This window comes from Mariniphaga anaerophila (assembly GCF_900129025.1).
GTDB lineage: Bacteria > Bacteroidota > Bacteroidia > Bacteroidales > Prolixibacteraceae > Mariniphaga > Mariniphaga anaerophila.
The window spans coordinates 346,028-461,370 of sequence record NZ_FQUM01000001.1 but is presented as its reverse complement, the minus strand read 5'-3'; the positions used below and the strand labels follow the sequence as shown (position 1 = coordinate 461,370).

107 protein-coding genes (2 of these 107 running past the window's edge) are annotated in these 115,343 nt (G+C 42.4%); 86 read left to right on the top strand and 21 right to left on the bottom strand.

Going from position 1 to position 115,343, the window contains the following annotated elements; genetic code table 11:
• The 9 genes from BUB08_RS01830 to BUB08_RS01790 all read left to right on the top strand — a co-directional run.
• On the top strand, positions 1 to 273 hold the 3' end of the coding sequence (locus BUB08_RS01830) for a M48 family metallopeptidase (protein ID WP_072998371.1). It extends 966 nt beyond the left edge of the window; the window shows 273 of its 1,239 coding nt (coding positions 967-1,239); its start codon lies off the left edge, out of view; it ends in the stop codon at positions 271 to 273.
• Positions 274 to 313: 40 nt separating this feature from the next.
• Positions 314 to 1,555: a competence/damage-inducible protein A gene (locus BUB08_RS01825; protein WP_072998369.1), complete on the top strand. Its 1,242-nt coding sequence runs from the start codon at positions 314 to 316 to the stop codon at positions 1,553 to 1,555.
• Between the two features lie 117 nt (positions 1,556 to 1,672).
• Positions 1,673 to 4,198, top strand: coding sequence for an AsmA family protein (locus BUB08_RS01820; protein WP_139249582.1), 2,526 nt, complete (start codon positions 1,673 to 1,675; stop codon positions 4,196 to 4,198).
• A gap of 264 nt (positions 4,199 to 4,462) precedes the next feature.
• Positions 4,463 to 5,656: an alginate lyase family protein gene (locus BUB08_RS01815; RefSeq protein WP_083570515.1), complete on the top strand. Its 1,194-nt coding sequence runs from the start codon at positions 4,463 to 4,465 to the stop codon at positions 5,654 to 5,656.
• 250 nt (positions 5,657 to 5,906) lie between these two features.
• Positions 5,907 to 8,114, top strand: a complete 2,208-nt coding sequence (locus tag BUB08_RS01810; RefSeq protein WP_072998365.1) for a tetratricopeptide repeat protein — start codon at positions 5,907 to 5,909, stop codon at positions 8,112 to 8,114.
• Positions 8,115 to 8,336: 222 nt separating this feature from the next.
• Positions 8,337 to 8,966, top strand: coding sequence for a DUF5063 domain-containing protein (locus tag BUB08_RS01805; RefSeq protein WP_072998363.1), 630 nt, complete (start codon positions 8,337 to 8,339; stop codon positions 8,964 to 8,966).
• A 3-nt stretch (positions 8,967 to 8,969) separates the two neighbouring features.
• Entirely contained in the window at positions 8,970 to 9,542 is a 573-nt protein-coding gene (locus tag BUB08_RS01800) for a 3'-5' exonuclease (protein WP_072998361.1), read from the top strand.
• 3 nt (positions 9,543 to 9,545) lie between these two features.
• Complete coding sequence (locus BUB08_RS01795; protein WP_072998359.1) at positions 9,546 to 10,736, top strand: class I SAM-dependent rRNA methyltransferase; 1,191 nt, start codon at positions 9,546 to 9,548, stop codon at positions 10,734 to 10,736.
• A gap of 57 nt (positions 10,737 to 10,793) precedes the next feature.
• Positions 10,794 to 11,513, top strand: coding sequence for a phosphoadenylyl-sulfate reductase (locus tag BUB08_RS01790; protein WP_072998357.1), 720 nt, complete (start codon positions 10,794 to 10,796; stop codon positions 11,511 to 11,513).
• Positions 11,514 to 11,519: 6 nt separating this feature from the next.
• Here the strand turns inward: BUB08_RS01790 and BUB08_RS01785 are convergent, their stop codons facing one another.
• Positions 11,520 to 11,879: an Hpt domain-containing protein gene (locus BUB08_RS01785; RefSeq protein ID WP_072998356.1), complete on the bottom strand. Its 360-nt coding sequence runs from the start codon at positions 11,877 to 11,879 to the stop codon at positions 11,520 to 11,522.
• A gap of 131 nt (positions 11,880 to 12,010) precedes the next feature.
• Here BUB08_RS01785 and gcvT point away from each other — a divergent pair, with 131 nt between their 5' ends.
• The 46 genes from gcvT to BUB08_RS01550 all read left to right on the top strand — a co-directional run bounded on the left by gcvT (position 12,011) and on the right by BUB08_RS01550 (position 49,155).
• Entirely contained in the window at positions 12,011 to 13,093 is a 1,083-nt protein-coding gene (gene gcvT / locus BUB08_RS01780; RefSeq protein ID WP_072998354.1) for a glycine cleavage system aminomethyltransferase GcvT, read from the top strand.
• Positions 13,094 to 13,382: 289 nt separating this feature from the next.
• A complete protein-coding gene (gene serC, locus BUB08_RS01775; protein ID WP_072998352.1) occupies positions 13,383 to 14,453 on the top strand; it encodes a 3-phosphoserine/phosphohydroxythreonine transaminase in 1,071 nt (356 codons plus the stop codon).
• A gap of 49 nt (positions 14,454 to 14,502) precedes the next feature.
• Positions 14,503 to 15,429: an NAD(P)-dependent oxidoreductase gene (locus BUB08_RS01770; RefSeq protein ID WP_072998350.1), complete on the top strand. Its 927-nt coding sequence runs from the start codon at positions 14,503 to 14,505 to the stop codon at positions 15,427 to 15,429.
• Positions 15,430 to 15,435: 6 nt separating this feature from the next.
• A complete protein-coding gene (locus BUB08_RS01765; protein WP_072998348.1) occupies positions 15,436 to 16,686 on the top strand; it encodes a DUF1015 domain-containing protein in 1,251 nt (416 codons plus the stop codon).
• A gap of 129 nt (positions 16,687 to 16,815) precedes the next feature.
• Positions 16,816 to 19,797, top strand: a complete 2,982-nt coding sequence (locus BUB08_RS01760; RefSeq protein ID WP_083570514.1) for a PEP/pyruvate-binding domain-containing protein — start codon at positions 16,816 to 16,818, stop codon at positions 19,795 to 19,797.
• A 188-nt stretch (positions 19,798 to 19,985) separates the two neighbouring features.
• The gene (locus tag BUB08_RS01755) at positions 19,986 to 22,313 is read left to right on the top strand and encodes a sodium-translocating pyrophosphatase (RefSeq protein ID WP_072998347.1); all 2,328 of its coding nucleotides are present in this window, start codon (positions 19,986 to 19,988) and stop codon (positions 22,311 to 22,313) included.
• 199 nt (positions 22,314 to 22,512) lie between these two features.
• Positions 22,513 to 23,526, top strand: coding sequence for a dihydroorotate dehydrogenase-like protein (locus BUB08_RS01750; RefSeq protein WP_072998878.1), 1,014 nt, complete (start codon positions 22,513 to 22,515; stop codon positions 23,524 to 23,526).
• A 296-nt stretch (positions 23,527 to 23,822) separates the two neighbouring features.
• Positions 23,823 to 24,830, top strand: coding sequence for a LysR family transcriptional regulator (locus BUB08_RS01740; protein ID WP_245820158.1), 1,008 nt, complete (start codon positions 23,823 to 23,825; stop codon positions 24,828 to 24,830).
• A 72-nt stretch (positions 24,831 to 24,902) separates the two neighbouring features.
• The gene (locus tag BUB08_RS01735) at positions 24,903 to 25,862 is read left to right on the top strand and encodes a YeiH family protein (RefSeq protein WP_072998343.1); all 960 of its coding nucleotides are present in this window, start codon (positions 24,903 to 24,905) and stop codon (positions 25,860 to 25,862) included.
• A 3-nt stretch (positions 25,863 to 25,865) separates the two neighbouring features.
• On the top strand, positions 25,866 to 26,585 hold the full coding sequence (locus BUB08_RS01730) for a sulfite exporter TauE/SafE family protein (RefSeq protein ID WP_072998341.1): 720 nt from the start codon (positions 25,866 to 25,868) through the stop codon (positions 26,583 to 26,585).
• Positions 26,586 to 26,760: 175 nt separating this feature from the next.
• Positions 26,761 to 28,962 carry a peptidase domain-containing ABC transporter gene (locus tag BUB08_RS01725; protein ID WP_072998339.1) on the top strand — a complete coding sequence of 734 codons (2,202 nt, stop codon included), beginning with the start codon at positions 26,761 to 26,763 and terminating at the stop codon, positions 28,960 to 28,962.
• Between the two features lie 40 nt (positions 28,963 to 29,002).
• A complete protein-coding gene (locus tag BUB08_RS01720) occupies positions 29,003 to 29,206 on the top strand; it encodes a four helix bundle protein (RefSeq protein WP_072998336.1) in 204 nt (67 codons plus the stop codon).
• Positions 29,207 to 29,210: 4 nt separating this feature from the next.
• Positions 29,211 to 30,521, top strand: a complete 1,311-nt coding sequence (locus BUB08_RS01715; protein WP_139249581.1) for an HlyD family secretion protein — start codon at positions 29,211 to 29,213, stop codon at positions 30,519 to 30,521.
• 208 nt (positions 30,522 to 30,729) lie between these two features.
• Positions 30,730 to 31,104, top strand: coding sequence for a 30S ribosomal protein S12 (rpsL, locus tag BUB08_RS01710; protein WP_072998333.1), 375 nt, complete (start codon positions 30,730 to 30,732; stop codon positions 31,102 to 31,104).
• Between the two features lie 131 nt (positions 31,105 to 31,235).
• Positions 31,236 to 31,712, top strand: a complete 477-nt coding sequence (rpsG, locus tag BUB08_RS01705; protein WP_072998331.1) for a 30S ribosomal protein S7 — start codon at positions 31,236 to 31,238, stop codon at positions 31,710 to 31,712.
• A 40-nt stretch (positions 31,713 to 31,752) separates the two neighbouring features.
• A complete protein-coding gene (gene fusA / locus BUB08_RS01700) occupies positions 31,753 to 33,870 on the top strand; it encodes an elongation factor G (protein WP_072998329.1) in 2,118 nt (705 codons plus the stop codon).
• A gap of 23 nt (positions 33,871 to 33,893) precedes the next feature.
• Positions 33,894 to 34,199 (top strand): 30S ribosomal protein S10, encoded by a 306-nt coding sequence (rpsJ, locus tag BUB08_RS01695; protein ID WP_027472457.1) that lies wholly within the window; start codon positions 33,894 to 33,896, stop codon positions 34,197 to 34,199.
• Positions 34,200 to 34,219: 20 nt separating this feature from the next.
• The gene (gene rplC, locus BUB08_RS01690) at positions 34,220 to 34,849 is read left to right on the top strand and encodes a 50S ribosomal protein L3 (protein ID WP_072998327.1); all 630 of its coding nucleotides are present in this window, start codon (positions 34,220 to 34,222) and stop codon (positions 34,847 to 34,849) included.
• Positions 34,840 to 35,469 carry a 50S ribosomal protein L4 gene (gene rplD, locus BUB08_RS01685; protein WP_072998325.1) on the top strand — a complete coding sequence of 210 codons (630 nt, stop codon included), beginning with the start codon at positions 34,840 to 34,842 and terminating at the stop codon, positions 35,467 to 35,469. The genes rplC and rplD overlap by 10 nt, the downstream gene beginning before the upstream one ends.
• A gap of 12 nt (positions 35,470 to 35,481) precedes the next feature.
• Complete coding sequence (rplW, locus tag BUB08_RS01680) at positions 35,482 to 35,772, top strand: 50S ribosomal protein L23 (RefSeq protein WP_072998323.1); 291 nt, start codon at positions 35,482 to 35,484, stop codon at positions 35,770 to 35,772.
• A gap of 8 nt (positions 35,773 to 35,780) precedes the next feature.
• The gene (rplB, locus tag BUB08_RS01675) at positions 35,781 to 36,605 is read left to right on the top strand and encodes a 50S ribosomal protein L2 (RefSeq protein WP_072998322.1); all 825 of its coding nucleotides are present in this window, start codon (positions 35,781 to 35,783) and stop codon (positions 36,603 to 36,605) included.
• Between the two features lie 16 nt (positions 36,606 to 36,621).
• Positions 36,622 to 36,888 (top strand): 30S ribosomal protein S19, encoded by a 267-nt coding sequence (gene rpsS, locus BUB08_RS01670; RefSeq protein WP_072998320.1) that lies wholly within the window; start codon positions 36,622 to 36,624, stop codon positions 36,886 to 36,888.
• Positions 36,889 to 36,922: 34 nt separating this feature from the next.
• Positions 36,923 to 37,345 (top strand): 50S ribosomal protein L22, encoded by a 423-nt coding sequence (rplV, locus tag BUB08_RS01665; protein WP_072998318.1) that lies wholly within the window; start codon positions 36,923 to 36,925, stop codon positions 37,343 to 37,345.
• A gap of 3 nt (positions 37,346 to 37,348) precedes the next feature.
• Complete coding sequence (gene rpsC / locus BUB08_RS01660; protein WP_072998316.1) at positions 37,349 to 38,068, top strand: 30S ribosomal protein S3; 720 nt, start codon at positions 37,349 to 37,351, stop codon at positions 38,066 to 38,068.
• Positions 38,069 to 38,095: 27 nt separating this feature from the next.
• Positions 38,096 to 38,518 (top strand): 50S ribosomal protein L16, encoded by a 423-nt coding sequence (gene rplP, locus BUB08_RS01655; RefSeq protein ID WP_072998314.1) that lies wholly within the window; start codon positions 38,096 to 38,098, stop codon positions 38,516 to 38,518.
• A gap of 14 nt (positions 38,519 to 38,532) precedes the next feature.
• On the top strand, positions 38,533 to 38,736 hold the full coding sequence (rpmC, locus tag BUB08_RS01650) for a 50S ribosomal protein L29 (RefSeq protein ID WP_072998312.1): 204 nt from the start codon (positions 38,533 to 38,535) through the stop codon (positions 38,734 to 38,736).
• A gap of 7 nt (positions 38,737 to 38,743) precedes the next feature.
• On the top strand, positions 38,744 to 39,010 hold the full coding sequence (rpsQ, locus tag BUB08_RS01645) for a 30S ribosomal protein S17 (protein WP_072998310.1): 267 nt from the start codon (positions 38,744 to 38,746) through the stop codon (positions 39,008 to 39,010).
• Between the two features lie 2 nt (positions 39,011 to 39,012).
• Positions 39,013 to 39,378, top strand: coding sequence for a 50S ribosomal protein L14 (gene rplN, locus BUB08_RS01640; RefSeq protein ID WP_072998308.1), 366 nt, complete (start codon positions 39,013 to 39,015; stop codon positions 39,376 to 39,378).
• An 18-nt stretch (positions 39,379 to 39,396) separates the two neighbouring features.
• Complete coding sequence (gene rplX / locus BUB08_RS01635) at positions 39,397 to 39,723, top strand: 50S ribosomal protein L24 (RefSeq protein WP_072998306.1); 327 nt, start codon at positions 39,397 to 39,399, stop codon at positions 39,721 to 39,723.
• The gene (rplE, locus tag BUB08_RS01630) at positions 39,723 to 40,280 is read left to right on the top strand and encodes a 50S ribosomal protein L5 (RefSeq protein WP_072998305.1); all 558 of its coding nucleotides are present in this window, start codon (positions 39,723 to 39,725) and stop codon (positions 40,278 to 40,280) included. The genes rplX and rplE overlap by 1 nt, the downstream gene beginning before the upstream one ends.
• Before the next feature lie 3 nt (positions 40,281 to 40,283).
• A complete protein-coding gene (rpsN, locus tag BUB08_RS01625) occupies positions 40,284 to 40,553 on the top strand; it encodes a 30S ribosomal protein S14 (RefSeq protein ID WP_072998303.1) in 270 nt (89 codons plus the stop codon).
• A gap of 18 nt (positions 40,554 to 40,571) precedes the next feature.
• Positions 40,572 to 40,979 carry a 30S ribosomal protein S8 gene (gene rpsH, locus BUB08_RS01620; RefSeq protein WP_072998301.1) on the top strand — a complete coding sequence of 136 codons (408 nt, stop codon included), beginning with the start codon at positions 40,572 to 40,574 and terminating at the stop codon, positions 40,977 to 40,979.
• Between the two features lie 15 nt (positions 40,980 to 40,994).
• Positions 40,995 to 41,552: a 50S ribosomal protein L6 gene (rplF, locus tag BUB08_RS01615; protein ID WP_072998299.1), complete on the top strand. Its 558-nt coding sequence runs from the start codon at positions 40,995 to 40,997 to the stop codon at positions 41,550 to 41,552.
• Positions 41,553 to 41,572: 20 nt separating this feature from the next.
• Positions 41,573 to 41,929 carry a 50S ribosomal protein L18 gene (gene rplR, locus BUB08_RS01610; RefSeq protein WP_072998297.1) on the top strand — a complete coding sequence of 119 codons (357 nt, stop codon included), beginning with the start codon at positions 41,573 to 41,575 and terminating at the stop codon, positions 41,927 to 41,929.
• Positions 41,930 to 41,936: 7 nt separating this feature from the next.
• Positions 41,937 to 42,452, top strand: a complete 516-nt coding sequence (rpsE, locus tag BUB08_RS01605) for a 30S ribosomal protein S5 (protein ID WP_072998875.1) — start codon at positions 41,937 to 41,939, stop codon at positions 42,450 to 42,452.
• Between the two features lie 7 nt (positions 42,453 to 42,459).
• Complete coding sequence (rpmD, locus tag BUB08_RS01600) at positions 42,460 to 42,639, top strand: 50S ribosomal protein L30 (RefSeq protein WP_072998295.1); 180 nt, start codon at positions 42,460 to 42,462, stop codon at positions 42,637 to 42,639.
• 23 nt (positions 42,640 to 42,662) lie between these two features.
• On the top strand, positions 42,663 to 43,109 hold the full coding sequence (gene rplO / locus BUB08_RS01595; protein ID WP_072998293.1) for a 50S ribosomal protein L15: 447 nt from the start codon (positions 42,663 to 42,665) through the stop codon (positions 43,107 to 43,109).
• A 6-nt stretch (positions 43,110 to 43,115) separates the two neighbouring features.
• On the top strand, positions 43,116 to 44,450 hold the full coding sequence (gene secY, locus BUB08_RS01590) for a preprotein translocase subunit SecY (RefSeq protein ID WP_072998291.1): 1,335 nt from the start codon (positions 43,116 to 43,118) through the stop codon (positions 44,448 to 44,450).
• A gap of 152 nt (positions 44,451 to 44,602) precedes the next feature.
• Entirely contained in the window at positions 44,603 to 44,824 is a 222-nt protein-coding gene (infA, locus tag BUB08_RS01585) for a translation initiation factor IF-1 (RefSeq protein WP_072998289.1), read from the top strand.
• 11 nt (positions 44,825 to 44,835) lie between these two features.
• Positions 44,836 to 44,952: a 50S ribosomal protein L36 gene (rpmJ, locus tag BUB08_RS01580; protein WP_072998287.1), complete on the top strand. Its 117-nt coding sequence runs from the start codon at positions 44,836 to 44,838 to the stop codon at positions 44,950 to 44,952.
• A gap of 23 nt (positions 44,953 to 44,975) precedes the next feature.
• Positions 44,976 to 45,353 (top strand): 30S ribosomal protein S13, encoded by a 378-nt coding sequence (gene rpsM / locus BUB08_RS01575; RefSeq protein WP_072998285.1) that lies wholly within the window; start codon positions 44,976 to 44,978, stop codon positions 45,351 to 45,353.
• A gap of 12 nt (positions 45,354 to 45,365) precedes the next feature.
• A complete protein-coding gene (rpsK, locus tag BUB08_RS01570) occupies positions 45,366 to 45,755 on the top strand; it encodes a 30S ribosomal protein S11 (protein ID WP_072998283.1) in 390 nt (129 codons plus the stop codon).
• Between the two features lie 17 nt (positions 45,756 to 45,772).
• Complete coding sequence (rpsD, locus tag BUB08_RS01565) at positions 45,773 to 46,381, top strand: 30S ribosomal protein S4 (RefSeq protein ID WP_072998282.1); 609 nt, start codon at positions 45,773 to 45,775, stop codon at positions 46,379 to 46,381.
• 18 nt (positions 46,382 to 46,399) lie between these two features.
• On the top strand, positions 46,400 to 47,392 hold the full coding sequence (locus tag BUB08_RS01560; protein ID WP_072998280.1) for a DNA-directed RNA polymerase subunit alpha: 993 nt from the start codon (positions 46,400 to 46,402) through the stop codon (positions 47,390 to 47,392).
• Between the two features lie 6 nt (positions 47,393 to 47,398).
• Positions 47,399 to 47,968, top strand: coding sequence for a 50S ribosomal protein L17 (gene rplQ, locus BUB08_RS20795; protein ID WP_072998278.1), 570 nt, complete (start codon positions 47,399 to 47,401; stop codon positions 47,966 to 47,968).
• A 188-nt stretch (positions 47,969 to 48,156) separates the two neighbouring features.
• Complete coding sequence (locus tag BUB08_RS01550; RefSeq protein ID WP_072998276.1) at positions 48,157 to 49,155, top strand: sugar phosphate isomerase/epimerase family protein; 999 nt, start codon at positions 48,157 to 48,159, stop codon at positions 49,153 to 49,155.
• Positions 49,156 to 49,246: 91 nt separating this feature from the next.
• Here BUB08_RS01550 and BUB08_RS01545 read toward each other — a convergent pair whose 3' ends face one another.
• Together BUB08_RS01545 and BUB08_RS01540 are read right to left on the bottom strand one after the other, a co-directional pair.
• On the bottom strand, positions 49,247 to 50,122 hold the full coding sequence (locus BUB08_RS01545; protein WP_072998275.1) for a transglutaminase-like domain-containing protein: 876 nt from the start codon (positions 50,120 to 50,122) through the stop codon (positions 49,247 to 49,249).
• Positions 50,123 to 50,191: 69 nt separating this feature from the next.
• Entirely contained in the window at positions 50,192 to 51,061 is an 870-nt protein-coding gene (locus BUB08_RS01540; RefSeq protein ID WP_072998873.1) for a nucleoside phosphorylase, read from the bottom strand.
• Between the two features lie 214 nt (positions 51,062 to 51,275).
• Here BUB08_RS01540 and BUB08_RS01535 point away from each other — a divergent pair, with 214 nt between their 5' ends.
• Entirely contained in the window at positions 51,276 to 53,105 is a 1,830-nt protein-coding gene (locus tag BUB08_RS01535) for a glycoside hydrolase family 16 protein (protein WP_072998273.1), read from the top strand.
• 13 nt (positions 53,106 to 53,118) lie between these two features.
• Here BUB08_RS01535 and BUB08_RS01530 read toward each other — a convergent pair whose 3' ends face one another.
• From BUB08_RS01530 to BUB08_RS01515, 4 genes are all read right to left on the bottom strand, one after another.
• A complete protein-coding gene (locus BUB08_RS01530) occupies positions 53,119 to 53,658 on the bottom strand; it encodes a macro domain-containing protein (protein WP_072998271.1) in 540 nt (179 codons plus the stop codon).
• A gap of 1 nt (position 53,659) precedes the next feature.
• Positions 53,660 to 55,951 carry a patatin-like phospholipase family protein gene (locus BUB08_RS01525; RefSeq protein ID WP_072998269.1) on the bottom strand — a complete coding sequence of 764 codons (2,292 nt, stop codon included), beginning with the start codon at positions 55,949 to 55,951 and terminating at the stop codon, positions 53,660 to 53,662.
• A 126-nt stretch (positions 55,952 to 56,077) separates the two neighbouring features.
• Positions 56,078 to 57,004 carry a YitT family protein gene (locus BUB08_RS01520; protein WP_072998268.1) on the bottom strand — a complete coding sequence of 309 codons (927 nt, stop codon included), beginning with the start codon at positions 57,002 to 57,004 and terminating at the stop codon, positions 56,078 to 56,080.
• A 28-nt stretch (positions 57,005 to 57,032) separates the two neighbouring features.
• Entirely contained in the window at positions 57,033 to 59,324 is a 2,292-nt protein-coding gene (locus BUB08_RS01515) for a GH92 family glycosyl hydrolase (protein ID WP_072998266.1), read from the bottom strand.
• 210 nt (positions 59,325 to 59,534) lie between these two features.
• On the opposite strand from BUB08_RS01515, the gene BUB08_RS01510 reads away from it, so the two are divergent.
• From BUB08_RS01510 to BUB08_RS01500, 3 genes are all read left to right on the top strand, one after another.
• Positions 59,535 to 60,881: an MFS transporter gene (locus BUB08_RS01510; protein WP_072998264.1), complete on the top strand. Its 1,347-nt coding sequence runs from the start codon at positions 59,535 to 59,537 to the stop codon at positions 60,879 to 60,881.
• Positions 60,882 to 60,944: 63 nt separating this feature from the next.
• Positions 60,945 to 62,414 carry a DUF1080 domain-containing protein gene (locus BUB08_RS01505; RefSeq protein ID WP_072998263.1) on the top strand — a complete coding sequence of 490 codons (1,470 nt, stop codon included), beginning with the start codon at positions 60,945 to 60,947 and terminating at the stop codon, positions 62,412 to 62,414.
• A 5-nt stretch (positions 62,415 to 62,419) separates the two neighbouring features.
• Positions 62,420 to 63,187 carry a uracil-DNA glycosylase gene (locus BUB08_RS01500; RefSeq protein WP_072998261.1) on the top strand — a complete coding sequence of 256 codons (768 nt, stop codon included), beginning with the start codon at positions 62,420 to 62,422 and terminating at the stop codon, positions 63,185 to 63,187.
• Here the strand turns inward: BUB08_RS01500 and BUB08_RS01495 are convergent.
• Positions 63,181 to 63,900 carry a cytidylate kinase-like family protein gene (locus tag BUB08_RS01495; protein WP_139249580.1) on the bottom strand — a complete coding sequence of 240 codons (720 nt, stop codon included), beginning with the start codon at positions 63,898 to 63,900 and terminating at the stop codon, positions 63,181 to 63,183. The genes BUB08_RS01500 and BUB08_RS01495 overlap by 7 nt on opposite strands.
• Before the next feature lie 353 nt (positions 63,901 to 64,253).
• On the opposite strand from BUB08_RS01495, the gene folE reads away from it, so the two are divergent.
• Positions 64,254 to 64,976, top strand: coding sequence for a GTP cyclohydrolase I FolE (gene folE, locus BUB08_RS01490; protein ID WP_083570513.1), 723 nt, complete (start codon positions 64,254 to 64,256; stop codon positions 64,974 to 64,976).
• Positions 64,977 to 65,058: 82 nt separating this feature from the next.
• Here folE and BUB08_RS01485 read toward each other — a convergent pair whose 3' ends face one another.
• From BUB08_RS01485 to BUB08_RS01470, 4 genes are all read right to left on the bottom strand, one after another.
• Entirely contained in the window at positions 65,059 to 66,189 is a 1,131-nt protein-coding gene (locus BUB08_RS01485; protein ID WP_072998258.1) for a Gfo/Idh/MocA family protein, read from the bottom strand.
• Between the two features lie 188 nt (positions 66,190 to 66,377).
• Entirely contained in the window at positions 66,378 to 67,043 is a 666-nt protein-coding gene (locus BUB08_RS01480; protein WP_072998256.1) for a C40 family peptidase, read from the bottom strand.
• 71 nt (positions 67,044 to 67,114) lie between these two features.
• Complete coding sequence (locus BUB08_RS01475) at positions 67,115 to 68,422, bottom strand: C2 family cysteine protease (protein ID WP_072998254.1); 1,308 nt, start codon at positions 68,420 to 68,422, stop codon at positions 67,115 to 67,117.
• A gap of 526 nt (positions 68,423 to 68,948) precedes the next feature.
• Complete coding sequence (locus BUB08_RS01470; protein WP_072998253.1) at positions 68,949 to 69,869, bottom strand: sugar phosphate isomerase/epimerase family protein; 921 nt, start codon at positions 69,867 to 69,869, stop codon at positions 68,949 to 68,951.
• A gap of 416 nt (positions 69,870 to 70,285) precedes the next feature.
• On the opposite strand from BUB08_RS01470, the gene BUB08_RS01460 reads away from it, so the two are divergent.
• From BUB08_RS01460 to BUB08_RS01450, 3 genes are all read left to right on the top strand, one after another.
• Positions 70,286 to 71,635: an MATE family efflux transporter gene (locus BUB08_RS01460; protein ID WP_072998249.1), complete on the top strand. Its 1,350-nt coding sequence runs from the start codon at positions 70,286 to 70,288 to the stop codon at positions 71,633 to 71,635.
• A gap of 25 nt (positions 71,636 to 71,660) precedes the next feature.
• Positions 71,661 to 72,281: a cytidylate kinase-like family protein gene (locus tag BUB08_RS01455; protein ID WP_072998247.1), complete on the top strand. Its 621-nt coding sequence runs from the start codon at positions 71,661 to 71,663 to the stop codon at positions 72,279 to 72,281.
• Positions 72,282 to 72,520: 239 nt separating this feature from the next.
• Entirely contained in the window at positions 72,521 to 73,510 is a 990-nt protein-coding gene (locus BUB08_RS01450; RefSeq protein ID WP_217651528.1) for an alpha/beta fold hydrolase, read from the top strand.
• A 69-nt stretch (positions 73,511 to 73,579) separates the two neighbouring features.
• Here BUB08_RS01450 and BUB08_RS01445 read toward each other — a convergent pair whose 3' ends face one another.
• Complete coding sequence (locus tag BUB08_RS01445) at positions 73,580 to 75,292, bottom strand: alanine/glycine:cation symporter family protein (protein ID WP_072998867.1); 1,713 nt, start codon at positions 75,290 to 75,292, stop codon at positions 73,580 to 73,582.
• Between the two features lie 83 nt (positions 75,293 to 75,375).
• Between BUB08_RS01445 and BUB08_RS01440 the strand changes: the two genes are divergently transcribed.
• Complete coding sequence (locus tag BUB08_RS01440) at positions 75,376 to 75,627, top strand: hypothetical protein (RefSeq protein WP_083570512.1); 252 nt, start codon at positions 75,376 to 75,378, stop codon at positions 75,625 to 75,627.
• 3 nt (positions 75,628 to 75,630) lie between these two features.
• Positions 75,631 to 75,843, top strand: coding sequence for a PspC domain-containing protein (locus BUB08_RS01435; RefSeq protein WP_072998244.1), 213 nt, complete (start codon positions 75,631 to 75,633; stop codon positions 75,841 to 75,843).
• Here the strand turns inward: BUB08_RS01435 and BUB08_RS01430 are convergent.
• Together BUB08_RS01430 and pheT are read right to left on the bottom strand one after the other, a co-directional pair.
• Positions 75,815 to 76,747, bottom strand: coding sequence for a DMT family transporter (locus tag BUB08_RS01430; protein WP_072998242.1), 933 nt, complete (start codon positions 76,745 to 76,747; stop codon positions 75,815 to 75,817). The genes BUB08_RS01435 and BUB08_RS01430 overlap by 29 nt on opposite strands.
• 6 nt (positions 76,748 to 76,753) lie before the next feature.
• Entirely contained in the window at positions 76,754 to 79,207 is a 2,454-nt protein-coding gene (gene pheT, locus BUB08_RS01425; RefSeq protein ID WP_072998240.1) for a phenylalanine--tRNA ligase subunit beta, read from the bottom strand.
• 567 nt (positions 79,208 to 79,774) lie between these two features.
• On the opposite strand from pheT, the gene BUB08_RS01420 reads away from it, so the two are divergent.
• The 13 genes from BUB08_RS01420 (at position 79,775) to BUB08_RS01360 (ending at position 101,834) form a co-directional block, all read left to right on the top strand.
• Positions 79,775 to 80,809: a Gfo/Idh/MocA family protein gene (locus BUB08_RS01420; protein ID WP_072998237.1), complete on the top strand. Its 1,035-nt coding sequence runs from the start codon at positions 79,775 to 79,777 to the stop codon at positions 80,807 to 80,809.
• A gap of 183 nt (positions 80,810 to 80,992) precedes the next feature.
• Positions 80,993 to 81,466: a DoxX family membrane protein gene (locus BUB08_RS01415; protein ID WP_139249579.1), complete on the top strand. Its 474-nt coding sequence runs from the start codon at positions 80,993 to 80,995 to the stop codon at positions 81,464 to 81,466.
• An 18-nt stretch (positions 81,467 to 81,484) separates the two neighbouring features.
• On the top strand, positions 81,485 to 83,092 hold the full coding sequence (locus BUB08_RS01410; RefSeq protein ID WP_072998235.1) for a Gfo/Idh/MocA family protein: 1,608 nt from the start codon (positions 81,485 to 81,487) through the stop codon (positions 83,090 to 83,092).
• Between the two features lie 438 nt (positions 83,093 to 83,530).
• Positions 83,531 to 84,760, top strand: coding sequence for an Nramp family divalent metal transporter (locus tag BUB08_RS01405; protein WP_072998233.1), 1,230 nt, complete (start codon positions 83,531 to 83,533; stop codon positions 84,758 to 84,760).
• Positions 84,761 to 85,080: 320 nt separating this feature from the next.
• Positions 85,081 to 86,280 carry an L-serine ammonia-lyase gene (locus tag BUB08_RS01400; protein ID WP_072998231.1) on the top strand — a complete coding sequence of 400 codons (1,200 nt, stop codon included), beginning with the start codon at positions 85,081 to 85,083 and terminating at the stop codon, positions 86,278 to 86,280.
• 124 nt (positions 86,281 to 86,404) lie between these two features.
• Entirely contained in the window at positions 86,405 to 87,526 is a 1,122-nt protein-coding gene (locus tag BUB08_RS01395; RefSeq protein ID WP_072998228.1) for a metallophosphoesterase, read from the top strand.
• A gap of 435 nt (positions 87,527 to 87,961) precedes the next feature.
• Positions 87,962 to 88,858: an alpha/beta hydrolase gene (locus BUB08_RS01390; protein WP_245820157.1), complete on the top strand. Its 897-nt coding sequence runs from the start codon at positions 87,962 to 87,964 to the stop codon at positions 88,856 to 88,858.
• A gap of 42 nt (positions 88,859 to 88,900) precedes the next feature.
• On the top strand, positions 88,901 to 90,664 hold the full coding sequence (locus tag BUB08_RS01385) for an alpha-L-rhamnosidase-related protein (RefSeq protein WP_072998226.1): 1,764 nt from the start codon (positions 88,901 to 88,903) through the stop codon (positions 90,662 to 90,664).
• A 42-nt stretch (positions 90,665 to 90,706) separates the two neighbouring features.
• Positions 90,707 to 93,514, top strand: coding sequence for a family 78 glycoside hydrolase catalytic domain (locus BUB08_RS01380; protein WP_083570510.1), 2,808 nt, complete (start codon positions 90,707 to 90,709; stop codon positions 93,512 to 93,514).
• Positions 93,515 to 93,544: 30 nt separating this feature from the next.
• Positions 93,545 to 96,244 (top strand): alpha-L-rhamnosidase, encoded by a 2,700-nt coding sequence (locus tag BUB08_RS01375; protein WP_072998225.1) that lies wholly within the window; start codon positions 93,545 to 93,547, stop codon positions 96,242 to 96,244.
• Positions 96,245 to 96,312: 68 nt separating this feature from the next.
• Entirely contained in the window at positions 96,313 to 99,084 is a 2,772-nt protein-coding gene (locus tag BUB08_RS01370; RefSeq protein ID WP_217651527.1) for a family 78 glycoside hydrolase catalytic domain, read from the top strand.
• Positions 99,085 to 99,102: 18 nt separating this feature from the next.
• A complete protein-coding gene (locus tag BUB08_RS01365; protein ID WP_072998221.1) occupies positions 99,103 to 99,510 on the top strand; it encodes a GFA family protein in 408 nt (135 codons plus the stop codon).
• A gap of 209 nt (positions 99,511 to 99,719) precedes the next feature.
• Entirely contained in the window at positions 99,720 to 101,834 is a 2,115-nt protein-coding gene (locus BUB08_RS01360) for a M3 family metallopeptidase (protein ID WP_072998860.1), read from the top strand.
• Between the two features lie 56 nt (positions 101,835 to 101,890).
• Here BUB08_RS01360 and BUB08_RS01355 read toward each other — a convergent pair whose 3' ends face one another.
• The 6 genes from BUB08_RS01355 to BUB08_RS20485 form a co-directional block, all read right to left on the bottom strand.
• Positions 101,891 to 102,718: a mechanosensitive ion channel family protein gene (locus BUB08_RS01355; RefSeq protein ID WP_072998219.1), complete on the bottom strand. Its 828-nt coding sequence runs from the start codon at positions 102,716 to 102,718 to the stop codon at positions 101,891 to 101,893.
• The gene (locus BUB08_RS01350; RefSeq protein WP_072998217.1) at positions 102,715 to 103,485 is read right to left on the bottom strand and encodes a DUF432 domain-containing protein; all 771 of its coding nucleotides are present in this window, start codon (positions 103,483 to 103,485) and stop codon (positions 102,715 to 102,717) included. The genes BUB08_RS01355 and BUB08_RS01350 overlap by 4 nt, the downstream gene beginning before the upstream one ends.
• A gap of 120 nt (positions 103,486 to 103,605) precedes the next feature.
• Complete coding sequence (locus BUB08_RS01345; RefSeq protein ID WP_175549917.1) at positions 103,606 to 104,115, bottom strand: DUF4252 domain-containing protein; 510 nt, start codon at positions 104,113 to 104,115, stop codon at positions 103,606 to 103,608.
• Between the two features lie 57 nt (positions 104,116 to 104,172).
• Positions 104,173 to 104,709, bottom strand: coding sequence for a hypothetical protein (locus tag BUB08_RS01340; protein WP_072998214.1), 537 nt, complete (start codon positions 104,707 to 104,709; stop codon positions 104,173 to 104,175).
• Positions 104,666 to 105,208 (bottom strand): RNA polymerase sigma factor, encoded by a 543-nt coding sequence (locus BUB08_RS01335; RefSeq protein ID WP_072998213.1) that lies wholly within the window; start codon positions 105,206 to 105,208, stop codon positions 104,666 to 104,668. The genes BUB08_RS01340 and BUB08_RS01335 overlap by 44 nt, the downstream gene beginning before the upstream one ends.
• 293 nt (positions 105,209 to 105,501) lie before the next feature.
• A complete protein-coding gene (locus BUB08_RS20485; protein ID WP_217651526.1) occupies positions 105,502 to 105,672 on the bottom strand; it encodes a hypothetical protein in 171 nt (56 codons plus the stop codon).
• 98 nt (positions 105,673 to 105,770) lie between these two features.
• On the opposite strand from BUB08_RS20485, the gene BUB08_RS01330 reads away from it, so the two are divergent.
• From BUB08_RS01330 to BUB08_RS01295, 8 genes are all read left to right on the top strand, one after another.
• A complete protein-coding gene (locus BUB08_RS01330; RefSeq protein ID WP_072998211.1) occupies positions 105,771 to 106,028 on the top strand; it encodes a hypothetical protein in 258 nt (85 codons plus the stop codon).
• Between the two features lie 21 nt (positions 106,029 to 106,049).
• Positions 106,050 to 107,939, top strand: coding sequence for a biotin/lipoyl-containing protein (locus BUB08_RS01325; protein WP_072998210.1), 1,890 nt, complete (start codon positions 106,050 to 106,052; stop codon positions 107,937 to 107,939).
• Positions 107,940 to 107,975: 36 nt separating this feature from the next.
• A complete protein-coding gene (locus BUB08_RS01320; protein WP_245820156.1) occupies positions 107,976 to 109,151 on the top strand; it encodes a sodium ion-translocating decarboxylase subunit beta in 1,176 nt (391 codons plus the stop codon).
• Positions 109,152 to 109,297: 146 nt separating this feature from the next.
• A complete protein-coding gene (locus BUB08_RS01315) occupies positions 109,298 to 111,688 on the top strand; it encodes a glycoside hydrolase family 2 TIM barrel-domain containing protein (RefSeq protein ID WP_072998207.1) in 2,391 nt (796 codons plus the stop codon).
• A 46-nt stretch (positions 111,689 to 111,734) separates the two neighbouring features.
• Positions 111,735 to 113,018, top strand: coding sequence for a Gfo/Idh/MocA family protein (locus BUB08_RS01310; protein ID WP_072998206.1), 1,284 nt, complete (start codon positions 111,735 to 111,737; stop codon positions 113,016 to 113,018).
• Between the two features lie 22 nt (positions 113,019 to 113,040).
• A complete protein-coding gene (locus tag BUB08_RS01305; protein WP_072998205.1) occupies positions 113,041 to 113,922 on the top strand; it encodes an SMP-30/gluconolactonase/LRE family protein in 882 nt (293 codons plus the stop codon).
• 2 nt (positions 113,923 to 113,924) lie between these two features.
• A complete protein-coding gene (locus BUB08_RS01300) occupies positions 113,925 to 114,926 on the top strand; it encodes a Gfo/Idh/MocA family protein (protein ID WP_072998203.1) in 1,002 nt (333 codons plus the stop codon).
• Positions 114,927 to 114,973: 47 nt separating this feature from the next.
• A protein-coding gene (locus BUB08_RS01295; protein ID WP_072998202.1) for an RNA polymerase sigma factor crosses the window boundary here: on the top strand, positions 114,974 to 115,343 show its 5' portion. Its footprint extends 209 nt past the window's final position; only the first 370 of its 579 coding nucleotides appear in the window; its start codon is at positions 114,974 to 114,976; the stop codon falls past the right edge of the window.

Here is a 115,343-nt window from a genome sequence, read left to right as displayed (position 1 = left end):
TTTCATATCGGATTGGTCGCTTTCGGAATCTTGTATTCTCCGGTTTCCTTTGTGCTGGGTATTTTTATGAACATGCTTTCGCGGAAAAATGAATACGAAGCTGACGCGTTTGCAGCGCAGAATTTTAAGCCCGAAGCTTTGGCTTCCGCATTAAAAAAGCTTTCGCAAAAGAACCTGAGCAACCTCACTCCGCATCCTCTTTACGTTTTTTTCAACTATTCTCATCCTCCGTTGTTGGAAAGGCTGAAACACTTGAAAACATTCGAGAAATAGATTCTGTTGTCCGATTTTTTCGGGCATTAAACAATGTACCATGAAAGCAGAAATAATAACAATCGGCGATGAAATATTAATCGGGCAGATTGTGGACACCAATTCGGCGTGGATTGCCGAACAATTTAACCTGGGAGGAATAGAAATTTACCAGATAACGTCGGTTCACGACGATGCTGCGCACATTAAAAGTGCGCTTGACAATGCAAAAGAAAATGCTGACCTGGTGATTCTGACCGGTGGACTCGGACCCACTAAAGACGATATTACCAAAAACGTTTTGTGTGCGTATTTCCAGACAAAACTTGTATTTCATGAACCAACTTTTGAGCAGATTAAAAATCGGTTTAAAAATCGGAATATCGATTTGAACAAACTCAATCGGGGGCAGGCAATGGTTCCGGAAACCTGCACGGTACTTCCCAATAAAGCAGGTACCGCGCCGGGAATGTGGTTCGAAAAAGACGATACTATTTTTGTATCGGTTCCGGGAGTGCCTTTTGAAATGAAGTACCTGGTGGAAAATGAGATTTTACCGCGTTTGCAAAACAGGAGCAAAACCGGAGCTATTTACCATAAAACAGTCCTTACGCAGGGACTGCCGGAATCGATGCTGGCTGAGCGAATCGAAAATTGGGAAAACTCACTGCCGAAGCACATTAAACTGGCATATCTTCCTAATCCTATGTCAGTACGACTGCGTTTGTCTGCCGTGGGCACTGATTTGGAGCAGCTAAAACATGAGGTTGAAAAGGAAATGGGAACACTGAAGCAACTGATTCCCGAGTATATTTTTGGGTACGACAACGAAACGCTGGCCGAAGTAATTGGAAGGAACTTACTGGAGAATGGCCAGACGCTTGCTGTGGCAGAGAGCTGCACCGGAGGTTATATTTCGCACCTGATTACCTCAGTTCCGGGCAGCTCGGGCTGGTACAAAGGAGGAGTTACTGCATATTCCAACGAAATAAAACAGAAGATGCTGGGCGTTTCGGGCGATTCGCTTTTGAAATACGGAGCCGTGAGCGAAAATGTTGTTCGGGAAATGGCAGAAGGAGCAAGGCAAAAACTGGCTGTAGATTTTGCTGTGGCTACATCGGGAATTGCCGGGCCAACCGGCGGAACAGAAGAAAAACCTGTGGGCACGGTTTGGATTGCCGTTGCCGGTCCGGGAAAAACAATCGCACAAAAATTTGTGTTTGGCGATAACCGGGAACGGAATATTATCCGATCAGGCCAAACAGCTCTGCAGCTTTTGCGAAGGCAGGTTTTGAAAGGCTGATTCTTTATTAACCTTTAACACTTGTTCCCCTTAATTTAATTCAGATTTCAATATTTTTGATTATTGCTTCAATTTGTTAGATTGGATGCGTTAGTTAAAACAATAAATAAGAAAAAAATGAAAAAAGCACTCATAATAATCGGAATTGTGGTAGCACTGCTGGTGGCTTCGCTGGCAGTTATCCCGTTGTTTTTTAAGCAGCCGTTGCTTGAAAAAACCAAAACCACCATTAATAATAATGTAAATGCAAAGGTGGAGTTCACCGACTTTAAACTGTCGTTGCTCAGGAGTTTTCCAAAAGTAACACTTGAACTTACCAACGTTGTGGTAGTCGGAAAAGGCGAATTTCAAAACGATACGCTTTGCGCGGTTCCGTCGTTGAGAACGAAAACCGGCATTGGCCAGTTGTTTAGTAAAGACGGGGTCGCAATTGAAGAAATAATTCTGGATCGTCCTGAGTTGAAATTGATTGTTGGAACAACCGGAAATGCAAACTGGGATATTGCCCTTGAATCTGATGAACCGGAAGAAACTGCTGCTGCTCAGGATGCCGCCGGCGAAGAAAGCGGACTGGAGCTTCAGTTGGAAAAGATTAAGATTGAACATGCCAACTTCGTTTACGACGATCGTGATTTGAATATGCTTTTTCGCCTTGATGATATCAATTTTGATATTTCAGGAAAAATGTATGGTTCTGCGGCGCAGTTACTGCTTGAAGGCGGGGCCCGGCAATTGTTGTTTAACTATGAAGGCGCCAACTATGTTTCCAATACTTCGGTGGAAACACGCACAATGCTTAACATCGATTACGATAAAATGGACATCGAAATTCAGGAGAATGAGTTGCTGATTAACCGACTTCCGCTGGAGATCCTGGGATTGATTCAGATGCCCGACAGCAGTATGAATTTTGATCTCACGTTAAATACTAAAAAGTCAGGGTTCGACAACTTTCTGGCGTTGGTACCGCCCGATTACGAAGAGTATCTGAAAGATATTCAAACCAGCGGAAACGCAACCATTTCAGGAGCGGTAAAAGGAATTTATTCTGGTGAAAACTATCCGGCTTTTACCCTGAATCTGAAAGTAGATAACGGCAATCTGCGTTATGCCGATCTGCCTGAGGAAGTGAAAAATATATCGGCCGATTTGTCGGTTGCCAAACCGCAGGGAGAGCTCGATTTAACCGAAGTGAATATTGCCAAAGCACATGCCGAAGTAAAAAACAGTCCGGTTGATTTGACACTAAAACTTAAAAACTTATTCACCGACCCGTGGTTCGACGGAGCTTTGGTGGGGAACGTGAATTTTGATGATTTGAAAGACGCGCTTCCGATGGACAGCGTGGATATTGCCGGAACTGTGGATGCTAACCTGTTTGTAAAAGGCAATTACTCGGCCATCGAAAACGAAGAGTATGAGAAAATTCAGTCGGACGGAACTGTTCTTTTGTCCGGGTTTATTTACAGTTCGCCTTCGCTAACCCAGCAGGTTCTTATTCCTGAAGGAAAACTCGATTTCAGCCCGCGTGCCGTTACACTGAGTGAGCTCGGGTTGAAAGTAGGCCAAAGCGATTTCCGGTTGTCGGGGCAGGTAACCAATTACCTTAATTATCTGTTGAAAGACGGAACTCTGGCCGGCAAACTTCGGTTGAACTCCAATTTCGTAAATCTGAATGAACTGCTTCGGTTGCAGGTTGCAGAGCAGGAACCCGAGGCAGAAACTCCGGCTGAAAATAAACCAGCACCGGAAATTGCCGAACAGGAAGTGCTTGCTTTTGATATTCCTCAAAATATCGATTTTACCTTCCAGTCGAAAATTGAACGGGCAGTTTTTGAACGGCTTCCCATAACCAACATAAACGGTTTAATAACTGCACGCAACGGAAAACTGGCTCTGGACGGGCTTAACATGAACATGCTCGATGGTGAAATGAAGCTGTCGGGTTCTTACCAGAACACGCCGGAAAACCAGCCTTTCTTTGATTTTGGTTTCGATTTGATAAAGGTAGATATTCCTAAAGCTTACCAAACGCTGGTCAGCATTCAGAAGATGATTCCCATTGCCCGCCAAAGCCAGGGAAAATTCAGCACCAGTTTGAAGGTGAACGGCCAAATGAGCCCGGAATTTAAACTGCTTGCTCCGACAGTTGACGGCAGCGGTTTGTTTAGCACTGAGAGTTTACAGATTGTTGGTTCGCCGTTATTTAATCAGCTGAAAGGAATTTTGAAATCTGAAAAACTGAACGATGTGAAGGTTGACGATTTTAAAGCTTTTGTTGAGGTGGTGGACGGCTCCATTCAGTTAAAACCGTTTTCTACCCGAATTGCCGATCAGGAAACCACAATTTCAGGCAATCTGAATACGGAAAACCTGTTGAATATGCGTCTCGATTTTAACGTACAGCGCGATGCGTTTGGCAACGATATTCAGAATATTTTAAGCGTTCTGCCCGGACAGGAACGGATTCAGCTTATTCCGGCATCAGTGGTATTAAACGGCCCTGTTGGAAAGCCTGAGGTGAAAATCGATCTTGAAAAAGCCCGGAAAATGATTACCGAGGAAGTGAAAAAATCGACCAAAGAAAATCTGCAGCAGAACCTGAATAAAATAGGAGAGGGGCTTCGGAAATTTCTAAAATAACACGGGCTGGTCTGAACGGATTACCTGATGTATAAACACCGGAACCCGGGAAGTTTGTTTTTGTAACAATTTTCCGGGTTTTGTTTTTTGTGAAGATGTTCGTTTTTAGGAGTCTGAAACAGGATTATTTTTTTTCAATGTGGCTAGTCTTTTAATTGATTTTTGATAAATTGCAATCGGTTGCAGGTTTGGCCAATTTGCAGCAGTTGTGGTTGATAGGTGTTTGTTTCTCTAATTATTTTAAAACTATAATAACATCATACTATGAAGCTGAAAATGTCTGGTTGCGTATTCTCATTTATTCTGATTTTACTGTTTGCCGGTTGTTCCCAAAAGAAAGGACAGGTTCCATACATTTCTTTGTCCGAGCAACAATTGATTGTTGAAAAAGCCACGGCGTATCTGGATAGTTTGCCGGTGCCGGTTACTGCTGAAACATGTGAACGCAGTGAGGGCGGCCCGCATGATTTTTATTCGGAAGGCGATTACTGGTGGCCCGATCCTGAAAATCCGGACGGCCCGTACATCCGACGCGACGGGCAGACGAATCCCGGAAATTTTGTGGCGCACAGGTTGGCGATGATTCGTTTGAGCAGTATTGTGGGCATGCAGACTTCGGCCTGGCTGCTTAGCGGCGAACAAAAGTTTGCTGAACATGCAAGCAGCCACCTGGAGGCCTGGTTTGTAAATCCGAAAACCCGGATGAATCCGTCGTTAAATTATGCACAAGCTATTAAAGGCCGGGTTACCGGGCGCGGAATCGGAATTATAGATGCCATCCATTTAATAGAAGTGGCCCGGTCGGTAGAAATTCTGGAGCAAAATGGTGCGCTTCCCCAAAGTACAATAAGCTCTGTAAAAGAGTGGTTCAGCGCGTTTGTTTCCTGGCTTACCACGCATCCTTACGGAATCGACGAAATGAACACAAAAAACAATCATGCCACATGCTGGGTAATGCAGGTAGGTGCGTTTGCCCGCCTCACCGGAAACGACGAGGTGCTGGATTTGTGCAGAAACCGTTTCAAAACCATTTTGCTGCCAAATCAAATGGGCGAAGACGGTTCTTTTCCGCTGGAGTTGGCACGAACAAAACCTTACGGATATTCACTGTTTAATCTGGATGCCTTTTTCACTGCTGCTGAAATTCTTTCTGATGAAACCAATAATTTGTACGATTTTTCTACGGCTGATGGCAGAAATCTGGAACTGGGAGCTGACTTTTTGTTTCCCTATGTAAAAGATAAATCGAAATGGCCTTTTGCCGAAGATGTGATGTATTGGGAAGACTGGCCGGTGCGGCAACCGTTTTTATTGTTTGCCGGCAGGGCCTACAATCGGCCGGAGTTTATTGACCTGTGGAAAACGCTTGACGGTTATCCGGAAACGCAGGAAGTAATTCGAAATTTGCCCATTCGGCATCCGTTGCTTTGGGTAATGGATACGCCGGTTAACCAGTAATAAGTAGAGCGCCGGAAATTAAAAAAAAAGCCGTTGGCGGGCAGGAAGCCCTGCCCGTTGTTCCTTTCTTACATCAAATTAGAAAAAATGCTGAACGCAGTTTTTTCCGGAGCTGGTTTCTTTTGTTGTTAATAATTAGCCCCAAACAAATAAGGGCAGCACAAATTTCTGCCACATCCGCATGTTTTTTTCGTTGGTTTGTTTTTTGATGAGTTATTATTTGGAATAACTTTGAACAAGAAAAACGAATATGACTGGAGTAGAACTACACAAAAAATATAAAGATATTTGCAATAATCTGCAGAAACGAAGGCTGAAGCCGGCATTCGACCAGTTAGCGAAACTCATTTCCGACAACGGGTTGGGGGTTTATTACGATGAATACCGGAATTTGGAAGAGACCTACCATTTTATGCTGAAATACACGCTGGAAGGAACACAGGATCCTGAGCGACAGAAAGTTTATCGCAAACTAATTGTTTCGGTTTTTGAGCTGACCGACAAAATAAATGAAGCGCTTCAATTGCGGTTCTCGCCCTCTGTGGAGTACGAAAAGAAGAGGCTGTTTAAAGATGAATTCATTCCGGATTTGAATCGGTTTGTTTCGAATCTGGAGGATTTTTACCTTCAGGATGAATCTTCTGATGACGAAGCGAAAATGCTTTCTGCGGCCAAAGAACACCAGAAACAAATACGGAAATTGTTTTACCACGTGTGGTTTAGCGACAAACTGTCACCTGATGAAACAGATGGGTTACGAACATTTTTTACCAGCCCGGTGGTGCTTATCGCATACAAATCGCTTGTAATTTCAGCGTTGACATTAAGTCTTCGGCGTTATTTCGATTCCGAAAAGTTTACGCTGTTGTTCGAAGCTTTTGATTTTGACGAGCCTGAAATAAGCCAGCGTGCTTTGGTGGGAGTGCTTGTTAATTTGTATCATTATGATGCCCGGTTGTCGTTCTTCCCGGAAATTACCGGCCGTTTAAAAATTCTGAATGAGAACCCGGAATTTAAACGCAACATCGAGCGCGTAATTATTCAGTTCATCAGAAGCAAAGAGACCGAAAAGCTACAACAGCGTATTCGTGACGAGATTCTTCCTGAAATGATAAAAATAAGCCCGAACCTGAAAGACAAAATCAATCTCGACAGTTTAATGGAAGAAGGGCTTTCAGAAGATAAGAATCCTGACTGGCAGGAGATTTTTAAAGATTCGCCGGGATTAATGGATAAAATGCAGGAATTTTCTGAGCTTCAGATGGAAGGTGCAGATGTGTTTATGGGCTCGTTTGCCATGCTCAAAGCGTTTCCGTTTTTTAGTGAGATCGACAACTGGTTCGTTCCTTTTTTTACGGAAAATCCTGAAATAGCAAACACCCTCGATTTTAGCGATGACACTGCCCGCAGACTAATGGAGGCGCTGAACAAAGCACCTGTTTTGTGCAATTCGGATAAGTATTCGTTTTGTTTGAGCATTCAGGGGTTACCCAAAGAAAACCGGGAGTTTATGGCGCAGGGAATTAATGCCGAAATGGATCAGCTGAAAGAGCTGGAAAAAGACGAGGAATTAACGCAGCCCGGAAGAGAAGCCGAGTTCATTTCCAATCAGTACATTCAGGATTTGTACCGGTTTTACAAACTGTTTCCGCGAAAGAATGATTTTGAAGATATTTTTAGCTGGCATTTCGATTTTCATAATAAACTGGCATTTGGCGAAATATTAAGAGAAGACCATAAACTGTTGCGCAATATTGGTGAATATTATTTTGCGAAAAATCATTTTGACGAAGCTGCTGAAATTTTTGGCCTTTTGCTGGAGCAGGAGAAGGATGGCGAATTGTATCAGAAAATTGCATACTGCTATCAAAAAACCGGCAATTTTGAAAAGGCGCTGGACGGTTACCTGAAAGCGGAATTGTACGATATTAACCGGCTGTGGAATCTGAAAAAAATAGCGCTTTGCTACCGCAACCTGAAACAGCCTGCCAAAGCTTTGGAATATTACCAGGCTGCCGAGAAAATTGATTCTGAAAATCTGAACAATCAATTGAATATCGGCCATTGCCTTTTGGAACTCAGTGAGTACGACGAAGCGCTGAAATGCTACTTTAAAGTGGAGTACCTTTCTCCCGGAAACAAAAAAGTGTGGCGCCCCATTGCCTGGTGCTCGTTTCTTACAGGAAAAAAAGAGCAGGCTGCAAAATATTTCAGCCGGTTAATCGACGACGAACCCAGTAAGCACGATTATATGAACATGGGGCACGTGCAGTGGAGTTTGGGAAATCGTAAGGCAGCACTGGATTTTTACCGGAAATCTATTTCTGAAAATGGCTTTTCGGCAGATGAATTTCAGGAAGTTTTCGAAGAAGATTTACCACACTTAATCAGTCAGGGAATAGATGCCGAGGATGTGCCAATTATGTTGGATCAACTGAGGTATTTTCTGGAAAGCTGAGCCGCTGAAAATTCCGCATCTCAAATAGTATCTGCTCTCCGGTTTGGTAGTTCAGAAAACCAAATGTTCGGGCCAGTAACAGGTAACTGTTTTGGCTTCTGTGTAATATGAGGTCCCTTTCAATTTATTTAAAATGTAAAGGATGAATTTTGACAGGGCCTGACAACCTCAGTTTTTGAAAATGTTTATTACTTTTGCGTCGATTTTCATTGTTAGAAAAGTATGAGTGAAGTAGATTTGCATTCGTTGGTATTCAGTAAGAATGTAGTAGAATTTGTTACCGTTGCCAACGAGTATTGTGGGTTAATAGAAAAGGTCGGTCATATTCCGACAGAACAAAACATCAAAAGTTTACAAAAGGTTTTGCCTCTGCTTTACCTTAAGGCGGCTCTGCTTCCTAAAACCGAAAAGCTGCTGGAAGATAATCTCGAAAAATATGTTTCGGAGCTGGATTACAACATCTGGCAGCAACGATGGCTGGAAGCCCTCGGCGAACACGACAGTTACTACGAAGTTTTTGACCCCGATATTCAGTTTGGGGAAGAAATGGTAACTGCAAGTATTTCTGAATGCCTGCTTGATATTTACCAGGATTTGAAAGATTTTTTGAATGCTTACAGCCTGGGCAATGAAGAGATAATGAACGATGCATTGTACGATTGTGTTTCTCATTTCGAAGATTTTTGGGGACAACGATTGGTAAATGTTTTGCGGCCACTGCACAAACTAATTACCGAAGGTATTGAGTTTAATGCCGATGGCGGAGCGAAAAATGATGACAAAATTGAACCCGGAAAAGGGAATCCTGAATGGTTGGACAGGTTTTGGGGAACCCATTCCGACGAAGAATAGAGAATGTTTAAGGAAAGTATAACAAAAGAAGAACTTACAGATCTTCCGCTGAAGTGGTTCGATGGTGATATTTATATTATTGATAAGCCCGAACAGGTAAATGATGTTGCCGAATTTCTTTCAACGCAGTCTGTTATTGGTTTTGACACGGAAACAAGGCCATCTTTCAAAAAAGGAGTAGTGAACAAAGTTGCTTTGTTGCAATTGTCCACTGCCAGCGAAGCGTTTCTGCTTCGGGTAAATAAAGTAGGGCTTCCTGAATCCATCAGAAAAGTACTTGCCAATCCTGCTATTTTAAAGCCGGGGGTAGCTATTCGCGACGATGTAAAAGGGCTGCAACAAATATCAAAATTCAGTGCAGCTGGTTTTGTGGAATTGCAGGATCACGCCAAAAATTTAGGAATTCAGAATTTCAGCCTGAAAAAGCTTGCTGCTATTGTGCTGGGTTTTCGTATTTCCAAATCGCAGCAGCTCTCGAACTGGGAAGCCGACGAATTAACCGAAGCACAACAAATCTACGCTGCCACTGATGCATGGACAGCCATGAAGATTTATCAGAATTTTTCAAATAATTAACCTATGCCGGAAGGATACGTTAAAGTTGTATTGAAATCAGGAAAAGACCAGTCTCTCAAACGATTTCATCCATGGGTGTTTTCAGGCGCCATCAAAAAAATTTACGGACAGGTTTCAGAAGGCGATTTGGTCGAGGTTTTCTCCAATAAAGACGAATTTCTCGGAATTGGGCACTATCAGATTGGTTCGATAGCAATTCGCATTGTTTCGTTTGTTAAAGCTGAGCCCGACTACAATTTCTGGAAAACTAAAATTCAGAAAGCCTGGGATTACCGTAAAAGTCTGGGCTTCGACAAGAAAAGTGATACAAATGTGTTTCGGCTCATTCATGCCGAAGGCGACGGACTACCAGGCCTGATTGTCGATTTTTATAACGGAACCGCTGTTTTGCAGATGCACTCGGTTGGTATGCACCTTATTCGCGAAGACCTTGTAAAAGCTTTGCAGGAAGTGCTGGGCGACAAACTGAAAGCAGTGTACGACAAAAGCGAAAAAACACTTCCGTTTAAGGCCGAAATTCAGCCGAAGGACGCTTTGCTGTTCGGAACACCCGAGAGCAACGAAGTGCTGGAGTACGGATTAAAGTTTAAAGTGGATTGGGAAACCGGGCAAAAAACCGGTTTTTTTATCGATCAGCGGGAGAACCGGTTGCTGGTTCAGCATTATTCTCAAAATCGCGATGTGCTGAATATGTTCGGTTACACCGGAGGTTTTTCGGTTTATGCCATGCAGGGTGGCGCCAGGTTAGTGCATTCGGTTGATGCTTCGGCAAAAGCCATCGACCTGACCAACGAAAATGTTGCGTTGAATTTTCCGGAAGACGAACGCCACGAAGCATTTACTGCCGATGCATTTGAGTTTTTGAAAGACATTCAGAATAAATACGATATAATTATACTCGACCCGCCGGCATTTGCCAAACACCGCTCTAACTTGCCACAGGCTTTGCAGGGGTATAAACGAATAAATACCCGGGCGTTTGAACAGATCCGAAGTGGCGGTATTTTGTTTACCTTTTCCTGCTCGCAGGTGGTTTCAAAAGAACGTTTTCGCGAAGCTGTTTTTTCTGCTGCTGCAATTGCCGGACGAACAGTAAGAGTTATGCATCAGCTTACCCAGCCGGCCGATCATCCGGTGAATATTTACCATCCCGAAGGCGAATATCTGAAAGGTCTGGTGCTGTATGTAGAGTGACTTATTCTGCAATAGTTATATTTGCAAATTAATTCATCGAAAAAAACTTTTGACGCTATGGACGGAAAAGCAGCAGTTCAACAAATAAACACAAGTTTAAAGGGGAAATCCATTGTCGATAAACTGAAATATCTTTTGGAAAACCATCGTGGAAAAGTTGTGTTTACCACAAGTTTTGGTTACGAAGATCAGGTGATTACCGACATTATTTTTAAAAACGATTTGCCCGTTGAAGTGGTTACTCTCGATACCGGGCGGATGTTCGAAGAAACTTACAAAGTTTTCAGAAGTACGGTGGAGAAATACGGGAAAACCATAAAAGTATATTTTCCTCCGACTGCCGAAGTGGAAAAAATGCTGGACGAAAAAGGCCCGTTCAGTTTTTACGAGTCGGTTGAAAACAGGAAACAATGCTGTTTTATCCGGAAAGTTGTTCCGTTGAAACGTGCTTTGGAAAGCCATGAGGTTTGGATTACGGGACTTCGTGCTTCTCAGTCGGCTAATCGGAGCGGACTGCACGATTTTGAATGGGATGCAGGCAACAGAATTATTAAATACAACCCTTTGCTGGAATGGAGCCTGGATGACGTAAAACAATATGTTAAGGAAAATAATGTTCCGTACAACGTTTTACACGATAAAGGATTTGTTAGCATTGGTTGCGAACCATGCACAAGAGCCATCAGGCCGGGAGAGGATTTTCGTGCCGGACGTTGGTGGTGGGAACAAAATTCCGGGAAAGAATGCGGGTTGCACGAGAGCAACAGCGCTTCCTGAAACGGCTTAAACTTTCAGCTCAGTCAAAAATTCGTTTAACTCTTTTGATGCCCCGTTAAGTTCTGTTTCTACATTTTGAAGCAGTGAATGGATCTCTTCTGTCTGGTTGTTTTCAGCCAGCAGTTGAATTTTCTTTAGGTTTTTGCCGGTCTCTTCCATCATAAAAATAAGTACTGATGACTTTGCGGTATGTGCTTCTTTTGCAAGGTTTTCAATCTCTTTTTCAATAAGGAATTGGTGCAGGTTTTTCATAAATTCAGGAATCTGTTTGACGAAAATCTCAATCAGTTCCTTTTTGAAATTATTATCGCCTCCGGATATCTCATTAAGGTAATCCAGGCTAATATGCTTAAATTGTCCGTCCATTTATCTCTAGAAAAGTTTTGGGCACAATTTATATTTTTTTTATTGATTATCATTGCCGAAAACGATGATATATTTCATGTAAGAAAATTGATCGAAACTATTAGATTTGCACAATTATATATTTGATAAAAATGAAACTGACAGCATTAAATACAACACATAAAAATGCCGGGGCAAAAATGGTAGAATTTGCCGGTTACGAGATGCCAATTGAATACAGCGGAATAAGAAATGAGCACATGACTGTGCGCAACGCTGTGGGAGTTTTTGACGTTTCCCATATGGGTGAATTCTGGGTGAAAGGGCCCAAAGCGCTGGAGTTGGTGCAAAAAGTTTCTTCAAACGATGCGTCAACCATTCGTCCGGGCCAGGCACAGTACACCTGTTTTCCCAACGGAAAAGGCGGCATTGTGGACGATTTTTTGGTGTATTGTTTTGGTGCAGAGGAGTATTTAATGGTTGTTAACGCTTCCAATATTCAGAAAGACTGGAAATGGGTAAACGAGAACAACGACTGCGGTGCCGAACTAGAAAATGTTTCGGACTCATTTAGTCAGTTGGCCGTGCAGGGGCCCGATGCCGAAAAAACATTGCAGAAACTTACAAGTGTCAATTTGAACGAAATTAAGTTTTACAGCTTTGTTACCGGTGAAATTGCCGGAATAAAAGACGTAATAATTTCTGCCACCGGATACACCGGAGCCGGCGGTTTCGAACTCTATTGCAAAAACGAAGATGTTCTGAAATTATGGAATGCCGTTTTTGAGGCAGGAGAAGAATTCGGCATAAAACCGATTGGCCTTGGAGCCCGCGATACGCTGCGGCTGGAAATGGGTTTCTGCCTTTACGGAAACGATATTGACGACACAACATCGCCCATTGAAGCAGGATTGGGGTGGATTACAAAATTTAATAACGGCAGGCGGTTTATCGATCGCGATTTTCTGATGATGCAGAAAACAGAAGGCGTTTCGCGCAGGCTGCGTGGTTTTGTTTTGCTGGAAAAAGGAATTCCGCGACACGGCTACGAACTGGCAGATTCAGACGGAAATGTTATCGGAAATGTTACTTCCGGAACCATGTCTCCGGTGCTGGGCAAGGGAATAGGCCTGGGATACGTTGCCCGCGAGTATGCTGCTTTTGGTACCGCCATTTATGTTAAAATACGAAATAAAACAATTCCTGCTGAAATAGTTAAATTACCATTTATTTAATTCTTGCTTAAATAACCCCCGTTTTTCTTTTTTCTTTTTAAAAAGTGGCATTCTTATTCAGAATCGAATAAATTTGTGTTTGAATTGAAGGAGAAAACTGCTCGTAATTTGATTTGCCCTGAAACTAAAATTCGGTTCAATTCTTTTATGCAGTTTATCTATGTTATAGAACTCAAATTTTAATTACTGATATTGATTTTTCTCATCTACAAATCACCTGTGTTTGGCGAAATTTGAACCGGGTGTTTGTGAAGGAAGATTTTATTAATTCACCTAAAAAGTTGGAAGAATGAAGAAACACAATTTTTATGCGGGACCCTCAATTTTACCCGAGTTTACCAAAGAAAAAACAGCCGAAGCTGTAATTAACTTTGCCGGTACTGGGCTTTCTGTAATGGAAGTGTCTCACCGGAGCAAAGAGTTTGTTGCAGTTATGGACGAAGCAATGGCTTTGGTAAAAGAGCTGCTTCACGTTCCTGAAGGTTATTCTGTACTTTTTCTTCAGGGGGGTGCCAGTCTGCAGTTTTTAATGGTGCCATATAATTTAATGGGAAAAAAGGCAGCCTATCTGAACACAGGTGCGTGGTCGTCAAAAGCTATTAAAGAAGCTAAACTTTTTGGTGAAGTAGTTGAGGTCGCATCATCAAAAGATGCTAACTTTAATTATATCCCAAAGGGTTTTGATGTTCCTGATGATGTTGATTATTTACACATTACATCAAACAATACCATATTTGGTACAGAATTGCTGAAAGAACCTGAAGTGAATGTTCCGCTTGTAGCCGACATGTCGTCAGATATTTTCAGCCATCCGATTGACGTAGCCAAATACAACCTTATTTATGCCGGAGCACAGAAGAATCTTGGTCCGTCTGGTGCTACCCTGGTAATTGTAAAAGATGATGCACTCGGAAAAGTTGAACGCCAAATTCCGACCATGCTGAATTACCAGACTCACATCAATGCCGGCTCCATGTTTAACACACCGGCTACGCTGCCTGTTTTTGCAAGCTTGCAGACTTTGCGCTGGCTGAAAGAAAACGGCGGAGTTGAAGCCATGGAAAAAGTAAACATCGAAAAAGCAAATATCCTTTACAGCGAGTTGGACAGGAACAAACTGTTTGTTCCTACAGTTGCCAATCCGGAAGACCGTTCACGCATGAACGTTACTTTTGTGATGGCGCCTGATTACGCTGAGCTGGAAAAAGATTTTCTGGATTTTGCCACTTCAAAAGGAATGGTCGGAATTAAAGGACACCGTTCTGTCGGAGGGTTCAGAGCTTCCATTTACAACGCTATGCCGGTAGAAAGCGTTAAAGCTCTGGTTGAAGCCATGCAGGATTTCGAAAAAAATAAATAATAAAAATGCAGGGTAAGTCCTGCATTTTTTTATGGTAAAAATTTGAGTGATGAGAAAAATTTTAGTTGCTACCGAAAAACCGTTTGCCCCTGTGGCAATAAAAAAAATCAGTAAAATTTTCGAGAAAGAAGAAAAGGAGTATGACCTTGTTTTGCTTGAAAACTATACTGACAGGAGTCAATTACTTCAGGCCGTTGCCGATGCCGATGCATTAATCGTCAGAAGTGATAAAGTAGATGCCGAAGTTTTTGATGTCGCCCCGAAATTGAAAATCGTCGTACGGGCCGGTGCCGGTTACGACAACGTGGATTGCAGTGCCGCCACTGCAAAAGGCGTAGTGGTAATGAACACTCCCGGCCAGAACTCCAACGCTGTTGCAGAGCTGGCTATCGGACTTGCAATTTTAGGCATCCGTGAGATGTTCAGCGGAAAACCCGGCAGCGAGTTGCGCGGCCGCACACTCGGGTTGCACGGGTTCGGTTATGTGGCTAGAAATGTTTTTCGAATCGCTCGTGCCTTAGGCATGAAAGTTATTGTTTATACTCGTTACAGTAAAGGCGCTGCGGCGGCTATCGGATTAAAAGTTACCAAATCGCTGGAACAGCTTTACGAAAAAAGCGATGTTGTTTCTATTCACGTTCCGGCGCGTGGTGAGCACATAAAATCTGTGAGTTACCAGGTGATGAAACATCTGAAAGACGGCGCTGTTATTGTAAATACTGCCAGGAAAGAGGTGGTTAATGAACCCGACCTGGTGAAAATAATGGAAGAAAAACCGAACATTAAATATATGTCGGACCTTACGCCTGACTGTGAGAAAGAATTTGCTGAGAAGTTTAGTGGACGTTACTTTTTTACGCCTAAAAAAGCAGGCGCCCAAACTGCCGAGGCCAATATTAACGCCGGAGTGGCTGCTGCTGAGCAAATTGTTGCTTTTTTTGAAAAAGGTGACACTTCTTACCAGGTGAACAAATAGAAAAATATGGCAAATGTAAAACCATTCAGGGGGCTGCGGCCTCCTAAAGAAATAGTTGAAGAACTGGCGTGCCTTCCTTACGATGTTATGAACTCTGAGGAGGCAGCGCAAATGGCCAACGGAAAAGAGAAATCGTTGTTGCGCATTACCCGCGCAGAGATTGAATGCCCCGGAGTGGAAGATATTCACTCTGAAACCGTTTATAAAAAGGCACAGGAAAACTTTGAGAAATTCCAGGAAAAAGGTTGGCTTGTTCAGGAAGAAGAGGCAAAATACTACATTTATGCTCAAACCATGAACGGCCGTACCCAGTACGGAATTGTTGGTGGCGCGTCGTGTGCCGATTACGAAAAAGGCCTCATAAAAAAACACGAACTTACACGCCCAGAAAAAGAAGAAGACAGAATGGTGCTTACCCGGTACCTGAATGCCAATATTGAGCCTGTTTTTTTCGCCTACAAAGCGGTTCCCGAAATCGACGCCATTGTAGAAGAAGTTGTTAAGGAAAACGAACCCGATTATAATTTTACCGCGGAAGATGGGTTTGGACACCACTTCTGGGTAATAAACGATGCCGAGAAAAACAAAGCTATTCAGCAACTTTTTGAAACAAAGGTTCCCTGTACTTATGTTGCCGACGGGCATCATCGTACGGCAGCCGCTGCACGGATCGGACTTGAAAAGACAGCCCAGAATCCTAATCACACAGGAGATGAAGAGTATAACTATTTTATGTCTGTTCATTTCCCGGACAACCAGTTGCAGATTATCGACTACAATCGCGTAGTAACCGATTTGAACGGGTATTCCGAAGATGATTTTCTTGCCGAACTGGGCAAGGCATTTGATGTGGAAAAGGTGGGAACCGAAATTTTCAAACCTTCCCGTTTACACGAATTCAGCCTCTACCTCGGTGGCAACTGGTACAAACTTACTGCCCGCAAAGGAACGTTTAACGACAACGATCCTATTGGCGTGCTTGACGTTACCATTTTGTCGAACCAGGTTTTGGAGCCGCTGCTGGGCATTGCCGATTTGCGCACCTCAAAACGTATCGACTTTGTTGGAGGCATCCGCGGATTGGGCGAACTGAAAAAAAGAGTGGACTCGGGCGAAATGAAAGCTGCATTTGCACTTTATCCTGTGTCTATGAAACAGCTTATTGACATTGCCGACAGCGGAAATATAATGCCGCCAAAAACCACGTGGTTTGAACCCAAACTGCGCTCTGGTCTGGTAATACATAAGCTCGACTAATACGTATAGGATTCAGTTATTTGGAAAAGGTTCTGGAATTATCGCAGAACCTTTTTCATTTTTCAACGCTGCAAATCCTGTGTAGTTTTCCTGAAAATAGCTAATTTCATCGACTAAAATTTGAACGTTATGAATATCAACATAGACGATATAACACTCGCTAGCATTTATAAACGAAAGAAAACTGACCGCGATATTTTCCAGGAATTAATGCCTTACAAAGTAAAAGAGGTATTGCTGGTTGCTACGCTTTACGATTCGTATACAATTGTTCGTGAAGGCCAATTCAGCGATAAAATTTTTGGAGAATACCTGCAGTTAAATCTTTATGCCGCACCACGTTTTACCAGTGTAAACTCAAGCGAAGACGCTTTGCTGACACTTGAGCACCGCGACTTCGACCTGATAATTGTAATGGCCGGGTTAGACAAAAATGCTGCCGTAGAAACAGCTCGTTCAATTGGTAACCTGAGCCCGAGAATCCCACTTTTGCTGCTGGCAAACAACAATGCAGATTTGAGCTATTTTCAGGTTGAAGGGCATAACCTCGATTTTATTGACCGGATTTTTGTGTGGAACGGAAACTCCAATGTTTTCCTTGCCATGATTAAATACATCGAGGACAAAAAGAATGTTGCCCGCGATACTCAGAACGGTAACTCTCGTGTGATTTTATTGGTAGAAGACAGCATTCAATACTACTCTCGGTATTTACCAATGCTTTATACGACCATTATGACTCAAACTCAAATTTTGGTGCAGGAAGACGCTAAAGACGAACTGCACAAAATTTTGAAGATGCGCGCTCGTCCGAAAGTTATTTTGGTAGATACTTACGAAGAGGCTGTTCAGGTAATTAACAGTTATCGCCGCTACATGCTTTGTGTGATTTCTGATGTTCGGTTTGAGCGCGAAGGGGTAGAGGATGGCGACTCAGGAATTGAGCTGCTTAAATATGCCAAGAACACACTTAAATACCCTATTCCGGTTTTGTTGCAGTCGCAGGAGATTTCCAATGCCGCGCGTGCTAAGGAAATTCAGGCTGAGTTTATTGATAAAAATTCAGAAAGCCTGTCTATGGACATTCTGAATTTTTTGTACAGAAGGCTTGGTTTCGGAAATTTTATATTTAAAGGAAAAGACGGCAAACCCATAACCGAAGCCGAAAACCTGCAGGAGTTTCACGATAAGCTCGTAGATATTCCGGAAGAAGCGTTGTTCTACCACGGAAAAAGAAATTCTTTTTCAACCTGGTTGATGGCAAGGGGTGAAATAAATATGGCAGAACGTTTACGTCCGATAAAAACTGAGGATTTCGAGTCTGCAGAAGATCTTCGTCAGCTTTGCTTGGACGTATTTAAAACCGCCCGTTTTGAAAAGTTGAAAGGAACGATTGTAAACTTCGACCCGTCGTTAGTAGATTCCCAGCGGTTAATTGTTCGCATTGCCAAAGGGTCGCTCGGAGGAAAAGGCCGTGGAATTGCGTTTATCTGCAACTTTATCGAGAACATCGATTTTCATAAATTGATACCCGACCTGAATATTCGGGTTCCGGCTACTGCTGTAATTGGTGCGCTGGAATTCGATAAGTTTATTGAGACCAATAATTTATATGAAGATATTTATTCGCTGAACGATTACAATTCAATTCGTCAGCATTTTCTCGATTCCGAGTTTGATGAAAAAATAAAAGAGCGCCTGCTCGAATATGTAAAACGTGTAAATAAACCTCTGGCCGTCCGGTCTTCCGGGTTGTTTGAAGATTCGCTGTTGCAGCCATTTTCCGGCGTTTATGCCACGTATCTTTTGCCAAATAACCATCCCGATGTTGAAGTCAGGTACAATCAGTTGGAGACCGCAGTAAAGCTGGTTTATTCCAGTATTTTTACTGAAACGGCACAAGCCTATTTCGAAGCCATTCATTATAAAATAGAAGAGGAAAAAATGGCGGTGGTTATTCAGGAGGTTGTGGGGCAGAATTATAACAACAAATACTACCCGACTATTTCGGGTGTGGCGCAGTCATACAACTATTACCCGGTGTCGTACATGCAGCCCGAAGACGGGTTTTCTGTGGCCGCCGTTGGCCTTGGAATGTATGTTGTAGGAGGGGAAAATTCATTCAGGTTCTGCCCCAAATATCCCAACATAAATCCAACCACCATTGGCGATTTGCTGCGAAACTCCCAGCGAGATTTTTACGCCATCGATTTGTCTGTTTCTGAAATTGATTTGGTTTCAGGGGGCGAAGATGCATTTGTTAAAAAGTATCGCATAAGGGAAGCTGAAAACGACGGAACCCTGGAGTATTCTGCTTCTACTTATTTGATGGAAAATGACGATTTGGTTCCCGGTATTCAGGGAGACGGGCCCAAGGTTATCGATTTTGCCAATATTTTAAAATACAATTATTTGCCGCTATCCGAAACCTTGCAAATTTTGCTGAAGCTTTTCAAAGAAGCAATGGGATCGCCGGTGGAAATAGAATATGCTCTTGACTTGGATACGAAGGAAAACGGGCTGCCAACATTTTATCTGTTGCAGATAAAGCCGCTAATCAGGGTCGAGCAGCAGGTTGATATCGATTTGGATCAGGTTGAAGAAGAACGTGTTTTTATGTATGCGGAGCGCGGAATGGGTAACGGAAGAATTGATACAATTAAAGACGTTGTTTACATTGATCCGGATAAATTTGACAAAACCAAAACCCGGCAAATGGCAGCCGAAATTAGTAAGCTGAATCAGTATTTTGAAAGCACCGGAAAAGAGTACATTTTAATAGGCCCCGGCAGGTGGGGATCGCGCGATCCGTTTACCGGAATACCGGTGTTATGGGCTCAAATTTCGAAAGCACGGGTTATTGTGGAAATGGGGCTGCCTAACTTCCCGCTGGATGCCTCGTTAGGATCGCATTTTTTTCATAATGTAACCTCCATGAATGTGGGCTATTTTTCTGTTCCTCATAACACAAACAGCGCAAGAATGAATATGGATGTTTTAAAACATCAGAAGCTGGTGGATGAAACAGGTTTTGTTAAGCATGTTGAGTTTGAAAAACCCCTTACAGTTCTAATGAATGGTAAAAGGCGGCATGCACTTATATATATGTAAGTAAATCTGTTAATTTATTTTCAATCTGAAAGGAAATGAGTGCTTACCAATTTGGCATTTCATTTTATAATTTATCTTTGTGAATAGGAGGATTTTTTTGTAGTAGAAACCAGACTTTATGTTTATACAAAAAACAGGAATTTATATTAATCTAAACCGTAACAGTTGTTACATAAAATTTTCATTATATGAGTAATATTTTCTTTTTAGTTCCATTTGCTTCGTTATTAGCTTTGGCTTTTGCGTGGGTGTTCTTCAAATCGATGATGAAGAATTCAGAGGGAACGCCCCGCATGAAAGAGATTGCGCAATACGTTCGTGAAGGCGCCATGGCCTATTTAAAGAGGCAGTATAAAGTGGTGACTATTGTTTTTGTCATTCTATTTATACTTCTCACAATTATGGCCTACTTTAATGTGCAGAACCCGTTTGTGCCAATCGCGTTTCTTAGCGGTGGTTTCTTTTCAGGGCTTTGTGGTTTTCTCGGAATGAAAACTGCAACATTTGCCTCTGCACGTACAGCGCACGGAGCATCGCAGTCGTTAAATAAAGGGTTGCAGGTAGCTTTCCGCAGTGGCGCCGTTATGGGCCTCGTGGTTGTTGGTTTTGCATTGCTTGATATTGCAGCCTGGTTTTTAATTCTGAACGACCTGGTTTATACTCCCGATAACATGGCCAACGGATTGCATTTTCTGGGACTGGATTTCGTTCATGCACATCCTGAATATGTAGTAAACGGTGTTATTAGCGAAGTTGGCGAAAAAGCGAAATTGGTAGAGATAACAGTAACCATGTTAACTTTTGGTATGGGTGCTTCTACGCAGGCGTTATTTGCACGTGTGGGTGGTGGTATTTATACAAAGGCTGCCGACGTGGGTGCCGACCTTGTTGGTAAAGTTGAAGCCGGTATTCCGGAAGATGATCCGCGTAACCCCGCTACTATTGCCGATAATGTTGGTGATAATGTTGGTGACGTAGCCGGAATGGGTGCCGACCTGTATGAATCGTATGCCGGTTCTATTTTGGCAACTGCTGCATTAGGAGCTTCGTTGCCTGCATTGGTTATGAAAGACGCCGGTTTAACTGCATACCAGGCAGTTTTGGCGCCAATGGTTGTTGCAGCCATCGGAATTATCCTGTCCATTATTGGAATTTTTATGGTTCGTACCAAAGAGTCTGCTACGCAGAAGAACCTGCTTAACGCACTGTTGTTGGGAACCGGAGGCAGTTCGCTGTTAATTCTGATTGCCATGATTGGTTTGGTTATGCTTGGTTGGGTAACCTGGGGCGTTTTTTGGGCTGTTGTTATCGGTCTTGCTGCCGGGGTAATTATTGGCCAGGCTACCGAGTATTATACTTCAGATGAATATAAGCCTACAAAAGGTATTGCAAAACAGGCACAGCAGGGGCCTGCCACTACTATTATTGACGGTATTGCCGTTGGAATGTATTCAACCTGGATTCCTGTTGTGACTATTGTTTTAGGTATTATGGGCGCATTTTGGGCAGCCGGCGGTGCACAGCATTTTGCCATGGGCGTTTACGGAATTGGTTTTGCCGCTGTTGGAATGCTTTCTACTTTGGGAATTACCCTTGCAACCGATGCTTTTGGTCCGATTGCGGATAACGCAGGAGGAAACGCTGAAATGGCAGAACTCGATCCGCAGGTGCGCGAACGTACCGATGCGCTTGATATGCTGGGGAATACAACTGCTGCTACAGGAAAAGGTTTTGCAATTGGTTCTGCCGCACTTACGGCAATGGCGCTTATTTCGGCTTACATGGAAGAAGTTCGTCTTTGGTTCGATAAAATTGCTAAAACCGGAGAAGGATTTGTTACCAAAGGTGGCTATGTTTTTTATAACGATGTTGTTCCTGCTGTAGAAGAAGGAGTGAGAACCGTTAAAATTTCAGCTGCATCTGTAAAAGATTTTTCAGCTGCATACGACATTACGCTGTTCAATCCATTGTTCCTCGGAGGTCTTTTTCTTGGAGCCATGATGGCGTTTGTATTTAGTGCAATGACCATGAAAGCAGTTGGTCGTGCTGCCGGCGCAATGGTTGAAGAAGTACGTCGTCAGTTCCGCGAAATAAAAGGTATTCTGGAAGGCAAAGCTGTTCCTGAATATGCAAAATGTGTTGAAATTTCAACAAGAGGTGCACAACGCGAAATGTTGCTGCCTTCGCTGGTAGCTATTATTGTTCCGGTAGTTGTTGGTGCAACAATGGGAGTTGCCGGCGTTGTGGGATTGCTTGCCGGCGGTTTAACTTCCGGTTTTACCCTGGCTGTTTATATGAATAATGCCGGCGGTGCATGGGACAATGCCAAAAAGTTTATTGAAAAAGGAAATTACGGTGGAAAGGGCGGAGAAGCGCACAAAGCTGGCGTAGTTGGCGATACTGTTGGTGACCCGTTTAAGGATACTTCGGGGCCTTCATTAAATATTCTGATTAAGCTTATGACAATGGTTTCGGTTGTAATGGCCGGTTTAACTGTTACATTAAGTCTTCTCTAATAAATGTTGACTGAAGAGAAAAGCCATCTGTAGTTAATGCAGGTGGCTTTTTTGTTGGTGAAAGTACGGCTAATCACCGGTTTAAATCGGGTATCGAAAATATCGAAAATAAATTGCCGGCAAATTGAGTCCGTTCTTGAACAAAATCTTTTTATATTTAGTTACTTTAAATATGAGTATTAACTAAAAATCAATGAATATGGCAGATCTCTCTACTACCTATATGGGTATAAAACTGAAGAATCCTTTGATTTTGGGTTCAAATAATCTGGTGGTAAAACCAGGTGTCCCCGAACAACTCGAAGAAGCCGGAGTAGGTGCTATTGTATATAAATCGCTTTTTGAAGAACAGGTTCAACTCGAAGACCTTCAGATGTCTGAAGATTTGGCCGAATACGAATACCGTAATGCGGAGATGGAACGTTTGTTTCCGGTAATTGAACATGCCGGTCCTAAGGAACATTTGTTTAATTTGGAAAAGCTGAAGAAAAGCGTGAGTATTCCGGTAATTGCAAGCCTGAATGCCATTTACGAACCAACCTGGATAGAATACGCGAAAGAACTTGAAAAGACAGGAGTTGATGGGCTGGAGCTGAATTTGTATGCTGTTCCCGGTTATTTCGAAGTTTCAGGCCAGTCCATTGAAGACAAGCAGGTGCAGGTTGTTCGGGCGGTTAAGCAGGCAGTTAATATTCCGGTAAGTGTAAAAATAAGTCTGTTTTACACCAACCCGCTTAATTTTATTAAGAAGGTTGACGAAGCAGGCGCTGACGCCTACGTGCTATTTAACCGGTTTTTTCAGCCCGATGTGGATGTTGATGCCGAAGAATTTTATTTCCCGTGGAATTTGAGCAACCGGAAAGACCACCTGATGGCTTTGCGTTTTGCCGGTTTATTGTATGGAAATCTGGATGGCAGCATTTGTGCCAGCAGGGGAGTTTACAACGCCAAAGATGTAATAAAACTGGTGCTTGCAGGAGCCGATACGGTGCAGTTAGTAAGTACAATTTATAAAAATAAACCTGAAGTGGTTACCGAGATTCTAAAGGATCTGAGTAATTGGATGGACGAACACGAATACAAAACGCTTGACGATTTCAGGGGAAAATTGTCGCGCAAAAATTTGAAAGATCCTTTTGTGTACCAGCGTGGCCAGTATGTGGATATTTTGATGAAATCTGACGATGTGTTCAAAAAGTACCCGATGGTATAGTTTTGTAATTACTATAAACATGGAAAAGCTGCTTAAAACAACTGTTTGAGCAGCTTTCTTATTTTTTACATAGTTTGCTTTTTCAAAAAAGGAAAGTGGATTATTGTCAGCGAGTTGATACTGCCAACAATTCCGTTTATGTTTAGAGCAAGTTACCGGTTTGTTTCAGTGAAAAGCCGGAAGAATATTAGCTGGGCAACAGAGGTGGTTGACACACGTCCGAAGCAGGGATTTTAGCTTTTTGTCTAACAAAAGAGTAGGCCAATGAATGAGACTGTTGTACGAACGATAATTGGATGGCTTTTCAGGGACAGATTGGAAATGACAGAGAACTATTTGTCGGGTGCCTGTTTTCCATTCCCCGAAACCGTTTTCTTTTGGTATTTTTACAGAATAATATTATTGAAAAAAGTACAGTGGATTACAGAGATATTGTTTTTTTGTCGGTGGCCGAGAACCTGAGTTTTTCCAGGGCTGCAGAAGGGTTGAATATTAGCCAGCCTGCTGTTACCATGCATATCAAGGAAATAGAAGAACGGTATCATACCAATCTTTTTGAGCGCAAGGGGAATAAAATTTACCTCACAAAAGCCGGCGAAAAAGTCTACAACGCTTTTAAACAAATTGAGCAGAAATACCGGAATCTCGATTTCGAAATAGGGCAGATGCACAATAGCTTTTCCGGTGAGTTTATTATCGGTGCAAGTTCAACAATTTCACAGTACGTTATTCCAAAAGTTATTGCTTCGTTTCACAAACGATATCCCAAAATTCGGATTTTGCTGATGAACGGCAACTCGTTTGAGATGGAAAAATTGTTGCTTAATAATGAGGTTGACATGGCGCTTGTCGAAAATTATTCGTCTCAATCTGGCATTCGGTACAAATATTTTTTAGATGACGAATTAATTGTTGTTACCGGAAAAAACAGTGTTTACGCTAAGCGGGAAACCATCAGTAAAGACGATCTGGTGCAGTTTCCGATTGTGCTGAGAGAGCAGGGATCCGGAACGCTTGAAGTGATTCAGCAGGCACTTTTGCAGCAAGGAATCGGTTTCGAAAAACTGAATACATTTATTCATCTTGGCAGCACAGAGGCCATCAAAAATTTTTTGTTGGATTTTGACGGGGTTGCCATTGTGTCCGAAAAAGCCGTTCAGACCGAGCTGTACCTGAAAACACTTGTGAAACTGAAAGTGACCGGATTTACCATTCCGCGTAAATTTCGCATCGCTTACAAAATGGGGCACAAAAGCCGGCAGGTTGAATTGTTCGAGAATTTTCTTTTTGCTTATAACATATAGTTATTGCTGATAAAAAATCGGTATTTGTTTTGATTATGACTGGCCGCTACTTTTGCAGAAAAAAAATTCTGCATGAAAAGACTTACAACAATTAGTGTCCCGGTTGAAATCGAAAGAAGAAATGAAAAGTTAAACTGGCTGTATTTTGTTATAATCGGCGTTTGTTTTCTGCCGTTTGTTTCTCCTGCGATTGCATTATTTATAGGAATAGTGCTTTCCCTTATCGGAATAAAACACGAGAGTTTACATAATTACACATCGAAGGTTCTTCAGCTTTCCATTGTGCTGATGGGATTTGGAATGAGTCTGGGCGAAGTAATTACAGCATCAAAAAGCGGTTTTATCGAAACCGTGTTTTCCGTTACAACGGTAATGCTTTTGGGAATCTTACTGGGCAAAATTTTCGGGGTAGAAAAAAACATAACATTGCTGATTGCTTCGGGCACCGCCATTTGCGGAGGAAGTGCCATTGCTGCCGTTGCTCCAATTCTTAACAGTAAAAGTTACCAAAACTCATTTGCGTTAATTGTGGTGTTTGTTTTAAACGCAGTTGCCTTGTTTTTATTTCCGTTTGTGGGACATAAACTGGGCTTGAGCCAGGAGGTTTTTGGCAACTGGGCAGCCATTTCAATTCACGATACCAGCTCTGTGGTTGGAGCAGGAGCCATTTATGGCGAAAAAGCCTTGCAAATTGCTACTACGGTTAAATTAATCAGAGCGTTGTGGATAATACCGTTATCGCTGGTAGTTGTGTTTTTAAACAAAGGCAGCGAAAAAAAGCGCATTAAATTTCCGTGGTTTATTTTGCTGTTCGCTCTGGCAATTGTATTTGCCAATTTTTTCCCGTCGTTTAATACGAGTTACGCACACTTTAGCTGGTTAGGCAGGCGAGGAATGGTAGTGGCTTTATTTCTGATTGGTTCAAACATCACCATTAAACAAATAAAACAGTCGGGGGTAAAAAGCTTTGCGCTTGGTATTACATTGTGGGCAGTTATTGCCGCCGGTTCTCTGTTTTTCTTAACACGTTAAAAGATGCCAAATATCTGGATCATTGTAATAATTATATTTTCAAGTTTGATAAAAGGAATAACCGGCTTTGGTTTTGCACTTTTTTCGTTTCCGCTGTTGCTCATGTGGTACGCTCCCAAGGAGATTATTCCGGTTTTAATGATTTGCAATTTAATTGCTTCCATTATGATTGTCCTCCAGAAAAAGGAGCACAAACTTCTCGATAAACAGTCGTATTTGTTAATTGGGGCAGGAGGTGTTTTTACCGTTTTCGGGGTACTTGCATTAAGTGCTTCTGATGGAAAAGTTCTGGTGCATCTTTCGGGCGTACTATTTATTATTCTCACACTCTATTCCGTTTTGAGGAAAAAGCGGAAGGATAACAGGATGCCCACCTTTGCGTATCTTGCAGCAGGTGCATTTATCGGTTTTTTAACAGGAGCTGTTTCGGTTAGCGGCCCGCCGCTGGCTCTGTTTCTGAACCGGGCAAACATAAGCAACAGAAAGTTCCGCGAAATATTCGCAGCGTTTAGTGTAATTACGGCAACAATAGCAATTGCCGGGTATTTTCGCGCCGGAATGATTACAGCGCAAACACTAAAAACTTCGTTAATATTTACACCAATTCTTCTGGCTGGAACCGTTTTCGGAAAAAAGTTAAACACCCGAATGTCGATGGTGAGTTTTCAGTCGGTTAATATTGTTCTTACCTTGATATTAAGTGTTCTGCTTATTATTAATTAACCTGGCGGTTAGGGACTCAATTTTACAGAATATTATTTTGGTGGACGCAAACAGGATGAAATGATAAGCAGATATTTTTTTCTAACATAACATTGGAAAAAAGGGGGTTTGAAAGCCCAAAAGTATCGTGTGTTTTTAAAATCAATTTCCTATCTTTCGGGTTCAAAACGTAGCTATGCCAAAATTCCCGCATTATCTGCAACCCGATGCAATGGACTGTGGTCCCACGTGCCTGCGGATCGTTGCGAAATATTTTGGGAAACACTACAATCTGGAAACACTTCGGGAACTGACGTGGAAAACCCGTGAGGGGGTTTCTCTACTTACTATAAGCGATGCTGCTGAAAAAATCGGATTTCGTACGCAGGGCGTGCGCATAACTGTTGAGCAACTGAAGGATGCACCTTTCCCGGCTATAGTTCACTGGACTCAGAATCATTTTGTTGTTCTTTATAAAGTAAAACGAAAAGGCAGGGACGATGCCGAGTTTTTTGTGTCTGATCCGGCTCACGGATTGATTAAGTACACTCAGGAAGATTTTGTTAAATATTGGGCTTCTACGCAGCAGGATGGCAGCCTGGCAGGAATTGCCCTGCTTTTGGAGCCAACATCCGATTTTTATGTGGAAGAAGGTGAGAAGGTGAACAAAACCGGTTTCGGTTACCTTTTTTCGTACCTGAAACCATATAAAAAACTGATTACACAGCTTTTGCTGGGTTTTCTTACCGGTAGTATTCTGAGCCTTATTTTTCCTTTTCTGACACAGGCAATTGTTGATGTTGGTATCACCACAAATAACCTCAGCTTTATTGTGCTGGTGCTTGTTGCGCAGTTGGTGCTAACGGCAAGTCAAACTGCCGTTGGGTTTATTCGAAGCTGGATTATGCTCCACACCAGTGCTCGGGTAAGTATTTCGCTTATTTCCGATTTTCTTATAAAACTGATGAAGTTGCCGATACGGTTTTTCGATACCAAACTGATTGGCGACCTCAGGCAAAGAATAGACGATAACCAGCGTATTCAGAGTTTTCTTACCGAGAATCTGGTCAGTATGTCATTCGGCATTTTTATTTTTATCATTTACAGTTTTGTAATGGCTTACTACGACTGGGCTATCCTTCTTATTTTTTATGCAGGAAGCGCTTTGTATGTGCTGTGGATTCTTTTGTTTCTGAAAAAGCGAAAAGAGATCGATTACAAGAAGTTCAACGTAGCATCGGCCAATCAGAGCAACGTTTATCAGTTGATTACCGGAATGCAGGAAATTAAACTGAACAACTGCGAGAAACAAAAGAGATGGGAGTGGGAACGTATTCAGGCCAAATTGTTTCGGGTGAGCGTAAGAGGGCTTATGTTGAATCAGAACCAGCAGGCCGGGTCAATTTTTATCAATCAGGTAAAAAATATTCTCATCTCGTTTATTGCTGCAAAAGGCGTGGTCGAGGGAAATATGACTCTTGGGATGATGATGGCCATACAATATATAATAGGCCAGTTAAATGGGCCGATTAACGAGTTTATCGGTTTTGTTCAGGCCGGGCAGGATGCAAAAATAAGTTTGGAAAGGCTTGGCGAAATTCACCAGCACGATGATGAAGAGAATCCGGAAGTTCAGAAAAACAATGAGCTGCCTTCCCGAAAAGACATCTCAATTTCAGGTGTTTCTTTTCATTACGAAGGGCCAAAGTCGCCACGCGTTCTTAATAATATTCATCTGACAATTCCAGAAAATAAAGTAACTGCCATTGTGGGAGCCAGCGGCTCCGGAAAAACAACCCTGGTTAAATTGCTGCTTGGTTTTTATCCACCGTACGAAGGTAAAATTGAAGTTGGTGGAATTGGGCTGCAGCAGTTCAATATGGAGATGTGGCGTAGCAACTGCGGTGTGGTTATGCAGGACGGGTTTATTTTTTCCGATTCGATAGCCAGCAATATTGCGGTAGCCGACGATTTTCCGGATCGGGAAAAGTTGCGCCGTGCCGTTGAAATAGCAAACATTGGTGAATATATTGAGAGCCTCCCGCTGCGGTACAACACCAAAATAGGGCAGGAGGGAACCGGCTTGAGTCAGGGGCAGAAACAACGTATTTTAATTGCCCGTGCTGTGTACAAAGACCCGCGGTATCTTTTTTTCGATGAAGCAACAAATGCGTTGGATGCCAATAACGAAAAGGTGATTATGGAAAATCTTTCCGCCTTTTTTAAGGGACGCACCGTGGTGACAGTCGCACACCGATTGAGCACTGTGAAAAATGCGGACCTTATTGTTGTGCTTGATAAAGGCGAAATTGTTGAGACAGGAACTCACAGCGAACTGGCTGCAAAAAGAGGCGCATATTATGAGTTGGTGAAAAATCAGTTGGAGTTGGGAAATTGATAATTTGTGAAATTGAAATATTACAAAATGGAATAACATTATGAGTTGTCTTTCAATTCAAAAAATAAGTGCTTACAGTAAGTCTTTTGATTTTTCAGACGAAGCTTGGAAGGTTGTTATCAAAAGAGATTGTTTTGTAAAGGATGCAATCGGAAGACAGTTTGCCAGAGCGGTTGATTCAATTTCTGCTAATATTTTTGAAGGATTTTACCGGTATTTACAGCACCATAATTTAACAGTTTAACAATTTGTCAGATAATAATCACATAGAGTTGCGTTCAGAGGAGGTGCAGGAAATTTTAGGCACTCCGCCCCGGTGGATAATCCGATGGGGAATTACTATTATGTTACTTGTGGTTTTGGTGTTGCTTACGGGCAGTTACTTTTATAAATACCCTGATATAATTAGTGCGCGGGTAACTATTCTCTCCGAAAATCCTCCGGTGCAGATTGTGGCTAAATCAAACGGCAAACTCGATCAGCTTTTTGTTGAGAACAACCAACATGTGGAATCTGATGAAATTTTGGGAGTGGTTGAAAATACGGCAAATTACAAAGATGCGTATCGCCTTTTGGAAAAGCTTCAAACCATCGGTTTATGGTTTAATTCTCCCGTTCAATTTAACGAAATTTCGTTTTCAGAACATTACAGTTTAGGGCAATATCATCCGTATTTGTCATCGTTTGAAAGCCAGTTGCGCAGTTATCAGACGTTTCTGACATACAACCCATACAATCAGCGTATTGAATCGTTGCAGAAACAGGTGCAGGATTACAAAAATTACTTTGAACGTTCGAGAGACCAGATTGTGGTTTTGAGGCAGGACTACGAGTTGGCTTTTAATCAGTTTTATCGTGATTCCACGCTGTATCGTCAGCAAATTATGTCGGAAGTGGATTATGAAAAGTCGAAAGCGGCTATGTTGAAACAAAAGTATTCGTACCAAAATGCGATGACCGGGCTGGCCAATACGCAGATTACAATGAATAACCTACAGCAGCAAATTCAGGAGCAGGAAGTGTTGAAAGCTGAAGCGGGGAGCCAGTTGCTTGCCACACTAAAAGAGCGTTATGATAACTTGAACAATCAGTTGAAAGAATGGGAGCAACTTTATGTTCTGAAAACCCCGATTCAGGGACGGATAACATTTACCAGCGTCTGGAGTCCCAATCAGTTTATAAATGCCGGAGATGTAGTTTTTACGGTGGTTCCGGAAAAGGAACAAACAATAATTGGCCGGGCGACAGTACCCATTGCAGGTGCCGGAAAGGTAGAAGTAGGACAGCGAGTAAACATAAAACTCGACAATTATCCGCATATCGAATATGGAATAGTTAGCGGCCGGGTGACCAACATTTCTATGGTTCCCGTGATAACTGATAAAGGTGCATTTTATACCGCCGAAATTTCGCTTGAAAATAGTCTGGTAACTAACTACAACAGAGAACTTCCGTTTAATCAGGAGATGCAGGGGGAGGCAGAAATTGTAACTAAAGACCGCCGGTTGCTCGAACGGCTGATTGAACCCCTGGTTTCGATAATGAGAGAACGGATGTAATCCCTTCACTTATTACACTTTCCAATCTTAATTTTTTGAAAAAAAAGAACGAAAAGGTTTGTTCTTTCCTCAAAATTAGTACTTTTGCGTGCCGTTTTTTCAGGGGAGAACTGTTTTTTGCCGCTGAAAACATGGTAGATATTGAAATTTAGCATATTTTTGCAATCCATTTTTTGGATTGATTATTAATAAATAAAAACAGGTATTTATGCCAACGATTCAACAGTTAGTTAGAAAAGGAAGACAAAGCAAGGTGGAGACCAGTAAGTCTCCTGCCCTTGATTCATGCCCACAGAGGCGTGGGGTGTGTGTACGTGTTTACACCACAACACCTAAAAAACCGAATTCGGCTATGCGTAAAGTAGCCAGGGTAAGGCTTACCAACGGAAAAGAAGTGAATGCTTATATTCCGGGAGAAGGCCACAACCTGCAGGAACACTCCATAGTTTTGGTACGTGGCGGCAGGGTTAAAGACCTTCCTGGTGTACGTTACCACTTAGTAAGAGGTGCTCTTGATACCGCCGGAGTTGAAGGGCGTTTACAACGTCGTTCAAAATATGGCGCAAAAAAACCGAAAAAGTAATAATTAAAGTTTAGTTGTAAAATCGTTATTTACAGTGGTTTGGTTGAGTAAGTAAATCTTTCAAGTCTTCCGAAGATAAGCTGAAGGCCGCTTTTTAGCAACCAATTTAAATAACACTAAAAGTATTAAAAATGAGAAAGACAAAACCAAAGAAGCGAATTCTTCTACCGGATCCAAAATTTCATGACACTTTGGTAACCCGGTTTGTCAACGATTTAATGCAGGACGGTAAAAAGTCTGTGGCTTACACCATTTTTTACGATACGCTTAACCTCGTAGAACAACGTGTGAAAGATACAGAGCTTTCTCCGCTTGAAATTTGGAAAAAGGCCCTCGAAAACGTTACTCCTGCAGTGGAAGTAAAAAGCCGCCGTGTTGGGGGTGCAACTTTTCAGGTTCCTATGGAAATCAGGCCCGAAAGAAAAACGGCCATCAGTATTAAAAACCTGATTTTGTTTGCTCGCAAACGTTCAGGTAAATCAATGTCAGATAAGCTGTCAGCTGAAATTGTAGCCGCATTCAATAGTGAAGGTGGAGCTTTCAAAAAGAAAGAAGATACACACCGTATGGCTGAGGCTAACCGTGCATTCGCACACTTCAGATTTTAGTTTAGATATAGTTAATGGTAAGGATTAGAATATTGGTAAAATGAGTACTACTAAACAAGATCTGAAAGACACAAGGAATATTGGGATTATGGCCCATATTGATGCGGGCAAAACTACCGTATCAGAACGTATTTTGTATTACACCGGTTTAACACACCGCCTGGGTGAAACACACGACGGTTCTGCTACAATGGACTGGATGGAACAAGAGCAGGAGAGGGGAATTACAATTACCTCGGCTGCAACTACTACGTTCTGGAATTACAAAGATATTCATCATAAGATTAATATTATTGATACCCCCGGACACGTTGACTTTACAGTGGAAGTTGAACGTTCGTTGAGGATTCTCGACGGAGCTGTTGCACTGTTTTGCGCAGTGGGTGGTGTTGAAGCACAGTCTGAAACCGTGTGGCGCCAGGCTGAAAAATATGGTGTTCCTAGAATTGCTTTCGTAAACAAAATGGATCGTCAGGGAGCTGACTTTTTTAATGTTTATGCTGAAATTCAAGAAAAATTAGGTGCAAATCCGGTTCCTCTTCAGATTCCGATCGGTGCAGAAGAAAGTTTCGAAGGTGTTATTGACCTTATCGAAATGAAAGCAGTACGCTGGTTTGATGATGAAAAAATGGGAACCAATTACAGTTTGGAAGAAATTCCGGCTGATTTGTTGGAACAAGCTGAAGAATGGCGTGGTAAGCTGGTTGAGTCAGTAGCCGAAGTTGATGATGCACTTCTGGAACGCTATTTTGACGATCCGGAATCCATCACCAAAGAGGAAATGTTGACCGTTATTCGTCGTGCAACTATCCAGGGAGTTATTATTCCGATGATGTGTGGTTCGGCGTTTAAAAATAAAGGAATCCAGCGTTTGCTCGATGCAATTTGTGCTTTCCTTCCAAGTCCGATTGATAATGGACATATTACAGGTGTTAATCCTGATACTGATAAAGAAGTAACACGTACTGCAGATGTAAATGAACCGCTGACTGCTTTGGCATTTAAAATTGCTACAGACCCGTTTGTCGGCCGTTTGGCATACATCCGTGTTTACTCTGGTAAAATCGAATCCGGCTCTCAGGTTCTGAATACAAGAACCGGTAAAAAAGAACGGATTTCGCGTTTGTATCAGATGCATTCAAACAAACAAAATCCGAAGGACATAATTGAAGCTGGAGATATTTGTGCCGCAGTTGGGTTCAAAGATATTCGCACAGGCGATACGCTGTGCGATTTGAAAAGCCCGATTGTACTTGAAAGCATGGATTTCCCGGAACCGGTAATCGGTATTGCAGTTGAGCCAAAATCTCAGAAAGATATCGATCGGTTATCAAATGGTCTTTCTAAACTAGCAGAAGAAGACCCGACCTTCAAAGTAAACACTGATCAGGATTCTGGTCAGACCGTTATTCGTGGAATGGGTGAGTTACACCTCGAAATTATTATCGATCGTCTTCGCAGGGAATTTAAAGTAGAATGTAACCAGGGCGCTCCACAGGTAGCATACAAAGAAGCTATCAGCCAGTTGGTAGATTTACGTGAAGTATTCAAGAAACAAACCGGTGGTCGTGGTAAATTCGCTGATATCGTTGTTAAAATTGAACCTGCCGATGAAGGAAAAGTTGGTTTGGAATTTATCGATCAGGTAAAAGGCGGAAACATTCCGCGTGAATATATACCTTCTGTTCAGAAAGGTTTTACAGAAGCTATGAGAAATGGCCCGCTTGCAGGATTTCCTGTTGACAGCTTAAAAGTAACACTGCTTGATGGTTCATTCCACCCGGTGGATTCAGATCAGCTGTCGTTCGAAATTTGTGCTCGTCAGGCATTCAGAAAAGCAGCATCAAAAGCTGGTCCGAAGTTACTCGAACCTATAATGAAGCTGGAGATTGTTACTCCGGAAGAATACATGGGTGATATTATTGGCGACTTAAACCGTCGTCGTGGAGAAGTAACCGGAATGGTAACTAAAGGAAATGCCCGCGTGGTTCATGCAAAAGTTCCATTGTCAGAGCAGTTTGGTTACGTTACCGTTTTACGTACTTTATCTTCCGGAAGGGCTACTTCATCTATGGAATTTTCCAATTACCAGGAAGTTCCGAAGAGCCTCGCAGAGAAAGTACTGGAAAATGTACAGGGAAAAGTTGATTTATTATAAATATTTTTAACAGAGTTCTCATCATGAGCCAAAAGATCAGAATTAAGCTGAAATCGTACGATCACAATCTGGTTGACAAATCGGCTGAGAAGATTGTTAAAACTGTAAAAACTACTGGTGCTGTAGTTAGCGGTCCTATTCCGCTACCTACACACAAAAGGGTTTTCACTGTTTTGCGGTCTACCTTTGTAAATAAAAAATCAAGGGAACAGTTTCAGTTGTCATCTTACAAACGTTTGATCGACATTTACAGCTCAACGGCAAAAACAATCGACGCATTAATGAAACTGGAATTACCCAGTGGCGTCGAAGTAGAAATTAAAGTTTGATAATTTAAAAAGTAGTCGAAATGGCTGGTATTATTGGAAAAAAAATCGGAATGACATCCGTATTCAGTGTTGAGGGGAAAAACATCCCATGCACTGTGATTGAAGCCGGTCCTTGTGTGGTTACACAAGTTAAGACCAAGGAAAAAGAAGGCTACGACGCGTTACAGCTTGCTTACGGCGAGAAAAAAGAAAAGAGAGCCACGAAAGCAGAATTCGGGCACTTTAAAAAAGCCGGAACAACGCCAAAACGCCAAGTAGTTGAATTTAAAGACACCTACCAGGACGAATTCCAACTGGGAGAAGTTGTTACTGTTGACATATTCCAGGAAATGGATTATGTTGATGTAGTTGGAGTTTCTAAAGGTAAAGGATTTCAGGGGGTTGTAAAACGTTACAACTTTAGAGGGGTTAACGATCAAACCCACGGTCAGCACAACAGGTTGCGCGCACCAGGTTCTATCGGTGCATCATCTTGGCCAAGCCGCGTTTTTAAAGGAATGCGCATGGCCGGAAGAACAGGTAACGATAATGTTACCATTGAAAACCTGATGGTGATGAAAGTAATTCCTGAGAAGAATTTGTTAGTGGTGAAAGGTTCAGTGCCTGGCGCCAAAGGTTCATACTTAATTATTAGGAAACAATGGAACTAAGTGTACTGAATAAAGAAGGGAAAGAAACCGGACGTAAAATTACTTTAAACGACCGGATATTTGGGGTAGAACCAAGCGACCATGCAATTTATCTGGATGTAAAACAGTACCTGGCAAACAAACGTCAGGGAACACATAAAGCTAAAGAACGTGCAGATGTTTCTGGAAGTACCCGCAAAATTAAAAGGCAAAAAGGTACAGGTACTGCACGTGCCGGTAGCATAAAGTCACCCGTATTTCGTGGTGGTGGTACCGTTTTCGGACCACGCCCCAAGAGCTACGAGTTTAAACTGAACAAAAAGGTTAAACAGTTGGCCAGGAAATCGGCTTTAACATACAAAGCCCGCGAAAACAGTATCCTGGTTCTTGAAGATTTTAATTTGGAAGCTCCAAAGACAAAAGAAATCGTGACAATAAAAAGTAATTTGCAAATTGCTGATAAAAAGTCACTTTTCGTTTTACCAGCCGAAAATAATAATATATATTTGTCGTCCAGAAATTTACAGGATGTTTCGGTTGTAATTGCTTCTGAATTAAATACATACCAAATTTTGAACGCAAAATCTATTGTTCTTCTCGAAGGTTCTGTGAAGAAGATAGAAGAAGCATTTAAACTTTAAGGCGATTAAAAAATGGATATTTTAATAAAACCATTGGTTACCGAGAAAATGAATGAGCAGTCCGAACGGTTCAACCGTTACGGGTTTGTTGTTGTAAAAGCGGCTACGAAACCACAAATTAAAAATGCGGTTGAAAGCCTTTACAACGTTAAGGTAGATTCTATTAACACAATGGTATATGGTGGTAAAATGAAATCACGTTATACCAAGTCTGGGATTATTACCGGAAAAACTACTGCTTATAAAAAGGCCATAGTTACATTGGTCGAAGGAGATAGTATAGATTTTTACAGTAATATTTAATTATAAAAATGGCAGTAAGAAAATTGAAACCAGTAACTCCGGGTCAAAGGCACAAAATTATTGGCGCCTTTGATACCATTACTGCATCTACACCTGAAAAATCATTGTTGGAGCCCCTGCGGAAATCTGGAGGTAGGAACAACCAGGGCCGCATGACCATGAGGTATATAGGTGGGGGACACAAACGCAAATACCGTATTATCGATTTCAAACGCGATAAAGACGGTGTTGCCGCTGTTGTCGATTCTATTCAGTACGATCCGAACCGTTCTGCCCGTATCGCACTTCTTCAATACGAAGATGGCGAAAAAAGGTATATCGTTGCGCCTAACGGATTGCAAGTTGGGCAAACGCTAAAAAGCGGTGCCGGTGTCGAACCTGAAATAGGAAATACTCTCCCATTATCTGATATTCCTCTTGGAACATTGGTTCACAACATTGAACTTCGCCCCGGACAGGGCGGAATTATGGCACGTAGTGCAGGCGCCTATGCGCAATTGACCTCTCGTGAAGGTAAATACGCTGTATTAAAATTACCTTCAGGCGAATCTCGTATGGTACTCACTTCCTGCAGAGCAACTGTTGGAACTGTTGGAAATGCTGAGCACAACCTCGAACGCTCTGGTAAAGCCGGTCGTTCTCGTTGGTTAGGTAGAAGACCACGCGTACGTGGTGTTGTAATGAACCCGGTTGATCACCCAATGGGTGGTGGAGAAGGCCGTTCTTCAGGAGGACACCCACGCTCACGTAAAGGATTGCTCGCTAAAGGGTATAAAACCCGTTCCAAAAAGAAAGCTTCCAGCAAATACATTGTTGAACGTAGGAAAAAATAGTTAAAGAGAAAGAATTATGAGTCGTTCATTAAAAAAAGGGCCTTTTATCGATTTTAAACTTGAAAGAAAAATTCTTGCTATGAATGATGGCGGGAAAAAATCGGTAGTAAAAACCTGGGCCAGAGCTTCAGTTATTTCTCCTGACTTTGTTGGCCATACCATCGCCGTTCATAACGGAAATAAGTTTATCCCGGTATACGTTACCGAGAATATGGTGGGTCATCGTTTAGGTGAATTTGCACCTACTCGTACCTTCAGGGGTCATGCTGGTAACAAAAGGTAGGCATAATGTCAGTAAATTTTAAAAAGAGAAAAGAATGGGTGCCAGAAAAAGATTAGCAGCAGATAAAAGAAAAGAAGAAAAAAAACAACAATATTATGCTGTTTTAAGAAACTGCCCTACTTCACCAAGAAAGATGAGGCTTGTAGCCGATTCTATCCGCGGCATGGAGGTGAATAAAGCGTTAGATGTTTTGAAATACTCCTCAAAAGAGGCATCGCGCAGGGTAGAAAAACTCCTCCTTTCGGCTATTGCCAACTGGCAAGCTAAAAACGAAGGAGTTCGTTTAGAGGAAAGTGACTTATTCGTAAAAACAGTAATGGTTGATTCAGGTCGTATTTTGAAAAGGCTACGTCCGGCTCCCCAGGGTCGTGCACACCGGATCAGAAAACGTTCGAACCACGTTACTCTTTACGTAGACAGGAAAGAAAGTGTTGTTGAAGAAAATCTTAATCAGTAGTACATGGGACAAAAAGTAAATCCAATTTCAAATCGTTTGGGCTTCATCAAAGGATGGGACTCAAATTGGTTCGGTGGTGACGATTACGGCGACAAACTGACCGAAGATCACAAAATTCGAACATATTTGAATGCCCGTTTGGCAAAAGCAAGCATTTCAAGAATCGTTATTGAACGTACCTTGAAGCTTATCACCATAACGGTGCATACTTCTCGCCCAGGTATTATTATTGGTAAAGGCGGACAGGAAGTTGATAAACTGAAAGAAGAGCTGAAAAAAATTACCAATAAAGAAGTTCAGATCAACATTTTCGAGATCAAACGTCCTGAACTCGATGCCAAAATTGTTGCCAACAACATTGCAAGGCAAATCGAAGGTAAGGTTGCTTACCGCAGGGCTGTGAAGATGGCTATCGCTTCTACCATGAGGATGGGAGCCGAAGGTATTAAAGTATTGGTTTCAGGCAGGCTGAATGGCGCTGAAATGGCACGTTCAGAAATGTACAAAGACGGTCGTACTCCGTTACATACCCTGAGAGCTGATATCGACTATGCTTTAGGCGAAGCGCTTACTAAAACCGGACTTGTTGGTGTAAAAGTCTGGATTTGTAAAGGAATGGTTTACGGTAACCGGGACCTTTCTCCAAATGTAGGGCAAAAACAAGCCCGTCATCACGGAGGTAAAGGTGTTGGTGGCGGTAGCCGCAACAGAAGAAGAAAATAGTGGTATAACACTTATAATGTATTAAGGATGTTACAGCCAAAAAAGGTAAAATTCAGAAGAGTACAAAAGGGCCGCATGAAAGGTAATTCCCAACGCGGGAATCAACTGGCATTCGGTTCATTTGGAATAAAATCGTTGGAAGAAGCGTGGATCACCGGTCGCCAGATTGAGGCAGCAAGGGTTGCGGTTACACGTCATATGCAACGTCAGGGACAAATTTGGATTCGAATTTTCCCAGATAAGCCCATTACTAAAAAACCTGCCGAAGTGCGTATGGGTAAAGGTAAAGGGGCACCTGAAGCATTTGTTGCTCCGGTTACTCCAGGACGAGTTATTCTTGAAGCCGACGGAGTACCGTTTAGCTTGGCAAAAGAAGCGCTGCGCCTTGCAGCTCAGAAATTGCCAATTAAAACAAAGTTTGTGGTAAGGCGTGATTTTGTTGAAGAATAAAAAGGTGAATAAATATGAAAACGTCTGAAATTAAAGAATTGACGACTAAAGAAATCGTCGAGAAAATACAGGTGGAAAAAGAAAGTTTAGTTCGCCTTCGTTTAAACCATGCAGTTTCTCCGTTGGATAACCCGATGAAAATCCAAGAATCCAAAAAGAATATTGCACGGCTCAAAACTGTTCTTCGTCAAAGGGAATTAAGTGATAACCAGAATTAATTCAGCGATGGAAGAAAATAAAGTGAGAAATCTCAGGAAAGAGCGCGTTGGGGTTGTTGTTTCCAATAAAATGGACAAAACCATTGTGGTTGCTGAAAAACGTAAAGTAAAGCACCCTATATATGGCAAGTTCGTTAATAAAACAACGAAATTTAGTGCCCACGACGAGAAAAATGACTGCAACATTGGCGACTTGGTCAGAATAATGGAAACACGTCCGTTGAGCAAAAGCAAATGTTGGAGATTAGTTGAAATAATTGAAAGAGCGAAGTAATCATGATACAACAAGAAACTAGATGTTCGGTTGCCGATAATAGTGGAGCTAAAGAAGTTTTGTGTATCCGCGTTTTAGGTGGAACACGCAAACGTTATGCTTCTATTGGCGATATGGTTGTGGTGTCAGTGAAAAGTGCAATTCCGGGCAGCGATGTCAAAAAAGGAATTGTTTCTAAAGCTATTGTTGTTCGTACCAGAAAAGAGGTTCGTCGTCCAGACGGATCTTACATTCGGTTCGACGATAACGCCGTTGTGTTGCTAAACAACACCGGTGAAATGCGCGGAACCCGTATTTTCGGCCCTGTGGCTCGCGAATTAAGGGACAAGAACATGAAGATTATTTCGCTAGCACCAGAAGTACTGTAAATAGAAAAATGCTCGAAAATGCAGAAAAAGTTACACATAAAAAAAGGTGACACTGTGGTAGTGATTACAGGCAACTACAGAGGCCAGAAAGGTCGCGTACTTGAGGTAATCCGGAAAAACGACAGGGCAATTGTGGAAGGCGTAAACCTGATTAAAAAACATACAAAACCCAATGCGCAAAATCCGCAGGGGGGAATTATTGAACAGGAAGCGCCCATTCATATTTCTAATCTGATGCTGGTTGATCCGAAATCCGGAGAACGCACCCGCATCGGAAGAAAAATGGATGAAAGTAAAGGTAAATTGATTCGTTATTCGAAAAAATCTGGAGAGGAGATTAAGTAATGGCATACGTACCAACTCTTAAAAAGAAATATAAGGAAGAAGTAGTACCTGCTTTGAAAAAAGAGTTTAACTACTCTTCAGTAATGCAAGTTCCTAAATTGGAAAAAATAGTGTTGAACCAGGGAGTGGGAGCAGCAATAGCCGACAAAAAAATCATTGAAGTTGCAACAACTGAAATGACAATGATTGCCGGACAAAAAGCTGTTCAGACCCTTTCCAAAAAAGACATCTCCAATTTTAAACTGAGAAGGAAAATGCCGATTGGCGTGCGCGTTACTTTGCGCCGCGAACGCATGTATGAATTTCTCGATCGTCTTATTGCGGCAGCATTGCCACGTATCCGTGATTTCCGCGGAATCGAAAGCAAAATGGACGGAAGCGGAAACTACACGTTAGGCGTACCAGAACAGATTGTATTCCCCGAAATTGTACTTGATAAAGTAAGTAAAATCAACGGGATGAATATAACCTTTGTTACCTCGGCAGAAACAGATGAAGAAGGTTTTGCCTTGTTGAAACACTTAGGTTTACCATTTAAAAATGTTAAAAAGAATTAAGCTATGGCCAAAGAATCAATGATAGCCCGCGAAATTAAAAGGGCAAAACTGGTTGAAAAATACGCTGAGAAAAGGGCCAGGCTGAAAGCCGAAGGTGACTGGGAAGGTTTGCAGAAATTGCCAAAAAACTCTTCTAAAGTTCGTATGCACAACCGTTGCAAACTTACCGGAAGACCAAAAGGGTACATGCGCCAGTTTGGTATCAGTAGGATTAATTTCCGCGAAATGGCTTCGTCTGGTTTAATCCCAGGAGTTAAAAAGGCTAGTTGGTAATTGTTAAAGACTTGAATAATGAGTAAAGTATCAGATCCAATAGCAGATTATTTGACAAGAGTACGCAACGCGATTCTTGCAAAACACCGGGTGGTTGATATTCCTGCTTCAAATATGAAAAAAGAAATGACCAAAATTCTTATGAATAAAGGTTACATTTTGAATTATAAATTTGAAGAAGAAGAAGGATTTCAGGGCAACATTAAAATTGCACTGAAATACAATCCCGAAACAAAACTATCTGCAATTAAAGGTTTAAAAAGAATCAGTAAACCAGGGTTACGCCAGTATTGTAATGGAGACAGTATTCCTCGCGTACTTAATGGTTTGGGAATTGCTATTATTTCTACCTCGAAAGGAGTGATTACCGACAAAGAAGCCCGCGAGCAAAATGTTGGTGGAGAAGTTTTATGTTACGTGTATTAAAAAAAGGAACAGGTCATGTCAAGAATAGGTAGATTACCCATTGAAATACCATCAGGAGTTGAAATCAAAATTTCCGAAGACCACGTTGTTTCGGTAAAAGGACCTCTTGGTGAGTTAAAGCAACAGATAACACCTGAAATTGAGGTTGAAGTAAAAGATAACCATATCAATTTTAGCAGATCGGCTGAAACCAAAAAGCTAAAATCGTTACACGGTCTTTATCGTTCGTTGGTTAACAACATGGTAGAAGGTGTATCGAAAGGGTTCGAAATTAAATTAGAACTCGTAGGTGTTGGTTTCCGTGCCGAAGTGTTACCGAATAATGTCCTCGACCTTGTTTTAGGATATTCGCACCATACATATCTTCAACTTCCACCCGAAGTTAAAGTGGAAGCTTTATCTGATAAACGCAGCAACCCTATTGTTACTTTAAAAAGTTCCGACAAGCAATTGATCGGTCAGGTAGCTGCAAAAATCAGATCATTCCGTAAACCTGAGCCATACAAAGGCAAGGGTATTAAGTTTGTGGGCGAAGTATTAAGGCGTAAAGCCGGTAAAGCCGCCGCTAAATAATTTTTGAAAAATTAGGTATTATGGCATTAACAAAAACAGAAAGGCGAATAAGGATAAAAAGCCGGGTACGAAAAATCGTAACCGGTTCAGCCGAACGTCCGCGTTTGAGCGTATTTAGGAGCAACAAGCAAATTTATGCTCAATTAATTGACGACATCAATGCAGCCACTCTTGTTTCTGCTTCTTCTACAGAAAAAGAAGTAGTTGGCGAAGGTGGTAACAAAACTGAAAAAGCTGCTTTAGTTGGTAAACTCATCGCTAAAAAAGCTTTGGCTGCCGGCATTGAAAATGTTGTTTTCGACAGAAATGGTTATTTATACCATGGTAGAGTTAAACAATTAGCTGACGCGGCCCGTGAGGGTGGCCTTAAATTCTGAAATAATTATGGCGACATTAAGTAAAAAAGTTAAAACAAGCGACCTCGATTTAAAAGACAGGTTGGTAGCCATTAATCGTGTTACTAAAGTAACCAAAGGTGGACGTACCTTCAGCTTTTCAGCGATTGTTGTTGTTGGAAACGAAGACGGCATTGTTGGCTGGGGACTTGGTAAAGCCAGTGAGGTTACAACAGCTATTGCCAAAGGCGTAGAAGCAGCTAAAAAGAACCTGATGAAAATTCCGGTTCTTCACGGAACCATTCCTCACGCACAGGCTGCCAGGTACGGTGGTGCAGATGTACTGATTAAACCTGCTACTCCGGGTACCGGGGTTGTTGCAGGAGGTGCTATGCGTGCTGTGCTCGAAAGCGTTGGTATTACAGACATATTGGCAAAATCCAAAGGCTCATCCAACCCACACAACTTGGTTAAAGCTACAATGGAAGCTCTGCTGGAATTGAGAGATGCCCATGCAGTAGCTAAACAAAGAGGTGTTTCATTGGAAAAAGTTTTTAAAGGATAACACAGTTATGGCTAAAATAAAAATTACACAGGTAAAAAGTAGCATTGGCTCAACCAAAAGGCAGAAAGCTACGCTGGAAGCCCTTGGTTTACGTAAAATGAACCAAACTGTAGAGCATGAAGCTACCCCACAAGTGGTTGGAATGGCCAATAAAGTGGGACATTTAATTAGTGTTGAAGAAGTATAACAATATTTCAAACAGATGAAATTATGGATTTAAGTAAATTAAAGCCTGCATCAGGTTCTACACAAAAAACCAAACGCATAGGGCGTGGACAAGGCTCAGGTCACGGTGGTACATCCACTCGCGGACACAAAGGCCAGAAATCAAGGTCCGGGTATTCCAAAAAAATTGGTTTTGAAGGTGGACAGATGCCATTACAGAGGGTAGTTCCAAAGTCGGGTTTTAAAAATTTCAACCGTGTAGAATACAAAGGTGTTAACCTTGATGTTTTACAACAAGTGGCTGAAAAAAGAGACCTTACTTTAATTGACGTAGAGACTCTGGTTAGCGCAGGAATTGCTTCAAAAAATGATAAAATCAAAATTTTGGGCGGTGGTTCATTGAGCGCTAAGCTTGATGTAAAAGCGCACGCTTTTTCTAAAAGCGCCAAAGAAGCTATCGAAAAACTCGAAGGAACAACCGAAATACTTTAAACTGTAATGAAACGATTTATAGAAACCCTAAAGAATATTTACAAGATTGAAGATTTGAGAATCCGAATCGGAACTACCTTGTTTTTTATTTTAATTTACAGGTTAGGATCGTTCGTTTCTCTTCCCGGCGTAGACCCGGCTCAATTACAAAACCTGAAGAATCAAACATCAGATGGTTTGCTGGGGCTGATTGATATGTTTTCGGGAGGAGCATTTTCTCAGGCTTCTATCTTCGCTTTAGGAATTATGCCGTACATTTCCGCTTCAATTGTAATCCAATTACTTGGTATTGCAGTGCCCTATTTCCAGAGGTTGCAGAAAGAGGGGGAGTCGGGAAGAAGGAAAATAAACCAGATTACACGGTACCTAACCGTAATTATTCTGGTTTTCCAGTCTCCGGCATATTTGACTAACCTGCATTATCAATTACCCGATTCGGCGTTTGCGTTAAAAGGCGCCATGTTTACCGTGTCGTCGGTTATCATTTTAACAGCCGGGTCAATGTTTGTAATGTGGTTGGGAGAACGTATTACCGATAAAGGAATCGGTAATGGTATTTCCCTAATCATTATGATTGGTATTATTGCACGACTGCCTCAGTCGGTTGTTCAGGAATTCGCTTCCAGAATTAGCCAGCAGGGCGGAGGTCTTGTAATGTTTCTTATCGAGTTTGTTATTCTTTTCCTTGTGTTTATGGCATCCATTCTGTTGGTTCAGGGAACACGCAGAATACCGGTGCAATACGCAAAACGGATTGTGGGTAACAAACAATACGGTGGAGTACGTCAGTACATCCCGCTTAAAGTTAACGCTGCAGGTGTAATGCCCATCATTTTTGCTCAGGCAATTATGATGGTGCCTATTACAATTGTTGGTGTGGCAAACTCTGAAAACCTTAGTGGTGTTGCGGCTGCTTTATCTAACATCACAGGTTTCTGGTACAATTTTGTGCAGTTTTTCCTGGTAGTAGCATTTACCTATTTTTATACTGCTATTACCATTAATCCTACACAAATGGCAGAAGACATGAAGAAAAACGGTGGCTTTATCCCCGGTGTAAAACCAGGGAAAAAAACAGTGGAATTCCTCGATACAATTATGTCGCGGATTACACTCCCTGGATCTATTTTCCTGGGATTAATTACCATTCTTCCAGCATTTGCCATGCTGATGGGGATCAACCAGTCGTTCGCCTATTTTTATGGCGGAACCTCGTTGCTTATCCTTGTAGGGGTTGTGCTTGACACACTGCAGCAAATTGAAAGTCATCTTCTGATGCGCCATTACGACGGGCTGACTAAATCGGGCCGGATTAAAGGACGTGCAGGTGGTGGTATTTAACGTATTAAGTAGTCTTTTAAAAATCAATGTTAAGGAGACAACAGTTGTAATTATGCTATGTGAAAAGCTTCTGTTATCTTTGCAAGAATAACTGAAGACGAAACAGGCTACAACTATATTTATTTAAACATTAAAAAAACAGGTTATTTTTTATGGCAAAACAGCCTTCGATAGAACAAGATGGAACTATAGTAGAAGCATTGTCGAATGCAATGTTTCGTGTTGAACTGGAAAACGGGCATGTTATTACAGCTCATATTTCAGGGAAAATGCGAATGCACTACATAAAAATATTACCGGGAGATAAAGTGAAAGTAGAAATGTCTCCTTACGATTTAACAAAAGGCAGAATTACGTTTAGGTATAAAAATTAAATCATTTTATAATGAAAACCCGAGTTTCAGTAAAAAAACGCAGCGCCGAATGTAAAATCGTTCGCAGAAAAGGGCGTTTATATGTGATTAATAAAAAGAACCCGAAGTTTAAACAACGTCAGGGGTAATCTTAATTAGAAAAATTATTTATATGGCACGTATTGTAGGTGTTGATATTCCTAATAATAAGAGAGGTGAGATTGCCCTCACCTATATTTACGGCGTTGGCCGCAGCAGGGCAAATTACATCCTTAAAGAAGCTGGAGTAGACCCGGACGTTAAAGTACAAGACTGGAATGACGATCAGTTCGGAGCAATCCGTAACGTTATCAACAGCGAGTTCAAAGTAGAAGGGGAACTTCGTTCTGAGGTACAAATGAACATAAAACGATTGATGGACATCGGTTGCTACCGTGGAATTCGTCATCGTATTGGATTGCCGGTTCGCGGGCAAAGTACTAAAAACAACGCCCGTACTCGTAAAGGAAAGCGTAAAACTGTTGCAAACAAAAAAATGGCCACTAAATAAGGTATTTGAGTTATGGCAAAAAAAACAGGATCAAGCAAGAAAAGAGTGGTTGTTGTGGAAGCCAACGGAACGGCTCATGTACACTCTTCTTTCAATAATATTATTGTTACGCTGACCAATATGAATGGCGAAGTAATTTCATGGTCGTCAGCAGGGAAAAAAGGTTTTCGCGGTTCAAAAAAGAACACTCCCTATGCTGCTCAGGTAGCATCAGAAGAGTGTGCAAAAACCGCTTACGACCTTGGTTTACGCAAAGTAAAAGTGTATGTAAAAGGCCCGGGCAACGGTCGCGAGTCGGCTATAAGGGCGCTTGCTTCAGTTGGGTTGCAGGTAACTGAGATAGTTGATGTTACCCCGCTGCCTCACAATGGTTGCAGGCCACCTAAAAGACGACGTGTTTAATTTTAAAAGAAAAGGTAATGGCTAGATATAGAGGTCCAAAATCTAAAATTGCCCGTAAATTCGGTGAACCCATTTTTGGTCCCGATAAAGTTTTCGAACACAAAAATTACCCTCCAGGAATGCACGGAATGTCTGCGCGCCGGAGGAAAGTGTCAGAATACGGGCTTCAGTTAAAGGAAAAACAAAAAGCTAAATATACTTACGGCGTTTTGGAAAAACAATTCCGGAACATGTTTGAAAAAGCAAACTCATCAAAAGGTATTACTGGTGAAGTATTGCTTCAACTCCTCGAATCGAGGTTAGATAACGTGGTTTTCCGCCTGGGTATTGCTAAAACACGGGATGCTGCCCGTCAGTTTGTTACACACAAACATATTGTAGTGAACGGAAAAGTAGTGAATATTCCATCGTATCACGTAAAACCCGGAGACCAGGTTGGTGTTAGGGAAAAATCGAAAGCAATGGAAGAAATCACAGACTCATTGCATTCACGCCGGAGCACTCGCTACGAATGGCTGGAATGGGACGGAACCCAGATGGTTGGGAAGTTCCTGAACGTGCCCGAACGTGAAGAAATACCTGAAAACATCAAAGAACAACTTATCGTAGAGTTGTATTCAAAATAAAATTTTACTAAGGTTATTATGGCAATATTAGCATTCCAAAAGCCCGATAAGGTGATAATGATTGAGTCCGATGATAAATTCGGGAAATTCGAATTTCGTCCGTTGGAACCAGGTTACGGCATTACAATTGGTAATGCCCTACGCCGAATCCTGTTATCATCGCTTGAGGGGTATGCAATCACCAGCGTGAAAATTGAAGGAGTTGACCATGAATTTTCTACGATTAAAGGAGTTATTGAAGATGTTACAGATATAGTCCTTAATCTCAAACAAATTCGGTTTAAAAATGAAGTAGAGGACTTCGATGGTGAGAAAGTAACAGTTTCCGTTTCTGGTCAGGAAGAATTTACAGCCGGCGACATTAATAAGTTTATGACTGGTTTCAGGGTTTTAAATCCTGAACTGGTTATTTGCAGAATGGAACCCGATGTAAGGCTTCAAGTAGAACTGACCATAAACAAAGGTCGCGGTTATGTTCCTGCTGCCGAAAACAAACCTGTTGAATCTGAAATAGGTTTAATCCCGATTGACTCAATTTACACGCCGATTAAAAAGGTTAAGTATGCGGTTGAAAACTTCAGGGTAGAACAGAAAACCGACTACGAAAAGTTGGTTGTCGAAATTACAACAGATGGCTCTGTCCTTCCTAAAGACGCATTAAAAGAAGCAGCAAAAATTCTGATTTATCATTTCATGCTATTTTCTGATGAAAAGATCACCATCGATTCAGACGAGAAATTTGCAAATGAAGAATTTGATGAAGAAGTGTTGCACATGCGTCAATTACTGAAAACTAAGCTCGTTGATCTTGACCTTTCAGTCAGAGCATTGAACTGCCTGAAGGCAGCCGATGTAGACACGCTTGGTGATTTGGTTACATACAACCGCAACGATTTGCTTAAATTCAGGAATTTCGGTAAAAAATCATTGACTGAACTGGATGACCTTCTCGACAACATGGGATTGAGTTTTGGGATGGATATTAGTAAGTATAAACTTGACAAGGAGTAAAAGGCAATGAGACATAATAAAAAATTCAATCATTTAGGCCGCACAAGTTCGCATCGTAAAGCTTTGCTGGCAAATATGGCCAGTTCGCTTATCGAAAGCAAACGCATAACCACAACAGTGGCGAAAGCAAAAGCATTGCGTACCTACGTAGAGCCTCTTATTACCAAGGCAAAAGATGATACTACGCACTCGCGCAGGGTAGTTTTTAGCCATCTTCAAAATAAAGATGCTGTTTCTGAATTGTTTCGCGATGTAGCTGCAAAAGTAGCCGATCGTCCGGGAGGATATACTCGTATCCTGCGTACCGGAACTCGTTTGGGAGACAACGCAGATATGTGTATTATTGAGTTAGTGGATTACAACGAAGCTATGTTGAGCACAGGCGAAGAGGCTGCAAAACCAAAACGTCGTCGTTCTCGTCGTAGCGGAGCAAGTAAAAACACAGAAACTCCGGTTGCTGAAGCAGGCAAAAAGGAACAACCCAAAGTTGAAGCTGAACCAAAAGCAGAAGCTCAGGCTCCTGAAGTTAAAGAGGAACCGGCAGCAGATACTGAAGAAGGTAAGAAAGAAGAATAGAAAGTATTATTCTATACATAAAGAAACCGGCTTGATTCAAGTCGGTTTTTTTGTGCCTTGAATTTAGGTGGCTGGTGAATTTTTGTCAGTTTTCCCAAATGAAAAATCGAATTTTATCGGCCGTTATCTCTGCGTTTCTCCGTTATTTCCACTATTTTTAGCCAGCTTAAATCAACAAAATTTGTATTATGAATCAAAATTCTAAATCAAACAGTGGTTTTTCCAGGCGAAAATTCATTGGCACTGCTGCTGCAACAGTTGCTGCGGCATCGTTTTCTCCAACTATTTTTGCAAGTTCAGTTGGAGGAGGAGCAAAACCAAATTCGAAGTTTAAAGGTGTTCAAATAGGCGCAATTACTTACAGTTGGCGCAGCATGCCATCAACTGCGCAGGATATTTTGAATTACTGTGTAGCCGGCGGTATCAGTTCCATTGAATTGATGGGAAATGTTGTTGAAGCGTATGCCGGAATTCCGCCCATGCCAGCACGTCCGTCACGCGATGCGTCTGATGTTGAACGTGCAGAGTACCAGCGCGCAGCAGATATTTCAAAAGAACAGCAAAGGGAATGGCGCCTCTCTGCACCGATGAAAAAGTACGCAGAACTACGTAAAATGTTTAATAGAGCCGGTGTTAATATTCATATTGTAAAGTTTTCTCCGGCAAACTGGAGCAGCGAAGAGATTGATTATGCATTTGAAGCTGCTAAAATAATGGGAGCCCAGGGTATAACCAACGAAATTGGGCACGAGGCCTGTGCTCGTTTAGGAAAGTTTGCAGAGAAACATAATATGTATGCCATTTATCACAATCATGCGCAGCCTGGCGAACCCGGATTTTCGTTCGAAGAGTTTTTGGAATATTCTCCCAGAAATATGCTCAATTTCGATGTGGGTCACTATTGGGGCGCAACAGGTAAACACCCCAATGAGATTATTGAAAAACTGCACAGCCGAATATACAGCATTCATTTAAAAGATAAAACCGGGAAAAATGCCAGCCCGTCGAATACAAATATGCCCTGGGGCGAGGGTGACACACCGATTGCAGACATTCTGAGTTTGATTCAAAAGAACAAATGGCCCATTTACTGCGATATTGAATTGGAGTATCCTGTGCCGGAAAGTTCCAACGCACAGCAAGAGATAGTTAAATGCGTAGAGTATTGTAAAAATATTCTGGTGTAAATAGTATTACGAAACTGGCAGCTTGCTGCCGGTTTCGATTTTGTTTGTTCTGAACTGTGGAGATTACTGCTTTTGCCCTTAGAAATTAGTTTTACCTCTTTGCAAATAATTTGAGCAGTTCATGCACCCGGTCTTTCTTTTCTGAAAAACCTACCTCCTGAAAAGAGTATTGAAGCGACTCGAGTAGGCGTTGCAAAAACAGGCTGTCCGGCTGTGGTTCGGCAAATCTTTCCTGCGGAGAGTAATTGTTCTTTTTTAGGTGATATCCCACTTCTTTTCTGCTTGCAATAGATCCCTTGTTTGACGGATTTATATAGAAAAGTACATCGGACAGGGTGTTCTTTCCGTGAACTCTTTTGGCCAAATCGCGGTGAACTATGGCAATCAACGGGTTTTTGGGAAAGTCGACGAAATATGCAGGAAGTCCCAGTTTTCGGGCCAGAATAGTGTAAAACAGACTCAGCGAAACCGGATTTCCTCTTTTTGTGTCCAGCAATTGGTTCAGGTAGCAATTTTGCGGAGAATGAATGTTTTTGTGGTTGATTGAAAAACCATGAATATTGAACAGGAAATGATTCAAAATGGTGATTTTTTCCAGCAATGTCAGTGAATCATTTAATTCGAGCCAAACCGTATTCTTTATTTTTTCAACTTTCTGAAAGATAACCATTTGGTTAATGTCCGGATATTGGAACCTGTCTACTGCAAGGAATCCCTCCAGCAGGTCTTGTTCTTCAGTTGTTATCCACTCTTTTAACAGGGTTCTCGTCTTTTTGAACTGTAAATTCTGAATCAGATTTTCAATCCGTTCCTGGCAGGTTTCATCATAACTGTTTTCCCATTTTTTTTCCAGAGCCGGAATAATAGTGTGGTTTTCCTTTAACAGTTCTTTTTCCACAGTCTCAAAAACCAGGGTGTCGGGGTCGTCCAATAAATTGATTAAAGCCTTTATCCTGTTTTTTTTCATTCGTTTGTATTTAAATATTTACCCGGAATTTATTTTCACGCACAAAAAAGGCATGCTTGTTTTCAGAATTTATTCGGTTAAGTTATCAAGCACAGTTTTAATTAAATGCTCCATTTTTGGCCGGTAGTTTTCATTTGCCTGGCCGGTTACCCGGTTGGCAATAATAAGGCAAACAGTAAGCGCATTGTGCCCAAGCATTTTTGAAAGCCCGTAAATTGCAGAACTTTCCATTTCAAAATTGGTAATTTTTAGTCCTTCAAACTGAAATTGTTCCAAAAGCTGATTGAGTTGCGGCATTGCCAGCGGAATGCGCAGCACACGTCCCTGTGGTCCGTAAAAACCGGGAGCGGAAATAGTTACTCCTTTTTTGAATAATTCGGTGTCGAATTTTGATATCAATTTTTTTGACGAATTTACAACGTAAGGAGTAGGGAGCGAATTTTTCCAGCCGGTAAACGATTTAAACGCTTTTTCGAAAGGTAAATCGCTGATCAGTTCGCGATCGGCATAAAAATTCAGCATTCCGTCAAAACCGATAGACTTTTGAGAAATAACATAAGAATTAACGGGAATATCTTCCTGTAAACTTCCGGAAGTTCCGATTCGAACAATGCTTAACGACTTTTTTTCTTTTTTGATTTCCCGTGTTTTGAGGTCGATATTTACCAGAGCGTCCAGTTCGTTGAGAACAATATCAATATTATCAGTTCCTATTCCTGTTGAGATAACCGAAATTCTTCGATTTTTATACAACCCGGTTATGGTTTTAAATTCGCGGTTTTGTGCGGAGAATTCTATGCTGTCAAAAAAGCCGGCCACGGTTTCTACCCGGTCCTGATCTCCAACCAAAATAACCTGATCGGCAACGTTTTCCGGTTTCAGGTGTAAATGAAATATTGTTCCGTCATTATTCAGTATCAGTTCCGATTCTTGTATCATTTCTTTGTGTTTATGTAGGGTAAAACTATTCAAAACAAGGCAAATAGCCAACGCTTGGCACGGAAACATATAAACACCTCCGCATCCATTTTTTTGTTGAAATGGAAAATATGTTAACAACTTCGAAGAAAAAGCCAGCCTGCCGGAGTGAAAATATTAGATTTTAATGGCTTAAATTTTTACTTTTGAATACGTAAAACCAAAATTGTGGCTCATGTCTTTTAGAATATTTTCCCTTCAGCTTATGGGCAAAATTAAGCCTGTTGAAAAAATTGAATTGCAGAGAAAAAATCTTTTGGATGATTACCAGGAGTTTACACATGTGGAAAATTCTGATGAACTGAGGGAGTTTCTTGAGCTGGAAAAGCACATTCAATCTGCTGATTTTAATGCTGTAAAAAAAGAAATTCAGCAGTTGCGTTTTAAGGGGAGTAAAGAGGAAGGGGTGTTGAAAGAGTTTGAGCAACTAAAAAAAAGCAGTGGCATTAAAAAGTATTTTAAACTGGAAGGCTCGGCAGAGTTGAAAAGGTTTGAAACAATTAAAGAGTCAGACAAATTAACAGAGTACAAACAACTAAAAGAGTTTGTGGAGAATGGTGAATTCCGCACGGTTAAGGAAGAAATGCTGCGTTCGGTTTTTAAGGGTTCGGAAGAGCAACAAAGGGAAAAAGAATACAATAGCCTGAATAAGAAACCCGGAATTAAGGTTTATTATGAGCTTTTTGAGTCGGAATTACTGAAAAAGCATGAAGCTGTATCGCATTCGGAAAAGCTGAAAAAATACTTTGAGCTGAGGGATCTTTCGGTAAAAGATAAGGATAAAAAAAGGGAATTTGGCGAGTTGAAAAATGATTCTGAAATTAAAAGTTACCTGAAATTCGACCGTTCAAAAAAATTGAAACTCTACAAAGAAACAGCAGACAGTTATCATTTAAAAAAGCATCAGGAGCTGAAAACTGAAGTAGAAAGCGATGATTTTAGAAAACGGGTGGAATATTTGAAAGACAAGAAAAAGTTTGAAAAAACAGAGGCCTTTAAAAAGAAGACAAGGCTGAAAGAACTGTCAGCAAGCGACGATATTAAGTTTTATCTGAAATTTGAAAAGTCGTCGTTATTGGATAATTATCTGAAAGTTAGTGAATCTGCTGAGTTGAAAAGATATGTAGAGCTAAAAGATTTGGTTTCGTCGGAAGATTTTTTGAAACGCAAAGCTTACCTGGATGATCCGAAAAAGTGGGAAAAGTCGGAAGAATACGCTACCGAGCAGAACTACTTTGAAATGAAAAAACGGCCTCACCTGGTTAAGTATTTTAAGTATAAAGGAACCGATGCGTTTGACTTTTTCAGGCAGTGGACTGTTAGTTTTGAAGATGATTTCAATTCTAAGAAACTGGACACTGAAAAATGGAGTACGGTGTCGGCAGAAGCAGAAAAAACGTTGGGGCAAAATTATGCGTTGCCCGGCGATTTGCATCTTTTTACTGACGGAAAAAATATTACAACCGAAGGCAAATTGGTTATCGAAACTAGAAAAGAGAACACCAACGGAATGGTATGGAAAATGCCTGCCGGCTTTGTCCCTGCTGGCTTTGAATATACTTCGGGATTGGTTTCCACATCGAAAAGTTTTTGGCAGCAAGACGGCATTTTTGAAGCGAAAATAAAATTCAACCCGGTAAAAGAAACAGTGAGTTCGCTGGCACTAAAAGGGGAAAAAGCTTCTCCGGGAGTGTATCTTCTGGAAATGGGATTGAAAAACCGGTTGGGAATTGCAACTGTCAATGCCACCGGAAAACTGGAAATGAACGGCCTCGATGTATCGAACCTGAAGAAAGGCGCCTGGTATATTTTTACCTGTGAAAAATCAGGCAGCGCTTTTACCTGGAAAATTAATGATGTTGAGGTGTTGAAACTGGAAGACCACTCGGTCGGTTTCCCGCTGCAAATTTTTCTGTCAACAATTGTAACCGATCAAATAACACCATCGAAATTGCCCGTGCGTTTTCAAACAGAGTGGGTGAGGTGCTATAAAAAGAATGCCTGACGTTCTGTAAAGACTATTCTATTTCGCGAAGTTTTGCTGCGTATTTTTTGAAATTTTCTACACCAAAAAGTACAAACCTGATGTGCCTGACGTATTTTAGGTCAGGAACTATTTTAAATATGGTATGAAGCGAAACCTCGGCCGCTTCTTCAAAAGGATAGCCAAAAATGCCCGCAGAAATAGCGGGGAACGCCACCGAAGTAATTTTGTTTTTCTCTGCAAGCAGCAGCGCATTCCGGTAGCAATCGGCCAGCAACCTGCTTTCCGGTTTGTCTTTCCCGTAAACCGGCCCAAGGCAGTGAATCACAAAACTGTTGGGAAGATGATGTGCTCCTGAAATAACAGCCTGCCCCGGTTCTATCGGGGCCATGCTACGGCATTCTTCTGCCAGCCCTGGTCCGGCCGCACGGTGGATGGCGCCGGCAACACCGCCTCCGGGCATCAGTTGTGCGTTGGCTGCGTTTACAACAGCATCAATTCCGTGTTGGCTAGCAATGTCTCCACAAACGGCTTCCAGTGTTACTTTTCCTGCCAGCTTTTTTTCGCTATTCATTTTAATAACCTCTTTTGTTGAACAGAATGTATCCGAAATTAAGCGTCAAATACAAGTTTGTATTGGCCTTGTCGTAGTAATTCAAAGATATGCTGGCCGGACCCACTCCGGTGTGGTAAACCAGTGCTGCCATTCCCTGTAGATAATAATTTGAAAAGATTTTGTCGCTTTTGTATGCAGTAAGGTCTTCGTTGGGACGCTCCTCTTTTATCGGTAAAAAGCCGTGGCCTTCGAGCCTGAGATGCAAGCTGGGGTTAAATTGAAAAATTGCTTTTAGCCCGCCGCCGATGTAATTGTTCGAATGAAAATTTTCAATAAACAAAGACCGGCTGTGAGGAGTGGGGTAGTAGCCCGGAGCTGATAACATGGTCGACCTGTAATTCTGAAACATTTTTTTATTGCTGAATACCACTTCAGCCTGCGTTCCCAAAGTGAAATTATTAGAAATGTTAAAGTATTTTGCCGACGTGGCCTGCGCCAACCAAAAATCGTGGTGGCGTGCTGATTTTGCAGTAGCTGTGGATGTTGTCCCCGGTTTATTCGTTTCTCTGCCGGTAATGTATTTTAAACTGATTGAATTAAAAGATCCTTCTGTTGCATATTGCTTGTAATTCAGAGAGTTATTTTCCAATCCGGTATTAATTACGAAAGCATTAAATGTAGTAACATCAGGAGTGTCTTGTTTTTTAAATACATCAGTTTGGTAATACTCATCTGATGAATTTGCAAACGCTCCCATGGTGTAAAGTTTAGAATGGAGCCCCAGCGGTATTCCGCCTTCAAACCGAATGTGATATTCGTCCTGAATAATGAATGGCGGTCGCACGTCTTCGAAAAACAACTCAGAACTGGAAGCGAAAAAATCCCAGCGGTTGAATGTGGTGTAACCGGCCAGGTAGAAAGGGAGCGAGGTTGGAAAATCAATTCTTCCACCCAACTTAAAAGAGCTGTAAAATCTTCCGAAGTAAATATTCGAGCTGAACGTGTAAGCCCGCCCTTTGTATGAGCGATAATCGAAACTACCGTACCCCTGGTTGATGGGTTTTGTGGAAATATTCCCGCCGATATTAATCCTCATTTTCTTTTCGGGAGTAACCTTCAGGTGAAGATCGTAATACCCGGTTTGAGGGTTGTAGTAGGCCACCGGCCTGATTGATTTCAGGTGCTCGTCGGCTATGAGCTTAAAATAGTCTTTCTTTAGCGAACTCAATGGAACAACATTGTAGCGGTGTTTTATCGACTGGATGATAAATTTGCGCTGCATGGGATCAGGCACGCCTTCAACCTGAACATTCTGAAAATAAAGCTCAGGTTTTTTTGAGTTGAACTGTCGTCTTCTTTTGGTGATTTCCTGCAAATCTACCCTTCTGTGAATCCGGGTTTTTATGCTGTCAATCATTTTTTCTGCAGTTTTGCGGCCTTGCTCGGCAATAAAATCATATTTCTGAAAGTCAAGCAGGCTGATGTCTGAAAGTTCAGTCTCCAATAAAATGCCTTTTTCCGGCGGAATTTCGTAGTTGGTCGGGCGCATCACAATATTTGTAATCTGCTCCATCACATTGTCCGAATCCGGAACTTTTGCGCCGTCAGCTACTTTGTGCCCTATTATGATGTCCGGGTTGTAAAACTTTTCCATCAAATCCTGCGGAAAATTATTTACAATGCCACCATCGAATAAAAGTTTTCCGTCAATTTTAATGGCTCTGAAATACAACGGGAAAGTCATTGAAGCCCTGATTGCTTCACCCAAATCGCCTTTTCTCAGTACTGCCGGCTTATTGGAATGTACATCGGTTGCCACGCAAAAAAAAGGAATCATCAAACTGTCGAATTGATTTTTGCAGGCGGCATTGGTCGATGCCAGTAACTCCATAAAAGCGAAATCCATTTGTTCCGGTGGAATTATGTTAGTCGGAGGCAAAACCGTAATCTTATCTTTTTTCTTTTCAATCCGTAACTCCAACCACGACGGGTTGGGCTCGGGCTGTGTAAAATAGTAACGGTATTCTTTCTGAATGCGGCCGGTGGACCAAAAGTAGAAATCATCAGAGCGAAACAATTCTTCCATTTCATCGGGCGAATAACCCGCTGCATACAATCCGCCAACTATGGCACCAATAGATGTGCCCGCAATGTAATCAATGGGGATTCCGTTTTCTTCGAGGGTACGGATAACTTCAATGTGGGCAATTCCTTTTGCCCCGCCTCCGCTTAGAACCAGTCCGACTGATTGAGCCAGACTTATTGTTGAAACAGAGACTGCTATAATTAAACTAAACAGACTTTTCCACATGGCGAGTATAATGCTTTCTGAACGGTATCAAAATTACAAAAAATGCATCGCATGATCCGTGGTTTTGGGAAAAATCAGGATTCGCTTCGGTGAACGGCCGAAAAAGAGTTGCCAGTTGAGAAATTACTAATCTGCTTCTATTTTTTTTCCCAGGCTTTGGAAACCTTCTCCCAAAATCTCCCGGGCATCCATAATTGTAATAAATGCGTCCGGATCAATTTTTCCGATGTATTCCTGTAAAATGGCTACCTCGCGCCGGCTTACCACGGTGTAAATAATTTGCTTCTCTTCTCCGGTAAACATTCCTTCTCCCCGCAGATATGTTCCGCCACGTTCCAGGTCAACCAGTATTTTGTTTTTGATTTCTTCGTGTTTATTCGAAATTATAAGCAAAGCCTTGTTGTAATCAGCTCCTTCCAAAATCATGTCAATTGCACGGCCGGTAATGTAAATAACTACCCACGAATAGAGCGGAATGAGCCAGCTCTTAAATGCAAGCAGTCCCATGAGAACGATTACCGAATCGACATAAATCATCAGTTTTCCCAATTGGAGTTTGGTGTATTTGGCAATAATCATTGCAATAATATCTGAACCTCCCGAGGTGGCACGCGATTTAAATATTAGCCCGAGCCCGACTCCAATAAGCACTCCTCCAAAAATACTGGATAGCAGTACATCGTTTACAAGCGGTTCGTCACCTGCCGGGCGTAACATGGCAATACCATCAATAAAAGCCGATGCAAGTACAAAACCAACGATGGTTTTTACACCAAAACGCGGCCCCAGAATTTTTATTCCCGCAATAGTGAGTGGAATATTCAGAATAAGACCAAACAACCCGATTGGAATCCCGTCGGGCCAAAACGAAAACATCCCGCGAGTAAGGTAGTGGACCACAATAGCAATACCATACACACCTCCGGGAACTATTTTGTGCGGCGTAACAAAATACACAAACCCTATTGCAAGAATAAAAGAACCAACCAGGATTAGGGTGTAATCAATAAACCATTGTTTACTGAACATTTTTTGTTTCGACAGAAAAGCCATAAACTTTATTTTTTACAAGTGAATAATTTTATTTTTTTGGAGGAGTTACAGACGACGGAAAGCTTTCTGCAGCGTTCCAAAGCGCTTTGTTTGGAGCAGAGCCCATTTTAAACCGAATGAGTCCTCCTTTTAATAACTCGCCGTGCGTAAAATACGATTTGTTTAGATCTTGTCCCAGAAACTCTGCCTTTTGAATGTAAAAATTAGTTTCTGCTCCTTCTGCTTCAATGGTGAGCTGTTTCCCGTTGGGGAGTTCTATTTGCACCTTTTCAAACAGTGGGGAACCGATAACATATTCCGGAGTTCCCGGGCACACAGGGTAAAATCCCAGCGCCGAAAAAACATACCAGGCCGAAGTTTGTCCGTTGTCTTCGTCGCCACAATACCCATCCGGCGTTGGTTGGTACAGTTTTGTCAGCACCTGGCGGGCATGTTGCTGCGTTTTCCACGGCTGCCCGGCATAGTTATAAAGGTAAATCATGTGCTGAATGGGTTGGTTTCCGTGGGCGTAATTTCCCATGTTAACAATTTGCATTTCCCTTATTTCGTGAATGGGGAAACCGTAGTACGAGCAATCGAAAACGGGAGGAACAACAAAAATAGAGTCGAGCATGGTTGTAAAACTGTTGTGTCCGCCCATATGCCGGGCCAGGCCTTCTACATCATGAAAAACGCTCCACGTGTAGTGCCAACTGTTTCCTTCGGTAAAAGCGTCGCCCCATTTGTAGGGATTGAATGGCGATTGAAATTCTCCGTTCTCGTTTTTGCCACGCATTAATTTTGTTTCCGGATCAAAAACATTCCGGTAGTTTTGCGCTCGTTTTTCAAAAAGGCTGATTTCTTCTTCTGGTTTTCCCAGTGCTTTCCCCAGCTCGGCAATGCAATAATCTGCATAAGCGTATTCCAAAGTACGGGCGGTATTTTCGCGAATATCCACATCGTAAGGAATGTATCCCAATTCGTTGTAATACTCTGCGCCGTAACGTCCAACGGAACTTACCGGACCTTTTCCTTTTGTGTTTTTCAGAATGGCTTCATACAACGTTTCAATATCGTAACCACGAATTCCTTTGAGGTACGAGTCGGCAATAAGCGAAGCCGAGTTGGACCCAATCATGCAGTCGCGGTGCCCGGGACTGGCCCATTCCGGAAGCCAGCCACTTTCTTTGTATGCGTTTACCAGTCCGTCCATAATCTGGCTGTTCAAATCCGGGTACATCAGTGTGAAGAATGGGAAAACAGCACGAAACGTGTCCCAAAATCCATTGTCGGTAAACATGTATCCGGGAAGAACCTCACCATTGTATGGGCTGTAATGTACTATTTTCCCGGCGGCATTTACTTCGAAAAATTTGCGGGGAAACAGCAGAATCCGGTATAACGTACTGTAAAAAGTTCGCGCTTTATCAATGTTCGGTGTTTGAATTTTTATTTTCTCCAGCTCGCGGTTCCATTCCGATTTTCCTTCGGCCACCAGTTGGTCAAATGTTTTGTCCGCAATTTCCTGTTTAAGATTTAGTTCTGCCTGTTTCAAACTAATAAAAGACGAAGCAATTTTTATTGAAATTTTTTCTTTTCTGTTTGTGTTGAAATGGAGAATTGCACCGGTGTGCAGGTCTTTTAATTCAGCCTTTCCTTCAAAAAACGATTCGTTGTCAGTGGTGAAAAACGTTTCGAACGGTTTATCGAATTGCACCACAAACCAGTTTTTGAAATTTGCCGGAACACCGCCGCTGTTTTTTGTGGTGTAGCCGGTTACCTTGTTTTCTTCCGGAATGATTTTTATATACGAACCTCCGTCAAAGGCATCAATAATGATGTTTGAACTGTCGCTTTCCGGAAAAGTGAACTGAAAAAAAGCTGCCCGCTCTGTCGCTGTAAATGCCGTTTCTACATCGTAGTCTGCCAGGTAAACTTCGTACAAATAAGGTTTTACGGTTTCTGCTTTGTGCGAGAACCAACTTGCGCGGTCAACTTCACTAAAAACGGGTTTCCCGGTGGTGGCAAAAACTGAAAACTGCCCATAGTCATTTATCCACGGGCTTGGCTGGTGAGTTTGTTTGAACCCCCTTAGTTTGTTAGCGTCGTACTGATACAGCCAGCCGTTGCCCATTTTGTTGGTTTGCGGCGCCCAAAAATTCATTCCCCAGGGTCGCGCAATGGCCGGGTAAGTATTTCCGTTACTCAGGCTAAAATCCGAGTCGGATCCCATTAGCGGGTTGACTAGTTCAACCGGGTCGGTAATAAAACTGTTTGTTGCGGTTTCTGAACAAGCAGAAAGCAGAAGGGTGAGTGCGGCGATAACAAACGTGATTTTCATTTCAATAGTATTTTAGTATCCGTTTTTTAGTTGGTCAAAAGTAATATTTTCTGACGTGAAAATCTTTGACTGTTTTCAGGAAACGGGATTCTACAGAAAAAAGTTACCCGACGCTGCAGAACCTTTCCGCAAGATTAATCTTTTGCGTCGCAACCGGGTCCGATTGAGCTTTCCGTTAAGCAAACCGTATGTTTGTGAAAAATTCTGATCATGCAATTAAAAAAACGCTGGAACAATTTTCCGTTCAGTCCCGAAAAAATTCCTTTTTTCTATGGCTGGGTAATTCTGTTTGCTTCAACAGTAGGTGTGCTGGCAAGCGCTCCGGGGCAAACCATGGGGGTTTCAACATTTACTGATTATCTGATAAAACACATTCATATTAGCCGGAATCAAATAAGCAGCGCTTACATGATTGGTACCATAAGCAGTTCGTTTCTGCTAACCTGGGCCGGAAAACAATACGATAAGTTTGGCGCTCGCTGGACAACCGTTACTGCGTCAATACTTCTTGCCTCAGTTTTGCTTTTGTTAAGCCAGTCAGATCGGATTGTACATTTGTTTGTTCAGAGTCAGGATTCGGCAATTTATACTGGTGTTGCCATTGGTGTGATGGTTTTGTTATTCTTTTTGCTGCGGTTTTCGGGGCAGGGAGTACTTACAATGGTTTCGCGAAATATGTTGATGAAATGGTTTATTGCCCGGCGCGGTTTTGCAAACGGAATTTCTTCGGTTTTGATAACGCTCGGTTTTTCCATTGCACCGCTTACTTTCGACGGGCTTATTCAGGAAACGTCGTGGCGGTATGCCTGGATACTTATGGCTGTTGGCATCGGAGTGGTGTTTATGTTATTTGCATTTTTCTTTTTCAGAGATAATCCCGAAGATATGGGCATGTTGCCCGACGGGGAAAAACACGGGCACAGGGAACGCAATGTAACCATAAAACCGTTTAAACAATTTACTCTGGCTGAAGCACGAAAAACCTTACCGTTTTGGCTTTATGCACTGCCGCTGGCTTTTTATTCGCTATACATAACCGGTTTTACTTTCCACCTGGTTTCTATTTTCGACCAGGCCGGACTGGGGCGTGAAAAAGCACTTTCCATTTTTATTCCTATCTCGTTTATGTCGGTTGGTATCTCATTTTTCGGAGGATGGATAAGCGACCGGATTCGTTTAAAATACCTGTTGTACATATTTCTGACAGGTGAAATAATTGCCCTTTTTTCTTTGGCAAACATGAACGGAGGTTTTTATTATTACGGGTTTATTGTTGGGCACGGCATGGCAAATGGTTTGTACAGCGTTTTAATGACAGTTACCTGGCCGCGGTTTTACGGCCGCGACAACCTGGGGCGAATTTCTGGTTTTGTAATGTCAATTATTGTGTTTTTTAGCGCCATTGGGCCGGTGCTTTTCAGCTTTTCGCTGACCCGCCTCGGCAGTTACAGCTTTGCCAGTTATGGCCTAGCCGTTTTTATTCTGGTGCTTGCATTTTTGAGCTCCCGGGGAAATAATCCGCAGGATAAATTCGAGATTGAGCAATCAAATGATTAGTTTTGGAGAATCAACAATCTGAGCTGGAGTGCCAGTTCTGTTCTTAAACCTAATATCATTAAAATGAAAAAGACAGCATTGCTTTATCTGTTTTTGGCTGCTTTGTTTCTGACAGCCTGCGAACCAAAAGTGCCAACCGGTGAATGGATTTCTATTTTTGACGGAGAGACTTTTGACGGGTGGAAAAAATCGATGGAGAATTCAGAAAGTTTGGCCATTGAAGACGGCGCCATAAAATGTTCGGGTCCGCGTGCACACCTTTTTTACAAAGGTAATTTTAAAAATTTTGAGTTCGAAACCGAAGTAAAAACACTGGAGCATTCCAATTCAGGTATTTTTATACACACCAAATATCAGGCTGACGGATGGCCTGAAAAAGGGTATGAAATTCAGGTGAATAATTCATATCGCGGAAATGAGAACCATCCCGAGCGCAGAAAAACAGGAAGTATCTACAATATTCGTAATATCTATTTTCCGCTGGTTAACGACAATGAGTGGTTTAAAATGCGTGTGAAAGTGGTGGAAAATCGCATCGAAGTTTTTGTGAACGACGTAAAAGTGAATGACTACATTGAGCCGGAAGACCCGTGGAGGCCGGAGGGAGCTGAAGGGCTAAAACTGAATGGCGGAACTTTTGCGTTGCAGGCTCACGATCCCGGAAGCACCACTTATTACCGAAACCTCAAAGTAAAGGCATTGCCGGATGGAGAAAAGAAAAAGCCGGAAGTGGAAAAAGAGTGGGATACTCTGGTTACCAAACTTATGCGTGCAGGATTTCCGCTTATCGATTATCATGTGCATTTAAAAGGTGGGCTGACCATCGAAGAGTTGGTTGAAAAATCTCAAAAGCTTGGCATTAATTACGGAGTCGCTCCCAACTGCGGGTTGCATTTTCCGGTTACCGACGATAAATCGCTTTTTGAATATATTGAATCGGTTAAAGGAAGTCCTACTTTTAAAGGGATGCAGGCTGAAGGCAGGGAATGGATTACCCTTTTTTCGCCCGATGCAGTTGCCAAATTTGACTATGTTTTTACTGATGCCATGACTTTTACCGATTACAAAGGACGGCGCAACAGAATATGGATTCCGGAAGAAGTTTGGGTGGACGACAAGCAGCAGTTTATGGAACAAATGGTGGGGAAAATTGAAGCCATTATGTCGCAGGAGCCGGTTGATATTTATGTGAATCCTACTGTTTTGCCTGCCGAAATCAGAGATGAATACACCGAGTTGTGGACCAAAGAACGCATGGAACGGGTGGTGAAAGTACTGGCAGATAATAACATCGCATTGGAAATAAATGCACGTTACAAAACGCCGTCTGCCGAAATGATAAAAATGGCAAAAAAGGCCGGAGTGAAATTCACTTTCGGAACAAATAATACGGGGCGCGATTTGGGCAGGCTGGAGTATTGCATTCAAATGCTAGAAGAATGTGAACTGACGCCAAACGATATGTTTGAAATAAAACCCGACGAATTGAAGCCGGTAAAAGTAAAAGGGTTGCCGGAAAAAATAACAGGTTAATTTACATGGGAGATTCTCTTTTTTTGAATGGAAAGAAAATACACAGCGACTGGTTTTCATTTCTAACCAATGAAAACCGGTCGTTGGTGGCTAATATAGAAACTGAAGTGAAAGAAAACGGTTTTACTCCGTCGGCCGAAAATGTGTTGCGTTTTCTGTCGTTTCCTTTGTCTTCTGCAAAAGTTATTATTCTGGGGCAGGATCCGTACCCGCAGCCTGGTGCGGCAACCGGCAGAGCTTTCGAAGTTGGTACTTTGAAATCGTGGAATCAGCCGTTTAAAAATATATCTCTTAAAAATATTTTGCGCACTTTATACAAAGCATACACCGGAGGCGACATTAAGTTTTCCCAACTTAAAGAAAAGTTTGACAATGAATTTCCGGTTTTGCCTCCGGGAAAGCTTTTTTCGCACTGGGAAAAACAGGGCGTGTTGCTGCTTAACACTTCGTTTACCTGCGAGCCCGGAAAGCCCGGCAGTCATCAAAAAAAATGGGAGGAATTTGCATGCAGACTGCTGCCTTATATTCGGGATAACGCTCCTTTGGCTACGTGGTTTTTATGGGGAAACCATGCACAGGCAGCAGCCGGACATCTCCACCTCAAAAGAAAAATAGAAACCATGCACCCGATGATGTGCTACAATAAACCGGGGCGCGATACCGATTTTTTATTCGGAAAGGTGAATTGTTTTGAACCGTTTGTTGGAGAAATTGACTGGACCGGTTTTGGGCTTAATAAGGGAATTAAAAATGTCCCTTCGCTTTTTCAATAAAAGTCGAACTGTTTGCCGTAATCGTTGAAAATACCTTTTTTTTCTGCTGCCGTTACAATCAGGTCAATCGCCTCTTCGTCGTTAAATGAAGCCCTGTTTATGCACAGATCAAACAAATCGGTCTCTGGCGATTCCTGCCGTATTGCTTTGCGAAAAGCCTTTCTTTCCCGTTCTACTTTGTTTATAAATTCGATGGCTTCTTCGCGGTTCAAATGATTATTGTCGATTATGGTTTTAATCCGGTATTCGAGCGGAGCCAACAGCCGGAGGTGCAGGGCATTTTTTATATCGTGAGCGATAATGTGTGCTGCCCGCCCTACAATAATACAAAAGCCTTCTTTGGCAAATGTACAGATCACTTCGTTTACTGTTTTAATGACCTTCTTTTCGCTTTTGAATTTTTTTGTGCCAAATGCATTTAAAATATCATTGAACCCGTAAGTGTCCGAATACATGAATACCCGCTTCACTTTTTCGGGCTCCATGTCGAGCTCCTTTGCGCTCTGAAAAAAAACTTCTTTGCTTAGTACTTTCCATTCGGGGCCCAAATGCCTGCTGTTTAGTTTGTCAGTCATTTTATGGGCGAGTTTTACTCCATTACAGCCAACCTCACGCGAGATTGTAATAAGCGGTCCCGGAAGCTTATTCTTGTCTGAATATGTTTGTTGATGTCCCATTCTTTTTGTCAGATATTCAAGTAACGCGTTGCTCATTTTTGCTGCTTTTGTTGCCAAGTTACAGGATTAAAACGAAAATCTTTATGTTATAAAAATATGTTTTTGGGCTTTGTTTGCAGGTCTGTGTTTCCTGAATAGATTAATGTTTCTTTTATTCGGCCATTTAATTTGCTTCTCATTTTTGTAGTCCGATAAAAATGTGATTCATTTGATGAAAGTGTATTAAATATCAATTTATTTTAAAATTTGAAATAAACATTTGTTTGAAATATTTTATGAGCATTGAGTTTTGTTTATTTGTTATTTATTGAAAATTAAACAAAATACAAATTGGTATGTTTTAAATCAGGAAAACAGAAAACAGGACAAATGATTTAAAGTAGGGAAAGATGAAAGAAGATTTATTATTCAAACCGGTGAATGGGAAAGTAAAGTCGAACGGCAACGGGCACTCCCGCGAAGAAGCCAACGGATACGAAATATTGGGAGACCATCATATTGGTACTTCTGCTGAAACTCCAATACGCAGCGATGCTTTTGATAAATCGGACGATGAAAAGATTGCATTGATTGAGGACAAGTTTAGGGACATAATGGAAACCATCGGGCTGGATTTAACCGACGACAGTTTGCGTGGAACGCCACACCGGGTCGCAAAAATGTTTGTGAAAGAGATTTTTTATGGGCTAAATCCTGCCAATAAACCAAAAATATCGGTATTCGATAATAAGTTTAAGTACAACGAAATGTTGCTTGAGCGCGACATTAGTCTGAATTCCTTCTGTGAACACCATTTTCTTCCGATTGTGGGAAAGGCGCATGTGGCCTATGTTTCCAGTGGAGAAGTAATTGGCCTGAGTAAGATTAACCGCATTGTAGATTACTTTGCACGCAGACCACAGGTTCAGGAACGGTTAACCGTGCAAATTGCCAATGAGCTGAAGAAGGTATTAAAAACTGAAGATGTGGCTGTGGTTATTGACGCCAAACACATGTGTGTTTCGTGCCGTGGTATTGGCGATGAAAGCAGCACTACCGTTACTGCCGAGTATTCAGGTAAGTTTAAAGACAAAGCGGTGCGGGAAGAATTTTTGCGGTACATCAATTTGTAACTCAATCAGTTTTTTTGAGCTACGGTCGAAAGCACGCAGCGTTTTAGGGCTGAAATGTGAAAACAAGGAGTGCTTTAATTTGCTACTGCTTTTGTATTCTGCCGTCCATATCCTCTTTTCTTTCGGGAACAAGCGGAAATTTGATTGGTTTTTTATCGCGGGTGGAGCGGTAAATTGCCGTAAATAGTTCAACTGTTTTTCTTCCGTCTTCTCCTGTAACCAGCGGTTCTTTACCGGTTTCAATGGCGTTGAGAAAATCTTCAATTTGGCGTTCCATATAAAAAATTGTCGGGTCAATGGATTTAAACAATTCAGTATCTTTTTTGACCCATTTTGCAAGCTGTTTTTCTTCTCCGGGGATAGTCCACAAATCGTTTATGGGAGGTTCCAGAACATTTGATATGCCCGCCACAAACATTGCTCCACCATCGGTTTGTACTCCTACCGATGCGCCATTTTCTCCATGAATGTGTACTTTTCCGTATATCCCAGGTTTTTGAGAATTACTGACAATTACGTTTCCAACGGCACCACTTTTAAACTGAATGATTGCCAGTGCAGTGTCGTCAACTTCAATGTATGGGTGGTTTAGGTTTCTCCATACTCCGTAAACCTCGTCAATTTCTCCCATGTACCAAAGCAAAATATCAAGTTGATGGGGCGCCTGATTTACAAGAACACCGCCTCCCTCCATTTTCCAGGTACCGCGCCAGGCATCGGCATCGTAATAGTTTTTGTCGCGCCAACCAAGCATGTTAATTGTACCGAATACCGGTTTTCCAATCTTTCCGGATTCGATAGCTTTTTTTATTCGCATTACCGGAGCATACCATCTTCTTTGGCTAACAACGCCCAGTTTCACTCCTGCAATTTTACACGCCTCAATAATTGCGTCGGAATCTTCAAGAGTTGAAGCCAGAGGCTTTTCAATTAAAATGTGCGCTCCGGCTCGGGCAGCTTCCTGCGCGGGTTCGCGATGAAAAGGGTGGGGCGTGCAGATGATTGCCAGGTCGATTTGGGCATTTTTAATCATTTCTGAAATGCAGCAAAAAGACCGGGTTTCGTATTGGCTGGCAAATTCTTTAGCAGTTTTTTGCGTTCGGCTCCAAACGGCGGCTAATCTGGCATTAGGTAAGTTTTTGATAGCTTGTGCATGCAGGTGTGCTACTTTCCCACATCCCAGAATGGCAATATTGAACATTGGTTTTTTCATATTCAGTTGGCTGTTGTAAAGTTGATTTTTTCAAAAATACCACTGTTCAAAAATAACCAATTGCCAGAACTTCATGCTGTTTTTTTTACTTCAACATGAATTTTGTATCGGGGTTTTTGCCAGTCGAACTTTCTTTGTTTTAAGAAACTGAAATTTCGTGTCGGAATTTAAAAATACAGGTTATTCCCTTATTCTTGAAACAAGGATTCCAGCAGGTTGCGCGTGGCTTCGTTGTAAACCCCGTCAATGGCCAGGTTAGGTAATCTGGTTTGAAGTTCTTTTACCCCGGCTTCAGTTTTTGGGCCAAATGCTCCGTCGGATGTACCTATATTAATGTTTAAAAGTTTGAGCGCATCCTGTAGGGCTACAACTGCTTTTCCTCTACTTCCAATACGAAGTACCGGGTCAGGAATTTCGAGTTTACTCTTCGGCGCTAGTCGTTGATAGGCCAAAACTGTATTTAGCCGATATGCGGAAACAGACACACGGTTTCCCTGGTTTCCTCCAAGGCAGTACACTCTTTTTTTGTCGAATGAAACACCCAGAAAAAAACCTACATGTCCTTTCCAAGACTCCGGACTCTCGCGCCAGAAAACAACAATGTCGCCGGGCTCGGGCATGTTTACCCGGGTTCCTACTGACAGCCATGAACGTGCGTTTGCTTTGCCTGAACTTTGAAGGCCAGCCTTTTTTGCTACCCAGTTGACGAACGTACTGCACCAGGGAATTTCGTCGCTGGTAATTCCCGAGATTCCTGTCTCTTTAGCGTATTTCAATATTTCAGGATTGTGTCTGTTGCCGGGAATTTCTTCTGTCCCCAATTCGTTGAATGCGATTTTTAACAGGCTTTCCATGTTTATCTTTTTTGGGTTTAAAAAAGTCTCCAAAGGCAGAATGCCTTTGGAGACACATTTAATGGTTTGTTTTACTTGGCAACTCCCAAGCCGGCAAAAAGCTTTTGGAAGGAATTGGCCTCAATGGCGAAAACGCCATCGTTTCCAATCATGTTAATCGGCCTCCAGAAACTCTTGTCGAAAAAGGAGAGTACCCCCTGGTATGTATTTAACCCGGCGGGCTCTGTTACTCCCCAGGGATTTCGCAGAATAATATAACTTTTACTGTTCTTGTATGCCCATCCTAAAACGGTGTACGCATGGTTTCCAACTACGTTAGTTCCCGTATAATCTTTGCTGGAACCGTAAGTCCAGGCGGTCATCGGGTGAATGGTTTTGTAGCTTGCTGAATTTTCGCGAACAATGGAAAAGAGTTTGCTTCCGGTTCGTCCGCTGGTGTTGTAGTAATGAGTGGATTTGTTGTTTAGCTGAGCAGTAGCTTTTACCGGATCGCCGAAAGCCGTCTTCGTGATATCAGGTTTATCTGAATTTGTTTTTAAAATCCACTTGGCAAAAGCTTTTTCGTAAAGTGCAGGGTATATTTCTCCTGCATCGCGCGACCGACAGTAAATCGGTTGGTTGTTTGACGTCCGGACAATAGTTTTATCTGTTACTTCTACCAGCTTTGTAGGGGCGTTTTTTCCGCCTCCCTTGGAATAAAACTGGATGGCATTTACGCGGTCGGCTTCACCTGTTCCGGTAGCACGGTTGCGGTGTATAATGCGGTATGGGTCTGCCCAGGCAATGGCCGAAAGCGCGGCAATAAAATAACAGTTTCCAATAGCTCCCTGCACGGGGTCTGAAAATTCGGTAACATCTTTAAAGAAGTCGCCCATGTCTTTCCATACGCCGTTTCCCGGAGTCCAGTCAGCAGAAGAACCTGCGCCCGCTCCAAGCAAAATGTTTGCGAGCGGCTTGCTTAATCTTGTTTTCGAAATGGTTTTGTCCAGCTCAGGAACTTCCAGTTTTAAGTTTAGAATACCGCGCGTTAAAACGCCCGAGCGGATAGTGGTAGCGTTGATGTTGTTAATGCCAACCTTTTTTAGCTCTTCCAGTGTTTTTAACTCGCTAACATCAGGAGTGTCAGAATCATTGTCGCCCCTAATAGTAATTTCAGACGCTTTTACAGGCTCAGCCATGTTTTCTTTATTCAGCTTTAACCCTGCAAAAATCGGGGAGTTAAACTTCATGTCGAATAACTCGCTGTAGTCCGTTTCCAGTGCATCTTCCATTATTTCAATGGATGCTTTGTTTGTCCAATCGATTTTTCTGCCCACCAGTGCTTCGGTAAGGGCATAAGGGTTGATGGCACCTACGTTCAAATTTGTTACTTTGTCCATTACTTTTTAGATTTTAATGGTTGTGAAAAATTAGTGATTATAGAAATTGTTGCTCCAAATGGATTCAACAATATTCTGTTGAAAGTTGCTTCTGTATATTAGTTAATGGTTCTATTTTCATTTCCTGAATTTCTAAGATTCAGCCATTATATGTTTTAACTAGGTATTTATGCTAAATGAATGGAGCGAGGCGGTTCCTCTTAACTTAGAATGGATTGGAATTAATGGTTATACAATTTACGGCTATTTTTTTAGAAAATCGGTGTGTCATTGTTAAAGAGTTTATGTATTTATTTGACGCTTATATTTTAAGCAATTTAAGGTATTTTTATCTTAAAATCAAGTAGCAAATTATTTTTGAATTCATTTTTTTTGTGGAGAAAGGAGGGGGTATTCTGCTGAATTATTATCCTTCTTTGTGGCAGATGGTGTTGTCTGAACTGCGCTGGTAAAAATATTAAGAGGACAAAGAAAAAGCCTGGTAGTTGAAATTTACCAGGCTTTTTTTCTTCTTCTTAAAAAGAAGTTATGCTTTTTTCAGAATGTCTGTAGTTAAATTGTTGATGCTTATTTCCAGTGCTTCAAATGGTTTTCCGTTACCCTGGTTGTCATCTTCAACAAAGTGGTGCTTCATGCCGGCAACGTCTGCTGCGGCAAGTATTCGTTTAAAATCAATTACTCCGGCACCAACCGGCGCAACGTCATCTTTTATTACGTCGAAAAACGGAGCTTCCTGAGTGTACATATCTTTTAAATGGAAAAGTTGGAAACGCCCCGGATATTTATTGAAAATTTCCACCGGATCCTGTCCTGCTTTTGTTGCCCAGAACAAGTCTATCTCCATGGTAATCAGGTCTGCATCCATTTCGGGCATGAAAATGTCGAAGTAAGGCACAACACCATCCATGTTTTCAAATTCGAAATTGTGATTGTGGTAGGCAAACTGGATTCCTACATTTTTCATAATCCGCCCAACCTCGTTCCAGTCGGCAATCATTCTTTTGTAGGTTTCTATATTCCGGTCTTTTTCTTCAACCCAGGGCTGAACGCAATATTTTACGCCAAGTTCGGCGTGGTCGTCTGCCATTTTTTGGGCACTTTCCATGGTAATTCCTTCTGCTTCAACACTGGTGTGGCTGCTAAGAATTTCCATTCCCATGTCGTTAACCATCTTTTTGAATTCGGCAGGAGTATAACCGTAGAATTTTCCGTTGGAATAGTCTGCCAGTTCCAGGTTTTTGTAGCCCATGTCAGACAGTTTTTGCAACGAACCTTTTACGTCGGCAGCCATGGCATCGCGGATGGTGTAAAGCTGAAGTCCCACTCCGAAGCTTTTGCGGTCGACAGTAGCAGCCGGCGAGCATGCCATCGGTCCAAACGCCATTATTCCCAGCGCTCCTGCAGCCGATACTTTAAAGAAATCTCTCCTGTTTTGTGAAGTTTTCATAATCCTTATTTATTGTGATTTTATTAATTAGAACGACAAAAATTATAGAAGGTTAAAAATAATATAAATGTACTATTTACAGTCTGCTTATCCGATATTTTTAAATATACAATTCTGAAAGAGGAATGTCGGGAGAGAGAATAAGCGAGCCAAAGCGCAAAAAGCAAAACGTTTTATGGAGAGAAACATTCTTTTGAGAAGGCAAAAGAGGTGGTAAAAGAGTTTGTCCCGAGGTGTTTGTTTACATGTGCGGGGTAACTATAATTTTCTATTGAGCCCAATTCAATATTAAATATTGAACTGTCCGCCGGAATAAGCAAAGGCTTTTTCGGGTTCCCAAAAAACAAATGTAATTTTGCAACATTCAAGAAGTCGGTTTTTCTGCCCTTCTGAGTTTTAATTGTCAACAAAAAAATATGGAGCAAAATAAATCGACAGTAGCTTTGGGTACCGAAAATGTGTGGCGCTTACTTTTGCAATACGCAATTCCTTCGGTAATTGCAATGACCGCAACTTCGCTGTATAATATTACCGATAGCGTGTTTATTGGGCAGGGGGTTGGCGCTTTGGCCATTTCGGGGCTGGCAATTACATTTCCGTTAATGAACCTTGGTGCAGCATTTGGCTCACTTGTTGGCGTGGGAGCTTCCACCCTCATGTCGTTGCGGCTTGGGCAAAAAGATTATGCAACTGCTAACCGCATTCTTGGAAATGTGTTTGTGCTGAACCTCGTTCTCGGAGTTTTGTATTCGGTTATTGTGTTAACATTTCTCGACCCCATTCTCTATTTTTTCGGAGCCAGCAAAGACACTATTTCTTATGCACACGATTATATGGTAATTATTTCACTGGGGAATATTGTTACTCATATGTACCTTGGTTTGAATGCACTGCTCAGGGCAATTGGAGAACCACGAAAAGCAATGACGACCACCATTTTGTCGGTGGTAATAAATGCAATTTTGACTCCCATTTTTATTTATGTAATGAACCTCGGAATTCGTGGTGCCGCCATTGCAACAGTTCTTGCACAAACATCCATGCTTATTTGGCAAATCAAAATCTTCAGCAATAAAAACAACCTTGTTCATTTAAAAAGAGATACTTTTTCGCTTAAACGCAGAATTGTACTCGATTCGCTCGCAATTGGTATTTCTCCTTTTTCCATGAACGTTGCAGCTTCGGTAATCGTAATTATTATTAACCAAAGCCTCACCCAACATGGTGGCGACCTTGCAGTTGGCGCATTCGGCATAATTAATCGGGTAATATTTTTGTTTGTAATGGTGGTTTTGGGACTTAACCAGGGAATGCAACCCATTGCCGGTTACAATTACGGCGCCCGGCAAAACGAAAGGGTTACAAAAGTGCTGACCCATACCATATTTCTGGCAACAGGCGTTATGCTTGTCGGCTTTATTGTTGGCGAGTTTTTTCCGCGAACAGTGGCTTCTATATTCACCCGCGAGAAGGAATTGATTGATATTGCAGTAACCGGATTAAGAATCGTTTTCATCAGCACACCAATTATTGGGTTTCAGATGGTGGCTTCCAATTTTTTTCAAAGTATTGGAAAACCCGGGAAAGCCATTTATCTGTCGCTTACACGGCAGGTATTGTTTCTTTTGCCCTGCCTGCTCATTTTTCCTTCGCTTTTTGGCGTAAAAGGGGTTTGGATGAGCATGCCAACTTCAGATATACTTGCAAGCCTCAATGCCGGTTATCTTCTTTTTATTGAATACCGAAAAAACAAAATAAGTAAGTAATTTTGCGATGAAGAAGAACTTGAACATGTCAGAAAAATTTTATATCAACATAGGACGCCAGATTGGAAGCGGTGGCCTCGAAATTGGCAAGAAACTGGCGAAAGAGCTTAACATCGCGTATTACGACAGGGAGCTGATACAAATAGCATCGGATGAAAGCGGGCTTGGTAAAGAGTTTTTTGAAAAAGCAGACGAAAAAGACAGCCACAGTTTATTTGGAGGAATGTTTGGAATGAGGTCGACTTTAATGGACCAGATTTATTCCGGATATTATTTGAGTAACGAAAATCTGTTTCTGATCCAGAGCGAAATTATTCGAAAACTTGCCAAAAAAGAATCGTCTATTTTTGTTGGAAGGTGTGCCGATTATGTGTTGAAGGATTTTTCGCGTTGCCTGAATATTTTTATTAGCGCCGAAATGGAAGACAGGATTAAAAGAATAGCTCAAATACACGATTTGGAACACGACAAAGCGGCTTCGTTTATTGAAAAAATGGACAAAAAACGAGCAAGCTATTACAACTACTTCAGCAATAAAAACTGGGGCGATTCCAGATCTTATCACTTGTGCATTAATTCATCGTTTTTGGGAATTGATAACACGGTAAAAACAATTACCGAAATTGCCCTGAATAAGTTTCAGTAGCCCACCTTTTTCCGTTTCTTTAAATACTGCAAAAACGATTTTCCGTTTTACTAGCCGACAGATCAACTTGGCCATTTGCAGGCATCCTGTTTCGAAAATCAGAAATAAAAGTGGTTTCGAAATAGAGCCTTTTTCAGGCTTAATTTGTATTTTTATTGAAGTTAGTTTTAAAACAATCAGCAGGTTAATTGTTGGTGAAATTGTTTCACGAACAATTATCCCTGAACATAACTGGCGAAATGAGAAAAACTCTAATTTTTGCGTTACTTATGGCACATTCAATAGTTGGTTTTACACAAGAATTACCGGATAATTTTTCGGAGTTTACCATTCGGTCGGCTTCAGACAATTTGCCCATTAGCGTGCTGACGGCCGGAACGGCAACTCCGCCAAAAGCTGTGGTTCAGTTGGTGCACGGCATGTGCGAACACAAAGAACGTTACATCGCTTTTATGCAGTACTTAACAGAAAAAGGATATGCCTGCGTTATACACGACCATCGCGGACACGGGGAGAGTGTCTTGTTTGAAAATGATTTGGGCTACTTCTATTCGGGCGGTTACCGCGCCATGGTGGAAGATGTTAAAATGGTGACTGACTACATGAAAAAGCAATACCCCGGCTTAAAGTTGTTTTTGTTTGGGCACAGCATGGGATCGATGGTGGTTAGGAGCTACACAAAGCTTTTTGATGATGAAATTGACGGACTGATAGTTTGCGGAAGTCCGAGTTATTCTGCAGGTAGTAAGTTTGGAAAAGGCATTGCCAAAAGAATCGCAAAACGAAAAGGGGAGCATTTTCGCAGCGCAAAACTTCAGAAGTTAAGTTTTGGTAGTTTCAATAAAAAATTTCCCGAAGCCACTTCTCCAAACGCCTGGGTCTGTTCAGATAAACAGATTGTTGAAAAATACGATGCCGACTCCAAATGTAATTTTGTTTTTACTGCCAACGGTTTTCGGAATTTGTATGAATTAATGGGTGATGCGTATTCCAAAAATAACTGGAAGACGGGGCAGCCTGATTTGCCAATCTGGTTTATTTCCGGACAGGAAGATCCTTGTTTAATCAGCCTCAGTAAATTTAACAAAGCTGTAAAACGAATGAGAACGGTTGGATACAGAAATGTGGATGCTAAACTGTATCCCAACATGCGCCATGAAATATTGAACGAAATTGGCAAAGAAGAAGTTTGGAACGATATTGCCACAAAACTGGATAGCTGGAGATAAATTCGTTATTTTTTTTAGAATAGATTTTTTAATACAAGATAATCAATTCGTTTGAAGTGTGTTTTGTGTTTAAAGTCCCGGCGTGTTTTTTCCCGGAAAGTGTTCGTACCATTCTTTCCAGAAAAGTTTCACTTCGTTTTTCATTTCCTTATGTAACGAAAGAATTCCGATGAGGTTGGGAATGGTCATCAGGGCAATGGTAATTCCGGAGAGTGTCCACACAATTGTAGTATCAGTAAACGAAGCCAGGAAAAAGCCCAGTACATATAAAATTCTGTAAAACACAATACCTTTTATTCCGAAAAGATAGGTAACTGCGCGGTCTCCGTAGTACGACCAGCTGATGGTTGTGGAGAATGCAAACAGCAGTAGGCCAATGGAAACGATGTATTTCCCGTAATCCCCCATCCAGCTTCTTGTAAATGCTACGGTAGTAAGTGGGGCGCTGTGAAGCAGTGAATTTCCTGAAAGTGAAAGGCCGGCCTGGCTCACCAGTTTTCCCGAATTAAAAGAAATGGTTCCTGAAAACGGGTTGTTATTGCTCCAGACTTTTATGTTTTCTGCAACTGATCTGGAATGCAGAATAGTTGGCGGATTTATAATTGTGCCGTCTGCAACTTCCAGGCTGCCCGAAAACAGCGGCAATGTGGTTTCTCCGGAAAGAAACTCAAATAGTTTTTCCCGCTCGGTGTTGTCTTCTTCGGTGTATTGGCCAGCGAGTGCAACCAAATCAGTTTCCTGAAACCGGTTGGGGAGTTTTTCTTTCCATACGCCGGACGAAAGCAGAACCAGTCCGGTAAGCATACAAATAATTATTGTGTCGATAAATGGCTCAAGCAATGCAACCAGTCCTTCTGAAACATGCTCGTGGGCACGGGCTGCAGCGTGTGCAATCGGGGCAGAACCTTGGCCGGCCTCGTTTGAAAAAAGCCCGCGGTTTACGCCCCGGTTAAATGCAAATGCGATGCTTCCGCCTAAAAATCCTCCCGCGGCAGCAGTTCCCGTAAAAACATCGCCAACAATTGCCATCAGGCTGGGAATAATGTTTTGGTAATTAAAACTTATTACGGCAATTGCTCCCAGAAAATAGATGATTGCCATAATTGGTACTAATTTAGAGGTAACCTTGGCTATTCTTTTAATTCCTCCAATTATCACAAGTCCCAGAAGAACAGACAATACGGCGCCTGTTAATATGTGATTGATCCCAAATGTTTCGAACAGGGAGTTGGAAATACTGTTAATTTGAGGAAGGCTTCCGGTGCCGAACGAAGAAAAAATGGTTGCAAAGGCAAAAAGAGCACCCATTACTTTACCCGTTTGAATAACCTTTTTGTTTTTCAGTTGAATGTTCATCCTCTTTCGCATGTAATACATGGGGCCGCCGGCAATTGACCCGTCTTCAGCTTTTTCGCGGTACTTGTGCGACAGGGTAACTTCCACAAATTTTGTGGTCATACCCAGTGCGGCAGTTACCAGCATCCAGAAAAGTGCAGCAGGGCCGCCCAGGTGAATGGCCAGCGCAACGCCTGCAATATTTCCCGTTCCAACAGTTCCGGATAGGGCAGTGGTTAGCGCCTGAAAATGCGATGTGTCTCCTTCATCGCCTTTGCGATCGAATTTTCCGCGGACTATACGAATGGAATGCCTTAAATATCTGAATTGTGGAAAACGTAGGTAAAAGGTAAAAAAAAGGCCGGTGCCCAGAAGTAAAAAAACGAACCATTGTGACCCGCCAATATAACCATCTACTACTGATAAGAAATTGTTTAGTTCATTCATTTTAGGTTCATTTTTTTTATTTCCGGTTAAAAATAACAATCTATTTCATAAATTAGCAACATAATTTTTAAAAGTAAATAATTATGTTACCCAGATTTCTTTTAGCCGACAATTCGCTGGAAACACCTGAAACTATTTTCGTTGTGCACACCGAAACGCCGCGTTTTATTATCGAAGCCGATATTGACGACTTCGAAAGCAATCAGATAATTCATTGGATTGATGGTGAACCTGGCGACGAAGACATGATTGCCCGGTTGGTTGACGATGCCGAAGAGTTTCTGGAAAAAGAATTCGAGAACGAAGAGTTTCTTGACAGCGATGAAGAGGAATAATTGATGGAAAACAGAAGTCAGCCTAAAAGGCTTTTTCGCTCTAACGACCGGATTTTAGGGGGAGTGCTGGCCGGTTTTGCCGAGTACATTTACGCAGATAAAACAGTTGTAAGGCTGTCTTATGTTTTGCTATCTGTATTGTCAGCCGGTTTTCCCGGGCTTTTGATTTATATCATTGCGTGGATTGTTATTCCGGGGAAGCGTTTGGGGAACTGACTTCTTTCTTTTTTGATTTTTTAACCACCAGCACGGCGCCTGCTATCACCAAAGAAGCTCCGAGGATAGTCATTGCGGAAAAACGTTCGTGGGGAATCCAATCAACGCTCAGGTAGGTAAGAATTCCCATCGTAATAAAAGTAATAATGGGGTTTACAAAGAGAATTACACTTACTTTATTTGCTTCGATAAAACGCAGCGCCTGAGCAAGGCTGCTGTATGCGATAAGCGTGTTGAACCCCAGAAATATCAACAATAACCACCACGCCCAGTTCAACTCAAACACCGGCTCTAAATCCACCACAGGTAAGTAAATTAAAGTCGGAAATCCAAAAAGGAAGAGGTTGAGCATTGGGGCAGGGTATTTGGTAACCAGCTTTTTTTGCGTCACTGCGTAAACGGTCCAGGCCAGCGCCCCGCTCAATGTCAGCAGAACTCCCATATTGTACTGGTCTTTTCCTGCGAAAAATGCCCGTAGCTGATCGCTGTAGAAAAAGGCAAATCCCAGAAGTGCCACAAGGAACCCTGCCAGTTGCATTTTTGAAAGCCGTTCCTTGAAAATAAGAAAACCGGAGAGGGCGAGCATCATCGGGCCAAACTGAATGAAAAGCTGGGCGTTACTTGGAGTGGTGTAATGAATTCCCAACATAAAACCCAAATAGTTCCACGACAGCCCGACGGCCGCAACAATAAGCAGCCACGGGGGCTTTATCAGTATTTTTAGCGACGACGGGTTTTTGTACAGTTGCCATCCCAACAGAAAAACGAAAGCCACAAGAAAACGAAACCAAACAATTGTGTGGGGATCTACTTTGCGCACTGCAACTTTTAATGCAATGGCCAAAAATCCCCAGAAGAATGCGGTGATGGCCGCATAAATCACACCTTTTGTTTGATTAGACATTTGTTGTTACTTGCGTAATTCGGCTCCTAATTCCCTTTCAAATGCAGCAACCAGCTTTTTCATGGTTTTATCAATCTGTTTGTCGTTCAGCGTGCGGGAATCATCGCGCAGAATAAAACTTACTGCGTATGACTTTTTCCCTTCCGGAACTCCGTTGCCTTCGTACACATCGAAAAGTCCTACCTGGCGTAATATTTTTCGTTCGGTTTTAACCGCCAGTTCTTCAATTTGCTGGAATTTAACCTGTTTGTCGACAAGCAGAGCCAAGTCGCGTCGTACAGCCGGAAATTTGGGAAGCTCTTCAAAAGATACGTTGTGTTTTGTTTGTTTCGTCAGTATTGCTTTCCAATTGAAGTCAGCATAATAAACAGGCTGTTCCACGTCGAATCTTTTGAGCATTTTTTTAGCGACTATCCCCAGTTCCAGCACTGTTTTATTATTCAGTTGGTACGTTAATCCTTCTGAAAACAATTCACTCTGACTTTCTGAAATTTGTAGTTCGCTCAGGTTGAATCCCATCCGCTTCAAGATGTTTTCAGCAACAGATTTTGTTTGGAAGAAGGAGGTGTGCTGCTGGCTGTTGGTCCAGGTTTCTGCAGACTTTTCGCCGGTGATAAATAATCCGAGATGTTCTTCCTCGTGATAATTCTGAACCGGATTTTCATTTTGTTCCTCTTTCTTGTAAAAATAGCAGTTGCCAAATTCGTAAAGCATTAAATCTTTATTTTGGCGATTGGCATTGTACGCCACACATTCAAGTCCTCCAAACAACAGGGTTTGGCGCATCCCGTTTAAGTCGGCGCTGAGCGGATTGAGCAGATTTACGGTTTGTTCGCTTTTAAATTGTTCCAGCCCTTCGTAGTACCCGGCTTTTGTTAACGAGTTCGACCATATTTCGTTGAACCCCTGCGCTGTGAGCATTTCGGCTACAAGGTTGCGCAGATGATCCGGATTGGGATGTGGAGCGTATTGCAGCGATGATTTTACCAGAGAAGGTATTTCTATATTATTGTATCCGTAAATACGCAGAATCTCTTCAATAACATCTGCTTCGCGTTTCACGTCAACACGGTAAGGCGGAACCAATAACGATAATCCTGTTTCTGTTTCGTTTTCGATTTCTATTTCCAACGAGGTGAGGATTTTTTTGATGGTTTCCTTTCCAATCTCTTTTCCAACCAGGCGGGTAACATTATTGTAGCTTATCTGAACGCTGAAATACTCAGCGGGTTTTGGATAGACGTCCACAATTTCCGAAGAAATGGTTCCTCCTGCAAGTTCTTTAATAAGCAGGGCTGCCCTTTTTAATGCGTAAATTACACCGTTGGGGTCGGTGCCACGTTCGAAACGGAACGAGGCGTCGGTATTCAGCCCGTGACGGCGAGCAGTTTTACGAATAAAAACCGGGTCGAACCAAGCACTTTCCAGAAATATGTTTTTTGTACCTTCCTTTACTCCCGATTTGGTGCCGCCGAACACACCGCCAATACACATGGCTTCTTTGGTGTTGCAAATCATCAGGTCGTCTTCGTGCAACTCGCGTTCCACCTCGTCGAGTGTTGTAAATTTTGTACCGGCCGGCAGCGTCTGAACAATTACTTTTCCGCCCTCAATTTTATCTGCATCGAACGCATGCAAGGGTTGTCCGGTTTCAAAAAGTACGTAATTGGTAATATCTACAACATTGTTAATGGGAGCCTGGCCAATTGCTTTTAACCGGTTTTTTAACCAGTCGGGAGATTCTTTTACTTCCACATCCGAAATGGTTACGCCGGCATACCGCGGGCAAGCCTCCGGTCTTTTTATTTCCACGGGAATTTCCAGTTTGTGGTTGTCCACTTTGAACTGATCCACCGGGATACGGTTGTATGTTGTCGGTTTTGTTTTATTAAGAAAAGCAGCCAGGTCGCGTGCAACACCAATGTGCGAACCTCCGTCAATTCGGTTAGGAGTAAGATCCACCTCAATTACCTGGTCTGATTTAACATTGAAATACTCTTTTGCGGGCGTGCCAATTTTTACTGAATCGGGTAAAACCATGATTCCATCATGACTGGTTCCAAGCCCGATTTCGTCTTCGGCGCAAATCATCCCTTCGGAAGCTTCGCCACGTATCTTCATTTTTTTGAGAGTGAGCTTTTCGTCTCCCATATACAGTGTAGTTCCAACCGGTGCTACAACAACTTTCTGCCCGGCAGCAACATTGGGTGCTCCGCAAACAATGTTCAGCAATTCACCTGTGCCAACATCAACTGTAGTTTTGCTCAGGTGGTCAGAATTGGGGTGCTTTTCGCAGGTAACGACTTTCCCCAATACGAGGCCCTGCATTCCTCCTTTTACGGTTTCAACTTCTTCCAGTCCGGCAACTTCCAGTCCGGTTTGTGTTAAAATTTTTGCTACTTCTTCGGGTGACTCATTTGTGTTAATGTAATCTTTAAGCCAGTTGTAAGATATCTTCATGATGAAAAATAGTTTGCAATTTTACGAAGCCACAAAAATAGAGATTTTTAGACGGAAAGCGAGAGTATCATTCCATTAAATTCATGAATCGGGTTTTTCCCTCAATTTCTTAATATAATCAATTGTTTAAAGGATTGTATGCTTGAACTTTTTACACAAAGGGGATGTGGAAAATTCTGTTACTCCGTTTATCTTTTAATTTGAGAAATCGACATGTGCTCCGAAAATTGAATTGAATTTCTGCAAATGTGAAATGGTTCTGATGTTATTTCTCTGCCGGGAAAAAACTTTGGATAAGTGTGTGCCTGCACATATTTTGTGTTTCACAACATATTTGTTTCAGCGAATGATTTGTTATGATATTTATTTTCAGGTGATTGATTTTTTGATTTTTTGTTGCTGATTAAAATTTGTGTGTGCGTACACACATCTGTTTTGTACTTGAATGTCATTTGTATAGATTTGTGGTGAAATAGTAAGATGAATGCACTGTTTTTTATTGTAAGGTAATGGATTTTGTGTTTCGTTTTAGTATTCAGAAAAAACAAAATTATTAAAGGTTAAATTATGATTGACAGAAGGAAATTTATAAAAACCGGGGTTATTGCCGGATTGGGAGTTTCAGTTGCCTCAAATGGCATATCAGCTACATTATCTTCTTTTACTTCCGCAGGTAAGCGGGTTGGTATTATTGGGCTGGACACATCGCATTCCATTGCATTTACAAAGGCGCTAAACGCAGACGATGCTGATCCTGTATTTTGTGGATACAAAGTAGTTGCTGCTTATCCGCATGGTAGCCTGGATATTCCATCTTCCGTTGAACGCATCGAAGGGTACACAGAGCAGGTGAAAGAAATGGGAGTTGCCATAACCGCTTCAATTGATGAATTGCTGACAAAAGTTGATGTGGTTTTGCTGGAAACAAACGATGGAAGACGACATCTGGAACAGGCATTGCCGGTGTTAAAAGCAGGCAAACGTGTGTTTATAGACAAACCTATGGCTGCCTCACTTGCCGATGCAATGGCTATTTTTAACGCTGCCGAAAAATATGGAATTCCCGTTTTTTCTGCTTCATCTTTACGTTATATCAAAGGAATGGATGAAGTGAAAAGCGGTGCTGCAGGAAAAGTTATCGGAGCAGAAATGTATAGTCCTTGCGCACTGGAAAAAACGCATCCCGATCTGTTTTGGTACGGCATTCACGGGGTGGAACCACTTTTTACAGCAATGGGAACCGGTTGCAAAACAGTAGTGAGAGCACATTCTGAAGGAACCGATGTAGTTGTAGGAACCTGGGAAGATGGCCGTATTGGCACTTTCAGAGGGCTTCGTGACGGGCAAAGAAATTACGGGGGATGTGTTTTTGGAGATAAAGCCATAAAACAGCTCGGATCATATAACGGGTACAATCCTCTGTTGGTAGAAATCATTAAATACTTCGAAACAGGAAATATTCCGGTACAACCCAAGGAAACGCTAGAAATTCTTGCGTTTATGGAAGCTGCTGACGAAAGTCGGAAAAAAGGAGGAAAACCGATTTCTGTTGAAAAAGTAATGGAAAAAGCAGAAAAAGAAAGTAAGAAATATAAATTTTAGTATTGATTGGCAGGCGCGAGATTCTTTTCCCGTATAAAGTATCCCATGCTCCGGAAATCGCAATATCTAAAACAGGATCATATGAAGCGACCATGAATTTAATTTTTAAAATTCATAACAAGATGAATTGAAAATTATTGAGAGTTTCATATGGTTCTGTTAAAAACAAATAATATTAATCAAATGAAAAATTATTCCAAACTACAGTTAACCGCACTGGTAGTACTGCGTTTTTTGGTTGGCTGGCATATTTTGTACGAAGGCATTGCAAAGCTGTTAAATCCACAGTGGACGTCTGCCGGATTTTTAGATCAGTCTCAGTGGATACTTTCGGGTTTTGCCGATTGGGTTACTTCAAATGCTGGGATTTTGGCTGCCGTAGATTTTCTGAATACCTGGGGGCTGATTGCCATCGGCCTGGGACTTGTACTCGGGCTTTTATCAAGGCCGGCTGCCATTGCCGGGGCTGCCCTGGTTTTTGTCTACTATTTAAATACTCCTCCGCTAATAGGGCTGGAATATGCCTTGCCGGTTGACGGAAACAATCTTGTTGTAAATAAAACACTAATTGAGGCAGCTGCGTTGTGTGTGCTGGCTTTGTTTCCAACCAGTAAAATATTTGGCCTGGATTATTTTCTGGCTAAACGAAATAACTAAAAAGGGAGGGTAATTATTATGAATGCTAAAGTGGACAGAAAAGACGAAAATAGTTCAAGCAACAAAAACATGGAAAAAGAGCAAGGCAACGGCATGCAGCGCCGAACGGTGTTAAAAGCGTTAGCGGGGCTACCGGTGGCCGGATTTTTAGGATTTGAAATACTGAAAAAGAAAAATTACGACGGATATAAAAGAGAAGCTGTTCTGAAAGAATTAGGGCTTGATTCCATTGAGTTTCCGCAAGCCGATTACGGGAAAAAAAGCTCGTCCGGTGATTTGATTAAGGTCGGTTTTATCGGGTTCGGAACCAGAGCAAGACAGTTGTCCCAGGCCTTGGGATTCATGCACCCCGATGATGTAAAGAGCAGGCAACAGAACAATACATTGGCCGGCTGGCTGCAACAGGAATACCTGAATGTTGCCATTACCGGAATTTGCGATGTGTTCGATTTGCATGCAGAAAAAGGACTGGCAACGGCTAAAAACGAAATTCGTCCCGGAGGGCCTGACGCACCAAAGTTGCCGGTGAAACGTTATCATTCCTACCAGGAGATGCTTGCAGATAAAGATATTGATGCAGTAATTATTGCGACTCCCGACCATCATCACGCTCATATTGCAACTGAAGCCGCCCGTGCGGGAAAACATGTATATTGCGAAAAAAGCCCGTCGTTGCATGAAGATGAACTGAATGAACTTTATACGACGGTAAAAAATAGCAACGTGGTTTATCAGTTGGGGCACCAGATTACACAGAGTGTTGTTTTTCAGCAGGCCAAAGAAATTATTAAACGGAACATTTTAGGGAAAATTACGCTGATAGAAACTACGTCGAACCGAAATTCGGCTAACGGAGCGTGGATTAGGCACCTCGATGCCCACGGCAATCCGAAACCGGGAGACGAAAAATCCATTGATTGGAAACAATGGCTTGGAAACGCGCCGTATGCGCCTTTTAGTGTAGACCGGTTTTACAGTTGGACCAAATGGTTCGATTACGACCACGGCATGATTGGGCAGTTGTTTACCCATGAGTTTGATGCCGTAAACCAGTTGCTGCATATCGGAATTCCAAAGTCGGTGTCTTCTTCCGGAGGAATTTATTATTGGAAAGATAACCGCGAAATGCCCGATTCGTTGCATTGTGTGTTTGAATATCCGAATCATGATTTAACATTGTTGTATAGCGGTAACCTGGCATCAAGTCGCAGCCGCGGACGAGTTTTTATGGGACACGATGCTTCAATGGAATTGGGAAGCAATGCTGTTATTACAGCAGACCGCGGCTCGACCCGTTATGCGCGTGGAATTCAGTCTGGTGCAATTGATCCAAGCTCCCCGATGATCTCTTTTAATCCCGGGGCAGGGCAGATCGATGCTGTTTCGTCTGCATCGGAAAAATACTATGCTTCAAGGGGATTAACCACCACCACTATTAACGGAAGAGCGGTGGATGTAACGCACCTTCATGTGCGCGAATGGTTGAACTGTATCAGAAACGGTGGTACTCCCAGCGCCAATATCGAAATGGCATTTCAGGAAGGCATCGCCTGCATTATGGCTCACAAGAGTTATGTTGAAAAAAGGGCGGTTGAGTGGGATGACAAGCTGAAGAAAATTGTATAGGAGACAATAGTTTCTTAAAGTAGTAGCGTCATCTTTTCAGACCTGAAACAATACGAAGAACTGTTTTTCGGATAGGTAAACAGATATCGTGTAGCCTAGCTATCAAATATATAACTATTAAGAAAGTATCGCCTTGATCAGTAATGATTTTGTGCTTTGAGTTATTGGATGTGCGGCGATACTGTTTCTACTATTTTTTAGAGTATTGAATACTAAAACCACGTCTTCCCGGCGTGGTTGTTTGTTTTAGGGAGTTTCTTTTTTCCTTTCAGATTTTCCTTGATTTTTTCCCCAACAAAAAAGTAGAATCCCAAGTTTTCTTTAGTAAAAACGAAAAAGAAAACAGAGGTAACAATTAATGGCACAATCACTTTGGCGTGCGTGCTACTTTATTATCTTTACGGGCAGAAGTTCTTGTTCTGACTAAAACTAATCAAAATGCGTTGGCTAAAAACCTTAAAATTCTACCTGAAATCTCTAGGTCCTGGTTTTATTATTGCATCGGTTGTATTAGGTCCCGGAAGCATTGCTGTTTCAAGTCGTGTTGGCTCCGAACACGGTTACGCTTTTTTGTGGGTGATTTTGTTCGCAGCAATTTCGATGGTGATTTATTCATCAATGGGTGCGCGGTTCGGGGTTTCAAATAGCGATTCTATCCTTCGTTCCATTGCAACAAATTATGGAAAATGGTTTGCCGCTGTAATCGGTATTTCCGCTTTTTTGGCTGCTTCCAGTTTTCAGTTTGGAAACAACTTGGGGGTGGGCATCGCAATGGAGGGAATTACCGGAATAGATGAACGGGTGTGGCCTTTCGTTTTTACGCCGCTTGCAATACTCCTTCTTTTTTGGGCGAAAAACCTTTATAAGTTGCTGGAGAAGCTCATGATGTTTTTGGTGATGATCATGATTGTGGCCTTTTTTATAAACCTGTTGCTCACCAAACCCGATGTAGGCCAAATTGCCGAAGGATTTGTTCCGCGTTCGTTTTCGTTTAAATCGTTAGATATAATTGCAGCCCTGGTCGGTACCACTTTTGTGCTGCACGCGGCGTTATATCAGTCGTACCTCGCCCAAAGCAAAGGATGGAAAGAGTCTGACCTGAAAAAAGGATTGAACGATTCTTACACCGGAATAACCCTTCTTGCGCTAATTTCATTGCTGATAATAATTACTTCGGCATCTGCACTGCACCCCTACGGAATAACTGTAAATTCGGCAGCCGACATGGCATTGCAGCTCGAATCGTTGTTCGGAAGTTACGCCAAAGTTATTTTCAGTATCGGGCTGTGTGCTGCTGCATTTTCGTCACTAATGGTAAATGCGGTAATGGGAGGTGGTTTGCTTGCCGACGGGCTGGGACTGGGAAGTACAATGAGTGAGAAAATGCCCAAAATATTTACTACGGTTACTTTGCTTCTGGGAATGTTCATTGCTGTCTTTTTTCGGGGGAATATCGTCTATGCGCTTATTCTGGCGCAGGCATCTTCTATTTTGGCTGTACCGTTTATTGCCTTTGGAATGTTTCTTATTTTGAACAATAAAAAGGTAATGGGAAAACATAAAAATAACCTGTTGCAAAATGTGCTGGCTGTTTTCGGCTTTGTGTTGATTAGTATCATGGTCTATTTTATGTACAGCAAAATTATCGGCTATGTTCAATCGCTTTAAAAAGCAGGTTTTTTCTGAAAGCGAATTATTGTAGCTCATTTTCGATGAAAATAAAGCTCAAAAAACAGGAAAAATGAGCTTGAAATTGAATTTGCAGTCAATACATATTTCTAAGCAGAAAAAGAACGAGTTGATGATTGGTTCTTTTTTTAGTTGAAATGTGCATATTAGTTGGCGTTCACCCTGCAAATTGCAGAATGTTTTTAAACATTCGTTTCCTCAAGAAAAATGGGTTTAATTGCATGTTGTCGTTTTATGGGCAGAATTACGCTGAATAGAGTTAGTACACACAAAAAGTTTTAGTTTAATCGAAGCTGAATATGGAATCAATACGTCAATTGTATCGAGTAGGAAATGGTCCTTCGAGCAGCCACACCATGGGGCCGGGCATTGCAGCATCTCGTTTTTTAGATAAAAATAAAAATGCCCACCGTTTCAGGGTATTTCTATACGGTAGCCTGGCAGCCACAGGAAAAGGCCACTTAACCGATTACGTAATTGATGAAGTTTTCCGAAGGCATTTACTCGAAATTATATGGCAGCCTGAAGTATTTCTTCCTTTTCATCCCAACGCCATGAAATTTGAGGCTTTTGATTCGTCCGGTAATTTGTTGTGCGACGAAACTGTTTACAGTGTTGGTGGGGGGGCAATTGTTGTAGAAGGTGAAAAAAGCGAACCGGTTCAGATCTATTCCCTGAATAAAATGGATGACATATTAAAATGGTGCCGTGATAACAGGAAGGAAATGTGGCAATTGGTAGAAGAGAGTGAAGGTTCGGATATCTGGAATTTTTTGGCAGAAATATGGGAAGTGATGGACGCCTCCATAAAACGTGGGCTGGCGCGCGACGGAAACCTTCCCGGGCAGCTGAACTTAAAACGAAAAGCGCAGCAGGTTAAGGCGAAAACTGCAAATTTCAGAGGACCATTTAAAAAGCGTTCACAGCTGTTTGCCTATGCTTTGGCCGTGTCCGAAGAAAATGCCTCGGGTGGCGAAATTGTTACCGCGCCAACATGCGGCGCCAGCGGAGTGGTTCCGGCAGTTTTAAAATATTACCGAAAGGTTTACAAGTTTAAGGTTACTGATATTTATAAGGCGCTGGCAACAGCCGGCCTCGTCGGAAATCTGATAAAACAAAATGCTTCTATTTCGGGGGCAGAAGTAGGATGCCAGGGAGAAGTGGGAACTGCCTGTGCAATGGCTTCTGCGGCTGCAGCGCAAATTATGGGCGGCTCGGTTGAACAGATTGAGTATGCTGCTGAAATGGGAATGGAACATCATCTGGGGTTAACCTGCGATCCGATTGCCGGGTTGGTTCAAATCCCCTGCATCGAAAGAAATGCATTTGCTGCCGAAAGAGCTTTGTCGCATAACACGTACGCTTTAATGAGCGACGGTGTGCACAGCGTCAGTTTCGATGAAGTGGTGGAAACCATGTACAGAACAGGAAAAGATCTTTCTTCTCATTATAAAGAAACCAGTTTAGGCGGCCTCGCCCGGGTGAAAAAAATCCTATAGAACAGGCAATTTTACATGTTGTTCGGTTTTTTTTGAAAGGATTTTCTATCTCAAATGAATAATTCATTTTAATGTAATTTTTTGGTAAAGATTAATTTTTATTTTTGGGTTTAATGATTCAAAAATGAAGAGAATAAATTGGTCTGGTCGGTTTTTAATGTTTCCGTTGCTTTTTCTGTTTTTACTGTCAGCCTGTGTGCAACAGAAAGTTATGGTCACGGCAGTAGTGAAAGATGAATCTGGTGAACCGGTTGACGGGTTGAAAGGTCGGTTTCAGGAAAAAAGCAAGTTTTCAGAATCGTTATTTCTGAAACACGCCTCGAGAAAAGAAAACGGATTGTTTGAGCTGAAAGTGAAACCCAACGAACCGTATGTTTTGGAATTGCGCGGAGATGAAGGAGCGGGACGAATTCTTCTGCAGCCGGACAGATATTCCGACACGGTTCAGATCGCTTATCCCATAAAAGAAAAAATCGTATTTCTGCACACGAATGACCAGCATTTTGATTTGAATTATCTGCAAGAATTGTTTCATAAAGTTGAGGAAATACGGGCGGAAAATAACGACGTGTATTTGTTCAGTGCCGGAGATATGGTTGTCAGGCATCCGCATCGGTGGTTCGATAATGGCGAATTGCAAGACTCGTTGTGGTACGCGGCCCGGGCAAAACTTATGATTGAAAAGATGAACGAGCTGGAGTACGACCTTATGACTTTGGGAAACCACGAACTGGATTATATTGGCGATTACACGCGGCAGGCACTGGAACTTGCCGACTTTCCGCTTTTGGCAGCCAACCTCAAAGTCTCCACAGAAAATCTGCCTGCAACAGTGCCGTATTCTGTGTTGGAAACTTCTACTGCTCGCAAGGTTGCGGTGTTGGGCTTATCAAAAAGCAATACAAAAAAAGATGGCGTTGCTGAGCGGAATTTAGATAAAACCATCACCCGGTACCACCGCCTTAAAAACAAGTCCGACGTTTTTCTCATTCTTTCTCACCGCGGACTGAAGGAGGACAAAATTCTTGCTGAAAAGTATCCGGTATTTGATGCTATTATTGGGGGCCACTCACACGATTTGCTGGAAGAGCCTCTGGTAATAAACAGTGTTTTGGTTGCTCAGGCAGGTGGAAATCCACATATTGTTTCAGACGACAGACCCGTATATTTGGGAAAAGTGGTTTTTATTCTGGAAAACGGAAAGGTCACCGGGAAGAGCGGACTGGTAATTAGAATCAACGAGTGATTTGATGTGTTAAAAATACGTGGTTTGTTGATTTTTAAGATGAAATGTATCTTAGGCCTAATGGTTTTTGAGCAATGACGAAACAGAAAAACCGGTAGACCCGCTTCAAAATATCTCGTTCCATCGTTTCTTTAAAAAAGTGACAAAAACCGGATTTAAAACAACTACGCCGCTCAACACTCTACACGGATACCACAGGATACATTACTTTAAAACTTATATTTAATTGCGTATTATGGGGATTTTGTAAACAGAAAAAATCAATATATTACTGAGTTTGTAACTGGAGATGAAATCAGGTTGAAAAGATCGTCTGATTGGCGATTTAATCTTCCAGAAGACTGTTAAAGTGATGAAAAAAAGGGAACTGAATAAATAATGAATTATATGAACCCAACAACTTTAAATCGGAAAACCAAAAAAATGTCGAATCAAATGAAATTTGCAGTGCTCGTATTTTCTATATTATTTCTGAATTTTTCTTCCGTTAATGGGCAAACAGTAATGCCTTTGTACGAAAGTGAAATTCCCGGAGAAAAGGTGCATGTGAATGGCGAGCGCAACGAGAACGGGATATATTTTGCAGTTTCGAAACCTGACCTTACAGTTTATCTTCCTCAAAATAGTGACACTAAAAAGACAGCCGTGGTAATTTGTCCGGGAGGTGGTTACAGCGCAGTTTGTGCCAGTTACGAAGGACATAAAATTGCCCGCGAAATGAACCAAAAAGGTGTGGCCGCTTTTGTGCTTAAATACCGTTTGCCCGATGATAATACAAGCAGCAATAAAACAATTGCCCCTTTGCAGGATGCACAACAAGCCATAAAAATTGTTCGTGATAATGCCGATAAATGGGGCATTGATCCAACGCGGATTGGAATTATGGGATTTTCGGCCGGAGGTCATCTGGCATCTACTGCCGGCACGCACTTTTCAAAAAACTATATCGAGAATAAGGAGGGGACAAGTTTACGTCCCGATTTCATGATACTTGTTTATCCGGTGATTTCCATGCAGGCCGACTTAACCCACAAAGGTTCGCGTGATAATCTTCTCGGAACAGACCCGGATAATGAATTGGTTGAGCTTTTTTCCAATGAAAAACAGGTTACGGAAAAAACTCCGCCAGCATTTATAACACACGCCGAAGATGACGATGTTGTTCTCGTGGAAAACAGTATTCGCTTTTTTGAAGCATTGAAAGCCCAAAATGTTTCAGCAGACATGCACCTGTTTTCAAAAGGAAAACATGGTTATCCGCTGGAACCGGCTGCCTCCAATTGGTTATCTTACGTTTTTATGTGGATGAACGAACAGCGATTAACCGACTAGTTTAGCGCCGTTCTGCAAAATTGATATTTGTAATTTTACGAAATGAATAACAAAATCTTACTACTCCTGGCTTTATTAGGTATTTCTGTTGGTGCTTATGCGCAAGTTCCTCCTGTTGTGGAAGCGACTAACCGTTCTATTCGGTCCACTTCACTAACACAGAAATTTTTGAGCCCAACACGAATTGTCTGGAAATCGGATAATATAGGAAGCCGGGTATTAAATGCTGAACGTATTCTGAATTCCGGAATTGGGCAGGCGGATCTCAACCGGGGAGAGTACCTTACTTTGGTTAACGAAAAAGAAGGACAGGCAGGCATTTTACTTGACTTTGGCTGCGAAATACAGGGCGGGATTGAAATTGTAACTACCAGAAACAATCAAAAACCGGCCGGCCGTGTTCGCATTCGTTTTGGTGAATCGGTAAGCGAAGCAATGAGCGACGCTGGTGTTGATGGCGCTACCAACGATCATGCAATGCGCGATTTTGTGGTGGAGCTTCCCTGGTTGGGGAGGTTGTCTGTTGGCGAGTCGGGCTTCCGGTTTGTGCGGATCGACCTGGTTGACGCGGATGCAAAGCTTGAAATAAAAGAAATTAGTGCCGCATTCAGGTACCGCGATATTCCATACCTGGGTTCGTTTACGTGCAACGACGAGCGGTTGAATAAAATATGGATGACCGGCGCGTACACTGTTCACCTGAATATGCAGGACTATTTATGGGATGGCGTGAAACGCGACCGACTGGTTTGGGTTGGCGATCTTCACCCGGAGGTAATGACTGTGAATTCGGTTTTTGGAGATAACGAAGTGGTTCCGAAAAGTCTAGATCTTGCACGGGATCTTACGCCACTGCCAAACTGGATGAACGGCATCAGTTCCTATTCCATGTGGTGGGTCATTCTTCATCGCGACTGGTACTATTATCAGGGAAATATCGACTATTTGAAGGAGCAAAAGGAATACTTAACTGCTTTGCTGAAGCATCTTTCAACAAAAATTGATGATAACGGAAAAGAGATACTTGATGGCAACCGTTTTCTCGATTGGCCTTCCAGCGAAAATCAGGAGGCTGTTCATGCAGGATTGCAATCGATGATGGTGATGACTTTTGAAGCCGGTGCCGATTTATGCAGAGTGCTTGGCGACGAAAAAACCGTAAGTCTTTGTGATGCGTCTGTAGCTAGGCTGAAGAAACATGTTCCTTCCATGGCCGATTCCAAACAAGCTGCTGCCTTGCTGGCCATGTCCGGTTTGGTAAAACCTGAACAGGCAAACAGTCAGGTTCTTGCGAAAGATGGAGCGCACAAAATGTCTACTTTTTACGGCTATTACATGCTAATTGCGCGGGCAATGGCCGGCGATTATCAGGGAGCGATTGACAATATCCGCAATTATTGGGGCACCATGCTCGACTTGGGAGCAACAACTTTTTGGGAAGATTTTGATATCGACTGGGCAAAAAATGCCGGCAGAATAGATGAGCTTGTTCCGGCAGGAAAAGTGGATATTCATAAAACTTACGGCGGTTATTGCTATGAGCAGTTTCGTCATAGTTTCTGCCACGGCTGGGCTTCCGGACCAACAAGCTGGCTTTCGCAATATGTGCTGGGAGTAAATATTTTGGAGCCCGGAGGCAGAAAAGTTTTACTGGATCCCGACCTTGGCGATTTGGAATGGGTAAAAGGAACATTTCCAACGCCTCGTGGTGTCATCGAAATCGAACATCGAAAAAACTCAAAAGGAAAAGTGGAAACAACGTTTCGTGCTCCGGCCGGGGTTGAAGTTGTTGTTGCTAAAAAATAGATAATATGTAAAACCGGGCCTGTGTGCTAAAAACTATATTTTATGAAATATCTGAACCGAACCAAAACAAACTTTTGGAGTGTCTCTCTGGCAATTCTTTTAGGATTTCTGGGATGTACTCCGTCCGACTCTGATTTCCCGTGTAACTTACGTGTGGAATACCTCACAGAACCTTTGGGCGTTGATGTTCCGCAGCCTCGCTTTTCCTGGCAACTTCAAACCGGCCGGCGCGATGTTTCGCAGGCAGCGTTTCAGGTTATTGTAGGAGAAAACCTTTCCGAAATAGAAAAAGGAACAGGCAGGATTTGGGATACCGGCAAAGTAATTTCTTCTGAAATGCTGAACCTGGAATACAAAGGCATTCCACTGCAAAGCAACACGAAATATTTTTGGCGGGTGCGCGTGTGGATGGATGAAAACACCTCAGTTTGGAGTGAACCGTCATCTTTCCATACCGGCATTCTGGATAAGAACGAATGGCAGGCGCAGTGGATAACTACCCAAAACGAAATTACAGACGCCAGTCCGTTATTCAGGAAAGATTTTGTGGTTAGCAAGAATGTTGCCGAAGCTTACGCTTATATTACGGCGTGTGGTTTTTACGAGTTTTTCCTTAATGGCGAAAAAGTGGGCGACCACGTTTTAGACCCGGGAGTAACCGATTACCGGAAAACCATTCTCTATTCTACTTACGATGTTACTTCGCTGTTGAAGGAAGGAACCAACGCTGCCGGCGCCATGTTGGGGAACGGAGCCTGGAATCTGCACAAAACAGAAGGCCGCTGGAGCTGGGGCGGTGGCGGAACTGCTTTTGGCAATCCGCTTTTGTGGGTGCAGTTAATGATTACCTATTCCGATGGCAGTACAGAATTGGTTGTGTCTGACGGTACGTGGAAAACTGCTGTCGGACCGGTTACGTTCAACAACCTTTACGGTGGCGAAGATTACAACGCACAAAAAGAGCTGCCCGGTTGGGCTTCTGCAAATTTTGATGACTCACACTGGCTTGCTGTAGCAGAAGCAGAAGGGCTCGGAGGTACGTTGAAATCGCAACTCACCCCGCCCATAAAAGTTACCCAAACTCTGGCGCCGGTAAAACAGATTAATCCTGAACCGGGCGTTTTTCTTTTCGATTTGGGGCAGAATATTGCCGGCTGGTGGCGGGTTGAAATAAAGGGAACTCCCGGGCAGGTAATTCGTATCAGGGGTGCAGAAACTCTGAATGATTCGCTTTTTGCCAAACCGCTGGAAGACGGAGATAAACTGAGTACAAAGTTTAAATACCATGCGCAAACCTGGACTGATTATACATTGAAAAGTAACGAACCTGAAAGTTACGAGCCGCGCTTTTTTTATACCGGTTTTCGTTATGTCGAAGTGGTTGTAAGTAACAAGCAGAACCCTGAATATTTGAAAATTGAAGGCCGGGTGGCACGCTCTGCCAATGAGCGAAACGGCACATTTGAGTCGTCGGATTCGCTGCTGAACAGAATTTACAGGGCAGGGGTGTGGTCGCAAATGGGCAATATGCAGAGCTATCCTACCGATTGTCCGCACCGGGAAAAAGGAGCATACAATGGCGATGGGCAGGTAATTGCAGAAACATCCATGCACGATTTTCACATGGCTCCATTTTACACCAAATGGTTGAACGATATGCGCGACTCACAGGAGGAGAATGGCCGCATTCCCAATACTTCGCCGGTTTTGGTAGGTGGCATGGGTGGTGGCGTCGCCTGGGGAAGTGCCTACGTTCTTATTCCCTGGTGGATGTACCATTATTACGGCGATGCCCGCATTTTGCAGGAGCATTATCCTACCATGAAAAGGTACCTGAATTATCTTCGGGAGTTGGGCTCAAAAGATGAAGACCCGTCTGAACCGTACATCATTGATAACTTTGACGGATACTGGTATTCGTTAGGAGAGTGGTGTGCGCCCGGTTCGAAAAACGATTGTCCGAACCATCCGGTGGTAAATACTTTTTACTACTATTACAACAGTCTGCTATTTTCAAAAATTGCAAATGAGCTGGGGCATTTGGATGATGCAAAGTATTTCAAGACTCTTTCAGACACCATTAAACAGCATTTTAACAGCAAATTTTTCAATACTGAAACTGCTTTATACGGAACCGACGAAGCTTTTCAGACCTACCAGTTGCTTGCGTTGGTGGGAAACCTGGTTCCGGAGGGTTATCAGAATAAGGTTTTTCAAACTGTTGTTGATGATATCAAGTCTCGGAATGATCATCTGAATACCGGAATTATCGGAACCAAATACCTCTGGCCTGTTTTAGTTGAAGGCGGGGAGAACGAGTTGGCATATAAAATTGCAACACAAACCACATATCCCAGCTTTGGATATTGGATTGAAAACGGTTCAACTACGCTTCTGGAACAATGGTCGGGTGTAAATTCCCATAACCACCAGATGTTTGGTTCCATAACCGAATATTTTTATAAATTTCTTGCCGGAATTCAATCACCAATGGAAGGAAATACAACTAACGGGTACAAACAGATTCATATTGAACCTGTTATTCCTGAAGGACTCAATCATGTGAATGCATCGTTGGAGACCGTTGCCGGAACAGTTGTTTCGAACTGGAAGAAGCAACCCGAAAGTTTTTTCCATGAAGTGAAAATTCCCGGAAACAGTTCATCAACCGTTGTCTTTTCAACCCCGGGCGATAATTCGGTTACTTTGTGGGAAGGCGAAACAAAAATCTGGGACGACAACCGGTTTATCGAAGGTGTTGCCGGCGTACATGATGTGAAAATGGAACAGGGAAAACTATTTGTTCGGACCGGCTCCGGAACATACCATTTCAGGATGGGGAAAAAATAAATCAGGAATTCAATATAAAACAAAATACAAATGAATAAACCGGTTGCTTTAATCGCGATTGCCTTTTTAGTGTTGTTAACCCTGGTCGGTTACTCACAAACAGAAATTGTTAAACTCAGGTGCGAGTATCTCGAAAATCCATTGGGAATTGATGAAATAAACCCACGTTTTACCTGGCAGATAAAATCCCAAAAGCCGGGCTTTTTCCAAAGTGCGTTTCAGCTTGTTGTAGGAACTTCTGAAAAAGCCGTTGCCTCCGGAAACGGCGATGTGTGGAATTCAGAAACTGTAAATTCTGCTGTAATTCCTGCTGTTTACGATGGCTCCCGACTGGAACCATTTACCCGCTACTTTTGGAGCGTTCGGGTAAAGGATGAGGCCGGAAACTGGTCTGACTGGTCGCCTGTTGCCTGGTTCGAAACCGGAATGATAAATCAAACCAACTGGATGGGAAAATGGATTACTGATACTTATGACTATGATGTGAAGCCTGCCCCGTATTTCCGCAAAGAGTTTAATGCCGGTAAAAAAATTGAGTCGGCTCGTGCTTACGTTGCTGTTGCGGGATTTTACGAACTTTCCATTAACGGAAAGCGCGTTGGGGATCATCAATTGGATCCTACTTACACCCGTTTCGACAGGCGTAATTTGTATGTGACTTACGATGTAACAGAAGCGCTGAACCAAGGAACAAATGCCGTTGGCGTGTTGTTAGGCAACGGCTGGTACAACCACCAGTCAACTGCGGTTTGGTACTTCGATAAGGCTCCCTGGCGCGCGCGCCCTAAGTTTTGTCTGGACTTGCGAATTGTTTATGCTGATGGTTCACAAGAGGTAGTTTCAACCGATCAGAACTGGAAAACCACACTCAGCCCGGTTATTTTTAATAGCATTTACACCGCCGAACATTACGATGCCCGTTTGGAACAACCGGGATGGAACGAGCCCGGGTTTAATGCCGAAGGATGGAAAAATGCAACCAACACCGGGGCGCCGTCGCAGAATATTACTGCGCAGGCGTTGCATCCGGTTCGTCATGTAACTGAAATTTCTGCCGTGGAAATGATAAAACAGGGCGAAAAAACCTGGCTGTTTAACTTTGGAAGAAATATGGCTGGTGTAACCCGGATAAAAGTTTCGGGAGAAGAAGGAACTGTTGTTCGGTTGAAACATGTGGAGAAATTAGATTCAGCAGGCCGGGCTGACATGTCAAATATTGATGTGCATTACGTTCCCACAGATGATTCTGACCCGTTTCAAACCGATATACTTATTTTGAGCGGAAAAGGAGAAGATGAGTTTATACCCCGGTTTAATTACAAAGGGTTTCAGTATGTGGAAGTCACGTCCGATAAGCCGCTGGAACTTACAAAGGAGAGTCTGACTGCCTATTTTATGCACAGCGATGTGCCGCCGGTTGGTAGTGTCCATTCTTCGAACAACACGTTAAACAAAGCCTGGGAAGCGGCCAACGCGTCGTATCTTTCCAATCTTTTTGGTTATCCTACTGATTGTCCGCAACGCGAGAAAAACGGTTGGACGGGCGATGCACACATTGCCATTGAAACCGGACTGTACAACTTCGATGGTATTACCGTGTACGAAAAATGGCTGGACGACCATCGGGACGAGCAGCAACCCAACGGTGTGCTGCCTGCCATTATTCCCACCGACGGATGGGGTTACCACTGGGCCAATGGTCCGGACTGGACAAGTACCATTGCCATCATTCCGTGGAATGTTTACCTCTTTTACGGCGATGCAAGAATTCTGGAACAGAATTATGACAATATAAAACGGTATGTCGATTACATCGATGCTACTTATCCGTCGGGAATTACAGACTGGGGACTTGGCGACTGGGTTCCGGTAAAATCAAAAGCGCCGAAAGAATTTACTTCTACTGCTTATTATTATGCCGATGCGGTTATTTTATCGAAGGCAGCCAAAGTACTGGGCAAGCAAGCTGACTTTCAAAAATACCAAGCTCTGTCCAACAAAATTAAGAACGCGGTAAACGAAAAGTATTTTACCAGCGAAACAGGAATTTACGGCAGCGGATTGCAAACCGAGTTGAGCGCAGCACTTCACTGGGGGCTGGTGCCCGACGGCGCAAAAGAAAAAGTGGCGGCTAATCTTGCTAAAAGGGTGGAAGCCGACAGCAAACATATTGACGTGGGATTGCTGGGAACCAAAACCATTTTAAATGCGCTGAGCGAAAACGGGTATCCCGGTCTTGCCTGGGAAGTGGCTTCTCAGGAAACATTTCCGTCGTGGGGATGGTGGATTGTAAACGGGGCTACTACGTTTTACGAAAATTGGCCGCTGGATGCAAACCGCGACATTTCGTTGAACCACATTATGTTTGGCGAAATTAGTGCGTGGTACTACAAAGCGTTGGGCGGAATTTTCCCCGACGAAAACAATCCGGGATTCAAAAACATTGTTTTGAAACCGCATTTTGTGCCGGGGCTGGAGCACTTCGAGGCTAGTCACGAAGGCCCTTACGGGAACATTGTTTCTTCGTGGAAAAGAAAAGGGAAAACCGTGAAGTATTCGGTTTCGGTTCCTGATAATAGTTCTGCTGTGGTCTATTTAAATGGGGAAAAGATAAAAGAAAACGGCAGGCCAATTGACGAAAATTCGGGAATATTTTTGCAACAGGCCGAAAACGAAATGTTTGTCCTTCATTTAAACCCGGGTGAGTATTTTTTTGATATCAGGGAATAATCCGCCCACAAAACAAATTGTAATTTGAGGTTTCACTATTTGAGAAGAATGTGATGAAAAAGACTTTTTTGAAATTGGTTTTTGGAATTGTTTTTACGGTATTCCTGCTGGAAAGTTGCGCCCCGCAGGTGGATATTTCAACCAACAGGCTCACCGTTAATTTTAAAGAAAATCCCGTTGGTATTAACGCGAAAGCTCCTTTGTTTGCATGGCAAATCGTCTCTTCGCAATACAACGTCAGGCAATCGGCTTACCGTATATTGGTTGCCGAAACCCCCGAAGATCTGTCCGGCGACAATGGTTCGGTTTGGGATTCCGGGAAAATTAATTCCGAAGAATCTATTAATATTCCTTACCAAGGAAAAGCCCTGAGTGCAGGGAATCGCTACTGTTGGAAAGTGAAAATCTGGGATGAAAATGGCCTGGAATCAAGTTGGAGTGAAATTCAATGGTGGCAAAACGGATTGTTTTCGTCAAAAGACTGGCAGGGCGCAAAATGGGTAGCAGCTGAGTTATTGGATGAGGATTTGCGTTTGGTTCCCGGAATACACGGCTCCGGCGATGATTTGGGAAATAAAGCACTGCAAAGGCCGGTAGTGCCGCAATTCAGAAAACAGTTTGAACTTAAAAAAGGCATAAAACACGCAACGCTTTCTATTTCCGGATTAGGGCATTATGTGGTGTTTCTGAATGGAAAAAAGCCTTCAGATTCGTTTCTGGCTCCCGGTTGGACCGATTACGATAAAACGGTTTTTTACAATACCTACGATGTAACGCCATTTTTAAAAAGCGGCAACAATGTGCTTGGCGCGGTGGTTGGCAACGGCTTTTTCAATATTAACAGGGAGCGCTACTGCAAATTGGTAATTGCCTACGGAATGCCACAAATGATTGCACATTTGCAGGTAGAATATACTGACGGAACTTCAGAAACTATTGTTACTGATGAAAGCTGGAAAACGGCTCCGTCGCCCATCACTTTTTCGAGCATTTACGCAGGCGAAGATTATGATGCTACTCTGGAACAAGACGGGTGGAAAGAAACCGGATTTGACGACAAAAGCTGGGAGTCGGTGAAAATATCCCGTGGCCCAGGGGGCAGCCTTGTTGCCGAGAATGATTATCCGCTGAAAGAGATGGAACGGATTGAAGTAAAGTTGGTGAGTAAACTGGCAGACGGTTCATTTCTTTATGATTTCGGGCAGAATGCGTCCGGAATTGTACAACTTTCTGTAAAGGGAAAGCGGGGGCAGCAGATAAAACTCTGGCCTGCGGAATTAATAAATACAGACAGCACGGCAAATCAGAAGGCTTCGGGGGCTCCATATTATTTTTCTTACACACTAAAAGGCGACGGCGTTGAAACGTGGAAACCCGAATTCACTTACTACGGATTTCGGTACGTTCAGGTTGAAGGAGGTGTTCCCGCCGGGGAAGAAAATGCGGGGGAACTTCCGCAAATTGATCAGCTGACTTTCGTTCACACCCGGAACTCGTCACCAACAAACGGAACCTTTGAGTGCAGCAGCGAATTGCTGAATAACATTCATGAGCTGATAGACTGGGGCATCCGGAGCAATTACCAAAGTGTGCTTTCCGATTGTCCGCACCGTGAAAAACTCGGGTGGCTGGAGCAGAGCTTTTTGATGGGGCAGGGGGTTCACTTCAGGTACGAAAATTACCATTTGTACCGCAAATTAGTTGCCGATATGATGGATGCCCAGACAGCCGACGGACTGGTTCCCGATATTGCGCCTGAATATGTCGAATTTTTAGGCGGATTTCGTGATTCTCCGGAATGGGGAAGTGCCGCGGTTATTTTGCCTTACCTTTTGTTTAAATGGTACGGCGATAAACAGGTGATTGATGAGGCGTGGCCCATGATGGTTCGTTACGTCGAATACCTGAAAGGAAAATCGCAGGGACATATTTTGGATCACGGGCTGGGCGACTGGTTTGATTTGGGACCGGAATCACCAGGGAAATCCCAATTGACGCCCATCTCGTTAACAGCCACAGCCATTTATTATTACGATGTGAAATTGATGGCTAAAATGGCCAAGCTGCTTAAAAAACAGGAAGAAAGGAAACTTCACCAATGGGCCGAAGAAATTCGTTCGGCGTTTAATACAAAATTCTTCGATGCTGAAACAAAAGTATATTCAACCGGCAGCCAGACTGCAATGGCAATGCCTTTATGCGTAGGTATTCCGGAAGAAAATGACCGCGCAAAGATATTTGAAAATCTGGTGGATTCTATTATTGCAGGCAACAAAGCACTGACTGCCGGCGATGTGGGATTTCATTACCTGGTGGAAGCGCTTACACGTGGAGGAGCGGCTCAACTGATGTTCGACATGATAAACCGGGACGATGTTCCTGGGTATGGCTACCAGTTGAAAAAAGGTGCAACGGCACTTACCGAATCGTGGGCGGCACTGGAAGTTGTTTCCAACAACCATCTGATGCTGGGCCATGTTATGGAGTGGTTTTATACCGGACTTGGCGGCATAGGGCAGGCAGAGGATTCGAAAGCTTACAAAAAGATTGTTATTGAGCCGCAGTTGGTAAATGATTTAACTTTTGTAAAAACTTCATTTCAGTCGCCATACGGATTGATTCGCTCCCAGTGGGAAAAATCAGGTTCAGACATTCAGTTTGAAATAGAAATTCCACATAACACCGCAGCAACATTTGTTTTGCCAACCGGCAATGTCAGTGCAATAATAGTGAATGGCGAAAAACCGGCAGCCAATGCGCTACATAAAACCGAAGAAGAAAAAACCGGATTGTTGCTGGGCTCGGGTGTTTACCAAATTTCCTGTAAATACCAGAACTGATATAAATTAAAAAGAATTATGACCAAACACAGAGGTTCTTGCCTTTGCGGCGAAGTTGTTTTTGAGGTAGACGGAGATTTTGAGAATTTTTTGCTGTGCCATTGTAAACGTTGCCGCAAAGATACCGGTTCGGCGCATGCAGCAAACATGTTTTCTTCAACAGCAAAACTAAAATGGTTGTCGGGCGAAAACAACGTGAAAACTTTCAGGTTGAAGTCTACTCAACATATGCGGAGTTTCTGTGCGGTTTGCGGTTCTGCATTACCAAACATTCAGATGGACGGCGCGTTGCTGGTAGTTCCCGCCGGGTGTCTGGACACCGATGCTCCTATTGTTCCTCAAGGCCATATTTACTATGCAGGTAAAGCAAAATGGGAACACCAGCTGGATAAACTACCAAAGTTCGACCGGCTGCCGCCAAACTGAAATAATTGTTAACGGGGTAATAATCGTTTAATTTACTGTTTTGTGAAACATCGTATTACATCAGTTTTATTCTGATGGATTTATAAATTTAGATGCCTTGTCTGTTTCAATTTGAATCTTAAAATACCAAAGACCTGTCAACAATCATTAAAATGCCTTAAAAAAATAATATTTTTGTGTTTTTTATAAAACATAGTAAAATGAATAAAATGAAGAGATCCTTTATCTTAATCTGTGCATTTGGCGCAGTGATGTTTTCATGCCAAAATCAGAAAAAAGAATCACAAGCAGATATGGATAATCCTTTTTTTACGGAATGGACTACTCCTTATGGAGTGCCTCCGTTCGACGAAATTAAAATTGAGCATTACCTTCCGGCAATAAAGGAAGGTATTAAGCAGAGAGAAGCAGAAGTTGAAACCATTGTAGCAAACACTTCGGAGCCGACATTTGAAAATACAATACTGGCGCTCGACAAATCAGGTGAGTTGCTTAACAAAGTTACCGGTACTTTTTATCCGTTGAACTCTGCAAACACCAGTGACGAAATGCAGGCCGTGGCGCGCGAGGTGTCTCCGTTGATGACCCAGCACCGCGACAACGTTTCAATGAATCCGGGGTTGTTTAAAAAGATAGAAAGCGTTTACAACAGACGCAATGAGTTGGGGCTCGACAAAGAACAAATGCGTGCTACCGAAAAGTATTACGATGATTTTGTTCGGAATGGTGCCAGCCTTTCTGCCGAAGACCAGACAAAGCTGAGAGAACTGAATGAAGAATTATCGAAGCTGAGCCTGCATTTTGGCGAAAACCTGTTGGCTGAAACCAATCGGAATTTCAAGCTGGTAGTCGACAAAGAAGAAGACCTGGCCGGGCTGCCTGACGATGTAATTGCACGCGCTGCCGAAGATGCCAAATCGTTTGGCGAAGATGGCAAATGGGCTTTTACACTGGCAAAACCAAGCATGCTTCCGTTCCTCCAGTACGCCGACAATCGTGATTTGCGCGAAAAACTGTACCGCGGTTATTTTATGCGCGGCAATAACGACAATGAATTCGACAATAAGGAAATCATTCAGAAAATTGTAAAGCTGCGAGACCAGCGGGCTAAATTACTGGGCTTTAAAAATCACGCTGCCTACGTAATTGATGTGAACATGGCCAAAACTCCCGAGGCAGTTTATGAATTTCTGATGCAACTTTGGGATCCGGCAATGGAAATGGCCAAGCACGATTTGAAAGAGATGCAGGCCATTATCGACAAAGAAGGGGGCGACTTTAAACTGGCATCGTGGGACTGGTGGTATTACATTGAAAAACTGCGCAAGCAAAAATTTGACCTCGACGAAGCCGAACTAAAACCCTATTTCAGCCTGGATAATGCCAAAAAAGGAATTTTCTACGTGGTTGAAAAATTGTATGGCCTGAAGTTCGAAAAACGCGACTGGCCTACATATAATAAAGAAGCAGAAGTTTACGAAGTACTGGAAGCCGACGGATCGAAACTCGGTGTTTTGTACATGGATTTCCATCCGCGTGACGGGAAAAGGGTAGGAGCATGGTCAACCCAGTTTAGAAACGCCACTTACCGTAACGGAGAACGGGTGCCAACAATCGGAACCATTGTAATGAATTTTACCCGTCCTGCCGGCGATACTCCGGCGCTGCTTAGCTTCGATGAAGTTTCTACTTTCTTCCACGAATTCGGACATGCACTTCACGGTTTATTTGCCGACGGCCCATACGACCGTACCGCAGGAAGCGTTCCGCGTGACTTTGTGGAGCTGCCTTCTCAGATTATGGAGAATTGGGCTGCAGAACCGGAAGTAATGAAAGTTTATGCTACGCACTACCAAACCGGCGAACCGATTCCTGACGAATTGATTAAAAAGCTTGAAATGAGCGGAACATTCAACCAGGGGTTCCAAACCGGTGAATTTGTAGCTGCTGCTTTACTCGATATGGATTTTCATACTACAGAAAACCCGGTAATCGAAGATGTTCGCGCATTCGAAAAAGCCTCAATGGATCACATCGGGTTGATTGAAGAAATTCTGCCCCGGTACCGCAGTACTTATTTCGCACACATTTTTAGCGGTGGTTATTCTGCCGGCTACTACGTGTACTACTGGGCCGGCGTTCTGGATTCTGACGCATTCTACGCATTTAAAGAAACCGGGGATTTATTTAATCCTGAACTGGCAGCAAAATTCAGAACACTGCTCGAAAAATGTGGCGCTGACGACGGCATGACCGTTTATGAAAACTTCCGTGGAAAAGCACCATCCATTGATCCTTTCCTGATGAAAAAAGGATTGAAGTAAAAATTTGATAACTATATTGAAAAAGGCAGCCGGTGTTTTCCGGCTGCCTTTTTTTGTTACTTTTTCAGATTAACAGGAAATGGTTTGGTTGCCTCTCCCGAATACAGACTGATATGCGGGAACGGAATTTCAATGCCTTCTTTGTCGAATGCTTCTTTTATTTCCCTGAAAACCGAATTTTTTACGTTCAGGTAGTTAACCCGTTCGGTCCAAACTCCCAGTTGAATGTCAATTCCGCTGGCGCCGAAACTCTGGAAAATAATGACAGGCTCCGGTTCGTCGAGGCAGAGCGGATTTTCCTTAACCACGTTTTCAAGTATTGTTTTCACTCGTTCCAAATCCTCTTTATAAGCAACGCTCACCAACACGTCCATCCTGCGAATGGGAAAACGGGTTACGTTGGTTAGTTCGGTACTGATTACCGTTTGGTTGGGAATTCGAATCAGCAGGTTATCGAAAGTTCTGATTTTTATGGAAAGCAAATCGATACTGTAAACAGTTCCGGTTTTGTCTCCCAACCGGATGACGTCGCCAATTTCGAATGATTTTTCAGACACCAGGAAAAAACCGCTGATGATATTTCCGATACTGGTTTGAGATGCAATACCCACAATCAGCCCGATAACTCCTGCCGCGCCAAAAATCGGAGCCAGGTTGATGTTCAGTTCAGCAATCAGAATAAAAAAAAGAATGATGAACCCGGTGTATTGAAAAGCCCGGTCGATTATCATTTTTCGCTGGCGCGACCATTTTTTTGGCAATATTTTTTTTAGCAGAAATGCAATAAAATATATCGTTGCAATTCCCACGGCCAAAATAATCAGCACCCTCAATATTTTTTCGAAAGTTGCTGCATTCAGGTATTCAGACCAATCAGTATTCATTCTTCTGTTTTATATAAGTTCTTAATGAAATGAAAATTAATTTTCAACAGGTTCTTAGAAACGCCGTTGCGCGGTTTTACAAGAAGTTCGGATTTTTCGCCATGAATATTTTTTGAAAAATGATAACTGGCAGAACTGATAACGTCTTTCCCTTTGTATTCTATGGCTACCTGGCTGGCAATTATTTTCCCGTTGCACAGGTACAACGCCAGGTTTTCAACCCTGATGATTAATCGTTCTACTTGCAGTACTCCCGGTGCATCGTTGAAAATGGAGATGGGGCAAATGGCTTCAAAATCAGAACTTTTTACTTCATTCAGCGAAGGGAAAAATTCAGTGCCCAATGCAAAAGCAGGTTCTCCGCTGAATGTGTCTCCAAACCATGTGTCTGAAAGACGCTGCACAGGGAACTCTTTTAAGAGGTTTTCCGGTTGCTTTCGCGAAAAGTAAACCTGTATGGTTAGCGGAATTTTCAGAAAGAAGTTCAGCCGCTGACCGGGAGAAACGTGCAGTCGGGTGCCTTTAAAAACCAGTGGCTTTTCAGGCAGGGAAGGAGCAATGAACAGCTTGTTTGATTTTCCGCTTTGAAAAAAATCTGCCCCTGAAAAATCGGGAGTTGCGTTTTCGGTGTAATCTGCATTGTCAGTTTGCAGAAGCAGCCAGCCGTCTTTTTCGCGTTTGGCGCCGAGGTAAAAATTGCCGGCATAAAAAAAATCGTGCTCGCCGGGCAAAATCTGATGTCTTCCGAAAATGGATTTTTGAGTCATTTAATTCGTTTAAAGAAAGCCCTAAAAATACGAAAGATTTTGTTTCGGCACGAGGCATAAAAAAAGCCTTCTCTGTATTTAACAGGGAAAGCCTTTTTTAGATATTTTTTTGTGTTATTGCTATTCTTTTTGTTTGTTGGAAACCACGTCAATATCCAGCGATTTGGTGATTTTTCCGATGTTCTCCGGGTCAATTACCCCTTGAATACTGATAAGCGTGTTGTCGCCTCCACCGATTACCAGAATCAGATCCGAGAATTTTCCGTTGCCGCCATCTTTGCCCAGAAAACGAACTATTTCGTTGGCTTCCGTAATTTCCATCAATACTTCGTAGTCGTTGTTGTCAAAAAAGCCGTCTTTTCTCAGTTCTTCGTAAAAGTCAAGTTTGCCGGTAAGTTCTTCGTTGTCTGCTGTAAGCACCCGAACTCCGCTTAGTTGGGAAAGCATGTCGCTTGTTTCGTCATCGCCAGTCTCCAATTTGCTGGCAAATCCCAAAAGCTTGCCTGAAATATTTACCGTGGTAAATCCTTCTTTGTTGGCATATTTCTCAAATAGTTTGTCAACAGGTGACTTCTGTGCAAGCACCGCCATGGGCAGTACAATTGCAAAAAGCAGGAATAATCGTTTCATCGCGTTTCGTTTTATTAATTTAATTTCAGTGTTTTTACTCATCATCCTTCTGTAATATTAGCGTTGGTGTTCAGTTATCATTTCTATTTTATTCATGTATTTATTTATTGGTTTAACGCCTTTTTTTATGGGCTGTGTTGCTGTTTCAATTTTGTCGAAATTTGCCAGAGCAGACAGTCCCTTGCTGTATTTTTGGGAAACGAATTCGAGCGTTTTTTCTGCATAAACGTATGCCGTTTCAGGATCATCAAAAGTGTCTTTAAACGGTTCTTCTTCGTGTTGGAAAAATAGTATTCCTCCCACTGCAATTACTATTGATGCCGCAATTCCCGAAACTGTTTTCCACATCGAAATTGACGGCGTTTTTCTTTTCGACTCATTTTCTGTAATGAAATCCATGATTTCATGCTCCAACTGTGCATCCCGTTCTGTTTCGTTTATTTCGCCGAATCCGCAAAAGAATTCGGTGTATTCTTCTAATTCGTCTGCCACATTATCGCCGGCAAAATAATTTCTCAGAACCGCTTCCTCATTCAGCGTGCTTTCCCCTTCAAAATAGCGTTGCAGCAATTGTCTTATTTCGTTCTTTTTCATCTGAATTCAACTTTATAAATTCATTACGTACTTTTTTCCGTGCCCTCGACAAGTTCACCCTTATGGCGTTAATTTGCAATCCGGTTTCCTTTGATATTTCTTCGTATTCCAGTTGCTCAATATCGCGCATTACCATTACTTTTTGTTGTACTTCCGGCAGTTGCCCAATCAGCATTTTAATTTGTCCGGCAGCTTCGCTCATTTCAAATTGTGAATGAATATCAGTGCTTTCCTGCTTCATTTTGCGATCTGTTTCTGCGTCAATCGGAACAACTTTGTTTGCCCGCAGAATATCGAGGCAGCGGTTTCGCGTCATTCGCATGGCAAAAGCTTCAATATTTTCAACCCGGTCCAGCTCATCCCTTTTTTGCCAGAGCTTCAGAAAAATATCCTGAATCACATCCCTGGCTTTGTCCTCATTTTTCAGGAAGTGTGCTGCAAACCTGAGTAACTTTTTGCTCAGTGGCAGAACCTGTATCTTGAAATCACTGTCACCCATTTATTTTCTGCTTTTCCATTGCTTTTTTAGCGGTTTTCAAAGTTAAGACGCACAGGAAAAATTTTCATTACATCCGTTCTGCAATTTTATTTTTTTTGTTATTTCCCCAAACTTTAGTTCAGAATTTCCTTTAAAAGACGGAAATCCTTTTTCTTTGTGCCACGCAAAAACAGCCTTTCTGTTTGCGTTAAAACCGACTGTTGTGTTTTGTTCACAATTTTCTTCTTGTTTATTAAAACTGTCTTAAGTTTTAGCGTTTTAATTTCAAATTAGAAGGAGAATTCCCCAAAATCCTACATTTTTGCCATCATGAACCTGATTTTTTTTAGAGATAAAATAGTAGTTTTCACATTTTCTAGGTCTGGTGTTTCTCCACCGGGAGTTAGAAGATGATTTGAAGAAGAAGTTGAAGTGAAGTATTCGTTAACGTAAACGAGAGTTGCCGGAAGCTTCCACTCATTCACTTTTCAATTTCATAAATGCCATAACTTATTTAAACAGACGTTGCAGTTCAAGAGTTGCGAACGGTGTATTTGTATGAAAAATTTAACATGATTATAGTATGGAGGATATATTAAGCAATGCGTTATCAATCCTGGTGATTGGGATGATTACGGTTATTTTGATACTGGGTCTTGTGGTAGTGGTTGGTAATGTTCTAATCCGGCTTACCAATAAATTCTGGCCGCTTCCTGACGGACCTGTAAAAAAAGGAAATAGTTCCGGTGCAATTCCTGCAGGAACAATGGCTGCCATTGTTGCCGCTGTGGATACAGTTACCGGGGGGAGAGGAAAAATTACAAAAGTTGAAAAAAAGTAAATAACACAAATAAAGATTATCATGGCAAGAGAGATTAAATTTAGCTTATTGTATCGCGACATGTGGCAATCGTCCGGGAAATACGTCCCAAGGGTTGACCAGCTTTTGAAAGTAGCACCTGCAATTATCGACATGGGATGTTTTGCACGTGTTGAAACCAATGGTGGCGGCTTTGAGCAGATTAACCTTTTATTTGGCGAAAACCCGAACGTGGCTAACCGTCAGTGGACGCAGCCTTTTAACGATGTCGGGATTCAGACACACATGCTGGAAAGAGCGCTCAACGGAATTCGGATGAGCCCGGTACCGGCAGATGTTCGCCGTTTAATGTATAAAGTAAAGAAAAAACAGGGAACCGATATCGCTCGCTCATTCTGTGGATTGAATGACCCGCGTAACCTCGAAGGTTCCATCAAATACGCTAAAGAAGGCGGCATGATTTCTCAGGCAGCACTTTCTTTAACTACTTCGAAAGTACACACGGTTGAGTATTATACAAAATTGGCCGACCAGTTAATTGAAATGGGAGCCGATGAAATTTGTATAAAAGATATGGCCGGAATTGGCCGTCCTGTTTCGCTTGGAAAAATAGTAAAAGTGATCAAAGACAGGCATCCCAATATTCCGGTACAGTACCACGGACATGCAGGCCCCGGATTCCAAATGGCTTCAATTTTGGAAGTTGCCCGCGCCGGTGCCGATTTCGTTGATGTAGGTATGGAACCGCTTTCATGGGGAACAGGCCACGCCGATTTACTGGCTGTTCAGGCAATGTTGAAAGACGCTGGTTTTAAAGTTCCGGATATTAATATGAAAGCGTACATGGAAGTACGTGCGTTGACTCAGAGTTTTATCGACGATTTTCTGGGATATTATATCAATCCTAAAAACAGGTTGATGAACTCCCTGCTTATTGCACCGGGACTGCCGGGTGGTATGATGGGAAGTTTAATGGCCGACCTGGAAAACAATTTGGCCAGCCTGAACAAATGGTTTGCAAAACGCGGAAAACCGGGAATAACACAAGACGATTTGTTGATTAAGTTGTTCGACGAAGTGGCACACATCTGGCCGATGCTGGGTTATCCGCCGCTGGTAACTCCTTTTAGTCAGTATGTGAAAAACCTGGCTCTGATGAATGTTATTCAGCTGGAAAAAGGAAAAGAACGCTGGTCGATGATTGCCGATAACATTTGGGATATGATTTTGGGTAAATCAGGCAAATTGCCCGGAGAATTGCATCCTGATATTATTAAGCTGGCAAAAGAACAGGGTAAAGAATTCTACACCGGAAATCCACAGGATCTGTATCCGGATGATCTGGATTCATTCCGTGCAGAAATGAAAAAGAATAACTGGGACTTTGGGCAGGACGACGAAGAGTTGTTCGAACTGGCAATGCACCCTGAACAGTACCGCGCATACAAATCGGGACAGGCAAAAGCTGCTTTCGAAGCTGATTTGGCTGAAAAGAAAGCCGAAGAAGCAAATGCAAAAACACCTGCTCCTGTTGCTGCAGCCAATTTTGAGCCGAAAGAACTCAATATCGATGTAAACGGCGTAAAATATGTTGTTAATGTTTCATACGGAACAAACGGCTCAAACGGACACAATGGTAAAGAAACCGTTGCTGTTGCCACCGAAGAAGCAAATGCACAACCGGTAGCTGCTTCAGGTGAGTTGAAAGAAGTAATTGCTCCGCTTGAAGGTAAATTCTTTTTAACAAAAGACGCTTCTGAAAAAGCACTTAAAACCGGCGATAACGTGAACAAAGGCGACGTTGTTGGATACATTGAATCCATGAAAACATACAACGCAATTGTTGCTGAAGAACCGGGACGAGTTGCAGAAATTTGTCTGAACAACGGAGATTCTGTTGACGAAGACGACGTAATTATAAAATTGCAGTAAAAGAGTATGCAGGAAATATTTTCGAAATTATTTAACATGACAGCTTTTGGGGCAATTACTTACCAAACTGTCATTATGTGGGCTATTGCATTTGTGTTGTTGTACCTTGGCATCAAAAAGAAATATGAGCCGCTTTTGCTGGTACCAATCGGGTTTGGCGTTTTGCTCGCCAACTTTCCCGGAGCACAAATGGGAATTGTCGATGCATCGCTCATCGAAGTTGGAGACGGCCGCTATAAAAACCTGTTTGAGATAGCACATGAGTACGGAATCTTGAATTTTCTCTATTTCTCGCTCATCAAAACCGGGTTTTTGCCTCCTATCATTTTTATGGGAGTGGGCGCTTTAACAGACTTTGGCCCGATGCTCAGGAATTTGCGACTGGCATTTTTCGGTGCCGCTGCGCAAATTGGAATTTTTACCGTTCTGATTGGTGCTATTCTTTTGGGTTTCAACATGAACGAAGCAGCATCGCTGGGAATTATCGGGGGAGCAGATGGTCCAACAGCCATTTACACAACCATTAAGCTGGCTCCGCACCTTTTAGGCCCGATTGCCATTGCAGCTTATTCCTACATGGCGCTGGTTCCGGTAATTATTCCGTTAATTGCCAACATGTTTATTTCAAAGAAAGAGTTTCAAATAAATATGCGGGAAATGGATAAAAAATATCCGCCAAAACATCAAATTAAAAACATGAAGGCGGTTAAAATTATTTTCCCGATTGCTTTAGGAACAGTGGTTGCCATTTTTGTTCCGTCATCGGTTCCGTTGTTGGGAATGTTGTTGTTCGGAAACCTTGTTAAGGAAATCGGAACATCAACAAGCCGGCTTGCCGAAGCTGCAACCGGCCCGATTATGAATACAGCAACCATTTTCCTTGGATTGGCAGTGGGCGCTACCATGACCGCAGAAGTGTTTTTGACAGGCAAAACAATAGGTATTATTGTTGGCGGTTTTATTGCTTTTGCGCTATCGGTAACCGGTGGAATTTTCGCAGTGAAAACTTACAACCTTTTCGTAACGAAAAAAATTAATCCGCTGGTAGGAGCAACAGGATTAAGTGCGGTGCCAATGGCTTCGCGTGTGGCTAACGAAATGGCGTTGAAACACAATCCTGCCAACCACATTTTGCAATATTGCATGGCCAGCAACATTTCGGGCGTTATTGGCTCGGCGGTTGCTGCCGGCATACTAATCTCGTTGGTGTAGTAAACCATTTTATAACTTAGTAAAAAGAATCAATCCCGGAGGCTTCGGCTTTCGGGATTTTTTTGTTTTATAGCAGACACAATCAATTCCTGTTCCCGCAAAAAATTGTTATTTTGACCCAATTATAATGAACTAAACTTTTTGTGATGAACCGAATACTGGCTGCCTTAATCGTAACTTTTTTCTTTTTGACTTCTTTTGCCGAAAATCGCAACTGGATAGCTTTTAACGAAAACTGGCTTTTTTCAAAAGGAAATCCACAGGGCGCTGAAAAAGTAGATTTTGACGATTCGCGATGGGAGAGCGTCAATGTTCCGCATGACTGGGCCATCTCAGGTCCGTTTAACGAAGCCGAACCCGGGCACACCGGAAAACTACCCTGGAAAGGTGAAGGCTGGTACCGGAATACATTTAAGGTTGATAAGGCCAACCTGGGAAAGCTGGTTTATTTTCTTTTTGACGGAATAATGGCTTTTCCAAAAATATACGTCAACGGAACCCTCGCCGGACAGTGGGATTACGGGTACAATTCTTTTTACCTGGAGGTTTCAGATTTGATTCGGTTTGGCGAAGAAAATACTATTGCTGTTTATGTGGATACCCGCAAACACGGTAGCCGCTGGTACCCCGGCGCAGGTATTTATCGTAAAGTCAGGATGCTGGTAACTGATCCTGTTCATTCAGAAATTTGGGGAACTTACATTACCACACCGGTAGTTGAAAAAACACATGCCGAAATTCGGGTATTGAACAACATCAATAATTTTAGTAACGCTGAGAAAGAGATTACTGTTGAAGCAACAATTTTAAGTCCCGACGGCATTGAAATCGCATCTTCAGAAACAAAAAAAGTAATTGCTGCCGGCACTTCCCGCCAGTTTGACCACTGGATGCAGGTAGTTCAGCCATCGCTTTGGGATGTGGATAATCCTGTCCTGTACAGTTTGAAAACGGTTGTAAAAGAAGGAGAAAAAGTGACCGATGTAAAAACCACGTCCTTTGGTTTTCGCACGTTTGAATTTACTGCTGCCGACGGTTTTCATCTGAACGGACGGCGGGTGCAGCTAAAAGGGGTGAATCTTCATCACGACCACGGCCCGCTTGGTGCAGCATTTAATTATCGTTCGATGGAACGGAAACTGGAAATCATGAAAGAAATGGGCGTGAATGCCATTCGTACAAGTCATAATATTGAAGCTCCGGAGGTGCTGGAACTGTGCGACAAATTGGGCCTGATTGTTTTTAACGAGGCGTTTGATAAGTGGGACGACAAGGCTGATATTACTCCTGAAACCGACTTTTATGAGTTCGGCGAACGCAACATCCGCAACTTTGTGAAACGCGATCGTAATCATCCGTCGGTAGTAATCTGGAGCGTGGGAAACGAAATGGGTGACATTCAGACCAATTCTGATTACGGTTTGCAAAAGCTGGCTGCCATGGTTGGCTTCGTGCGAAAATACGATATTACCCGGCCGGTTACCATGGCGTGCGATCAGGACGGAAACGCGAAATGGCGGCATTTCGATTATTACGATGTGCACTCATGGAATTACGATCAACGCTGGGAGCCGGCTCACAAATTAGATCCATCCAAATCGGTTGTGATAAGTGAATCCGCATCTACCGTTAGTACACGTGGTTTTTACGAGCTTCCGCTGCCTGCCGAAAAAACTGATTTTACCGAGTCGGAATACGTGAGTTCTTACGATTTGAACGCTCCTTATTGGGCCGAAATTCCGGACGACGATTTTATGTGGCAGGAAGAAGGGAAATACATTGCTGGGGAGTTTGTATGGACCGGCTTTGACTACCTGGGTGAGCCAACACCATACATGAATTCGCGCAGTTCGTATTTTGGAATTGTGGATTTAGTCGGAATTCCCAAAGACCGGTTTTACCTTTACCAAAGCTACTGGCGCCCGGAAAAGAACATGGTTCATATTTTACCACACTGGAACTGGAAAGGCAGAGAAGGCGAAAAAATTCCGGTGTTTGTTTACACCAACGGCGATGGTGCGGAGCTGTTTTTAAACGGCAAATCGTTGGGTAAAAAATTTAAAAATCCAACTTCCGAAACTTCTATCGGGCGTTACCGCTTGATGTGGTCAGATGTGGTTTTTGAACCAGGCGAGCTGAAAGCTGTAGGTTACAAAGCAGGAAAGGTAGTGGGCGAGGATGTGGTAAGAACCGCTGGAAAACCGCATTCTGTTAAGCTTTCTCCTGACCGGACAATACTAAATGCTACCGGCGATGATTTGAGTTTTGTTTTGGTTGAAGTGTTCGATAAAGACGGCAATCCGTGCCCGTTGGCAGACAATCTTATAAATTTTGAAATTGACGGGCCGGCAGAGATTGCCGGAGTTGGAAATGGTGATCAACGTTCGTACGAGCCGTTTCGGGCAAACTATCGGAAACTGTTTAACGGGAAAGCCATGCTCATCATCCGTTCCCAAAAGAATACTTCGGGAAGCATTGTTGTTAAAGCTACTTCCCGTGGATTGAGCCCGGCAAAAGTAGAACTCACGAGTCAATAGTTTTTCAGTTATTAATTGCTTTTCAGAAAAAAATAAAACTTAAAATATGGACAGAAGGTCGTTTATACAAAAAACTGCAACCGGAACTGCGGGCATGGTTGCGGCATTTCATGTGTCTGCTTTCTCCCGGAATACAAAAATTAAAATCGGGCTTATTGGCTGCGGCTGGTATGGCATGGTAATTACAACGGCTGCATTGAAAGCGGGCGGGGCAGAGGTTGTTGCCGTTTGTGATGTGGATTCGGAACACCTGCAAAAAAGTGCCGGCGAAATTGAAAATTCACAGGGGAATCGTCCCAAAGAATTTAAGGATTACCGCGATTTATTGGAGCTAAAAAACCTGGATGCAGTGATGATTGGAACGCCGCCACAGTGGCACGCATTGCAGTTTATTGCGGCTTGCAAAAAAGGTCTTGACATATATTGCGAAAAACCGCTGGCCTACGATGTGGAGGAAGGTAAAGCAATGATGAAAGCTGCAAAAGAGGCCGGGAACATTGTTCAGATTGGGTTTCAGCGGCGACAAAGCGCTGCATTTAAAAAAGCCAAACAATTGATTGAAGATGGCACAACCGGAAAAATACATCAGATTGGGGCACAGATTCATTACAATCCGGCGCCCGGCGACACTGCTGTTCAGGAGCCGCCGCAATCGCTCGACTGGGATGCGTGGTGCGGCCCGGCGCCAAAGCTGCCTTACCGGCCAAGCATCGGCCACAAAGCGTGGCGGCTGGAAAAAGAGTATGGCAACGGGCATTTGGTAGACTGGGGCATTCACCACATCGATATTATCCGAACCATAATGAGTTTTGATGTTCCTGAGTCTTTTCAAACTAACGGTAGCCTCGATATTTTGCACGGAAAAATTACCACGCCCGACACGCTGAATTCAACAATGCATTTTGCCGGATGTCCGGTTATCTGGCAGCACCGGCTTTGGGGAAGCGGTGATTTGAATCCTCAGTTTAACAATGGCGTTTTCTTTTACGGGGAAAAGGCGACACTTTTTGCGTCAGACAATAAACTGGTTTTGATGCCTGCAGGCAAGAATCAACAGCAGCAGGAAATGAACATACCTTCGCCCGATATGCAGCAAAATCATGTGGCTGAGTTTATTCGTGCGGTTCAGGAGCGAAACAGTAAGGTGCTGAGTTGTAAAATAGAAGATGCGTGGAAATCGACAACAACAGTGCAGTTGGCAATGGCATCGTATTATACTGAAAGTGACGTGAAATGGGATGCTGCTGCGCAAACAGTCAGAGGCAATTCAGCGGCGGAGAAACTGTTAGCCAGACCATACCGACAAGGTTACAAAAGACCGGAAGTTTAATCCAATTTTAAAATCCTAAAAAATGAAAATATTTATTACTTCGATTTTGTTTTTGATTCCCGCTTTGGTTTTTGCACAGAAAAATGAGATTGTAGCGAAAAAAGCAGTTGTGGAAAAAGCCGGAACCGGTTTTTCTTTTACAGAAGGGCCGGCAGTTGCCGCTGATGGCAAAGTGTATTTTACGGATCAGCCCAACGATAAAATTTTTGTTTGGGACGAAAAAGACGGCATTTCGATGTGGTTGGAAGGTGCCCGTCGTTCAAACGGATTGTATTTCAATGCAAAACAGCAATTGGTTACCTGCGCCGACTTGCATAACCAACTGGGGTATTTTGACGATGATAAAAATTTCCACCTTATTCACGAAGGTTACAACGATGGGTTGCTGAATGCACCTAACGATTTGTGGATTGCTCCCAACGGAGGTATTTATTTTTCCGACCCGTATTACCACCGAAAATGGTGGAAAGAAGGCCGCGGGGAAGAACAGGATGTGCGCGGTGTTTATTATCTGAATCCGGCGGGTAAAATAATTCGCGTTATTGACGATTATAAACAGCCAAACGGATTAATTGGTACGCCCGATGGGAAAACGCTATACGTAGCCGATATCAATGATAAGAAAATTTGGAAATACGATATTCAGCCTGACGGAACGCTGGCGAACAAAACTTTTTTTGCACCTCACGGCTCCGATGGAATGACAATCGATAATAAAGGCAACGTTTATCTCACTATGGGAAAAGTTTGGGTTTATTCTCCCGGGGGAGAGCTGGTTCGGGAGATTGAGTTTCCCGAAAATCCGTCGAACGTTTGTTTTGGCGGCAAAAAACGGAATGTTTTGTTTGTTACGGCCAGAACCTCAGTTTATACATTAAAAATGAACGTAAAAGGAGTAGATTAAAAATGAACATTGTAGTAGTCGGTTTCGGGTTTATGGGAATGACGCATGCCGGAAATATTCTCAAAAACCCACATTTAAATTTGGCGGCCATCGTCGATAAAAATCCTGATATTATTTTTAGTAACCTGAAAAAGCAGTCGGGTAATTTTTCCACCGGTTCCATAAGTGAAGAGCAGCTTTCCCGGATTAAGATTTATTCGGATTTTGAGGAGTGCCTGAAAACGGAAAACCCCGATGCCTGCATTATTGCGGTGCATACCAATCTGCATTTTCCTTTGGCTAAGCTTGCCCTTAATTTTGGTGCACATGTTTTTGTTGAAAAACCGTTTTGTCTCGATGTTGCAGAAGGTGACGAACTGATTAAACTTGCCCGTTCGAAAAAAAGAATATTGATGGTTGGGCAGGTGGTGAGGTTTATGCAGGCCTATCAGACGCTAAAAAACTGGATCGATACGAATGAATTTGGTGAATTGGAGTTTCTTTCATTGTCGCGTTTTTCCGGAGTTCCTTCATGGGGACAATGGAAAGAGCGGCAGAAAAACTTCGGCTCGTCTGGTGGTGCCCTTTTCGATTTGGTTATTCACGATATTGATTTTGCACAAAGTGTTTGCGGAATTCCAGACGAAATTGCAGCTGATTGCCTGCCCGGGCAGTTAAGCAACCACGATTATGTTTCCGGAACCTGGAAGTACAACGGCAAAAAACTTCGGGTGAGAGTAGAAGGCGGTAATATATTTCATGCCGGGTTTCCGTTCCAGGCCGGTTTTTCAGCGCGCTTCCAAAAGGCAAGTATTTCGTATTCCCCGAAAGACCCGGAGAACATTATTGTGGCAACCGACACTGAAACAAGCCTTGTTCCGGCCGGCGATGCAAATGATGGTTTTTCAGACGAGCTCAATTACTTTGTAGCATGTGCAAATGAAAACAAGTGGCCGGATAAATGTACGCCCGAATCGGCACTGGACAGTATCAAAATTTGTTACAGGCACACAGATAAGTTTTGATAGCGTTTTTTTTGAATTTATCTTTGTCCTTTTTGTATGAATACTAAATGAAACCTGACAAGAAAATATGGGACGACTTTCGACATGGAGAGAACTACGCTTTGTCCCACATTTATTTTCAATATATTCAAATGCTTTACCGCTACGGGAAAAAATTCTCGCAGGACGATGAACTGGTGAAAGATGTGATACAGGATTTGTTTTTTGATCTCATTCGAACAAAAGATAATTTGGGTGAAACTGACAACATCAGTTTTTACCTGATGGCGTCTTTTCGACGCAAACTGGCCAGAGCTATTAAACAAAGGTTGCCATTGGAATATTCAGATGATAATGAACTGACTGCCGAAATTGTTTATTCTGCCGAGCATGATTTTATACATAAAGAAGTGCTATCTCAACGAGAAAAAACCATAA

Coding starts and splice junctions, on each gene's coding strand:
- BUB08_RS01825 (WP_072998369.1), top strand. CDS start 314: ATGAAAGCAGAAATAATAACAATCGGCGATGAAATATTAATCGGGCAG.
- BUB08_RS01820 (WP_139249582.1), top strand. CDS start 1,673: ATGAAAAAAGCACTCATAATAATCGGAATTGTGGTAGCACTGCTGGTG.
- BUB08_RS01815 (WP_083570515.1), top strand. CDS start 4,463: ATGAAGCTGAAAATGTCTGGTTGCGTATTCTCATTTATTCTGATTTTA.
- BUB08_RS01810 (WP_072998365.1), top strand. CDS start 5,907: ATGACTGGAGTAGAACTACACAAAAAATATAAAGATATTTGCAATAAT.
- BUB08_RS01805 (WP_072998363.1), top strand. CDS start 8,337: ATGAGTGAAGTAGATTTGCATTCGTTGGTATTCAGTAAGAATGTAGTA.
- BUB08_RS01800 (WP_072998361.1), top strand. CDS start 8,970: ATGTTTAAGGAAAGTATAACAAAAGAAGAACTTACAGATCTTCCGCTG.
- BUB08_RS01795 (WP_072998359.1), top strand. CDS start 9,546: ATGCCGGAAGGATACGTTAAAGTTGTATTGAAATCAGGAAAAGACCAG.
- BUB08_RS01790 (WP_072998357.1), top strand. CDS start 10,794: ATGGACGGAAAAGCAGCAGTTCAACAAATAAACACAAGTTTAAAGGGG.
- BUB08_RS01785 (WP_072998356.1), bottom strand. CDS start 11,879: ATGGACGGACAATTTAAGCATATTAGCCTGGATTACCTTAATGAGATA.
- gcvT (WP_072998354.1), top strand. CDS start 12,011: ATGAAACTGACAGCATTAAATACAACACATAAAAATGCCGGGGCAAAA.
- serC (WP_072998352.1), top strand. CDS start 13,383: ATGAAGAAACACAATTTTTATGCGGGACCCTCAATTTTACCCGAGTTT.
- BUB08_RS01770 (WP_072998350.1), top strand. CDS start 14,503: ATGAGAAAAATTTTAGTTGCTACCGAAAAACCGTTTGCCCCTGTGGCA.
- BUB08_RS01765 (WP_072998348.1), top strand. CDS start 15,436: ATGGCAAATGTAAAACCATTCAGGGGGCTGCGGCCTCCTAAAGAAATA.
- BUB08_RS01760 (WP_083570514.1), top strand. CDS start 16,816: ATGAATATCAACATAGACGATATAACACTCGCTAGCATTTATAAACGA.
- BUB08_RS01755 (WP_072998347.1), top strand. CDS start 19,986: ATGAGTAATATTTTCTTTTTAGTTCCATTTGCTTCGTTATTAGCTTTG.
- BUB08_RS01750 (WP_072998878.1), top strand. CDS start 22,513: ATGGCAGATCTCTCTACTACCTATATGGGTATAAAACTGAAGAATCCT.
- BUB08_RS01740 (WP_245820158.1), top strand. CDS start 23,823: ATGGCTTTTCAGGGACAGATTGGAAATGACAGAGAACTATTTGTCGGG.
- BUB08_RS01735 (WP_072998343.1), top strand. CDS start 24,903: ATGAAAAGACTTACAACAATTAGTGTCCCGGTTGAAATCGAAAGAAGA.
- BUB08_RS01730 (WP_072998341.1), top strand. CDS start 25,866: ATGCCAAATATCTGGATCATTGTAATAATTATATTTTCAAGTTTGATA.
- BUB08_RS01725 (WP_072998339.1), top strand. CDS start 26,761: ATGCCAAAATTCCCGCATTATCTGCAACCCGATGCAATGGACTGTGGT.
- BUB08_RS01720 (WP_072998336.1), top strand. CDS start 29,003: ATGAGTTGTCTTTCAATTCAAAAAATAAGTGCTTACAGTAAGTCTTTT.
- rpsL (WP_072998333.1), top strand. CDS start 30,730: ATGCCAACGATTCAACAGTTAGTTAGAAAAGGAAGACAAAGCAAGGTG.
- rpsG (WP_072998331.1), top strand. CDS start 31,236: ATGAGAAAGACAAAACCAAAGAAGCGAATTCTTCTACCGGATCCAAAA.
- fusA (WP_072998329.1), top strand. CDS start 31,753: ATGAGTACTACTAAACAAGATCTGAAAGACACAAGGAATATTGGGATT.
- rpsJ (WP_027472457.1), top strand. CDS start 33,894: ATGAGCCAAAAGATCAGAATTAAGCTGAAATCGTACGATCACAATCTG.
- rplC (WP_072998327.1), top strand. CDS start 34,220: ATGGCTGGTATTATTGGAAAAAAAATCGGAATGACATCCGTATTCAGT.
- rplD (WP_072998325.1), top strand. CDS start 34,840: ATGGAACTAAGTGTACTGAATAAAGAAGGGAAAGAAACCGGACGTAAA.
- rplW (WP_072998323.1), top strand. CDS start 35,482: ATGGATATTTTAATAAAACCATTGGTTACCGAGAAAATGAATGAGCAG.
- rplB (WP_072998322.1), top strand. CDS start 35,781: ATGGCAGTAAGAAAATTGAAACCAGTAACTCCGGGTCAAAGGCACAAA.
- rpsS (WP_072998320.1), top strand. CDS start 36,622: ATGAGTCGTTCATTAAAAAAAGGGCCTTTTATCGATTTTAAACTTGAA.
- rplV (WP_072998318.1), top strand. CDS start 36,923: ATGGGTGCCAGAAAAAGATTAGCAGCAGATAAAAGAAAAGAAGAAAAA.
- rpsC (WP_072998316.1), top strand. CDS start 37,349: ATGGGACAAAAAGTAAATCCAATTTCAAATCGTTTGGGCTTCATCAAA.
- rplP (WP_072998314.1), top strand. CDS start 38,096: ATGTTACAGCCAAAAAAGGTAAAATTCAGAAGAGTACAAAAGGGCCGC.
- rpmC (WP_072998312.1), top strand. CDS start 38,533: ATGAAAACGTCTGAAATTAAAGAATTGACGACTAAAGAAATCGTCGAG.
- rpsQ (WP_072998310.1), top strand. CDS start 38,744: ATGGAAGAAAATAAAGTGAGAAATCTCAGGAAAGAGCGCGTTGGGGTT.
- rplN (WP_072998308.1), top strand. CDS start 39,013: ATGATACAACAAGAAACTAGATGTTCGGTTGCCGATAATAGTGGAGCT.
- rplX (WP_072998306.1), top strand. CDS start 39,397: ATGCAGAAAAAGTTACACATAAAAAAAGGTGACACTGTGGTAGTGATT.
- rplE (WP_072998305.1), top strand. CDS start 39,723: ATGGCATACGTACCAACTCTTAAAAAGAAATATAAGGAAGAAGTAGTA.
- rpsN (WP_072998303.1), top strand. CDS start 40,284: ATGGCCAAAGAATCAATGATAGCCCGCGAAATTAAAAGGGCAAAACTG.
- rpsH (WP_072998301.1), top strand. CDS start 40,572: ATGAGTAAAGTATCAGATCCAATAGCAGATTATTTGACAAGAGTACGC.
- rplF (WP_072998299.1), top strand. CDS start 40,995: ATGTCAAGAATAGGTAGATTACCCATTGAAATACCATCAGGAGTTGAA.
- rplR (WP_072998297.1), top strand. CDS start 41,573: ATGGCATTAACAAAAACAGAAAGGCGAATAAGGATAAAAAGCCGGGTA.
- rpsE (WP_072998875.1), top strand. CDS start 41,937: ATGGCGACATTAAGTAAAAAAGTTAAAACAAGCGACCTCGATTTAAAA.
- rpmD (WP_072998295.1), top strand. CDS start 42,460: ATGGCTAAAATAAAAATTACACAGGTAAAAAGTAGCATTGGCTCAACC.
- rplO (WP_072998293.1), top strand. CDS start 42,663: ATGGATTTAAGTAAATTAAAGCCTGCATCAGGTTCTACACAAAAAACC.
- secY (WP_072998291.1), top strand. CDS start 43,116: ATGAAACGATTTATAGAAACCCTAAAGAATATTTACAAGATTGAAGAT.
- infA (WP_072998289.1), top strand. CDS start 44,603: ATGGCAAAACAGCCTTCGATAGAACAAGATGGAACTATAGTAGAAGCA.
- rpmJ (WP_072998287.1), top strand. CDS start 44,836: ATGAAAACCCGAGTTTCAGTAAAAAAACGCAGCGCCGAATGTAAAATC.
- rpsM (WP_072998285.1), top strand. CDS start 44,976: ATGGCACGTATTGTAGGTGTTGATATTCCTAATAATAAGAGAGGTGAG.
- rpsK (WP_072998283.1), top strand. CDS start 45,366: ATGGCAAAAAAAACAGGATCAAGCAAGAAAAGAGTGGTTGTTGTGGAA.
- rpsD (WP_072998282.1), top strand. CDS start 45,773: ATGGCTAGATATAGAGGTCCAAAATCTAAAATTGCCCGTAAATTCGGT.
- BUB08_RS01560 (WP_072998280.1), top strand. CDS start 46,400: ATGGCAATATTAGCATTCCAAAAGCCCGATAAGGTGATAATGATTGAG.
- rplQ (WP_072998278.1), top strand. CDS start 47,399: ATGAGACATAATAAAAAATTCAATCATTTAGGCCGCACAAGTTCGCAT.
- BUB08_RS01550 (WP_072998276.1), top strand. CDS start 48,157: ATGAATCAAAATTCTAAATCAAACAGTGGTTTTTCCAGGCGAAAATTC.
- BUB08_RS01545 (WP_072998275.1), bottom strand. CDS start 50,122: ATGAAAAAAAACAGGATAAAGGCTTTAATCAATTTATTGGACGACCCC.
- BUB08_RS01540 (WP_072998873.1), bottom strand. CDS start 51,061: ATGATACAAGAATCGGAACTGATACTGAATAATGACGGAACAATATTT.
- BUB08_RS01535 (WP_072998273.1), top strand. CDS start 51,276: ATGTCTTTTAGAATATTTTCCCTTCAGCTTATGGGCAAAATTAAGCCT.
- BUB08_RS01530 (WP_072998271.1), bottom strand. CDS start 53,658: ATGAATAGCGAAAAAAAGCTGGCAGGAAAAGTAACACTGGAAGCCGTT.
- BUB08_RS01525 (WP_072998269.1), bottom strand. CDS start 55,951: ATGTGGAAAAGTCTGTTTAGTTTAATTATAGCAGTCTCTGTTTCAACA.
- BUB08_RS01520 (WP_072998268.1), bottom strand. CDS start 57,004: ATGGCTTTTCTGTCGAAACAAAAAATGTTCAGTAAACAATGGTTTATT.
- BUB08_RS01515 (WP_072998266.1), bottom strand. CDS start 59,324: ATGAAAATCACGTTTGTTATCGCCGCACTCACCCTTCTGCTTTCTGCT.
- BUB08_RS01510 (WP_072998264.1), top strand. CDS start 59,535: ATGCAATTAAAAAAACGCTGGAACAATTTTCCGTTCAGTCCCGAAAAA.
- BUB08_RS01505 (WP_072998263.1), top strand. CDS start 60,945: ATGAAAAAGACAGCATTGCTTTATCTGTTTTTGGCTGCTTTGTTTCTG.
- BUB08_RS01500 (WP_072998261.1), top strand. CDS start 62,420: ATGGGAGATTCTCTTTTTTTGAATGGAAAGAAAATACACAGCGACTGG.
- BUB08_RS01495 (WP_139249580.1), bottom strand. CDS start 63,900: ATGAGCAACGCGTTACTTGAATATCTGACAAAAAGAATGGGACATCAA.
- folE (WP_083570513.1), top strand. CDS start 64,254: ATGAAAGAAGATTTATTATTCAAACCGGTGAATGGGAAAGTAAAGTCG.
- BUB08_RS01485 (WP_072998258.1), bottom strand. CDS start 66,189: ATGAAAAAACCAATGTTCAATATTGCCATTCTGGGATGTGGGAAAGTA.
- BUB08_RS01480 (WP_072998256.1), bottom strand. CDS start 67,043: ATGGAAAGCCTGTTAAAAATCGCATTCAACGAATTGGGGACAGAAGAA.
- BUB08_RS01475 (WP_072998254.1), bottom strand. CDS start 68,422: ATGGACAAAGTAACAAATTTGAACGTAGGTGCCATCAACCCTTATGCC.
- BUB08_RS01470 (WP_072998253.1), bottom strand. CDS start 69,869: ATGAAAACTTCACAAAACAGGAGAGATTTCTTTAAAGTATCGGCTGCA.
- BUB08_RS01460 (WP_072998249.1), top strand. CDS start 70,286: ATGGAGCAAAATAAATCGACAGTAGCTTTGGGTACCGAAAATGTGTGG.
- BUB08_RS01455 (WP_072998247.1), top strand. CDS start 71,661: ATGTCAGAAAAATTTTATATCAACATAGGACGCCAGATTGGAAGCGGT.
- BUB08_RS01450 (WP_217651528.1), top strand. CDS start 72,521: ATGAGAAAAACTCTAATTTTTGCGTTACTTATGGCACATTCAATAGTT.
- BUB08_RS01445 (WP_072998867.1), bottom strand. CDS start 75,292: ATGAATGAACTAAACAATTTCTTATCAGTAGTAGATGGTTATATTGGC.
- BUB08_RS01440 (WP_083570512.1), top strand. CDS start 75,376: ATGTTACCCAGATTTCTTTTAGCCGACAATTCGCTGGAAACACCTGAA.
- BUB08_RS01435 (WP_072998244.1), top strand. CDS start 75,631: ATGGAAAACAGAAGTCAGCCTAAAAGGCTTTTTCGCTCTAACGACCGG.
- BUB08_RS01430 (WP_072998242.1), bottom strand. CDS start 76,747: ATGTCTAATCAAACAAAAGGTGTGATTTATGCGGCCATCACCGCATTC.
- pheT (WP_072998240.1), bottom strand. CDS start 79,207: ATGAAGATATCTTACAACTGGCTTAAAGATTACATTAACACAAATGAG.
- BUB08_RS01420 (WP_072998237.1), top strand. CDS start 79,775: ATGATTGACAGAAGGAAATTTATAAAAACCGGGGTTATTGCCGGATTG.
- BUB08_RS01415 (WP_139249579.1), top strand. CDS start 80,993: ATGAAAAATTATTCCAAACTACAGTTAACCGCACTGGTAGTACTGCGT.
- BUB08_RS01410 (WP_072998235.1), top strand. CDS start 81,485: ATGAATGCTAAAGTGGACAGAAAAGACGAAAATAGTTCAAGCAACAAA.
- BUB08_RS01405 (WP_072998233.1), top strand. CDS start 83,531: ATGCGTTGGCTAAAAACCTTAAAATTCTACCTGAAATCTCTAGGTCCT.
- BUB08_RS01400 (WP_072998231.1), top strand. CDS start 85,081: ATGGAATCAATACGTCAATTGTATCGAGTAGGAAATGGTCCTTCGAGC.
- BUB08_RS01395 (WP_072998228.1), top strand. CDS start 86,405: ATGAAGAGAATAAATTGGTCTGGTCGGTTTTTAATGTTTCCGTTGCTT.
- BUB08_RS01390 (WP_245820157.1), top strand. CDS start 87,962: ATGAAATTTGCAGTGCTCGTATTTTCTATATTATTTCTGAATTTTTCT.
- BUB08_RS01385 (WP_072998226.1), top strand. CDS start 88,901: ATGAATAACAAAATCTTACTACTCCTGGCTTTATTAGGTATTTCTGTT.
- BUB08_RS01380 (WP_083570510.1), top strand. CDS start 90,707: ATGAAATATCTGAACCGAACCAAAACAAACTTTTGGAGTGTCTCTCTG.
- BUB08_RS01375 (WP_072998225.1), top strand. CDS start 93,545: ATGAATAAACCGGTTGCTTTAATCGCGATTGCCTTTTTAGTGTTGTTA.
- BUB08_RS01365 (WP_072998221.1), top strand. CDS start 99,103: ATGACCAAACACAGAGGTTCTTGCCTTTGCGGCGAAGTTGTTTTTGAG.
- BUB08_RS01360 (WP_072998860.1), top strand. CDS start 99,720: ATGAAGAGATCCTTTATCTTAATCTGTGCATTTGGCGCAGTGATGTTT.
- BUB08_RS01355 (WP_072998219.1), bottom strand. CDS start 102,718: ATGAATACTGATTGGTCTGAATACCTGAATGCAGCAACTTTCGAAAAA.
- BUB08_RS01350 (WP_072998217.1), bottom strand. CDS start 103,485: ATGACTCAAAAATCCATTTTCGGAAGACATCAGATTTTGCCCGGCGAG.
- BUB08_RS01345 (WP_175549917.1), bottom strand. CDS start 104,115: ATGAAACGATTATTCCTGCTTTTTGCAATTGTACTGCCCATGGCGGTG.
- BUB08_RS01340 (WP_072998214.1), bottom strand. CDS start 104,709: ATGAAAAAGAACGAAATAAGACAATTGCTGCAACGCTATTTTGAAGGG.
- BUB08_RS01335 (WP_072998213.1), bottom strand. CDS start 105,208: ATGGGTGACAGTGATTTCAAGATACAGGTTCTGCCACTGAGCAAAAAG.
- BUB08_RS01330 (WP_072998211.1), top strand. CDS start 105,771: ATGGAGGATATATTAAGCAATGCGTTATCAATCCTGGTGATTGGGATG.
- BUB08_RS01325 (WP_072998210.1), top strand. CDS start 106,050: ATGGCAAGAGAGATTAAATTTAGCTTATTGTATCGCGACATGTGGCAA.
- BUB08_RS01320 (WP_245820156.1), top strand. CDS start 107,976: ATGACAGCTTTTGGGGCAATTACTTACCAAACTGTCATTATGTGGGCT.
- BUB08_RS01315 (WP_072998207.1), top strand. CDS start 109,298: ATGAACCGAATACTGGCTGCCTTAATCGTAACTTTTTTCTTTTTGACT.
- BUB08_RS01310 (WP_072998206.1), top strand. CDS start 111,735: ATGGACAGAAGGTCGTTTATACAAAAAACTGCAACCGGAACTGCGGGC.
- BUB08_RS01305 (WP_072998205.1), top strand. CDS start 113,041: ATGAAAATATTTATTACTTCGATTTTGTTTTTGATTCCCGCTTTGGTT.
- BUB08_RS01300 (WP_072998203.1), top strand. CDS start 113,925: ATGAACATTGTAGTAGTCGGTTTCGGGTTTATGGGAATGACGCATGCC.